Origin of the sequence: Pantoea sp. FN0305, from assembly GCF_050113845.1 — a bacterium.
In the GTDB taxonomy this organism is placed as follows: domain Bacteria; phylum Pseudomonadota; class Gammaproteobacteria; order Enterobacterales; family Enterobacteriaceae; genus Mixta; species Mixta alhagi.
The window spans coordinates 395083-510425 of sequence record NZ_JBNJSN010000002.1; the positions used below are offsets into that span (position 1 = coordinate 395083).

At 53.6% G+C, this 115343-nt stretch carries 101 protein-coding genes and 2 tRNA genes (2 of these 103 only partly in view); 52 read left to right on the top strand and 51 right to left on the bottom strand.

Annotated elements, in window-relative coordinates:
• The 6 genes from ACQE3Y_RS05960 to ACQE3Y_RS05985 all read right to left on the bottom strand — a co-directional run.
• Positions 1 to 122: the start of an arginine ABC transporter substrate-binding protein gene (locus ACQE3Y_RS05960; RefSeq protein WP_426981072.1), read on the bottom strand. The gene continues 610 nt to the left of window position 1, outside the view; only the first 122 of its 732 coding nucleotides appear in the window; the start codon lies at positions 120 to 122; its stop codon lies beyond the left edge, outside the window.
• Between the two features lie 149 nt (positions 123 to 271).
• Positions 272 to 940: an arginine ABC transporter permease ArtM gene (gene artM / locus ACQE3Y_RS05965; RefSeq protein WP_426981073.1), complete on the bottom strand. Its 669-nt coding sequence runs from the start codon at positions 938 to 940 to the stop codon at positions 272 to 274.
• Positions 940 to 1656, bottom strand: a complete 717-nt coding sequence (gene artQ / locus ACQE3Y_RS05970) for an arginine ABC transporter permease ArtQ (RefSeq protein ID WP_085067451.1) — start codon at positions 1654 to 1656, stop codon at positions 940 to 942. The genes artM and artQ overlap by 1 nt, the downstream gene beginning before the upstream one ends.
• Before the next feature lie 4 nt (positions 1657 to 1660).
• Positions 1661 to 2392, bottom strand: coding sequence for an arginine ABC transporter substrate-binding protein (artJ, locus tag ACQE3Y_RS05975; protein WP_426981074.1), 732 nt, complete (start codon positions 2390 to 2392; stop codon positions 1661 to 1663).
• A gap of 14 nt (positions 2393 to 2406) precedes the next feature.
• Positions 2407 to 3135 (bottom strand): arginine ABC transporter ATP-binding protein ArtP, encoded by a 729-nt coding sequence (gene artP, locus ACQE3Y_RS05980; RefSeq protein WP_426981075.1) that lies wholly within the window; start codon positions 3133 to 3135, stop codon positions 2407 to 2409.
• A 242-nt stretch (positions 3136 to 3377) separates the two neighbouring features.
• On the bottom strand, positions 3378 to 3920 hold the full coding sequence (locus ACQE3Y_RS05985; protein ID WP_426974219.1) for a lipoprotein: 543 nt from the start codon (positions 3918 to 3920) through the stop codon (positions 3378 to 3380).
• 108 nt (positions 3921 to 4028) lie between these two features.
• Here ACQE3Y_RS05985 and ACQE3Y_RS05990 point away from each other — a divergent pair, with 108 nt between their 5' ends.
• Together ACQE3Y_RS05990 and ACQE3Y_RS05995 are read left to right on the top strand one after the other, a co-directional pair.
• Positions 4029 to 4349: a heavy metal-binding domain-containing protein gene (locus ACQE3Y_RS05990; protein ID WP_085067447.1), complete on the top strand. Its 321-nt coding sequence runs from the start codon at positions 4029 to 4031 to the stop codon at positions 4347 to 4349.
• On the top strand, positions 4346 to 5164 hold the full coding sequence (locus ACQE3Y_RS05995) for an N-acetylmuramoyl-L-alanine amidase (RefSeq protein ID WP_426974220.1): 819 nt from the start codon (positions 4346 to 4348) through the stop codon (positions 5162 to 5164). The genes ACQE3Y_RS05990 and ACQE3Y_RS05995 overlap by 4 nt, the downstream gene beginning before the upstream one ends.
• Positions 5165 to 5186: 22 nt before the next feature.
• On the opposite strand, the gene ltaE is transcribed toward ACQE3Y_RS05995, so the two are convergent.
• The 5 genes from ltaE to ACQE3Y_RS06020 all read right to left on the bottom strand — a co-directional run bounded on the left by ltaE (position 5187) and on the right by ACQE3Y_RS06020 (position 11777).
• On the bottom strand, positions 5187 to 6188 hold the full coding sequence (ltaE, locus tag ACQE3Y_RS06000) for a low-specificity L-threonine aldolase (RefSeq protein ID WP_426974221.1): 1002 nt from the start codon (positions 6186 to 6188) through the stop codon (positions 5187 to 5189).
• A 56-nt stretch (positions 6189 to 6244) separates the two neighbouring features.
• Positions 6245 to 7966, bottom strand: a complete 1722-nt coding sequence (gene poxB, locus ACQE3Y_RS06005) for a ubiquinone-dependent pyruvate dehydrogenase (protein ID WP_426981077.1) — start codon at positions 7964 to 7966, stop codon at positions 6245 to 6247.
• Between the two features lie 118 nt (positions 7967 to 8084).
• The gene (hcr, locus tag ACQE3Y_RS06010) at positions 8085 to 9074 is read right to left on the bottom strand and encodes an NADH oxidoreductase (protein ID WP_426981078.1); all 990 of its coding nucleotides are present in this window, start codon (positions 9072 to 9074) and stop codon (positions 8085 to 8087) included.
• 3 nt (positions 9075 to 9077) lie between these two features.
• The gene (gene hcp, locus ACQE3Y_RS06015; protein ID WP_426981079.1) at positions 9078 to 10727 is read right to left on the bottom strand and encodes a hydroxylamine reductase; all 1650 of its coding nucleotides are present in this window, start codon (positions 10725 to 10727) and stop codon (positions 9078 to 9080) included.
• 147 nt (positions 10728 to 10874) lie between these two features.
• Positions 10875 to 11777 carry a lysine exporter LysO family protein gene (locus tag ACQE3Y_RS06020; protein ID WP_426974225.1) on the bottom strand — a complete coding sequence of 301 codons (903 nt, stop codon included), beginning with the start codon at positions 11775 to 11777 and terminating at the stop codon, positions 10875 to 10877.
• Between the two features lie 236 nt (positions 11778 to 12013).
• Between ACQE3Y_RS06020 and ytfE the strand changes: the two genes are divergently transcribed.
• A complete protein-coding gene (ytfE, locus tag ACQE3Y_RS06025) occupies positions 12014 to 12679 on the top strand; it encodes an iron-sulfur cluster repair protein YtfE (protein WP_426974226.1) in 666 nt (221 codons plus the stop codon).
• A gap of 329 nt (positions 12680 to 13008) precedes the next feature.
• Here ytfE and cspD read toward each other — a convergent pair whose 3' ends face one another.
• The gene (gene cspD, locus ACQE3Y_RS06030; RefSeq protein WP_085067439.1) at positions 13009 to 13236 is read right to left on the bottom strand and encodes a cold shock-like protein CspD; all 228 of its coding nucleotides are present in this window, start codon (positions 13234 to 13236) and stop codon (positions 13009 to 13011) included.
• A gap of 322 nt (positions 13237 to 13558) precedes the next feature.
• Here cspD and clpS point away from each other — a divergent pair, with 322 nt between their 5' ends.
• Positions 13559 to 13879 (top strand): ATP-dependent Clp protease adapter ClpS, encoded by a 321-nt coding sequence (clpS, locus tag ACQE3Y_RS06035; protein ID WP_085067438.1) that lies wholly within the window; start codon positions 13559 to 13561, stop codon positions 13877 to 13879.
• Between the two features lie 56 nt (positions 13880 to 13935).
• Positions 13936 to 16212 (top strand): ATP-dependent Clp protease ATP-binding subunit ClpA, encoded by a 2277-nt coding sequence (gene clpA / locus ACQE3Y_RS06040; RefSeq protein ID WP_250652249.1) that lies wholly within the window; start codon positions 13936 to 13938, stop codon positions 16210 to 16212.
• A gap of 160 nt (positions 16213 to 16372) precedes the next feature.
• Here clpA and infA read toward each other — a convergent pair whose 3' ends face one another.
• From infA to trxB, 5 genes are all read right to left on the bottom strand, one after another.
• Complete coding sequence (gene infA, locus ACQE3Y_RS06045; protein ID WP_002211347.1) at positions 16373 to 16591, bottom strand: translation initiation factor IF-1; 219 nt, start codon at positions 16589 to 16591, stop codon at positions 16373 to 16375.
• Positions 16592 to 16896: 305 nt separating this feature from the next.
• Entirely contained in the window at positions 16897 to 17619 is a 723-nt protein-coding gene (gene aat / locus ACQE3Y_RS06050; RefSeq protein WP_426974227.1) for a leucyl/phenylalanyl-tRNA--protein transferase, read from the bottom strand.
• A 33-nt stretch (positions 17620 to 17652) separates the two neighbouring features.
• Complete coding sequence (gene cydC / locus ACQE3Y_RS06055) at positions 17653 to 19383, bottom strand: heme ABC transporter ATP-binding protein/permease CydC (RefSeq protein WP_426974228.1); 1731 nt, start codon at positions 19381 to 19383, stop codon at positions 17653 to 17655.
• Complete coding sequence (cydD, locus tag ACQE3Y_RS06060) at positions 19383 to 21152, bottom strand: heme ABC transporter permease/ATP-binding protein CydD (protein ID WP_426981080.1); 1770 nt, start codon at positions 21150 to 21152, stop codon at positions 19383 to 19385. The genes cydC and cydD overlap by 1 nt, the downstream gene beginning before the upstream one ends.
• A gap of 145 nt (positions 21153 to 21297) precedes the next feature.
• Entirely contained in the window at positions 21298 to 22266 is a 969-nt protein-coding gene (gene trxB / locus ACQE3Y_RS06065) for a thioredoxin-disulfide reductase (protein ID WP_426981081.1), read from the bottom strand.
• 522 nt (positions 22267 to 22788) lie between these two features.
• On the opposite strand from trxB, the gene lrp reads away from it, so the two are divergent.
• From lrp to ACQE3Y_RS06095, 6 genes are all read left to right on the top strand, one after another.
• Positions 22789 to 23283: a leucine-responsive transcriptional regulator Lrp gene (gene lrp, locus ACQE3Y_RS06070; RefSeq protein WP_017347019.1), complete on the top strand. Its 495-nt coding sequence runs from the start codon at positions 22789 to 22791 to the stop codon at positions 23281 to 23283.
• A 118-nt stretch (positions 23284 to 23401) separates the two neighbouring features.
• A complete protein-coding gene (locus ACQE3Y_RS06075; RefSeq protein ID WP_426981082.1) occupies positions 23402 to 26998 on the top strand; it encodes a DNA translocase FtsK 4TM domain-containing protein in 3597 nt (1198 codons plus the stop codon).
• Between the two features lie 189 nt (positions 26999 to 27187).
• Positions 27188 to 27799: an outer membrane lipoprotein chaperone LolA gene (gene lolA, locus ACQE3Y_RS06080; protein WP_085067430.1), complete on the top strand. Its 612-nt coding sequence runs from the start codon at positions 27188 to 27190 to the stop codon at positions 27797 to 27799.
• Between the two features lie 7 nt (positions 27800 to 27806).
• Positions 27807 to 29150: a replication-associated recombination protein A gene (locus ACQE3Y_RS06085; RefSeq protein ID WP_426981083.1), complete on the top strand. Its 1344-nt coding sequence runs from the start codon at positions 27807 to 27809 to the stop codon at positions 29148 to 29150.
• 99 nt (positions 29151 to 29249) lie between these two features.
• Positions 29250 to 30542 (top strand): serine--tRNA ligase, encoded by a 1293-nt coding sequence (serS, locus tag ACQE3Y_RS06090; RefSeq protein WP_085067428.1) that lies wholly within the window; start codon positions 29250 to 29252, stop codon positions 30540 to 30542.
• A gap of 279 nt (positions 30543 to 30821) precedes the next feature.
• Entirely contained in the window at positions 30822 to 31973 is a 1152-nt protein-coding gene (locus ACQE3Y_RS06095) for an MFS transporter (protein WP_426974231.1), read from the top strand.
• A gap of 51 nt (positions 31974 to 32024) precedes the next feature.
• On the opposite strand, the gene pflA is transcribed toward ACQE3Y_RS06095, so the two are convergent.
• The 4 genes from pflA to ycaO form a co-directional block, all read right to left on the bottom strand.
• A complete protein-coding gene (gene pflA / locus ACQE3Y_RS06100; protein WP_426974232.1) occupies positions 32025 to 32768 on the bottom strand; it encodes a pyruvate formate lyase 1-activating protein in 744 nt (247 codons plus the stop codon).
• A gap of 166 nt (positions 32769 to 32934) precedes the next feature.
• Positions 32935 to 35217, bottom strand: a complete 2283-nt coding sequence (gene pflB / locus ACQE3Y_RS06105; protein ID WP_250652259.1) for a formate C-acetyltransferase — start codon at positions 35215 to 35217, stop codon at positions 32935 to 32937.
• Positions 35218 to 35300: 83 nt separating this feature from the next.
• On the bottom strand, positions 35301 to 36158 hold the full coding sequence (focA, locus tag ACQE3Y_RS06110; protein ID WP_426974233.1) for a formate transporter FocA: 858 nt from the start codon (positions 36156 to 36158) through the stop codon (positions 35301 to 35303).
• Between the two features lie 343 nt (positions 36159 to 36501).
• Positions 36502 to 38259, bottom strand: a complete 1758-nt coding sequence (gene ycaO, locus ACQE3Y_RS06115) for a 30S ribosomal protein S12 methylthiotransferase accessory factor YcaO (RefSeq protein ID WP_426981084.1) — start codon at positions 38257 to 38259, stop codon at positions 36502 to 36504.
• Here ycaO and ACQE3Y_RS06120 point away from each other — a divergent pair.
• From ACQE3Y_RS06120 to kdsB, 12 genes are all read left to right on the top strand, one after another.
• Positions 38251 to 38493 carry a hypothetical protein gene (locus tag ACQE3Y_RS06120; RefSeq protein ID WP_426981085.1) on the top strand — a complete coding sequence of 81 codons (243 nt, stop codon included), beginning with the start codon at positions 38251 to 38253 and terminating at the stop codon, positions 38491 to 38493. The genes ycaO and ACQE3Y_RS06120 overlap by 9 nt on opposite strands.
• Positions 38494 to 38571: 78 nt before the next feature.
• On the top strand, positions 38572 to 39657 hold the full coding sequence (gene serC, locus ACQE3Y_RS06125; RefSeq protein ID WP_426981086.1) for a 3-phosphoserine/phosphohydroxythreonine transaminase: 1086 nt from the start codon (positions 38572 to 38574) through the stop codon (positions 39655 to 39657).
• A 78-nt stretch (positions 39658 to 39735) separates the two neighbouring features.
• Positions 39736 to 41022: a 3-phosphoshikimate 1-carboxyvinyltransferase gene (gene aroA / locus ACQE3Y_RS06130; RefSeq protein ID WP_426974237.1), complete on the top strand. Its 1287-nt coding sequence runs from the start codon at positions 39736 to 39738 to the stop codon at positions 41020 to 41022.
• 202 nt (positions 41023 to 41224) lie between these two features.
• Positions 41225 to 41908, top strand: a complete 684-nt coding sequence (cmk, locus tag ACQE3Y_RS06135; protein WP_085067419.1) for a (d)CMP kinase — start codon at positions 41225 to 41227, stop codon at positions 41906 to 41908.
• Between the two features lie 117 nt (positions 41909 to 42025).
• Positions 42026 to 43699, top strand: coding sequence for a 30S ribosomal protein S1 (gene rpsA, locus ACQE3Y_RS06140; protein WP_085067418.1), 1674 nt, complete (start codon positions 42026 to 42028; stop codon positions 43697 to 43699).
• A gap of 87 nt (positions 43700 to 43786) precedes the next feature.
• A complete protein-coding gene (gene ihfB, locus ACQE3Y_RS06145; RefSeq protein WP_038627039.1) occupies positions 43787 to 44071 on the top strand; it encodes an integration host factor subunit beta in 285 nt (94 codons plus the stop codon).
• Between the two features lie 206 nt (positions 44072 to 44277).
• The gene (locus tag ACQE3Y_RS06150) at positions 44278 to 46539 is read left to right on the top strand and encodes a ComEC family protein (RefSeq protein ID WP_426981087.1); all 2262 of its coding nucleotides are present in this window, start codon (positions 44278 to 44280) and stop codon (positions 46537 to 46539) included.
• 35 nt (positions 46540 to 46574) lie between these two features.
• On the top strand, positions 46575 to 48323 hold the full coding sequence (msbA, locus tag ACQE3Y_RS06155) for a lipid A ABC transporter ATP-binding protein/permease MsbA (protein WP_426981088.1): 1749 nt from the start codon (positions 46575 to 46577) through the stop codon (positions 48321 to 48323).
• A complete protein-coding gene (gene lpxK, locus ACQE3Y_RS06160; protein WP_250652267.1) occupies positions 48320 to 49294 on the top strand; it encodes a tetraacyldisaccharide 4'-kinase in 975 nt (324 codons plus the stop codon). Before msbA ends, lpxK begins: the two co-directional genes overlap by 4 nt.
• 61 nt (positions 49295 to 49355) lie before the next feature.
• Positions 49356 to 50576, top strand: coding sequence for a winged helix-turn-helix domain-containing protein (locus tag ACQE3Y_RS06165; RefSeq protein WP_426981089.1), 1221 nt, complete (start codon positions 49356 to 49358; stop codon positions 50574 to 50576).
• 68 nt (positions 50577 to 50644) lie between these two features.
• Entirely contained in the window at positions 50645 to 50827 is a 183-nt protein-coding gene (locus tag ACQE3Y_RS06170) for a Trm112 family protein (RefSeq protein ID WP_038627028.1), read from the top strand.
• Entirely contained in the window at positions 50824 to 51570 is a 747-nt protein-coding gene (gene kdsB, locus ACQE3Y_RS06175; protein WP_250652269.1) for a 3-deoxy-manno-octulosonate cytidylyltransferase, read from the top strand. The genes ACQE3Y_RS06170 and kdsB overlap by 4 nt, the downstream gene beginning before the upstream one ends.
• Before the next feature lie 84 nt (positions 51571 to 51654).
• Here kdsB and elyC read toward each other — a convergent pair whose 3' ends face one another.
• Positions 51655 to 52467 carry an envelope biogenesis factor ElyC gene (elyC, locus tag ACQE3Y_RS06180; protein WP_426981090.1) on the bottom strand — a complete coding sequence of 271 codons (813 nt, stop codon included), beginning with the start codon at positions 52465 to 52467 and terminating at the stop codon, positions 51655 to 51657.
• 123 nt (positions 52468 to 52590) lie between these two features.
• On the opposite strand from elyC, the gene cmoM reads away from it, so the two are divergent.
• The 7 genes from cmoM to ACQE3Y_RS06215 all read left to right on the top strand — a co-directional run bounded on the left by cmoM (position 52591) and on the right by ACQE3Y_RS06215 (position 63229).
• A complete protein-coding gene (gene cmoM / locus ACQE3Y_RS06185) occupies positions 52591 to 53376 on the top strand; it encodes a tRNA uridine 5-oxyacetic acid(34) methyltransferase CmoM (RefSeq protein ID WP_426981091.1) in 786 nt (261 codons plus the stop codon).
• Complete coding sequence (gene mukF / locus ACQE3Y_RS06190) at positions 53373 to 54695, top strand: chromosome partition protein MukF (protein WP_085067411.1); 1323 nt, start codon at positions 53373 to 53375, stop codon at positions 54693 to 54695. The genes cmoM and mukF overlap by 4 nt, the downstream gene beginning before the upstream one ends.
• Positions 54676 to 55392: a chromosome partition protein MukE gene (gene mukE / locus ACQE3Y_RS06195; protein ID WP_085067410.1), complete on the top strand. Its 717-nt coding sequence runs from the start codon at positions 54676 to 54678 to the stop codon at positions 55390 to 55392. Before mukF ends, mukE begins: the two co-directional genes overlap by 20 nt.
• The gene (gene mukB, locus ACQE3Y_RS06200; protein ID WP_426981092.1) at positions 55389 to 59867 is read left to right on the top strand and encodes a chromosome partition protein MukB; all 4479 of its coding nucleotides are present in this window, start codon (positions 55389 to 55391) and stop codon (positions 59865 to 59867) included. The genes mukE and mukB overlap by 4 nt, the downstream gene beginning before the upstream one ends.
• Positions 59868 to 60014: 147 nt before the next feature.
• On the top strand, positions 60015 to 61820 hold the full coding sequence (ldtD, locus tag ACQE3Y_RS06205; RefSeq protein WP_426974243.1) for a L,D-transpeptidase: 1806 nt from the start codon (positions 60015 to 60017) through the stop codon (positions 61818 to 61820).
• Positions 61821 to 62005: 185 nt separating this feature from the next.
• Positions 62006 to 62560 carry a DUF882 domain-containing protein gene (locus ACQE3Y_RS06210; protein ID WP_426974244.1) on the top strand — a complete coding sequence of 185 codons (555 nt, stop codon included), beginning with the start codon at positions 62006 to 62008 and terminating at the stop codon, positions 62558 to 62560.
• 39 nt (positions 62561 to 62599) lie between these two features.
• Entirely contained in the window at positions 62600 to 63229 is a 630-nt protein-coding gene (locus ACQE3Y_RS06215) for an MBL fold metallo-hydrolase (RefSeq protein ID WP_426974245.1), read from the top strand.
• Between the two features lie 43 nt (positions 63230 to 63272).
• Here ACQE3Y_RS06215 and ACQE3Y_RS06220 read toward each other — a convergent pair whose 3' ends face one another.
• The 4 genes from ACQE3Y_RS06220 to pncB all read right to left on the bottom strand — a co-directional run bounded on the left by ACQE3Y_RS06220 (position 63273) and on the right by pncB (position 68847).
• Positions 63273 to 64463: an amino acid aminotransferase gene (locus ACQE3Y_RS06220; RefSeq protein WP_426974246.1), complete on the bottom strand. Its 1191-nt coding sequence runs from the start codon at positions 64461 to 64463 to the stop codon at positions 63273 to 63275.
• A 187-nt stretch (positions 64464 to 64650) separates the two neighbouring features.
• Positions 64651 to 65745, bottom strand: a complete 1095-nt coding sequence (ompF, locus tag ACQE3Y_RS06225; RefSeq protein ID WP_426981093.1) for a porin OmpF — start codon at positions 65743 to 65745, stop codon at positions 64651 to 64653.
• A gap of 300 nt (positions 65746 to 66045) precedes the next feature.
• Positions 66046 to 67446: an asparagine--tRNA ligase gene (gene asnS / locus ACQE3Y_RS06230; protein ID WP_426974248.1), complete on the bottom strand. Its 1401-nt coding sequence runs from the start codon at positions 67444 to 67446 to the stop codon at positions 66046 to 66048.
• Positions 67447 to 67641: 195 nt separating this feature from the next.
• Positions 67642 to 68847 (bottom strand): nicotinate phosphoribosyltransferase, encoded by a 1206-nt coding sequence (pncB, locus tag ACQE3Y_RS06235; RefSeq protein WP_426981094.1) that lies wholly within the window; start codon positions 68845 to 68847, stop codon positions 67642 to 67644.
• 252 nt (positions 68848 to 69099) lie between these two features.
• Here pncB and pepN point away from each other — a divergent pair, with 252 nt between their 5' ends.
• The 3 genes from pepN to ACQE3Y_RS06250 all read left to right on the top strand — a co-directional run bounded on the left by pepN (position 69100) and on the right by ACQE3Y_RS06250 (position 73957).
• Positions 69100 to 71715, top strand: a complete 2616-nt coding sequence (gene pepN / locus ACQE3Y_RS06240; RefSeq protein ID WP_426981095.1) for an aminopeptidase N — start codon at positions 69100 to 69102, stop codon at positions 71713 to 71715.
• A gap of 489 nt (positions 71716 to 72204) precedes the next feature.
• Positions 72205 to 73215 carry a quinone-dependent dihydroorotate dehydrogenase gene (gene pyrD, locus ACQE3Y_RS06245; RefSeq protein WP_426981096.1) on the top strand — a complete coding sequence of 337 codons (1011 nt, stop codon included), beginning with the start codon at positions 72205 to 72207 and terminating at the stop codon, positions 73213 to 73215.
• Positions 73216 to 73411: 196 nt separating this feature from the next.
• Complete coding sequence (locus ACQE3Y_RS06250) at positions 73412 to 73957, top strand: cell division protein ZapC (RefSeq protein ID WP_250652285.1); 546 nt, start codon at positions 73412 to 73414, stop codon at positions 73955 to 73957.
• 13 nt (positions 73958 to 73970) lie between these two features.
• Here the strand turns inward: ACQE3Y_RS06250 and ACQE3Y_RS06255 are convergent, their stop codons facing one another.
• Complete coding sequence (locus ACQE3Y_RS06255) at positions 73971 to 75080, bottom strand: YcbX family protein (protein WP_426981097.1); 1110 nt, start codon at positions 75078 to 75080, stop codon at positions 73971 to 73973.
• A 136-nt stretch (positions 75081 to 75216) separates the two neighbouring features.
• On the opposite strand from ACQE3Y_RS06255, the gene rlmKL reads away from it, so the two are divergent.
• The 5 genes from rlmKL to pqiC are packed head-to-tail and all read left to right on the top strand — an operon-like array spanning position 75217 to position 82745.
• On the top strand, positions 75217 to 77328 hold the full coding sequence (gene rlmKL / locus ACQE3Y_RS06260; protein WP_426981098.1) for a bifunctional 23S rRNA (guanine(2069)-N(7))-methyltransferase RlmK/23S rRNA (guanine(2445)-N(2))-methyltransferase RlmL: 2112 nt from the start codon (positions 75217 to 75219) through the stop codon (positions 77326 to 77328).
• Positions 77329 to 77333: 5 nt separating this feature from the next.
• Positions 77334 to 79256 (top strand): ABC transporter ATP-binding protein, encoded by a 1923-nt coding sequence (locus ACQE3Y_RS06265; protein WP_426974254.1) that lies wholly within the window; start codon positions 77334 to 77336, stop codon positions 79254 to 79256.
• Between the two features lie 15 nt (positions 79257 to 79271).
• On the top strand, positions 79272 to 80540 hold the full coding sequence (pqiA, locus tag ACQE3Y_RS06270) for a membrane integrity-associated transporter subunit PqiA (RefSeq protein WP_426974255.1): 1269 nt from the start codon (positions 79272 to 79274) through the stop codon (positions 80538 to 80540).
• Complete coding sequence (gene pqiB / locus ACQE3Y_RS06275; RefSeq protein WP_426981099.1) at positions 80527 to 82170, top strand: intermembrane transport protein PqiB; 1644 nt, start codon at positions 80527 to 80529, stop codon at positions 82168 to 82170. The genes pqiA and pqiB overlap by 14 nt, the downstream gene beginning before the upstream one ends.
• A complete protein-coding gene (gene pqiC / locus ACQE3Y_RS06280) occupies positions 82167 to 82745 on the top strand; it encodes a membrane integrity-associated transporter subunit PqiC (protein ID WP_426981100.1) in 579 nt (192 codons plus the stop codon). Before pqiB ends, pqiC begins: the two co-directional genes overlap by 4 nt.
• Here pqiC and ACQE3Y_RS06285 read toward each other — a convergent pair.
• Positions 82742 to 82975 (bottom strand): hypothetical protein, encoded by a 234-nt coding sequence (locus tag ACQE3Y_RS06285; RefSeq protein ID WP_426981101.1) that lies wholly within the window; start codon positions 82973 to 82975, stop codon positions 82742 to 82744. The two genes, pqiC and ACQE3Y_RS06285, sit on opposite strands and share 4 nt — an antisense overlap.
• A 34-nt stretch (positions 82976 to 83009) precedes the next feature.
• Here ACQE3Y_RS06285 and rmf point away from each other — a divergent pair, with 34 nt between their 5' ends.
• Positions 83010 to 83192, top strand: coding sequence for a ribosome modulation factor (gene rmf / locus ACQE3Y_RS06290; protein ID WP_085067389.1), 183 nt, complete (start codon positions 83010 to 83012; stop codon positions 83190 to 83192).
• Between the two features lie 56 nt (positions 83193 to 83248).
• On the opposite strand, the gene fabA is transcribed toward rmf, so the two are convergent.
• Complete coding sequence (fabA, locus tag ACQE3Y_RS06295; protein ID WP_085067388.1) at positions 83249 to 83767, bottom strand: bifunctional 3-hydroxydecanoyl-ACP dehydratase/trans-2-decenoyl-ACP isomerase; 519 nt, start codon at positions 83765 to 83767, stop codon at positions 83249 to 83251.
• A gap of 67 nt (positions 83768 to 83834) precedes the next feature.
• Positions 83835 to 85583, bottom strand: coding sequence for an AAA family ATPase (locus tag ACQE3Y_RS06300; protein WP_426981102.1), 1749 nt, complete (start codon positions 85581 to 85583; stop codon positions 83835 to 83837).
• Between the two features lie 180 nt (positions 85584 to 85763).
• Between ACQE3Y_RS06300 and matP the strand changes: the two genes are divergently transcribed.
• A complete protein-coding gene (gene matP, locus ACQE3Y_RS06305) occupies positions 85764 to 86225 on the top strand; it encodes a macrodomain Ter protein MatP (RefSeq protein ID WP_426981103.1) in 462 nt (153 codons plus the stop codon).
• An 85-nt stretch (positions 86226 to 86310) separates the two neighbouring features.
• Here matP and ompA read toward each other — a convergent pair whose 3' ends face one another.
• Together ompA and sulA are read right to left on the bottom strand one after the other, a co-directional pair.
• Entirely contained in the window at positions 86311 to 87384 is a 1074-nt protein-coding gene (ompA, locus tag ACQE3Y_RS06310) for a porin OmpA (protein WP_426981104.1), read from the bottom strand.
• A 350-nt stretch (positions 87385 to 87734) separates the two neighbouring features.
• Positions 87735 to 88241 carry an SOS-induced cell division inhibitor SulA gene (gene sulA / locus ACQE3Y_RS06315; protein WP_426981105.1) on the bottom strand — a complete coding sequence of 169 codons (507 nt, stop codon included), beginning with the start codon at positions 88239 to 88241 and terminating at the stop codon, positions 87735 to 87737.
• A gap of 210 nt (positions 88242 to 88451) precedes the next feature.
• Between sulA and ACQE3Y_RS06320 the strand changes: the two genes are divergently transcribed.
• Positions 88452 to 89069 carry a TfoX/Sxy family DNA transformation protein gene (locus ACQE3Y_RS06320; RefSeq protein WP_426974262.1) on the top strand — a complete coding sequence of 206 codons (618 nt, stop codon included), beginning with the start codon at positions 88452 to 88454 and terminating at the stop codon, positions 89067 to 89069.
• On the opposite strand, the gene yccS is transcribed toward ACQE3Y_RS06320, so the two are convergent.
• Positions 89066 to 91213 carry a YccS family putative transporter gene (gene yccS / locus ACQE3Y_RS06325; protein ID WP_426981106.1) on the bottom strand — a complete coding sequence of 716 codons (2148 nt, stop codon included), beginning with the start codon at positions 91211 to 91213 and terminating at the stop codon, positions 89066 to 89068. The two genes, ACQE3Y_RS06320 and yccS, sit on opposite strands and share 4 nt — an antisense overlap.
• A 12-nt stretch (positions 91214 to 91225) precedes the next feature.
• A complete protein-coding gene (locus ACQE3Y_RS06330) occupies positions 91226 to 91672 on the bottom strand; it encodes a YccF domain-containing protein (RefSeq protein ID WP_085072189.1) in 447 nt (148 codons plus the stop codon).
• A 135-nt stretch (positions 91673 to 91807) separates the two neighbouring features.
• On the opposite strand from ACQE3Y_RS06330, the gene helD reads away from it, so the two are divergent.
• Positions 91808 to 93862: a DNA helicase IV gene (gene helD / locus ACQE3Y_RS06335; RefSeq protein WP_426981107.1), complete on the top strand. Its 2055-nt coding sequence runs from the start codon at positions 91808 to 91810 to the stop codon at positions 93860 to 93862.
• A gap of 20 nt (positions 93863 to 93882) precedes the next feature.
• On the opposite strand, the gene ACQE3Y_RS06340 is transcribed toward helD, so the two are convergent.
• The gene (locus ACQE3Y_RS06340) at positions 93883 to 94341 is read right to left on the bottom strand and encodes a methylglyoxal synthase (protein WP_085072187.1); all 459 of its coding nucleotides are present in this window, start codon (positions 94339 to 94341) and stop codon (positions 93883 to 93885) included.
• Positions 94342 to 94414: 73 nt separating this feature from the next.
• Complete coding sequence (locus ACQE3Y_RS06345) at positions 94415 to 95065, bottom strand: DUF2057 family protein (protein WP_426974266.1); 651 nt, start codon at positions 95063 to 95065, stop codon at positions 94415 to 94417.
• Positions 95066 to 95254: 189 nt separating this feature from the next.
• Here ACQE3Y_RS06345 and ACQE3Y_RS06350 point away from each other — a divergent pair, with 189 nt between their 5' ends.
• Positions 95255 to 95680, top strand: coding sequence for a CoA-binding protein (locus ACQE3Y_RS06350; protein WP_426974267.1), 426 nt, complete (start codon positions 95255 to 95257; stop codon positions 95678 to 95680).
• Positions 95681 to 95726: 46 nt separating this feature from the next.
• Here ACQE3Y_RS06350 and hspQ read toward each other — a convergent pair whose 3' ends face one another.
• Together hspQ and rlmI are read right to left on the bottom strand one after the other, a co-directional pair.
• Complete coding sequence (gene hspQ, locus ACQE3Y_RS06355) at positions 95727 to 96044, bottom strand: heat shock protein HspQ (RefSeq protein ID WP_085072184.1); 318 nt, start codon at positions 96042 to 96044, stop codon at positions 95727 to 95729.
• Positions 96045 to 96107: 63 nt separating this feature from the next.
• Positions 96108 to 97298 carry a 23S rRNA (cytosine(1962)-C(5))-methyltransferase RlmI gene (gene rlmI / locus ACQE3Y_RS06360; RefSeq protein ID WP_426981109.1) on the bottom strand — a complete coding sequence of 397 codons (1191 nt, stop codon included), beginning with the start codon at positions 97296 to 97298 and terminating at the stop codon, positions 96108 to 96110.
• 89 nt (positions 97299 to 97387) lie between these two features.
• On the opposite strand from rlmI, the gene yccX reads away from it, so the two are divergent.
• Positions 97388 to 97666, top strand: coding sequence for an acylphosphatase (yccX, locus tag ACQE3Y_RS06365; RefSeq protein WP_426974269.1), 279 nt, complete (start codon positions 97388 to 97390; stop codon positions 97664 to 97666).
• A gap of 33 nt (positions 97667 to 97699) precedes the next feature.
• On the opposite strand, the gene ACQE3Y_RS06370 is transcribed toward yccX, so the two are convergent.
• Entirely contained in the window at positions 97700 to 98026 is a 327-nt protein-coding gene (locus ACQE3Y_RS06370) for a TusE/DsrC/DsvC family sulfur relay protein (RefSeq protein WP_426974270.1), read from the bottom strand.
• Positions 98027 to 98145: 119 nt separating this feature from the next.
• The gene (gene yccA, locus ACQE3Y_RS06375) at positions 98146 to 98805 is read right to left on the bottom strand and encodes an FtsH protease modulator YccA (RefSeq protein ID WP_426974271.1); all 660 of its coding nucleotides are present in this window, start codon (positions 98803 to 98805) and stop codon (positions 98146 to 98148) included.
• A 219-nt stretch (positions 98806 to 99024) separates the two neighbouring features.
• Here yccA and ACQE3Y_RS06380 point away from each other — a divergent pair.
• The 3 genes from ACQE3Y_RS06380 (at position 99025) to agp (ending at position 101500) form a co-directional block, all read left to right on the top strand.
• Positions 99025 to 99112 (top strand) — tRNA-Ser (locus tag ACQE3Y_RS06380).
• A gap of 200 nt (positions 99113 to 99312) precedes the next feature.
• Positions 99313 to 99400, top strand: a tRNA-Ser gene (locus ACQE3Y_RS06385).
• 363 nt (positions 99401 to 99763) lie between these two features.
• A complete protein-coding gene (gene agp, locus ACQE3Y_RS06390) occupies positions 99764 to 101500 on the top strand; it encodes a bifunctional glucose-1-phosphatase/inositol phosphatase (RefSeq protein ID WP_426981110.1) in 1737 nt (578 codons plus the stop codon).
• 57 nt (positions 101501 to 101557) lie between these two features.
• Here the strand turns inward: agp and ACQE3Y_RS06395 are convergent, their stop codons facing one another.
• The 4 genes from ACQE3Y_RS06395 to ACQE3Y_RS06410 form a co-directional block, all read right to left on the bottom strand.
• A complete protein-coding gene (locus ACQE3Y_RS06395; RefSeq protein ID WP_426981112.1) occupies positions 101558 to 102934 on the bottom strand; it encodes an NAD-dependent succinate-semialdehyde dehydrogenase in 1377 nt (458 codons plus the stop codon).
• Between the two features lie 68 nt (positions 102935 to 103002).
• A complete protein-coding gene (locus ACQE3Y_RS06400; protein ID WP_085072177.1) occupies positions 103003 to 103233 on the bottom strand; it encodes a YccJ family protein in 231 nt (76 codons plus the stop codon).
• Between the two features lie 24 nt (positions 103234 to 103257).
• Positions 103258 to 103857 carry an NAD(P)H:quinone oxidoreductase gene (wrbA, locus tag ACQE3Y_RS06405; protein ID WP_250652304.1) on the bottom strand — a complete coding sequence of 200 codons (600 nt, stop codon included), beginning with the start codon at positions 103855 to 103857 and terminating at the stop codon, positions 103258 to 103260.
• A 54-nt stretch (positions 103858 to 103911) separates the two neighbouring features.
• A complete protein-coding gene (locus ACQE3Y_RS06410) occupies positions 103912 to 104001 on the bottom strand; it encodes a hypothetical protein (protein ID WP_237172438.1) in 90 nt (29 codons plus the stop codon).
• Positions 104002 to 104145: 144 nt separating this feature from the next.
• Here ACQE3Y_RS06410 and ACQE3Y_RS06415 point away from each other — a divergent pair, with 144 nt between their 5' ends.
• Positions 104146 to 105054, top strand: coding sequence for a DMT family transporter (locus tag ACQE3Y_RS06415; protein ID WP_426974375.1), 909 nt, complete (start codon positions 104146 to 104148; stop codon positions 105052 to 105054).
• A 3-nt stretch (positions 105055 to 105057) separates the two neighbouring features.
• On the opposite strand, the gene rutG is transcribed toward ACQE3Y_RS06415, so the two are convergent.
• The 6 genes from rutG to rutA are packed head-to-tail and all read right to left on the bottom strand — an operon-like array spanning position 105058 to position 110055.
• On the bottom strand, positions 105058 to 106389 hold the full coding sequence (gene rutG / locus ACQE3Y_RS06420) for a pyrimidine utilization transport protein G (RefSeq protein WP_426981114.1): 1332 nt from the start codon (positions 106387 to 106389) through the stop codon (positions 105058 to 105060).
• A 44-nt stretch (positions 106390 to 106433) separates the two neighbouring features.
• Entirely contained in the window at positions 106434 to 106958 is a 525-nt protein-coding gene (gene rutF / locus ACQE3Y_RS06425; protein WP_426981115.1) for an NADH-dependent FMN reductase RutF, read from the bottom strand.
• A 25-nt stretch (positions 106959 to 106983) separates the two neighbouring features.
• The gene (gene rutD / locus ACQE3Y_RS06430; RefSeq protein ID WP_426974276.1) at positions 106984 to 107811 is read right to left on the bottom strand and encodes a pyrimidine utilization protein D; all 828 of its coding nucleotides are present in this window, start codon (positions 107809 to 107811) and stop codon (positions 106984 to 106986) included.
• A 7-nt stretch (positions 107812 to 107818) separates the two neighbouring features.
• Positions 107819 to 108205 carry a pyrimidine utilization protein C gene (rutC, locus tag ACQE3Y_RS06435; RefSeq protein ID WP_426974277.1) on the bottom strand — a complete coding sequence of 129 codons (387 nt, stop codon included), beginning with the start codon at positions 108203 to 108205 and terminating at the stop codon, positions 107819 to 107821.
• Positions 108206 to 108232: 27 nt separating this feature from the next.
• A complete protein-coding gene (gene rutB / locus ACQE3Y_RS06440; RefSeq protein ID WP_426974278.1) occupies positions 108233 to 108964 on the bottom strand; it encodes a pyrimidine utilization protein B in 732 nt (243 codons plus the stop codon).
• Positions 108964 to 110055: a pyrimidine utilization protein A gene (gene rutA / locus ACQE3Y_RS06445; RefSeq protein ID WP_426981117.1), complete on the bottom strand. Its 1092-nt coding sequence runs from the start codon at positions 110053 to 110055 to the stop codon at positions 108964 to 108966. Before rutA ends, rutB begins: the two co-directional genes overlap by 1 nt.
• A 320-nt stretch (positions 110056 to 110375) precedes the next feature.
• Between rutA and rutR the strand changes: the two genes are divergently transcribed.
• On the top strand, positions 110376 to 111011 hold the full coding sequence (gene rutR / locus ACQE3Y_RS06450) for an HTH-type transcriptional regulator RutR (protein WP_426974280.1): 636 nt from the start codon (positions 110376 to 110378) through the stop codon (positions 111009 to 111011).
• Positions 111012 to 111091: 80 nt separating this feature from the next.
• Positions 111092 to 112057 carry a metal-dependent hydrolase gene (locus ACQE3Y_RS06455; protein WP_426981119.1) on the top strand — a complete coding sequence of 322 codons (966 nt, stop codon included), beginning with the start codon at positions 111092 to 111094 and terminating at the stop codon, positions 112055 to 112057.
• 79 nt (positions 112058 to 112136) lie between these two features.
• On the opposite strand, the gene cycA is transcribed toward ACQE3Y_RS06455, so the two are convergent.
• Positions 112137 to 113537, bottom strand: a complete 1401-nt coding sequence (cycA, locus tag ACQE3Y_RS06460) for a D-serine/D-alanine/glycine transporter (RefSeq protein WP_426981120.1) — start codon at positions 113535 to 113537, stop codon at positions 112137 to 112139.
• Between the two features lie 295 nt (positions 113538 to 113832).
• On the opposite strand from cycA, the gene ACQE3Y_RS06465 reads away from it, so the two are divergent.
• Together ACQE3Y_RS06465 and sdiA are read left to right on the top strand one after the other, a co-directional pair.
• Positions 113833 to 114531, top strand: a complete 699-nt coding sequence (locus ACQE3Y_RS06465) for an extensin family protein (RefSeq protein ID WP_426974283.1) — start codon at positions 113833 to 113835, stop codon at positions 114529 to 114531.
• 615 nt (positions 114532 to 115146) lie between these two features.
• Positions 115147 to 115343, top strand: partial view of a transcriptional regulator SdiA gene (gene sdiA, locus ACQE3Y_RS06470; RefSeq protein WP_426974284.1) — the 5' portion only. It continues 526 nt past the right edge of the window; the window shows 197 of its 723 coding nt (coding positions 1-197); the start codon lies at positions 115147 to 115149; its stop codon lies beyond the right edge, outside the window.

A 115343-nucleotide genomic window follows, 5' to 3' on the forward strand; every position in this document is an offset into this window, starting at 1 on the left:
TTTTCGCTATTCAGGGACTCAAACGGCGGATAGGTGGCCGAAGAGGCGAAACGGATTTTTTCCGCTGCGCTTGCGTTAAGCGCTATGCCTGCCAGCGCGGCGGCCAGTAACCATTTTTTCATCGCAAATGCTCCTGTCTCTCATTATGATTTTGTGCCCAGCGGCGAGGAACAAGATGCCATTTAATGCATTGTTATGCAACATAAGTGGATAAATAATTAAAAGGTGGGTTTCCCCACCTTTTTTTATCCAGCATCGCGATGATCGGCTGTTAGTTTCGCCGCTCAAAGGCCAGCGCACGATGTTCAATCACACGCATCAGCAACGTGAGCAAACCGTTAACGCAGAGGTAAATCAGACCGGCGGCGGCAAAGACCATCACATCATAGGTGCGGCCATACAGCAGCTGCCCGTGGCCCATCACTTCCATTAGCGTAATGGTGTAAGCCAGTGAGGTGCTCTTAAATACCAACACGACCTCGTTGGAATAGGAGGAAAGGGCGCGCTTAAAGGCGTAGGGCAGCAGAATACGCAGGGTATCGCGTCGCGTCATGCCGAGCGCAGCACAGGATTGCCACTGACCAGCAGGAATAGCGCGTACCGCACCGTAAAACAGCTGGGTGGTATAGGCTGCGCTGTTTAACGACAGAGCCAGCAGGGCACAGAGCCAGGGCTCAGAAAGCAGCTGCCACAGCCAGTCAATTTTCTGCAATGCAGGAAATTGGCCTGGGCCGTAATAAATCAAAAAGATCTGCACCAGCAGCGGCGTACCGGTAAACAGCGTGATATACCCCTTCACCAGCAGGCTTACCACCGGCGTTTTCAGCGCCAGCACCATGGTAAACAACAGAGAAAGGAACAGCGCCGCCAACAGCGAAGCGATGGTCAGCGTCAGGCTGGTCTGTAGCCCTTTCAGCAGTTCTGGAAGATAGGCCAGCATCAGCTGTTCCCCCGTTCAAAACGTGTGGTGCGTAATTCGATACGCTTCAGCACCGCCTGGCTCAGCAGGGTAATAATCAGATAAATAGCCGCCGCCACCAGATACCAGGTGAATGGCTCCTGCGTGCGGGTCGCGATGCTGCGGGTTTGCAGCATCAGATCGTTGACGCTAATCAGCGAAACCAGCGCAGTATCTTTAAGCAGCACCAGCCACTGATTACCCAGCCCAGGCAGGGCGTGACGCCACATCTGCGGCATAATCAGGCGGAAGAAGATCGCTGATTTTTTCATCCCCAGCGCCTGACCCGATTCCCACTGGCCGACCGGCACCGCCTTAAGCGCGCCGCGCAGCGTTTGCGAAGCGTAGGCGGAGTAGAGGAACGACAGCGCAATCACGCCGCACAGGAAAGGGCTAACGTCAAAGTTATCGATCTGCATCTGTACCGGCAGTGATACCAGGCCCAGATTAATCACAAAGCCGTCGGAGAGCGTCAGCAGCAGTTGAGAGGCGCCGAAATAGATAAACAGCACCACCAGAATTTCCGGCAGACCACGGATCAGCGTCACCAGCGCCGTGCCAGCCCAGGCCAGCGGACGCCAGCGCACCGATTCCCAACCGGCAAACAGCATCGCCAGCACCAGGCCCACCAGTAACGCACAGACGGCAAGGCCGACGGTCATCCCGGCGGCGCTTGCAAGAGGAAAGAATTCGTTCATTTAATTACTGCTGGAACCATTTGCTGTAGATGGTTTGGTAGGTGCCGTCAGCTTTGACTTTATCCAGTGCGGCATTGAATTTTTGCTGCAGCGCGCTGTTGCCCTGACGCACTGCAATGCCCAGACCGGTGCCGAAATAGGCTTTATCTGTGACTTTCTCACCGACCGCCGTCAGGTTCTGGTTTTGTTTCAGCCACTCGTTCACCACGGCCGTGTCGCCAAATACCGCATCGATACGACCATTCTTCAGGTCGAGAATCGCGTTTTGATAGCTGTCATAGGGCACAGTGGTAATTTCGCTGTGCTTGTCCATCAGGTATTTCTGGTGCGTGGTGCCATTCTGAACGCCAACGCGCTTGCCTTTCAGCGCCGCGACATTGGTAACCTTATCTTTTTGCGCAATAAACAGCGCCGAGTTATCATAGTAAGGCTTGCTGAACAGCACCTGTTTTTCACGTTCAGGGGTAATATCCATTCCGGCCATTACCGCATCAAAACGGCGGAATTTCAGGCTGGGGATCAGGCTATCAAACGCCTGATTGGTGAAGGTACAGGTGGCATTCATCTCTTTGCACAGCGCGTTAGCCAGATCGACATCAAAGCCCATAATTTTGTTGTTGCTATCGACAAACTCAAACGGAGGGTAAGAGGCTTCAGTAGCAAAGCGAATGGTTTCGGCGGCAGAGGCACTCAGGCTGATACCGGCTAACAGAGCAGCAAGAACGATTTTTTTCATCTTTATGGCCTTACTCAGTGCGAGAGATAATTTGCAAACGCCTCGGTTTGCGGCTGTGTAAATCGGCTGGCATCGCCCTGTTCAACAATATAGCCATTTTCCATATACACCACGCGGCTGGCGGTTTTACGCGCAACTTCAACCTCATGGGTAACAATGACCTGAGTGATTTTGGTTTGTGCCAGTTCACGAATAATGCTGACGATCTGTGCGGTGATTTCCGGGTCGAGCGCGGCGGTAGGTTCATCAAACAGCAGCACCGCCGGCTCCATCATCAGCGCGCGGGCAATGGCTACGCGCTGTTGCTGACCACCGGAAAGCTGCAGCGGAAAACGATCGGCGTGCGGCGTCAGGCGCAAACGCTCCAGCAGCTTATCGGCACGCTGGTGAGCCTGCTCTTTCGACAGCCCCAGCACGCGGCAGGGCGCTTCGATCAGGTTCTGTTTAACCGTCAGGTGCGGCCAGAGATTATATTGCTGAAACACCATGCCCACGTTCTGTCGCAGCTCGCGGATTGCGTCATCGCCAGGCTTTTTGCTGAAATCAAAATCATGACCAGCGATGCTGAGCTTACCGGAACGCGGCATTTCAAGCAGATTAAGTACGCGCAGGAGCGAGCTTTTACCGGCGCCGCTGGGACCCAACAGCACCAGCGTTTCGCCTTCCGGACACGTTAGCTGGATATCGAACAGCGCCTGCTGGGCGCCATAAAAGCAATTTATACCGTTAAGTTGAATACTCATGCGCCAAAAATGAATAGCAATTGATGCGGCAAATATTAACGCTCACAGCATAGTTATGCAATCATTGTGCGTTAAAATTTATTAATGAATAGCGGAATGCCTAAAGCGTAGCACATGATCCTGGCATGTCGCGCAGAAGGGGTGAATAAGCAGGAAGTTTCTAACCTGGTCGGATAACCATAGCACCGCATGCCTGCGGCGCTATGCATAAAGATTAATGATGATCGCCTGACGAGGCAGCTTTATTGTTCCAGTACCTGGCTTAAAGCACCACCGCCAGGACGCTGCCAGTTAGCCATGTAACGCACATCATCCACCGTCCAGCAGGTGCCTTCGCGTACCATCAAGATCTCATCCTGCCAGCTTACGCTTTTATCGCCTTCGCGCGTCAGTTCAACGCGTAGCGGAATATTGCGCGCATCGGTATTAGGGATGCGCGACGCGTCGGCCACTTCGGCGTGGTCAGGACCCTGTGCCAGGCTGGAAAAAAGATCGCCCTGACGCCATTCGGCTGGCTTATCGCTTTGCGCATTGGCTTTCAACAGGCTTTGATAAAGTTTTTCACTCAGGTAGGGGCGGTAGCGCGCCAGCAATTGCGTGTCCGGCAGACCCTGAGTGGGCTGAGCGGTACGGAGATCATAGAATTTTTGCGCTACCGTATCCGGTCCGCCATCCACACAAGCGGCTACGCGCGTACCGATATCTTTATAGGCAGGCTCTACGGTAGTACAGGCGCTCAGCAGCAGAACAGCCGGCAGCAGGGCGGCAAACGCTTTGTTTTTCATCTCATTTTCCTTATGGTCAACGGGTAACGCTTTGTTTTAGCATAAAGTATAGCCGTGCTTTTTAGCTGCACGGGCTAAACTATTGCTGAATCAGAAAAGGAGAAGAGCATGAAATTAACCACTACGCCAACGCTGGAAGGACAAACGATCACTGAGTATTGCGGCGTCGTCACCGGCGAGGCCATTCTTGGGGCGAATATTTTCCGCGATTTCTTTGCCGGCATCCGCGATATTGTCGGCGGTCGTTCCGGCGCATATGAAAAAGAGTTGCGTAAGGCGCGTGAGATTGCTTTTGCAGAACTGGAGGCGCAGGCGAAGGCGCTGGGTGCGAATGCGGTGGTGGGTATCGATATTGATTATGAAACCGTGGGCAAAGACAGCAGCATGCTGATGGTCAGCGTCAGCGGTACGGCGGTTAAAACGCGGTGAAAGCGTATTTAGCGCTGCTCCTGACGCTGCTGTTAGCTGGCTGTACATCAGGCCTTGAGCAGCGTCAGGGCTATAGCGTGGATACCCGGCTGGCGGCACAGGGTGCCCGGCCCCGTGTGAAGGCGATTGTGATTCATTATACGGCGGAGGATTTCTCTTCTTCGCTGACGACGCTTACTGATAAAGAGGTGAGCGTGCATTATCTGATCCCGGCTCAGCCGCCGCTGCATCGTGGTACACCGCTTATCTGGCAGCTGGTGCCGGAACATGAACTGGCGTGGCACGCAGGGCCAAGCTACTGGCGCGGCGCCACGCGTCTTAACGATACCTCTGTAGGCATTGAACTGGTCAATCCCGGTTACCGCCTGACGGCGCAGGGGCGGCAGTTTTATCCCTTTGCCCCCGCGCAAATTGCCGCGCTGCTGCCGCTGTTGCGCGATTTAATCAGTCGTTATCATATTCAGCCGCAAAACATTGTGGGACACAGCGATATTGCGCCGCAGCGCAAACAGGATCCGGGACCACGATTTCCCTGGGCGCAACTGGCCGCGCAGGGTATTGGTGCCTGGCCGGATCCGCAGCGGGTAGAAGCGCTCTTACAGGGGCACGAACGCTTGCAGCCGGTGGCGCAGGATAGGTTGCTTGGTTTGCTGGCGCGCTATGGCTATGAGGTTAACGCGGCGGTGACGCCGGCGCAGCAGCAAAAGCTGATCGCGGCATTTCAGATGCATTTCCGACCCGCCAGCTATTCCGGGCGGGCTGATGCAGAAACGTGGGCGATCGCCCAGGCGCTGGTAGAGAAATATGGGCGCTGAGGCGATCGTGGGTGACTGGCGCTTACCGGGCGACGAGAAAGGCTTTCCACTGTTTTACTACCTGTTGCAGGGCGGCGCGATCCACATCCAGGTGGGTAACCAGTCGCGTAACCGGCCCCGCCGACAACAGAATATTGCGCGCCTGCATCCAGGCCTTTAACGGCGCAACCTGCTCTGGCGGCAGCTGTGCGAAAACCATATTGGTATGCTGGCTGACGTTAATATCCAGTTCGCCCAGCTGCTCCGCCAGCCAACGGGCGTTATCGTGATCCTCTTTAAGGCGCATCACATTATTTTCCAGCGCATAGAGTCCGGCCGCAGCCAAAATGCCCGCCTGGCGCATTCCGCCGCCGGTCATTTTACGCCAGCGCCGCGCCTGTTGAATATATTGCGCATCGCCGCACAGCAGCGAACCCACCGGCGCGCCTAATCCTTTCGACAGGCAGATCGTTAGCGTGTCGCAATAGCGGGCAAGGGATTCCAGCGGCAGATCAAGCGCCACGGCGGCATTGAAGATGCGGGCGCCATCAATGTGCAACGCCAGCTGATGCTCGCGTGTAAAGCGCCATGCCTCGGCCAGATAACCCACGGGCAACACTTTGCCGCCAAAAGTATTTTCCAGGCTTAACAGGCGCGTGCGGGCAAAGTGAATGTCGTCAGGCTTAATGGCTGCCGCAACCTTCTCCAGCGGTAGCGAGCCATCTTCCGCGGCCTCCAGCGGCTGAGGCTGAATGCTGCCCAGTACCGCCGCGCCGCCTGCTTCATATTTATAGTTATGCGCCTGCTGACCAACAATATATTCGTCGCCGCGCTGGCAATGAGTAAGCAGGGCGACCAGATTGGCCTGCGTGCCGGTAGGCAAAAACAGTGCGGCCTGTTTGCCGCTCAGCTGTGCGGCTTCTGCCTCCAGCGCGTTTACGGTGGGGTCGTCACCGTAAACGTCGTCGCCGGTACGGGCAGAGACCATGGCCGACAGCATCGCTGGCGATGGGCGGGTGACGGTATCGCTACGTAGATCTATCACTAAGAGGCTCCTTAAAAAAACGGGCACCTGTGTACCCGTAAAAAGTCATTAATGTTTTACCGTAGCCAGTTGGTTTTTGCCAGCTCGACGACTTCGTCGCCACGCCCGTTAATAATGGCGCGCAGCATATAGAGGCTAAAGCCTTTTGCCTGCTCCATTTTGATCTGCGGCGGCATCGCCAGCTCCTCTTTGGCAGTAATGACATCAAGCAGCACCGGACCATCATGGGCAAAGGCTTGTTCAATCGCGCTGTCCAGCTCCGAGGCCTTTTCCACCCGAATGCCTTTTACTCCACAGGCGTTGGCAATGGCGGCAAAATCGGGATTGTGCAAATCGGTGCCGTCGGTCAGGTAGCCGCCAGCCTTCATCTCCATTGCCACGAAGCCCAGCACGCTGTTATTAAATACCACCAGCTTAACCGGCAGTTTAAGCTGCGCGACGGAAATAAAGTCGCCCATTAACATACTGAAACCGCCATCGCCGCACATCGCTACCACCTGGCGCTTCCTGTCCAGCGCCTGAGCGCCCAGCGCCTGCGGCATGGCGTTAGCCATTGAGCCATGATTAAACGAGCCCAGCAGGCGGCGTTTGCCATTCATTGCCAGATAGCGTGCCGCCCATACCGTCGGCGTGCCCACATCGCAGGTAAAAATCGCATCCTCGCGTGCAAAATGGCTGAGTCGTTGCGCCAGATATTGCGGATGGATGGCCTGTTTATCATTGGGCTTCGCCAGATCGTCCAGATCTTTACGGGCGTTGGCGTAATGCTCCAGCGCGTTATCAAGAAAGGCGCGATCCTGTTTGTTTTGCAAACGCGGCAGCAGGGCTGACAGCGTCGCTTTCACGTCGCCAACCAGCGCCATATCCACATGGGAGTGCGCACCGATGCTACCGGGATTAATATCCAGTTGAATAATCTGCGCTTTTTCAGGATAGAAGGCGCGATAGGGGAATTGTGTACCCAGCAGCAACAGCGTGTCGGCATTCATCATGGCGTGATAGCCCGATGAGAAGCCGATCAGCCCGGTCATGCCGACGCTGTAAGGGTTGTCATACTCAATATACTCTTTGCCGCGCAGGGCATGAACCACCGGCGCTTTTAGCGTAGCGGCCAATTCAACGATCTGTTGATGCGCGCCTGCGCAACCGCTGCCGCACATCAGCGTGATATTTTTTGCACTGTTTAGCAGGGCAGCCAGCTTATCCAGTTCGCGCTCTGCAGGCTGGATAACTGGCTGCTGAGGTGAATACCAGGCGGATGACGCCTGTTCCGGCGCGGGCTTCAGCGCGATATCGCCGGGCAGTACAATCACTGAAACGCCGCGATTAAGAATGGCCTTACGCATGGCGATGCCCAATACCTGCGGCAGCTGTTCCGGATTGGAGATCAGCTCGCAGTAATGGCTGCATTCCCGGAAAAGTTCCTGAGGGTGGGTTTCCTGAAAATAACCGCTGCCGATTTCGCTTGAAGGAATATGAGCGGCGATTGCCAGTACCGGCACATGATTACGATGACAGTCAAACAGGCCGTTAATCAAATGCAGGTTGCCGGGCCCGCATGAGCCTGCGCAGACCGCCAGCTCGCCGCTGATTTGCGCCTCGGCGCCAGCGGCAAAAGCGGCGACCTCTTCATGACGTGTGGGCATCCATTCAATGGTGCCCATGCGATTCAGGCTGTCGCTCAGCCCGTTAAGGGAATCCCCGGTGACTCCCCAAATGCGTTTTACACCGGCGCTTTCCAGCGTTTTTGCCAGTAGCGCCGCAACGGTTTGCTTCATAGTGGTTCCTTACTGTGGTTGACCCATCATCCCGATGGGGGGATGTCAGACGATAAAAAGTCTAGTCAACGTCACGCAAAGCGGGGGAACCACGATGAAACCAGCTATTTCCGGGGTATCAGGCCAGCTCGATATTGCCCGCTGGCTGACAGCTACAGGCCAGTACGTAGCCTGCCGCGATCTCTTCTTCCGTCAGGCCAACCGTACTGCTGGTCTGATACTGGCCGCTGACCACGCGCGTTTTACAGCAGCCGCACACGCCAGCGCGGCAAACCGCCTCAACCGGCAGCTTATGCTGTTCCATTGCTGACAACAACGACCAGCCCGCCGGGAACGCCGCGTGCTGTAGCTGATGCGAAGCGCTGCTCAGGTGGTAACGTACGCCGTTATCCTCGACGTTATCAGGCGCGGCGGCGGTAAACTGCTCGCGCAATACATTGACTGCGCCCAGCGCGCGAGCGCTGTTTTCTGCCAGGTCCATATAGGGCTGCGGACCGCACATCATGACCGTACGCCGGGCAATATCCGGCACCTGCTGCGCCAGGATTTCTGCGGTTAGACGACCCTTCAGCATCTGCGCTTCCGGCTGCTGCTCAACAATAATCGTCAGCTTCAGCCACGGGCGCAGCGCCTGCAGTTCAGCGGCAAAAATTACATCCTGCGGCGAACGGACGCTGTAGATCAGATGTACATCGGTTTCCGGGCGATGGCTGTGCAGCCAGCGCGCCATTGACATCACTGGCGTGATACCGCAGCCCGCTGCCAGCAGCAGATAGTGCGAAGCAGGATGCTGTTCGCAGCTGAAGCTGCCCTGCGGATCGGATAACCAGACATAGTCGCCTGGCTTCACCTGACGGATAAGCCAGCCGGAACCTTTACCCTGCTCGATATAGCGAATCGTCAGGGTAATAAACTGGCTCTGGCCTGGGGTCGAAGACAGCGTATAAGCGCGGACTTCATCGCTGTTGCCGATGCGTACCAGCGCAAACTGGCCTGCCTGCCAGCGGTAAAAATCGTGATCGATCAGCGCCAGCGTCCAGACATCCGGCGTTTCCTGGGTAATATGGTGAACCTGCATGCGCCAGGGGCAAAGTGTGGTGGTGTTCATGGTTTACTCCTGTGGCGACAGAATTGCGGCAAGATCGTTTTCAACGGTGGTAACTGGCGTCATACCAAACTCTTTTTCCAGAATGGCAATCAGGTTATCGGTGAGAAACGCCGGTGCGGTCGGGCCGGTGCGGATATTTTTCACGCCGAGCGCCAGCAATGTCAGCAGCACCACAATCGCTTTTTGCTCGAACCAGGAGAGGATCAGCGACAGCGGCAGATCGTTAACCCCGCAGTTCAGTTTCTCCGCCAGCTTGACCGCCAGCACGATCGCGGCGTAGCTGTCATTACATTGACCCACATCCAGCAGGCGCGGCAGCCCCTCCAGCGTGCCGAAATCGAGCTTATTGAAGCGGTATTTACCACAGGCAAGCGTAAGGATCAGGCAGTCGTCCGGCACTGCCGTCGCCAAATCGGTATAGTAGCTGCGTTTGTCACGACTACCGTCACAGCCGCCAATCAGGAAGACGTGACGCAGTTTTTTCTGGGTAGCGAGTTCAATAATAGAATCACAGGCGTCCAGTAGCACGCGACGACCAAAGCCAACGGTAATTTCATGCGGAATTTCACTCCACGGGAAGCCTGCCATGGTTTGTGCCTGCGCAATCACCGGGGTGAAATCGTCGCCATCAAGATGGTTTACGCCCGGCCAGCCCACAATACTGCGCGTCCAGATACGCTGCTGATAATCACCCGGATTCGGATCGATAATACAGTTAGAGGTCATCACAATCGGGCCAGGGAAACGGGCAAACTCGCTTTGCTGGTTCTGCCAGCCGCTGCCGTAGTTACCCACCAGGTGAGGATATTTATTCAGCTCGGGATAGCCGTGCGCAGGCAGCATTTCGCCGTGGGTATAGACATTAATACCGGTGCCGACGGTTTGTTCCAGCAGCAGTTGCAGATCTTTCAGATCGTGGCCGGAAATCAGGATCGCCTTGCCCGCCACGGGACGCACGTTAACCTTAACCGGCTGCGGATCGCCGTAGGTGGTGGTTTGCGCTTCATCCAGCATCGCCATGATAGAGAAGTTCATTTTGCCGATATGCATCGCTTCCGCCAGCAGCGTCTCGATCTCGTTCGGACGCGTGCCGAGCCATGCCATGATCTGATGGTACTGATGATAGATTTCGTTATCGTAACGGCCATGCACGTGCGCATGTTCCATATAGGCGGCAGCGCCTTTCAGGCCATACAGGCAGAGCAGACGCAGGCCGACCACATCTTCATGATCGTCACCGGCATTCAGCGCAAACGCGTGAGCCTGCTGCAGTAAGACCTCGGCATCGCTGCCGTTCAGGCTCAGGTCACTTAGCGGATGCTGTGGTGCACCCAGACCCAGCACGGCACAGCGGGCTTTTAAATCATCGCGATAGCGTTGCGCCTGAATGGCGTAATCAATAATGCGACCGGAGTCAAAGTTAACGTTGGTCAGGGTGGAGAAAAAAGCGCGCGGCGCAAAACTGTCGATTTCATGATCGATAATGCTGTCGGTACGTGCGTGCAAAGCCCATGCGGAAAGGCTTTGTAACACGGCGATCAGCAAATCCTGTAAATCGGACGTTTGCGCAGTTTTACCACACATCCCCTGCGCCCAGGCGCAGCCGTTGCCCGCCGGAGTGCGAATCGTTTGCTCACATTGCACACAAAACATTCTGGTATCCCTTTATAAGATGTATTTTAAATAAAACTTTAAAGAGAAGGGGCGCTGGCAGGCAAGTGCAGGCTGAAATAATTGAAGCACGATTGATCTAAAGCAAAAAGAAAAGGGGAGGCGGCCTGGTTTTATGCCGCCATTTTGCTATGCAGAAAAGAGGGCGATCAGCACTGGCGCAGCCAGGCTAAGAATGAAGCCGTGTACAATTGCCGCGGGCACAATTTCAACGCCGCCGGCACGCTGCAAAACGGGAAGGGTGAAGTCCATAGAGGTTGCACCGCACAGCCCCAGCGCGCTGGAACGATGTTGACGGATCAGCAGCGGGATCAGCATTATTGCCACCAGTTCGCGCAGCAGATCGTTAAAAAACGCCGCGCTGCCGATAACCGGTCCGAAGTTTTCCGTCATTAAAATGCCAGAGAGCGAATACCAACCGTAGCCGCTGGCCAGCGCCAGGCCGGTTGTTAAGGGCAGGCCGAGCAACAGCGCTGCCAGTATACCGCCAGCAAACGCGCTTACGCAGACCACTACCGCGACCATCATCCCGCGCCGGTTCAGCACAATTTGCCGTAGCGTCATGCCGCTGCCGCGCAGCTGCAGACCAACCAGAAACAGCAACAGCAACAGGGCATATTCACTCGCCTGAGCGGCATGATGTAAAAATGCCCAGCCCGACAGGCCCAGCAGGAAGCCCAACATCACAACGCCCAGTAGTTTCAGCGATTCCAGCGCCATGTGAAGGCGCGACGGCAGCGCCTGCTGCTGCTGATGATGATGCTGCCAGGGACGACGCTTTTCTAACAGGCGCAGCGCGATTAGATTACAGGCCAAAATAGCCATCACGCTGACGCTGGCGATACGTAAAATAGCCAGCAGGTTTGCAGCCAGATTATCTAAAAACGCCAGGCTGATGCCCATAAAAAACAGAATAACGTAGACCATCCAACTCAGCAGGTGGTTAACCAGGCGTTGCAGGGCGGGGGATTTAAGCGGTAACAAATAGCCAATAACCAGCGGCAAAAGAATAATCAGCAGTCCTGAATACATATCCTTTAAAATCCATAAACAAATTTGAAGTACCTCACGCTAACCAAAAAAGGCAATAGGGTAAAGGCCGACGGGAAATTTGTTCGCTGCCGCTCTGACGAGCACACATCACGGGTAACGTTAAGCCATGTTTTTTCCCATAAGAGCTGTTTTATAACGTAAAAGCAAAATGGAGTGGCCTGGATTTAAAGTTGCATTTAAAATGCATCTTATAATTTCAGCAAAAGGTAAAAGCTATGTCGTTACGTACTACTTCTCTGGGCGAACTGGTTATTGCTATCCCAGGCTCAACCGCGCTGTTCCATAAATATCATCTCGATTTCTGCTGTGGCGGCAAACATACGCTGGAGGAGATGGCTGCCAAACGTCACCTGGATATTGAACAGCTTGAAACAGAATTACAGCAATTGATGCAGCAGGAAAGCAGCGAAGAAAACTGGCGTAACGCGCCGCTTGCCGACGTGATTAAACATATTATTGACCGTTACCACAACGTGCATCGTCAGCAGCTGCCCGATCTGATTATGATGGCGGAAAAGGTTGAGCGCGTGCATGGCGCAAAACCAGACTGTCCGCGTGGACTGGCCAGCACCCTGCAGGCGGTCTGGCAGCATCTCAGCGAGCATATGATGAAAGAAGAACGCGTGCTGTTTCCCATGATTGAGCAGGGAATGGGCGCGCATGCCGGCAACCCCATCGCCGTGATGGAGTTTGAACATAATGAAGCGGGCGAACAGCTGGAAATCATTAAATCTCTGACCAATAACCTCACTCCGCCCGAGGGTGCCTGCACCACCTGGCGCGCCCTGTATAGCGGCACAGACCAGTTTATTAAGGACCTGATGCAGCATATCCATCTGGAGAACAACCTGCTGTTCCCGCGGGCGCTGCGCGGCGAGTAAGGCCACACTGTCACCCGCTAAGGCCTGACGCAACGGCAGGCCTTTTCACGCTTTTTAACAGACAAACTAAAAAATTATGCGCTACAGCGGGTTAATGCCGCGAGGCACAAATGGTTTAGTGGGAAATTTTGCAGCCATTATTCTTGGCTGTGCGCTTCGGGCTACATCTGCGCCGCATTTCCTCTTTATGAGCGTTCAGCATGGTAAGCAGGGTTGAAAAATGCGTTGTCAGCCCCACCTGTATAAGGTGTCCAAAATGTTTAATAAAAATGCCAGCATCTGTCGCTGGCATTTTTTAGTCGGGTTGTACAGAATGTGTTAACACGGGTTCAGGCGTGGATACCTTCGACCGCCTCCACCGGAACAATAAGGCTGGCATGATTGCCTTTCGGTCCTTGATGAACGTCAAACTGCACCTGTTGCCCGGCTTTGAGCGTCCTGTATCCCTCCATCTGAATTGAGGAATAGTGGGCAAAGATATCATCGCCGCCGCCGATCGGGCAGATAAAGCCGAATCCTTTGGCATTGTTGAACCATTTAACGGTACCCTTCTCCATACTTCTGGTTCCCTCGCGAGACGTTTTTTTTACTAGGTAGGTGAGGTAAGGAAGCTGTAAGAGTTGTTTAAAACTCAATCAGCTTGTGCTTGTAGAATGTAGAGAAACAAGGGTAAGCGTCAAGCCATCGGCCGGTTCAGGCATTGATAAAATCGCTAAACTTTGAGGTAGTTAACGCTATTGCCAAATTTGTGATAGCGGTCGCGCCTGTAGCGCCGCGGAGAATTTTTACCCGCGCGAAGCCGGATGGCACGCGTGTTACACTGAATAATATGGCATGCGGCTTTCGTGCCAGTGCGCAACACAGATACGACGGAACATTATGGGAAACACTAACGACTGGCTTAACTTTGAACATCTTGCAGAAGAGAAACTGCGCGAAGGTCTCAAGCCGCCTTCGATGTATAAAGTTATACTCAACAATGACGATTACACTCCTATGGAATTTGTTATTGACGTTCTGCAAAAGTTCTTTTCTTATGATATTGAGCGTGCAACGCAACTGATGCTCAGAGTGCATTATCAGGGCAAAGCGATTTGCGGCGTGTTTACTGCCGAAGTGGCGGAAACCAAAGTGGCGCTGGTAAACCGCTATGCTAAAGAGCATGAGCATCCGTTGCTGTGTACGCTGGAAAAAGCCTGATCGGCGTTATGCTATTCCGGCATGAACCGTAGGGCGATAATTGGGGGAGGTGCCTAATGCTCAATCAAGAACTGGAACTCAGTTTAAACATGGCTTTCGCCAGAGCGCGTGAGCACCGTCATGAATTTATGACCGTCGAGCATCTGTTGCTGGCTTTGCTCAGCAACCCGTCGGCCAGAGAGGCACTGGAAGCCTGTACGGTGGATATAGTGGCTCTGCGCCAGGAGCTCGAAGCCTTCATCGAACAAACCACGCCGGTATTGCCGGTAACGGAAGAAGAGCGCGATACGCAACCGACGCTTAGCTTTCAACGTGTGTTGCAGCGTGCGGTTTTCCACGTTCAGTCGTCCGGACGCAGCGAAGTCTCGGGCGCAAACGTGCTGGTGGCCATTTTTAGCGAGCAGGAGTCCCAGGCGGCTTACCTGCTGCGCAAACATGAAGTCAGCCGTCTTGATGTGGTGAACTTTATTTCCCACGGGACGCGTAAAGATGAACCGGGCCAGGCGCAGGGGCCGGAGAATCAGATCAATGAAGAGCAGGCAGGCGGGGAGGAACGTATGGAAAACTTCACCACCAATCTTAACCAGCTTGCTCGCGTTGGCGGTATCGATCCGCTGATCGGCCGCGACAAGGAGCTGGAGCGTACCGTTCAGGTGCTCTGCCGTCGTCGGAAAAATAACCCGCTGCTGGTGGGCGAATCGGGCGTGGGTAAAACCGCTATCGCTGAAGGCCTCGCCTGGCGCATCGTGCAGGGTGACGTGCCGGAAATCATCAAAGACTGCACCATCTATTCTCTGGATATTGGTTCGCTGCTGGCCGGGACGAAATACCGCGGTGATTTTGAAAAACGCTTTAAGGCGCTGCTCAAACAGCTGGAACAGGATGAAAGCAGTATTCTGTTTATCGATGAGATCCATACTATCATCGGCGCAGGTGCGGCTTCCGGCGGTCAGGTTGATGCGGCGAATTTGATCAAACCGTTGCTGTCGAGTGGACGGATCCGCGTGATGGGTTCTACAACCTATCAAGAATTCAGCAATATCTTTGAGAAAGATCGTGCGCTGGCGCGTCGTTTCCAGAAAATTGACGTTACCGAGCCGAGCGTGGATGAAACGGTGCAGATCCTTAACGGTCTGAAACCGAAGTATGAAGCGCATCACGATGTCCGTTACACCGCCAAAGCGGTACGTGCCGCCGTTGAGCTGGCTGTAAAATATATCAACGATCGTCACCTGCCGGATAAGGCAATTGATGTTATTGATGAAGCTGGCGCACGCAGCCGACTGATGCCGGTCAGCAAGCGTAAGAAAACCGTTAACGTGGCGGATATTGAGTCGGTAGTGGCGCGTATTGCCCGCATTCCGGAGAAAAGCGTTTCTGCAACCGATCGCGATACGCTGAGAAGCCTTGGCGAGCGGCTGAAAATGCTGGTGTTTGGCCAGGATAAAGCGATTGAAGCATTAACCGAGGCGATCAAAATGAGCCGCGCCGGGCTGGGACATGAACGTAAACCGGTGGGTTCATTCCTGTTTGCCGGCCCTACCGGGGTAGGTAAAACCGAAGTGACGGTGCAGCTGGCGAAGGCGCTGGGCATTGAACTGCTGCGCTTTGACATGTCCGAGTATATGGAACGTCATACCGTAAGCCGCCTGATCGGTGCGCCTCCGGGCTACGTTGGCTTTGATCAGGGTGGTTTGCTGACCGATGCGGTGATCAAGCATCCTCATGCCGTGGTGCTGTTGGATGAAATTGAGAAAGCGCATCCGGATGTCTTTAACCTGCTGCTGCAGGTAATGGACAACGGAATGCTGACCGATAACAATGGCCGCAAAGCGGATTTCCGCAACGTGGTTCTGGTAATGACCACCAACGCTGGCGTGCGTGAAACCGAGCGTAAATCCATTGGTCTTATCCATCAGGATAACAGTACCGATGCGATGGAAGAGATCAAAAAGATCTTTACGCCGGAGTTCCGTAACCGCCTTGATAACATTATCTGGTTTGATCACCTTTCTGCTGAAGTTATTCACCAGGTGGTGGACAAATTCATCGTGGAACTGCAGGCCCAGTTGGACGCCAAAGGCGTTTCACTGGAAGTCAGCGACGAAGCGCGTGAATGGCTGGCAGAGAAAGGTTATGACAAAGCGATGGGTGCACGTCCAATGGCGCGTACCGTGCAGGAAAACCTGAAAAAACCGTTGGCTAACGAACTGCTGTTTGGTTCGCTGGTGGATGGCGGATCGGTATCGGTCACGCTGGATAAAGAGAAAAATCAGCTGGCTTACCATTTTGTTAGCGCTGAGAAGCGCAAAACGGAAGGCTCAGTGCAATAAGCGCAGCAGAAAAGCAAAAGGCCGGATTAATCCGGCCTTTTTTATCAGCGTATCGTTATTAACAACAGAGCACGCATTGATGCATCGTAAAAGCAAAAGGCCAGATTATCTGGCCTTTGTTAACAGTCAGGCGTTAATGTCAGATTAACGCAGAGCTTTATTAACGACTACGGAAGACAATGCGGCCTTTGCTCAGGTCGTACGGGGTCAGCTCAACAGTGACTTTGTCGCCCGTCAGAATGCGGATGTAGTTTTTGCGCATTTTACCGGAGATATGGGCGGTAACCACGTGTCCGTTTTCTAATTCCACGCGGAACATGGTGTTAGGTAACGTATCAAGTACGGTACCCTGCATTTCAATATTGTCTTCTTTGGCCATCGAATCCTCTGGGTGGACTTCCAAGTTTTGAACCGGCAAGATAATGCCGAATTCCACGAATTATGTAAAGAATTGTTGGTTATTATACCAACGCCCGCATGCACCTGTAGCGCAGCATACAAGCATAACTTTCGTCGTCTGATGACAGTGACGTTAGCGAGGGGGAATAGCGGCTAAGAATCCATTAACCGGCCACAGCCAGAAAACAGTTCTGAAGATGCGTGGTGATTCCCAGCCTGGTAATTCCGATGCGCTTACGCAATAAACGGACGACATACCAAACTTTCCTATTATACCACTATTCCTCACCGTTGCGTGTAAAACATCGGTTCAGGGGCAAAAAGCGTATCTGTACACCAGCAGGCCTCGTTCACCGACGCATTCCCCAGGCGACTCAGCGCCAGCAAATAATCGGTACGTGCAATCTCTGTAGCCCCAAGCGATGCGGTATGCGGATTTAATACCTGGCAATCGATCAGCTGGCCGCCATGTTGGGAAAAATGTTGGCAAAATACCAGCAGCGCGGTTTTTGATGCGTTTTCACTCCGGCTAAACATCGACTCGCCGCAAAAGAGTTGTCCCAGCGCCAGGCCATACATGCCGCCAACCAGTTCCCGATCGCACCAGACTTCGATCGAGTGTGCATGACCCAGATCGTACAGACGCCACCAGGCGCGTTTTACCTCCGGCGTGATCCAGGTTCCCTCGTTACGATCGCTGGCGCAACCTTCTACTACCTCAGCAAACGCACGGTTCATGGTGACGCGATAGGGCGAGCGTCGGTGAAAACGCTTCATGCTGCGGCTGCAATGAAACGCATCCGGGATTAATACCGCACGCGGATCGGGCGACCACCATAAAATAGGATCGCCTGGCGAAAACCAGGGGAAAATCCCCCGGTAGTAGGCATTGAGTAAACGTGCAGGGCTAAGGTCGCCGCCCATAGCCAGCAGGCCATTTGGTTCACGCAGCGCCATTTCCGGCGGCGGAAAGTTAAGCGATTCACGTGACAACTGAATCAGTCGCATTTCTCGAAAGCCCCGCAGTTTAAGAAGCTATGACTATAGCGTAAACCGCTGCTGAAAATGCCAGTAGCGTCCGCCTTTTGCAATTAATTCCACATGCGTTCCCTGCTCAATGATCTCACCCTGATCCATAACGTAAATCCGATCGACTTTGTCCAGCCCCTGCAGGCGATGGGTAACCATTATCACCGTTTTGTCGGCGGTAACCTGAGCCAGCAGGGCAAGAATATGCCGTTCTGTTTCCGCATCCAGACCTTCGGTGGGTTCATCAAGCAACATTATTGGCCCATTGTGCAGCAGCGCCCGGGCAATAGCCAGACGACGTAATTCACCGCCAGAAAGCTGTCGGCCGCCTTCGCCCAGCCAGGCGTTTAGCCCCTCGCCGTCCAGCAGCTTTTCCAGACCCACCTGTTCCAGTATGGCGCACAGAGCCCGATCGCTGCTCTCCGGCGCAGCCAGTAATAAGTTATCGCGTAATGTCTGGTTAAACAGGTGAACCCGCTGACTGACCACGCTAACAGCGGCGCGTAAAGCTGGTTCGCTCCATTGACGTAGCGGGAGGCCCTGTAGCCAAATCTCACCCTGCTGCGCATCCCATGCTCGCGTTAACAGCTGTAGCAGCGTGCTTTTGCCGCAGCCGGTAGGGCCGAGCAGCGCAATGGTTTCACCGGCGTTAACCTGGAGCGACAGGCGCTGCAGGGCAGGGGAAACCGCATCCGGATATGAGAAGGTAACCTGTTCTAACGCCAGCGAGCCAGGCGCAGGAAGATCGTCGCGTTGCTCAGAGGGGAATTCCACGGCGGGCGAGCGATCGATAATCTGGCTGATACGCTCAGCAGAGGCAAAAACCTGCCCAAGATGTTGGAAGGCCATACCCACCGGTGCTAACGCTTCGAACGCCGCCAGAGTGCAAAAAACCAGCAGAGCAATCAAGGCGCCAGGCTGCGGCCAGTGGCCTACGCCGCCAGCGCTGAGCCAGAGCATCAACGTTACCGCCGCGCCGCTGATCAGCAGCAGCAGCGCTTGTGACAGGCCGGTCAGGCTGGCCTGCCTGCGCTGCGCCTGTTGCCAACGCTGTTCCACTAAATCCAGCTGCGCGCGCCAGGCTTCAACGCTGCCATACAGTGAAAGCTCTGCCTGCGCCTGCAGCCAGTGAGTCAGTTGCTGGCGATAACGTGCACGCTCGGCGGTAATGATCTCGCCAGCGGGACGTCCGGCGCGATAAAACAGCGGCGGCAGCAGCAGCAGCGTCAGCAGCATAATGGCACCCAGCGTCAACGCCAGCGAGACATCCAGCCAGCATAACCCCAGCGTCACCACGATAATCACTATCAGCGCGCCGCAGAGCGGCGAAATTAGCCTGAGATAGAGATGATCGAGCGTATCGACATCGGCAACAAAGCGGTTAAGTAAGTCGCCCTGGCGCAGGTGGGTAAGCCCTGCAGGCGAGAGCGGCATTAGTCGACGAAAAGTAAAAACACGCAGATGTTGTAGCACGCGAAATGTCCCGTCATGACTGACCAGACGTTCAAAATAGCGCGCAACGGTGCGGATGATAGCCGCGCCGCGTACGCCCGCAGCGGGCAGCATATAGTTAAAGCTGTAGAGCCCCGCCGTGCCTGCCAGCGATGAAGCCGCGAGAAACCATCCTGAAAGCGTGAGCAGTCCTGTGCTGGCTAATAACGTCACGATAGCTAATAACGCCCCCAACAACAGACGCCAGCAATGACGGCGATAGAGCCGCAGAAAAGGTTGTAGTTTCGCCATCAGGCTATATCTCCCTGACGATGGGTCAGCAGCGTGGCAAAGGGGCCCGGCTGACTGGTAAGCTGCTGCCAGCTGCCCTGTTGAATAAGTTGACCATCCCGCATCACCCAAATTTCATCCCACTGCGCCAGCTCATTTAGCTGATGCGTTACCAACAGGGTGGTTTGTTGCTGTGATGCGGCCAACAGCGCCCGCATGACATGCTGCTCACTACGCGCGTCCAGGCTGGCACCCGGTTCATCCAGCAATAACAGCTGACGAGGTTTTAGCAGCGCCCGCGCTACGGCAATCCGCTGCGCCTGTCCCACCGACAGGCCGGCAGCCTGATCGCCCATCTCGTGCTCCAGCCCCAGCGGCAGACGGCAAAGAAACTCATCAACACCAGCTAACGTCAGTATCTCCTGTAAACGTGCCGCCGATACTCTCTGACCGTTGATTATATTCTCACGAACCGTACGTTCCGGCAGATGAGGATTTTGACCTACCCAGGCCAGAAGCTGATGCCAGTCGCGACGTGGAAGATCCCGTAGCTCATAGCCGTTAATCCGTAAGGAGCCCTGATAAGGCAGGAAGCCCAGCAGCGCATTGATCAGCGAGCTTTTCCCCGCGCCGCTTTGACCCACCAGCGCTACACGTCTGCCTGGCGACAAAGAGAAATCGAGCGGGCCAGCGAGCAAGGTTCCGTTCGGGGCCATAATCATCAGCCCGCGGGCGTCGATTTGCAGCGGTCGATCGGGCGAAAATCCAGGTTTGCCCCTGGCTGACGTGACCTCTGGTTGGGAGGAGAGGAAAGCGTGCAGCGCATCGGCTGCACCCACCGCCTGAGCTTTGGCATGATAAAACGTGCCTAAATCGCGCAGCGGCTGAAAAAATTCCGGTGCCAGAATCAAGGCCAAAAAGCCGGCAAACAGAGTGATGCTGGTACCGTAGTGACCAAAATTCAGCTCGCCTAAATAGGAGAAGCCAAAATAGACGGCGACAATGGCAATAGAGACAGAAGCGAAAAATTCCAGCACCGCCGAAGAGAGAAAAGCCAGCCTGAGGACTTCCATAGTGCGCTGCCGAAAATCTTCGGAAGCGGCAGCAATGGTGCGCGTTTCCGCCGCGCCGCGATGAAACAGACGCAGCGTATCCAGGCCACGCAGCCGATCGAGAAAATCACCGCTAAGCCGCGCCAGCGCAAGAAAATTACGCCGATTTGCATCGGCGGCCCCCATTCCCACCAACGCCATAAACAGCGGAATGAGCGGAGCCGTGGCCAACAAAATCAGTCCGGCGGCCCAGTTCACCGGGAAAATCACCAGCAGGATCAGACCGGGAATAAGCACAGCTAACGTCATCTGCGGCAGATAACGCGCATAATAGTCCTGCATCTCTTCCGTCTGCTCCAGCAGCAGGCTGGCCCAGCTGCCGACCGGCTTCTCCTGTATCCAGGCGGGGCCTGACTGCTGTAAACGGTCAAGCACCTGTTTGCGCAGGGCACGTCGTATCTGTTCTCCCGCCCGATAGCCCGCCTGTTCGCGAAGCCAACTCAGCAAGGCGCGTACCGCGAAACAGAGCAGCAACAGAAATAGAGTGGAAAGCCATTGCGCACGCGGCTGCTGTTCGCTAATCAAATGATGCATCAGGGTGGCCAGCAGCCATGCCTGGGCGATGATCAGCAGGGCGCTTGCCAGGCCCAGCAGCGTAGAAAGGGTTGTCCAGGGGCGGGCACAGACACGCTGCTGGCGCAGCCAGCGGGTGAGTTGTTGTTGACGTTTCTTTTCCATCCGGGGCCGTTTCTCAAGAAGAACAGGCTGGCCGATATCGCCAGGGAATATGCCAGTAGAGGCGCAGGCAATGTAGCATGGCAGAAAGAAAAAAGGCGACAGTTGAACTGTCGCCTCAGAAAAATAAGATCAGTTAATTAACAACTTACTTATCGTTTTTAACCAGACCATCTAAATAACGTTCCGCATCCAGCGCTGCCATACAGCCCGTACCGGCAGAGGTAATTGCCTGACGATAGGTATGATCCATCACATCGCCAGCTGCAAATACGCCTGGGATGCTGGTCTGCGTGGCGTTGCCCTGCAAACCTGACAGCACTTTAATATAGCCATCTTCCAGCTCCAGCTGTCCGGCGAAAATAGCGGTATTCGGGCTGTGCCCGATAGCGATAAACAGGCCAGCGACATCCAGCTCTTCCGTGATTTCGCTGTTCTGCGCGCCACGCAGACGCACGCCAGTCACGCCCATTTGATCGCCCAGCACTTCGTCCAGCTCGCGATGGGTGTGCAGCACGATATTGCCGCTGCTGACTTTTTCCATCAGGCGATTGATCAAGATCTTCTCGGCGCGGAAAGTCTCGCGACGGTGAATCAAATGAACTTCAGAGGCGATATTAGAGAGATATAGCGCTTCTTCAACAGCGGTATTGCCGCCGCCCACGACGGCAACTTTCTGCTTACGATAGAAGAACCCGTCACAGGTTGCACAGGCGGAGACGCCTTTACCCTTGAACGCTTCTTCGGAAGGCAGGCCCAGATAACGGGCGGAAGCGCCGGTAGCGATGATCAGCGCATCGGCAGTATATTCGCCGCTGTCGCCAACCAGACGAAACGGACGATTTTGCAAATCAACCGTATGGATATGATCAAAGATGATTTCGGTATTAAATTTCAACGCATGCTCATGCATACGTTCCATTAACCGCGGACCAGTTAGATCCTCAGGATCGCCAGGCCAGTTCTCAACGTCGGTAGTGGTAGTTAGCTGGCCGCCTTTTTCCAGGCCGGTAATCATTACCGGATTCAGATTAGCGCGTGCAGCGTAGACGGCTGCGGTATAGCCCGCCGGACCAGAGCCCAGAATAAGCAATTTACTGTGTTTGGCCGTGCCCATGAGATCCTCATTAGTTAACTGGCAACATGGAGCCAGATTGTAGGGAATTTAATGACGCAAAAAAAGCGTTCTGCGATTTTGTTAACAATTGATGCAACAGGTTTCACCGATAACGCGGGGCAGGGAAGAAAGGCCGGCGTAAAAAAGCTTCACAGCAAATAAATTGCAGGCAAAACGCCCAAAATATCCGGTTAAAAATGGCGGTACGCGCCACGGGCTGGCATGTTCTCCTGATTTTCAATGTTTTGCTTTGACAATCGCCTGCGCTTTTGCGAAAACATTGTGGGAAGCAGAGAATATTTGAGCTATGTAAACAGAGTTTCGTACCAGCTTTTGCGTACAACGCCGAATAAACTCAGTCTGTCATTCGTAATGACGCATGGTGTGGACAGACAGCATGCGTCATGCGGATGGGCGCTGCAATAGCAACAGGCTCTATGTCTTCACTGACGAAAGACCCTGTACATTGATTTCGTTCAGGGTATGGCAGGTAAAGGGAAGGAATGAAGAGAGACAATAATAATGGTAGACAATAAAAAACGCCCCGGAAAAGACCTCGACAGAATAGACAGAAATATCCTGAATGAACTGCAGAAGGATGGTCGTATTTCTAACGTGGAGCTTTCAAAACGCGTTGGCTTATCGCCCACGCCATGCCTTGAACGCGTACGCCGCCTGGAACGTCAGGGCTTTATTCTGGGCTATACCGCGTTGCTCAATCCTCACTATCTTGACGCATCATTGCTGGTTTTCGTTGAGATTACTCTGAATCGCGGTGCGCCGGATGTGTTTGAACAATTTAACGCCGCCGTGCAAAAACTTGAGGAAACTCAAGAGTGTCACCTTGTTTCCGGTGATTTTGACTACCTGTTGAAAACCCGCGTGCCGGACATGTCTGCCTACCGTAAACTGCTGGGTGAAACCCTGCTGCGCCTGCCGGGCGTTAACGATACGCGGACTTATGTGGTGATGGAAGAAGTCAAACAGAGTAACCGTTTGGTTATTAAGACGCGATAACACAGGACAGGTGCAAAACCTGGTGGTATTCGGTACACTCCTGTGAATTCATACAGGCACAGCGTCGGGTAGCCCGGCGCTGTTTCCTTCATAGTTTACAGGTACCTGGAGAGTTCTCTTGAGCCAGGAATATACAGAAGATAAAGAAGTGTCACTTAAGCCGCTTAGTAGTGGTCGCCGTCTGCTCGAAGCGTTGCTGATCCTTGTTGCGCTATTCGCTGTCTATTTGATGGTGGCGCTGGTTAGTTTTAATCCCTCCGATCCCAGTTGGTCTCAGACCGCCTGGCATGAACCCATTCATAATTTGGGCGGCAACGTCGGTGCCTGGCTGGCCGATACGTTACTGTTTATTTTTGGAGTGATGGCGTACGCCATTCCGCCCGTGATCCTTGGTCTGTGCTGGATTACTTTTCAGCAGCGCGATCGCCAGGACTATATCGACTACTTTGCCGTGGGCCTGCGTCTGATAGGCGTGCTGGCGCTGGTGGTGACCACCTGTGGTCTTGCCGCGCTTAATGCTGATGACATTTGGTACTTTGCCTCCGGCGGGGTGATCGGCAGTCTGGTCAGTAATGCAATGGCACCGTATTTAAGCGGCGCGGGCGGGACGCTGGCCTTGCTCTGCCTTTGGGCTGCGGGGTTAACCCTGTATACCGGTTGGTCCTGGCTGACGATTGCCGAGAAAATCGGTGCGGTGGTTATGGGCGTGCTGACCTTTGCCAGCAATCGCTCGCGCAATGACGAAGCCTGGCATGAAGAGGATGACTATCGTCCGGCACCCACGATTAAAAGCGCGGTTCAGCTGGATGAAGACGATGACATTCTGCTGTCGCCGCCGCGTAGATTGCACGCCGTGGAAGATGAGACGGAAGAAGAGGATCCCCTGTTTGCTAAAGCACCGGTCGCTAACAGCGCCGCGATGACCCAGGCGAACGCCGAAGCTTCTGCATCCGCTCAGCCGGTAGTTCATGCTCTGAATGAGCAGAACGATTCTGTGCCAACTCAGGCGGAACAATCAGGTCCGGCACAGCCGGTTGTGTCAGCGCGCGATAATGTCGCGCCTGTAAACGTATCTCCTGCGCCTGCCGCAGCGGCGCAAAGCGAGAGCGTAAGCGCTGCGCCGCCGCTTTATCGTTTTGAAATGCCTCAGCAGTCAATCGACGTCTTCACGCCGGGTGCAGAAGACGAGGGTCCGCAAATGGGTAACTGGCAAGAGGCGACAACCTCATCACCAGCGCCAGCTGCGGCCACAGCCGCCGCTACGCAAGCAGGCGCCGTTCCTTTTATGCCGGCCACTGCACCTGAAGAGATTAATCCGCAGATCAAACAGGGCATCGGTCCAGAGCTTCCGCGTCCGAAACCGGTTAAGTTGCCTACGCGCCGTGAACTCGCTTCCTTTGGCATTAAGCTGCCTTCCCAGCGTCTGGCAGAGGAAAAAGCGAAGCAGGAGGCCCAGCAACAGGCTCTGTCTCAGCCTGCCGATGCGCAGTCAATTGCCGAAGACGAACACCAGTTACGTGATGCGTTTATGGCACAGCAGCAGGCGCGCTATGGCGCAGACTATGCCTCTGACGAGGATGAGGGTGCATTGCAGCAAGAGGCGCTGGCGCAGCAGTTCGCGCAGCAACAGCAGCAACGTTACGCACAGCCTGAACCGGCGGTGCCTGAGGTTCAGCAAGAGGGTAACGTTCAGCAGCGATATGCGCAGCCAACGCAGCCCGATAGTACTTATCAGCCGCAGCCGCAGCCGCAGCCGCAGCAGAATACGCTACAGCCGCGCAGTGAACATCTGGCAGATACGCCTCCTCAGGAGGCTGCAACGCCGCCGCGCGATACGCCAGCCTTTACGATCGATCCTGCTGCCGCTTTCGATTTTTCACCAATGAAAGATCTGATTGATGATGGTCCAGGCGAGCCGCTGTTTACTATTGCCGCTACGCCTGAGCCAGAGACTCCGGCAGCGGAGCCACAGTGGCAGCAGCCGGCATCAGCAGAGCCGCGTTATGCCTCTCAGCCGACGGATGTCCCGGCACCGCAGGTGACGCAGCCGAGCGAACCGGTTCAGCGCCCCATTGAGCCGCCCGTTTCTCAATGGCAAAGCAGCGCGTCGTCAGCCTTTACGCCCGCGGCCGTGGATGTTGCGCCACAGCCTGAAAGCCATGATTCGCTGACGGATAGCCTGATTCATCCTTTCCTGATGCGTCATGAGCAGCCAACCTATAAACCGACTACGCCATTGCCGACGCTGGATCTGTTAACCTCGCCGCCGGCAGAAGAAGAACCGGTAGATATGTTTGCGCTGGAACAGACTGCCCGCCTGGTTGAAGCGCGGCTGGCTGACTATCGGGTAAAAGCGGAAGTGGTTGGTATTTCACCAGGGCCGGTGATCACCCGCTTTGAACTGGATTTAGCCCCAGGCGTCAAGGCGGCACGCATTTCTAACCTGTCACGCGATTTGGCCCGTTCACTTTCTGCGGTGGCAGTGCGCGTGGTTGAGGTGATCCCGGGCAAACCTTATGTGGGTCTCGAACTGCCGAATAAGCATCGTCAGACCGTTTATCTGCGCGAAGTGCTCGACTGCGCCAGCTTCCGTGATAATCCTTCGCCGCTTTCTGTGGTACTGGGTAAAGATATTGCAGGCCAGCCGGTGGTGGCCGATCTGGCCAAAATGCCTCACCTGTTGGTGGCCGGTACTACCGGTTCTGGTAAATCGGTAGGCGTGAACGCGATGATCATCAGTATGCTTTATAAAGCGACGCCGGAGCAGGTGCGCTTTATTATGATCGATCCGAAAATGCTGGAGCTCTCGGTTTATGAAGGTATCCCACATCTGTTAACGGAAGTGGTCACCGACATGAAAGACGCGGCTAATGCGTTGCGCTGGAGCGTTGGCGAGATGGAGCGTCGCTATAAACTAATGTCTGCGCTTGGCGTACGAAATCTGGCGGGTTACAACGAGAAAATCGAGCAGGCGGAAGCGATGGGACGACCCATCCCGGATCCATTCTGGAAGCCTGGCGACAGTATGGATACGCTGCCGCCGACGCTGGAAAAGCTGCCCTATATCGTGGTCATGGTGGATGAATTCGCCGACCTGATGATGGCGGTAGGCAAAAAAGTGGAAGAACTCATTGCGCGTCTGGCTCAGAAAGCGCGTGCAGCGGGGATTCATCTGGTGCTTGCTACGCAGCGTCCGTCGGTAGATGTGATTACCGGCCTGATTAAGGCTAATATTCCAACGCGTATCGCCTTTACCGTATCCAGTAAAATTGACTCCCGTACGATCCTTGATCAGGGCGGTGCGGAATCCCTGCTGGGGATGGGCGATATGCTCTATATGCCGCCAAACTCCTCGATTCCAGTGCGTGTTCACGGCGCCTTTGTACGTGACCAGGAAGTGCATGCAGTGGTACAGGACTGGAAAGCGCGTGGTCGTCCGCAGTATATTGAAAGCATTACGGCGGGCGAAGAAGGCGACGGTGGCGGCCTGGGCTTAGATGGCGGCGACGAAGAGTTGGATCCGCTGTTCGATCAGGCAGTGGCCTTTGTGGTGGAAAAACGTCGGGCTTCGATTTCTGGCGTTCAGCGTCAGTTCCGTATTGGTTATAACCGCGCCGCGCGTATTATTGAGCAGATGGAGGTACAGGCTATCGTCTCTCCGCCTGGGCATAACGGTAACCGTGAGGTTCTTGCGCCGCCGCCGCACGAAATGTAATAAAACAGCGTTTGTGCTGTCAGACGCTATACGGGCCGGTAAAATCCGGCCCGTTGTTTATTTAAACATCAGAAACGGCTAACCGCGTCGCTTTCAGTATTTTCTCCTGTCAGGAAGCGAATTGTCAGTCTAATGTGTAATAAGGCCGCCTGATGCGGAATATAACGACTTAAAAAGGAATCGGTAGTCATGAAAAAATTAGTACTTGCTTGCGGTTTACTTTCAGCGTTGACCTCCGCCGGTGCGCTGGCCGATGCTTCCAGTGAATTACAGCAACGTCTGGATAAAGTCAGCAGCTTCCACGCCAGCTTTAGCCAGAAGGTTACCGACAGCAGCGGTTCGAATGTTCAGGAAGGTGAAGGGGAAATGTGGGTAAAACGTCCCAACCTGTTTAACTGGCATATGACCGCACCGGATGAGAGCGTTATTATTTCAGACGGTAAAACCCTGTGGTTTTACAATCCTTTCGTGGAGCAGGTCAGCGCTACCTGGCTGAACAGTGCCACCAGTAATACGCCGTTTATGCTGATTGCCCGTAATCAAAGCAGCGACTGGAAACAGTATAATGTGAAACAGCAGGGTGATAATTTTGAACTGACGCCGAAAACAGACGCCGGTAACCTCAAGCAGTTTATGATTAACGTTTCTGGTAACGGCACCATTAATCAGTTCAGCGCCATTGAGCAGGATGGACAGCGCAGCAGCTACGTGCTGAAAAGCCAAAATAATGGGCCGGTCAGCGCGGATAAATTTACCTTTACGCCACCGAAAGGGGTGACGGTAGACGATCAACGTCAGTGAGGTTGAGTTGAGTAATCTCTCCCTTGATTTTTCTTCCGAGCAGTTTCAACCGTTGGCCGCGCGTATGCGGCCAACCACGCTGCAACAGTATATCGGACAGCAGCATCTGTTGGCCCCGGATAAGCCGCTAACGCGCGCTATTGAAGCAGGCCATCTCCATTCAATGATCCTTTGGGGCCCGCCCGGCACCGGAAAAACCACGCTGGCTGAGCTGATTGGCCGTTACGGCAATGCCGACGTCGAACGGATTTCTGCCGTTACCTCCGGCATTAAAGAGATACGCGAAGCGATTGAACGCGCACGTCAGAATCGTCAGGCAGGGCGGCGCACCATTCTGTTTGTAGATGAGGTGCATCGGTTCAATAAAAGCCAGCAGGATGCGTTTTTACCCCATATAGAAGACGGCACCATTACCTTTATTGGCGCAACCACGGAAAATCCATCCTTTGAGTTGAATTCCGCGCTGTTATCGCGCGCGCGCGTTTATCTGCTGAAATCCCTGACGGTAGAGGATATCGAAACGGTATTGCAGCAGGCGCTAACCGATAAAGAGCGCGGGCTGGGCAAAGAGGATATCGTCCTGCCTGACTCAACCCGCCGGATGATTGCCGAACTGGTGAATGGCGATGCGCGCCGCGCGCTGAATACGCTGGAAATGATGGCGGATATGGCCGAAAGCGATGCGCAGGGCAAACGGGAATTAACGCCGCAGCTGTTAAATGAGGTATCCGGCGAACGCGCAGCGCGCTTTGATAATAAAGGCGATCGCTATTACGACCTGATTTCAGCGTTGCATAAATCAGTACGCGGCTCTGCTCCTGACGCTGCGCTCTACTGGTATGCCCGTATCATTACGGCGGGCGGCGATCCGCTCTACGTTGCGCGTCGTCTGCTGGCCATCGCTTCTGAAGATGTAGGAAATGCCGATCCACGAGCGATGCAGGTGGCGATTGCCGCATGGGATTGTTTTACCCGCGTCGGCCCGGCAGAAGGCGAACGCGCTATCGCCCAGGCGATTGTTTATCTGGCCTGCGCACCGAAAAGCAATGCGGTGTATACCGCCTTTAAGGCCGCGCTGCGCGATGCGCGTGAAAAACCCGATTTTGATGTGCCGGAACATCTGCGTAATGCACCGACGAAATTAATGAAGGAGATGGGATTGGGCAAGGCGTATCGCTATGCGCACGATGAGCCGAACGGCTATGCCGCCGGCGAAGACTATTTCCCCGCTGAGATGGCGCAAACGCGTTACTACCAGCCCACCAGTCGCGGGCTGGAAGGTAAAATTGGCGAAAAGCTCGCCTGGCTTGCGGAACAGGATCAAAATAGCCCGACAAAACGCTACCGCTAACCCAGACGTTGCGGTAAGGTTAGCGCAATAGCCGGGTGGATCCTGAAGGAACGCTTTGGTTCAAAACCTTTTTTTAATCACAGTAAGCACAGGATAAGCATGCTCGATCCCAATCTGCTGCGTAACGAGCCAGACGCAGTCGCAGAAAAACTGGCACGCCGAGGATTTAAACTGGATGTGGAAACGCTGCTCTCTCTTGAAGAGCGCCGTAAAGTGTTGCAGGTAGAAACGGAAAACCTGCAGGCTGAGCGTAATGCGCGTTCCAAATCCATCGGGCAGGCTAAAGCGCGCGGGGAAGACATTGAGCCGCTGCGTCAGGAAGTTAACGCGCTGGGCGAGCGTCTGGATGCGGCTAAAGCCGAACTGGATATCTTGCAGCAACAAATCCGTGATTTTTCTCTCGCTTTACCGAATCTGCCTGCAGATGAGGTGCCGCTGGGCAAAGATGAGACTGAAAATCAGGAAATTCTGCGCTGGGGCGAGCCGCGCCAGTATGATTTCCCGGTACGTGACCACGTTGACCTTGGCGAAATGGCAAAAGGACTGGATTTCGCCGCTGCTGTTAAGCTGACCGGTTCCCGTTTTGTGGTCATGCAGGGGCAGATTGCGCGTCTGCATCGTGCGTTGGGTCAGTTCATGCTCGATCTGCATACGCAGCAGCATGGCTATACTGAAACCTATGTGCCTTATCTGGTTAACCATGCCACGTTGTTTGGTACCGGACAGCTGCCTAAATTTGGCGAAGACCTGTTTCATACCCGCCCGCTGGAAGAAGAATCAGACAGCAGCAACTATGCGCTGATCCCAACTGCCGAGGTGCCGCTGACCAACCTGGTCCGCGACGAGATCGTTGAGGAAGAGTCCCTGCCGATTAAACTCACCGCCCATACGCCTTGCTTCCGTGCTGAAGCTGGCTCCTATGGCCGTGATACGCGTGGACTGATCCGTATGCACCAGTTCGATAAAGTTGAGATGGTGCAGATTGTTCGTCCGGAAGACTCCATGCAGGCACTGGAAGAGCTGGTGGGCCATGCAGAAAAAGTGCTGCAGCTGTTGAATCTGCCTTACCGTAAAGTGCTGCTCTGCACCGGTGATATGGGTGCCAGCGCGGCGAAGACTTACGATCTGGAAGTCTGGCTGCCGGCGCAGGATACTTACCGCGAGATCTCTTCCTGCTCTAATATGTGGGATTTCCAGGCTCGCCGTATGCAGGCACGCTGCCGCAGTAAGAATGATAAGAAACCGCGTCTGGTTCACACGCTGAATGGCTCAGGCCTCGCAGTCGGTCGTACGCTGGTGGCGGTGCTGGAAAACTATCAGCAGGCTGATGGCCGTATCGAAGTACCAGAAGTGCTGCGCCCTTATATGGGCGGATTAACCATGATTGGTTAATACTTTTCGTGAACTATCAGGCCTGCCGCTAATTCCGGCGGGCTTTTTTTTATTAAAATAAATATATCGTTATCTTTTGCAGCAATAAATATAATTCCCTGATTTACAAGGGCGGCTTTCTTTTTCTGTATAAACTTTATTCTGCAAAAATCCTTTCAGGATAAAAATATTAAATCGGCCCAGGGCAAATTGTGCGGCGTGTAAATCGGGCTGATTGACTTTAAAAACAAGAGTGGCAATATTCGCGCACTTTCTCTTTTCTTCCCTGTGATTTAGCCAATGTTCACCTGGTCTCGTCCCGTTGTGCTGTTGCTCTGCGGCCTGCTGCTGCTGACAGTTTCTATTGCCGTACTTAATACTCTGGTGCCTTTGTGGCTGACACACGACAATCTGCCCACCTGGCAGGTAGGCATGGTTAGCTCATCTTATTACACAGGTAATCTTATCGGGACTTTACTGGCGGGCTGGCTGATTAAACACTATGGATTTAATCGCAGCTACTATTTTGCTTCGCTGGTTTTTGCTGTCGCCACGGTGGCGCTGGGGATGAATGAGGGCTTCTGGAGCTGGACGCTTTGGCGTCTGGTGGCAGGTATTGGCTGCGCCTGGATTTGGGTGGTAGTGGAAAGCGCATTGCTTTGTAGCGGCACGTTGCGTAATCGCGGTCAGCTGCTGGCTGCCTATATGATTGTTTACTACCTGGGCACGGTGGCCGGTCAGTTGCTGGTAAGTAAAGTCTCTACCGAATTGCTGAACGTCTTGCCTTGGATCACCGCCGTGATTGTCGCTGGCGTACTGCCGGTTATCTTTATGAAAATTACCGCTACCGCGAGTGAGGAAGATGGCGCCCCGGCTCGCATGTGGCCAATGCTCCGTCGCCGCAGTTCACGGCTTGGCATCAACGGTTGTATTATTTCCGGCATTGTACTTGGCTCGTTGTATGGCCTGATGCCGCTTTATCTTTCTCATCAGGGGATCAGCGACGCTAACGTCGGCTACTGGATGGCGTTACTGGTGAGCGCGGGCATCGTAGGGCAGTGGCCGGTAGGGCGTATGGCCGATCGTTACGGTCGTCTGCTGGTGCTGCGCGTGCAGGTGTTTATTGTGATCCTTGGCTCGATTGCCATGCTCAGCAATATGGCTATGGTTCCGGCACTGTTTATCCTGGGCGCTGCCGGTTTTACGCTTTATCCGGTAGCCATGTCATGGGCATGCGAGACGGTCAAGCACCATGAACTGGTGGCGATGAATCAGGCTCTGCTGCTGAGCTATACCATTGGCAGCCTGGCAGGGCCGAGTATGACGGCGATGCTGATGCAAAACTACTCCGATCGCTTACTGTTCGTGATGATAGCGGCCGTTGCGTTCATCTATCTGGTTATGCTGCTGCGTAAAGCAGACCATCATATTACACCTGTGGCGCAGGCATAATCAGTATAAAAAAGGGCGACGGTGAAGTCGCCCTTTTTAGTGGGTTACGGATTAATACATGACCTTATGACCGTACCCTTCCAGAATATGTTTGATGCGTTCCATCGTGTCAGCCCTGGGCGGTTTAACCCCGTCGAGCTTGTATTCTTCCCCCATGGCGATCCATTTATGCTTGCCTAACTCATGATAGGGAAGCAGTTCAATCTTCTCGACGTTTTGCATATCGCGCGTAAATTCGCCAAGGCGATGCGCGGAGTCGTCGTCATCGGTATAGCCCGGCACGATGACGTAGCGTATCCAGGTTCGGATGCCTTTTTTAGCAATATAGCGAGCAAAGTCCAGGGTGCGATGATTAGAGACGCCAACCAGAATCTGATGAACATCGTCATTAATCTGTTTCAAATCGAGCATCACCAGATCGGTCACTTCCAGCAGCTCATCAATTACCGGATCGTAACGACGTACAAAGCCGTTGGTATCAAGACAGGTATGAATGCCTTCCGCCTTACAGGCGCGGAACCAGTCGCGAACAAAAGCGGCCTGCAGTATCGCTTCACCACCTGAAGCGGTAACGCCGCCACCGGAGGCGTTAATGAAATGGCGATAAGAAAGAACATCTCTCATCAGCTCTTCTACCGTAACCTCTTTCCCGCCATGGGTATCCCAGGTATCGCGATTATGGCAGTAAAGGCAGCGCATCAGGCAGCCCTGAAAAAAAGTGATAAAGCGGATGCCTGGGCCATCAACGGTGCCACAGGATTCGAATGAGTGAATACGACCGACGGATGATGACATTGCGATGTGTTCTCCAAAGTGAACCTGCCTGGCAGGTGACGCAGTCTTTAATGGCTGCTGCGTTAAGTGAGTCTGTTTTGCCAGATGACCCCAGTATAGATCTCTGGCAAACCAGGCTGCTGGTAAAAAGGCTCCCGCAGGAGCCTTTTATTAGCACAAGGAGCGATTACAGCGACTGGGTGAAAGTACGTGTAATAACATCCTGTTGCTGTTCTTTAGTCAGCGAGTTGAAACGTACCGCATAACCTGAAACGCGAATGGTCAGCTGCGGATATTTTTCCGGATGCTCCATCGCGTCCATCAGCATTTCACGGTTCATAACGTTAACGTTAAGATGCTGACCGCCTTCAATTGCCGCTTCGTGATGGAAGTAACCATCCATTAGACCCGCCAGGTTAGTTTTACGCACATCGTCATCTTTACCCAGCGCGTTCGGTACGATAGAGAAGGTATAAGAGATACCATCTTTAGCGTAAGCAAACGGCAGCTTAGCGACAGAAGTTAGCGAGGCAACCGCGCCTTTCTGATCGCGACCATGCATTGGGTTAGCGCCAGGGCCAAAAGGTGCGCCAGCACGACGACCATCTGGAGTGTTACCGGTTTTCTTACCGTAAACCACGTTGGAAGTAATGGTCAGCACAGACTGAGTCGGTACGGCGTTGCGGTAGGTATTCAGTTTCTGAATTTTCTTCATGAAACGTTCAACCAGGTCGCAGGCCAGATCATCAACGCGCGGATCGTTGTTACCAAACTGCGGGTATTCACCTTCGATTTCAAAATCTGTTGCCAGGCCATCTTCATCGCGAATCGGTTTTACTGTGGCATATTTGATAGCTGAAAGTGAGTCTGCCGCTACGGACAGGCCGGCAATACCACAGGCCATGGTGCGGTAAACGTCACGGTCATGCAGTGCCATCAGCGCAGCTTCATAGCTATATTTATCATGCATATAGTGAATGATATTCAGCGCGGTGACATACTGTTTAGCCAGCCAGTCCATAAAGTGGTCCAGACGAGCCATTACGGTATCGAAATCCAGCACATCGTCCATGATCGGCGCTTCTTTCGGGCCGACCTGCATTTTCATTTTTTCATCGACGCCGCCATTGATTGCGTACAGCAGCGTTTTGGCGAGGTTGGCGCGAGCACCGAAGAACTGCATCTGTTTACCGACAATCATCGGGCTTACGCAGCAGGCGATGGCATAATCATCATTATCAAAGTCCGGACGCATCAGGTCGTCGTTTTCATACTGGACGGATGAGGTGTCGATAGAGACTTTAGCCGCATATTTTTTGAAGTTAATCGGCAGCTGTTCTGACCACAGAATAGTCATGTTCGGCTCCGGAGACGGCCCCATGGTGTACAGGGTGTTCAGGAAGCGGAAGGTGGTTTTTGTCACCAACGTACGGCCATCCAGGCCCATACCTGCCAGGGATTCCGTTGCCCAAATCGGGTCGCCAGAGAAGAGCTCATCATATTCAGGTGTACGCAGGAAACGCACCATACGCAGTTTCATTACCAGATGGTCAATCAGCTCTTGTGCTTCCTGCTCGCTGAGTTTACCTGCCTGCATGTCGCGTTCGATAAAGACATCAAGGAAGGTTGAAACACGGCCAAAGGACATCGCTGCGCCGTTTTGTGATTTCACTGCAGCCAGATAGCCGAAGTAGGTCCACTGTACTGCTTCACGTGCATTGGTTGCCGGGCGAGAGATATCGCAGCCATAGCTTGCTGCCATCTCTTTCAGCTGGCCCAGCGCGCGATGCTGGTCGGCAATCTCTTCACGCAGACGAATAGTCGCTTCCAGATTAACGCCATTGATCAGATCGTCCTGCAGGGAGGTGAACTGCGCAAATTTATCCTGCATCAGATAATCGATACCGTACAGCGCGACACGACGGTAGTCGCCGATAATACGGCCACGACCATATGCGTCCGGCAGACCGGTCAGCACGCCAGATTTACGGCAGCGTAAAATTTCCGGAGTGTAAACGTCGAACACGCCCTGGTTATGGGTTTTACGGTATTCGGTAAAGATTTTTTTCAGCTGTGGGTCCAGCTCACGGTTATAGGCTTTGCAGGAACCTTCCACCATTTTGATCCCGCCAAAGGGGATAATGGCACGTTTCAGCGGAGCGTCAGTCTGTAAGCCGACAATTTTTTCCAGGCTCTGATCGATATAGCCTGCATCATGTGAAGTGATGGTTGCTGCAACGCTGGTATCAAAATCAACCGGCGCATGGGTACGGTTTTCAATTTTGATGCCTTCCAGCACTTTGTTCCACAGCTGGGTAGTCGCATCGGTAGCACCGGCCAGGAAGGATTCATCTCCTTCATACGGCGTATAGTTTTTCTGAATAAAATCGCGAACGTTAACTGATTTCTGCCATTCACCTGCGGTAAAGCCTTCCCAGGCGGCAGCCAGTTTCTCATTGAGCTCGGTCATAATATACCTACCTTCTGATAAAAGTTCTTTTTTGGAGCCAACAGAAAATTCTCTGTCGGCTCGAATTCGTTATGCTGTTACTGCTAGTGCGCACCGTTGCCGCGCAGATAAATAACCCAGTAGGTTAACCCTACCAGCAGCCCACCACCGATAATGTTGCCAATGGTGACGGGGATCAGGTTATCCATGATGAAATGGCTCAGCGTCAGGTTTGGAAACTGTGCGGCCGTTGCGCCCGTTGCCTGCCAAAACGCCGGTGATGCAAAATCATGAATAACGATTGCCATTGGAATCATGAACATATTGGCGATGCTGTGCTCGAAACCGCAGGCAACGAACATCGCGACGGGCAGGGCCATGGCAAGCATCTTGTCTGTCAGGCTGCGGCCTGAGTAGCTCATCCAGATGGCCAGGCAAACCATTAAGTTAGCCAACGTACCGAGGCAGACAGCCTCAATGAAAGAGTGATGCATTTTATGGTCGGCGGTTTGTAAGACATTCAATCCCCACGCGCCGTTAGCCACTTCATGCTCGCCGGAAAACCAGATAAGGCCGACAAAAAACAGCGCGCCAAACAGGTTACCGATATAAACGTTTATCCAGTTGCGAGCCAGTTGACCCCAGCTAATGCGTCCGCTGGCTTTCGCCACAACAATTAAAACGGTTGAAGTAAACAGATCTGCACCGCACACCACGACCAGCATAAGTCCCAGCGAAAAACAGAGGCCGCCAACCAGTTTCGCCAGGCCATAAGGAATATCAGCCGTGCCTGTTGTTGCGGTAATATAAAAAACGAAGGCAATGGAAATAAATACGCCTGCGTTAATGGCCAAAAAAAAGGTAATTAAAGGATGTTTTGTGGCTTTATAAACGCCCGCTTCTTCAGCGACTTTCGCCATTGCCTGCGGCAATAATAAATTGAAAGGGTTGTCAGCATTCACACTAACGTACTCCCATGAAATATTGTCGTAGAGATACTAACAAAGGAGTATTTAGTGAAAATTGATTTAGATCATATTAGCCGAGTGGCTGAAAAGGATTAGTCGCAATAAATACGCGGTTTTTCTATCTATGTTGCTGATAATTAATAATAAAATTTATTTTAAATTATGCATTTAAAATTGAATTAGGCATTTAATGCACAATGCGAAATGGTTATATAAAAAATATTACTCATTAAATGTTAGTAAGTTGAAATTTAAAATAACCGATTGGCAACATTGCGCTAACTAAAAAGCCAGCTGGGTTCATCAGCTGGCTTCGATTCCAGAAAAACAGGGCTATTTATTTCCAGTTATTACGCTTGGCCTGCTGCAACTTTTCATAAGCAGCCAGCAGAGCCTGATGAGCAGGGAACGCCTGCAGATCAAGATCAACAGGCTGCAGACCATAGAAAGGCATCTCACCGTTGATAGCGGCAGAAGCGGCTTCAACAGCCTCAGCACCATACATCCTGACAAAGGCATGATAATACTGGGTCGGGTCGCGCTCTTCTTCTTGGGAAAGCAGCAGGAGCGTTTGCAGGCAGCGATAGTAGTTAGCGCGTTCAGCAGAGAAGACTGAACCATTAAACTCCATTGTCCACTCAGTCCAGATTAACGCCTGATCAAGATCGCCGCCGGCCAGAGCCAGCATCGCTTTTAGCTCGCCGATACGCAGGGTATACCAACCATTATCTTTACCGGTAGCCAGGCCAAGCAGCTCACGGACGCGAGTAAAATCATCATGTCCTTCTTCATCTAACTGCTCGATCAGCGCCAGATAATCTGCTTGATTCCATTGACTGCCAGGCAACGCTAACACCGTTTCACGCAGGCCTGCGCCCATATTGTTATTTGCCAGCAGCAGATCTTCCGCCGGATAAATATCAGACATGCCCGGAACAATGATGCGACAGGCGTAAACATCCAGATGCTCATAATCCGCAATATAGACTTCTTTATCTTCAGCCTTGAAAATAGCCATCAGCGTCGCGAATTCTTGTTCTGTGCTGCCGTCAAAGCGCCAGTCTACAAACGGATAGTCAGACTCTTCTTTGAACAAATCCCATGAGATTGAACCGCTGGAATCGATAAAGTGCGTCTCCAGGTTGGCATGTTCCGCCACCTCTTCATCATCGAAAGTCGGCGGAGTAAAAACATCCAGATCCTTCAGGCTGCGACCCTGCAGCAGCTCTGTTACGGTACGCTCCAGCGCCACGCCAAAATCTGGATGAGCACCGAATGAAGCGAAGCAGGTGCCGTTGGTCGGATTAAATAACACAACACAAATAACCGGATATTTGCCGCCTAACGAGGCGTCATAAGCAAAAATTGGGAAACCTTCTGCTTCCAGACTATTGATGGCTTCAACAACGCCCGGATAGCGATCCAGGACATTCTGCGGGATCGCCGGCAGACTGATCGCTTCTGCAATAATGCGGTTCTTCACATAACGTTCAAACACTTCCGAGAGGCCCTGTACGCGTGCTTCATTACGCGTATTGCCCGCGGACATGCCGTTAGAGACATACAGGTTGCCAATGATATTCATCGGAATGTACACCGTCCGCTCGTCAGATTGACGGGTAAAGGGCAGGGCACAGATCCCGCGCTCGGCATTACCCGACTGCAAATCGATAAGATCGCTGGCGCTCAGCTCATTTTCCGGATCGTAAAACTCACGCAGGCGCGGATCCAAGATACCTTCCGGCAGGCTGTCATCATCCGGCAGCGGGAACCATTTTTCATTGGGATAATGAACAAACTCGCCGTTAGCAATCGTCTCGCCTAACCAAAAATCAGCGAAGAAATAGTTTGTCGACAAGCGTTCAAAATACTCACCCAACGCGGAGGCCAGCGCAGCTTTCTTACTTGCGCCTTTACCATTCGTAAAGCAAAGCGGGCAATCGCGGTCACGAATATGCACCGACCAGACGTGGGGCACGGGATTCAGCCAGGAGGCCTCTTCAATATTGAAACCAAAGTCCTGCAGCTTCTGTTGGAAGCGGGTAATGGAATCTTCCAGCGCGGCGTCTTTGCCGGGGATAAAGGTTTGAGTCATGTAGCCTACTATATGATGTTGGTTGAGCGTAAAGCGCGCAATGATACGTACTTTCCGGCGCTGGCGCTATTGGCGGACAGCGATTTCGTCGCTGCTATTATGGCAAAATTACCATTTTCTTACTGGTTCAATAATTTCACTCAGCGCGGAACCTCACAAAATATCGTGCTGCTTTGCTTTCGCCATACAAGCTGTTGCGGCAGGCCACTGGAAAATGTGATCGCGCCCGGATAAATGTTTGCAGCATGCTGAAGGCAGTGATAAAACCGATAGCCTATTCATAATCAACAGATCTGACAGTGGTGACGGGAAATGACGCAGATTTATAATTTTAGCTCCGGTCCGGCAATGCTGCCGGTAGAAGTGCTTCGCCGTGCAGAACAAGAGCTTTGCAACTGGAATGGATTGGGCACTTCCGTGATGGAGATCAGCCATCGCAGCAAGGAGTTTATTCAGGTTGCAGAAGAAGCAGAAAAAGATCTGCGCGATCTGCTGAAAATCCCCGATAACTATAAAGTTTTATTCTGTCAGGGCGGCGCACGCGCGCAGTTTGCCGCAGTGCCGATGAATCTGTTGGGCGCGGCCAAAACCGCAGACTATATCGACGGCGGCTACTGGGCGCATAGCGCTGTTCAGGAAGCACAAAAATACTGTACGCCTAACGTGATTGACGCGAAGATTCAGGTTGATGGCAAGCGCGCTTTACTGCCTATGCGCGAATGGGCATTAAGCGATGAGGCTGCGTATGTTCATTTCTGCCCAAATGAAACCATCGATGGCCTTGCCATTGATGAACAACCTGATTTTGGCGATAAAATCGTAGTGGCCGATCTCTCTTCCACCATTCTTTCTCGTCCACTGGATATCAGTCGTTACGGCGTTATCTACGCCGGAGCGCAGAAAAATATTGGCCCTGCCGGGCTGACGCTGGTCATTGTACGTGACGATCTGCTGGGCAGCGCCCAGCAGGCGCTGCCCAGCGTGCTGAATTATAAAGCGCTGGCGGACAATGATTCTATGTACAATACCCCGCCGACTTTTGCCTGGTACCTTTCTGGTCTGGTATTTAAATGGCTGAAAGAGCATGGCGGCATCAGCGAAATGGATAAAATCAACCAGGCCAAAGCCGATTTGCTGTATGGCGTTATTGACCGTAGTGATTTCTATCGCAATGACGTTGCCGTCAGCAACCGTTCACGGATGAATGTGCCTTTCCAGCTGGCTGATGCCGAGCTGGATAAACTTTTCCTTGAAGAATCTTTTGCCGCCGGGCTGCATGCTTTGAAAGGGCATCGCGTTGTCGGCGGAATGCGCGCGTCTATCTATAACGCTATGCCGCTGGAAGGCGTAAAAGTCCTCACCGATTTCATGATTGATTTCGAACGTCGGCACGGCTGATCCCGGTTTCATATTTTCTACAAACCTTGTCCTGGCACGAGGTTTTCTTGTACTGGCTTTACGGAGAGAAGTTTTCACATGCAGGAATCCCTGACACTACAACCTATAGTCCGCGTTGACGGCACGGTAAATTTGCCTGGCTCAAAAAGCGTTTCTAACCGCGCCTTACTGCTGGCTGCGCTGGCTCAGGGAACGACACGCCTGACTAATCTCCTGGACAGCGATGACGTTAAACATATGCTTAATGCGCTTGGCGCTTTAGGCGTTGGCTATAAGCTGTCAGCAGATCGTACCGTCTGTGAAGTTAACGGCGTCGGCGGGCCGCTAAAAGCGGAAAAGGCGCTGGAGCTGTTCCTGGGCAACGCCGGAACCGCTATGCGTCCACTGGCTGCGGCGCTCTGCCTGGGCAGCAATGACATTGTTCTGACCGGCGAGCCACGCATGAAAGAGCGCCCCATCGGTCACCTGGTTGATGCGCTGCGTCAGGGCGGCGCGCAAATTGATTATCTCGAGCAGAACGACTATCCGCCGGTACATATTCATGGCGGTTTCGTCGGCGGCGAAGTGAGCGTAGATGGCAGCGTCTCAAGCCAGTTTTTAACGGCTCTGCTGATGGCTGCGCCGCTGGCAGCGCAGGACACCCATATTGTGATCAAAGGCGAGCTGGTATCAAAACCCTATATTGATATTACGCTGCATCTGATGAATACCTTTGGCGTCAGGGTAGAAAACAGTAATTACCAACGCTTCTCGATTCGTGGGCAGCAGCGTTATATCTCACCCGGCAACTATCTGGTGGAAGGCGATGCCTCTTCTGCCTCTTACTTTCTTGCCGCCGCCGCGATAAAAGGCGGTACGGTGCGCGTTACCGGCGTGGGGCGTAATAGCGTACAGGGCGATATCCGTTTTGCTGACGTGCTGGAAAAAATGGGCGCTAAAATCGAGTGGGGTGATGATTATATTGCCTGTACACGTGATAAATTACAGGCTGTGGATCTGGATATGAACCATATCCCCGATGCGGCAATGACCATTGCTACTGCGGCGTTATTTGCTGAGGGCACAACGGTATTACGCAATATCTATAACTGGCGGGTGAAAGAAACCGATCGGTTATCTGCGATGGCTACCGAACTACGTAAAGTCGGCGCTGAAGTAGAAGAGGGCCATGACTTTATCCGTATTACACCTCCGCAACATCTTACTTCAGCACACATCGGCACCTATAACGATCACCGCATGGCGATGTGTTTCTCGCTGGTAGCGCTCTCTGATACTGCCGTTACCATCCTTGATCCAAAATGTACGGCAAAAACTTTTCCGGACTACTTTGAACGTCTGGCGGCTATCAGCACCTTAGCCTGAAAAAAGGCCGTCAGCGCAGATTTAAGCGGTGGCGGCTGAACCGTTACGTTATTTTATCTGTGAGCGGAAGTTCCTAAAAAGAAGATTATTTGGTGCCTGTCTGTCCTTAAAGATAACGTTCTTAATGATTGCAGCGTATAATATGCCGCGACTTATGAATGCAGGTAGCAATAAGAACGACCAGCAGCGACAGGAGAATAAAATGACGGCAACAGCCCCGGTAATTACCATTGATGGTCCAAGCGGCGCGGGCAAAGGCACGCTCTGCAAGGCAATGGCTGAGGCGCTGCAGTGGCATCTGCTTGATTCTGGTGCTATTTATCGCGTATTAGCGTTGGCAGCGCTTCATCATCAGGTAGATATCGAATCAGAAGAGGCGCTGGTGCCTATCGCCGCGCATTTAGATGTGCGCTTTATCTCTACCGATGGGGAAATGGCGGTCATTCTAGAAGGCGAAGATGTAACGGGTGAAATCCGTACGCAGGAAGTGAGCAATACGGCCTCGAAAGTGGCGGCCTTTCCTCGGGTACGTGAGGCGTTATTGCGTCGTCAACGTGCGTTTCGCGATGCGCCAGGCCTGATTGCCGACGGTCGTGATATGGGCACGGTGGTTTTCCCCGATGCGCCAGTAAAAATTTTTCTGGACGCCAGCTCCGAAGAGCGTGCACACCGTCGTATGCTACAGTTGCAGGAGAAGGGCTTTAGTGTTAACTTTGAACGCCTTTTAGCCGAGATAAAGGAGCGCGACGAGCGTGACCGTAACCGAGCTATTGCGCCGCTGGTACCCGCGCAAGATGCGCTAGTGTTGGATTCAACCAGCATGAGTATTGAGCAGGTGATTGATACCGCGCTCAATTATGCCCGTGAAAAACTGGCATTATCGTAGGCTGGCGGCTGAACAGATGTAATAACCTGGTGATAAGGAACGTCATCAGGCATGTTAAACAACCCCATCCGGCAGGAAGTCAGGTGGACGTTAAATTTACCTATCTAAAGATTAAATATGACTGAATCTTTTGCTCAACTGTTTGAAGAATCCCTGAAAGAAATCGAAACCCGCCCGGGTTCCATCGTTCGCGGTGTTGTTGTTGCTATCGACAAAGATATCGTACTGGTTGACGCCGGTCTGAAATCTGAGTCCGCCATTCCGGCTGAGCAGTTCAAGAACGCCCAGGGCGAGATTGAAATCCAGGTTGGTGACGAAGTTGACGTTGCTCTGGATGCAGTAGAAGACGGCTTCGGTGAAACCCTGCTGTCTCGTGAGAAAGCGAAGCGTCACGAAGCATGGCTGATGCTGGAAAAAGCTTACGAAGAAGCTGCAACTGTAACTGGCGTGATCAACGGCAAAGTCAAGGGCGGCTTCACTGTTGAGCTGAACGGTATTCGTGCGTTCCTGCCAGGTTCTCTGGTTGACGTGCGTCCAGTGCGCGATACGCTGCACCTGGAAGGCAAAGAGCTTGAGTTCAAAGTAATCAAGCTGGATCAGAAGCGCAACAACGTTGTTGTTTCTCGTCGTGCCGTTATCGAATCTGAAAACAGCGCAGAACGCGACCAGCTGCTGGAAAACCTGCAGGAAGGCATGGAAGTCAAAGGTATCGTTAAGAACCTCACTGACTACGGCGCCTTCGTTGACCTGGGCGGCGTTGACGGCCTGCTGCACATCACTGACATGGCGTGGAAACGCGTTAAGCATCCGAGCGAAATCGTCAATGTTGGCGACGAAATCACCGTTAAGGTGCTGAAGTTCGATCGCGAGCGTACCCGTGTGTCTCTGGGCCTGAAACAGCTGGGCGAAGATCCGTGGGTAGCTATCGCTAAACGTTATCCGGAAGGGACTAAACTGACCGGTCGCGTGACCAACCTGACTGACTACGGCTGCTTCGTTGAAATCGAAGAAGGCGTTGAAGGCCTGGTACACGTGTCTGAAATGGACTGGACCAACAAAAACATCCACCCGTCCAAAGTTGTTAACGTTGGCGACGTGGTAGAAGTGATGGTTCTGGATATCGACGAAGAACGTCGTCGTATCTCTCTGGGCCTGAAACAGTGCAAATCCAACCCATGGCAGCAGTTTGCGGAAACCCATAACAAGGGCGACCGTGTTGAAGGTAAAATCAAGTCAATCACTGACTTCGGTATCTTCATCGGCCTGGAAGGCGGCATCGACGGTCTGGTTCACCTGTCTGACATCTCCTGGAACGCGACTGGTGAAGAAGCGGTTCGTGAGTACAAAAAAGGTGACGAAATCGCCGCTGTTGTTCTGCAGGTTGACGCAGAGCGCGAGCGTATCTCCCTGGGCGTTAAGCAGCTGGCAGAAGACCCGTTCAACAACTACATCTCTCTGAACAAGAAAGGTGCAATTGTTACTGGTAAAGTAACTGCAGTTGACGCTAAAGGTGCTACAGTTGAATTAGCAGACGGCGTTGAAGGCTACCTGCGCGCTTCTGAAGCTTCTCGCGACCGTATCGAAGACGCAACTCAGGTTCTGAATGTTGGTGATGACGTTGAAGCGAAATTCACTGGCGTTGATCGTAAAAACCGTGTTGTAAGCCTGTCTGTACGTGCTAAAGACGAAGCTGACGAAAAAGATGCTATCGCTACTGTTAACAACAAACAGGAAGAGAGCAACTTCTCTAACGCTATGGCTGAAGCATTCAAAGCAGCTAAAGGCGAATAATCGTCTTCAGGCTCCGGGTCGCCTTTGGGCGCCCGGTTCCTGTAGCAAGCTGTCAGACCATTCCCACAGGGATTAACCGGAGGATTAATGACCAAGTCAGAACTTATTGAAAGACTTGCGGCCCAGCAAACTCATATCCCGGCGAAAGCCGTAGAGGATGCGGTAAAAGAGATGCTTGAGCATATGGCCACTACGTTGGCTCAGGGTGAACGCATCGAAATCCGGGGGTTTGGCAGTTTCTCTTTGCATTACCGTGCGCCGCGCGTTGGCCGCAATCCTAAAACTGGTGATAAGGTGGAACTGGAAGGTAAATACGTTCCCCATTTTAAACCCGGTAAAGAATTGCGCGATCGAGCGAACATTTACGGCTAAAGTAAAATGACGATATATAAAAAAACGACACGTTGTGTCGTTTTTTTTTGCTTTCGATTCAGTGAATGCGCGCATGTTCACAGCGAGCCGACAACCTTTGTAAACCCAGGAATTTCTTTGCGTCATTGCTTTCAGCAATGCCAGCTTTCCGCTGTGCGTAGCCTGTCAATTCGGCATACTCATCCTTCGTTTATAAGGATGAAACCATGCCATATTCTCTCCATGTGCTGGCTTTATTAGCCACGCTCGCGACATTGCCCCTGCTGTTTTTGGCGCAGTTGCCGGAACATAACAGCCTGGTCTGTATGCTAATTGCAGCGCTGGCGTTTTTCATGCTGCCGCAGCGGGCGTTACGCTATATGGCAACCGCTGGGATATTAATGGTCTGGGCATTACTGGCCGCGCGCCAGGCCACGGAACCGCTCGCTAAATTAACTGAAGGGATCATTAAGGTACCCGCAGAGATCGCTCAGGTTCGGCATGATAAGGCACAGCTAAAGGTAAAAATAGTTGAGTATGATAATCAGCGGATATTTCCCCCGGTTTATGCCAGCGTAACAGCAGATAAGTTTCAGCAGAAATGGTGTATGGGGCAACGTTGGGAAATGACGCTGCGTCTGCGCCCGGTACATGCGCGCTTAAACGAAGGGGGTTTTGACGCCCAGCGATTCGCTCTGGCTAATCATACGCCGCTACAGGGCAGACTGCTGGCTGCCAGATTGCTCAGTAGCGACTGTTCATGGCGTCAGCGCCTGATGAACCATGCTCAGCAGCAATATCAGCATCTGCCCTGGCACGGTGTAATGACTGCCTTGCTCTTTGGCGATCGGCAAGAGGTTAATGCTGACACCCGCGCTCTGTTGAGGGATACCGGAATTGCGCATTTAATGGCCATTTCCGGTATGCATATCAGTCTGGCTGCCTCGCTGGGATGGCTGGCGGCCAGAGCCTTACAATATTTGTTGCCGACATGGCGCATAGGCTATGCGTTGCCGCTATCGTTCAGCCTGTGCGTCGCCGCAATCTACTGTTGGCTGGCAGGCAATAGCCCACCGGCTATAAGGGCCATGAGTGCGTTAACACTATGGACGCTGGTGCGCTTTCAGGCGATCAACTGCAGCAGCTGGCAAATTTGGCTGATCTGCGTGGGCGGGATCCTGTTTGTTGATCCCATGGCGGTTCTGTCGGACAGCTTTTGGCTTTCGGCCGTGGCGGTAGCCATTTTGCTGTTTTGGTTTCAGTGGTTTCCATTGCCTGCCCGCTGGCGCTGGCGCAAGCGCTGGATGCTTCTGCAACTCATGCATTTGCAGTTGGGGATGTTGCTGTTACTGGTCCCCATTCAGATTTATATCTTTCATGGCGTAAGTTTGTCCTCTCTGCCAGCTAATCTGCTGGCTATACCCGTGGTCTCTTTTATCACGGTGCCGGCCTTGTTGTTGGCGATGGTGATGCCCGCCAGCTGGCTTGCCTTTCCGCTTTGGTGGATGGCCGATCGCTCTCTTGCGCTAACCTTTTATCTCTTAACCCTTTTGCCGGAGGGATGGCTATGGCTGGGGAAAAAGGCGCTGATCGCCAGCTTTATCATCTGGCTACTTTTTATCGCTTTTCGTCTGGGATGGTGGCGACGCGCGCCGGCGGCGTTAATTGCTACCTGCTGTCTGCCCGCGCTGTGGCATATCACCCGTGTTGAGCCTGAGTGGCGGCTGGATATGCTCGACATTGGTCATGGCCTGGCAATTGTTATCTCGCAAAATGGACACGCGCTGGTGTATGACACCGGCAATCGCTGGCCTGGAGGAAGCGCCGCCCGGCAAACTCTGTTGCCATGGTTAAACTGGCACGGTCTGTCGGTGGATGAAATCATTATCAGCCATCAGCACCTCGATCATATGGGGGGATTAGCTGATATGCAGCAGGCCTGGCCTGGGGCAGTGGTACGTAGCGCGCTTACCTTGCCAGGACATCAACCCTGTATTGCGGGAACGCGCTGGCAATGGCAGCAGTTGACTTTTGATGTACTGTGGCCGCTGGCGACAAGCGAGCATGGCAATAATAATGACTCTTGTGTGGTGCGGATTGATGATGGACGCTACCGGGTACTGTTGACGGGCGACGTGGAAGCGGCTGCGGAAAAAGCGCTACTGCGACGCGATCGTCTGGCGCTACAGGCCGATATTATTCAGGTGCCGCATCATGGCAGCAAGACCTCATCGACCGCAGCGCTGTTACGCAATGTTAAGGGAAGCGTGGCGCTTGCTTCGGTGGCGCGTTATAACACCTGGCGTTTGCCTTCGGTTCAGGTTATCGGGCGCTATCGTAAAAATGGCTATTACTGGCGCGATACTTCGCGTTCCGGGCAGCTTAGCGTGGGTTTTTATCATGATGGATGGCAAGTCAAGGGGTTAAGAGAACAAATAATGCCCCGCTGGTATCATCAGTGGTTTGGCGTACAGAGCGAATCCAGGTAAAATGAGCGGCTATTTCAAACAATGCTGGTTAAATAATGCATCAAGATAAAGATCTCTCAACATGGCAGACTTTTCGTCGCCTTTGGCCGATGATCGCACCGCATAAAGCGGGACTGATTGCGGCAGCCGTAGCGCTTATCATCAACGCGGCAGGCGATACCCTTATGCTGTCATTGCTGAAACCTTTACTGGATGAAGGCTTTGGTAAGGCCGATAAGTCGGTCTTAATATGGATGCCGTTGGCGGTAATCGGCCTGATGTTGATTCGCGGCGTCTCGAGTTATATTTCAAGCTACTGTATTTCATGGGTTTCCGGCAATGTTGTCATGAATATGCGTCGTCGCTTATTCAATCATATGATGGGAATGCCGGTCTCCTTTTTCGATCAGCAGTCCACCGGGACACTGCTGTCGCGTATAACCTATGATTCTGAACAGGTTGCCTCTTCTTCTTCCAGCGCTCTGGTTACCGTAGTACGCGAAGGCGCGTCGATTATCGGCCTGTTTATCATGATGTTTTACTACAGCTGGCAGCTGTCGCTGATCCTGATTGTGCTCGCACCGATTGTTTCTATAGCGATTCGTACCGTCTCCAAACGTTTTCGCAGCATCAGTAAAAATATGCAGAACACCATGGGGCAGGTAACCACCAGCGCTGAGCAGATGCTGAAAGGGCACAAAGAAGTACTGATTTTCGGTGGTCAGGATGTGGAAGCGGAGCGTTTTGATAAAGTCAGCAACCGCATGCGTCATCAGGGAATGAAGCTGGTTTCTGCTTCATCTATTTCCGACCCTATCATTCAGCTGATCGCTTCTCTGGCGCTGGCTTTTGTGCTTTATGCCGCCAGCTTCCCCAGCGTAATGGATACCCTGACGGCAGGCACCATCACCGTGGTCTTTTCTTCAATGATTGCGCTGATGCGTCCGTTAAAGTCATTAACCAATGTGAATGCTCAGTTTCAACGCGGCATGGCCGCCTGTCAGACGCTGTTCTCTATTCTTGATAGCGAGCAGGAAGTGGATACCGGCAAGCGTGAAGTTGAACGAGCGAAAGGGGATATCGAATTCCGTAACGTTACGTTCTGCTACCCAGGTCGCGATCTCCCGGCACTGCGTAATATCAATCTGACCATCCCGGCAGGTAAAACCGTGGCGCTGGTCGGACGTTCCGGCTCGGGTAAATCGACCATCGCCAGCCTGCTGACGCGTTTTTACGATATCCAGCAGGGGGAGATCCTGATGGATGGTCACGATCTGCGTGAATATACTCTGCGCTCTCTGCGTAATCAGGTTGCGCTGGTCTCGCAAAATGTTCATCTGTTTAACGATACCATTGCTAACAACATCGCCTACGCGCGAAACGACGTCTATAACCGCCAGGAGATCGAAAAGGCCGCCGAAATGGCACATGCCATGGACTTTATCCGCAAAATGGATAACGGCCTGGATACCGTTATTGGTGAGAACGGCGTTCTGCTTTCCGGCGGACAGCGTCAGCGTATCGCCATAGCTCGCGCGCTGCTGCGTGACAGCCCGATCCTGATTCTTGACGAGGCGACTTCGGCACTGGATACCGAATCTGAACGTGCTATCCAGACCGCGCTGGATGAACTGCAGAAAAACCGTACTTCGCTGGTTATCGCGCACCGCCTCTCCACTATCGAAAAAGCTGATGAAATCGTGGTGGTTGAGGATGGACAGATTATTGAGCGCGGCACGCATGATGAATTGCTTAGCCAGCGGGGCGCCTATGCGCAGCTGCATAAGATGCAGTTTGGTCAATGATTGAGCGTATCTGGAGCGGTCGCTCGGCGCTCTATTTGCTGCTGTTGCCGTTCAGCCTGCTGTATGGGCTGATCGCCAGCCTTATCCGGCTGAGCTATCGCCTTGGCCTGCGTCACGCCTGGCGTGCGCCGGTTCCGGTGGTAGTGGTGGGGAATCTCACTGCAGGCGGTAACGGTAAAACGCCGGTGGTTATCTGGCTGGTGGAGCAACTGCAGCAGCGGGGGCTGCGCGTCGGCGTAGTCTCACGTGGCTATGGCGGCAAGGCCGAGCGTTATCCGCTACTGCTGAACGCTGCAACCTCGACGCTGGAAGCGGGCGATGAGCCAGTACTGATCGCTCAGCGTACCGGTGCCCCGGTTGCCGTCGCGCCGGTACGCAGTGATGCGGTTAAAGCCTTGCTCGCCGCCGGTCCGCTGGATCTGATCGTGACTGATGATGGTTTACAGCATTATGCGCTGGCACGCGATATGGAAATTGTTGTGGTCGATGGCGAAAGGCGCTTCGGCAACGGCTGGTGGTTACCTGCCGGCCCGATGCGTGAGCGCGCCAGCCGGTTGCAACAGGTGGATGCCGTGATTATTAACGGTGGAGAGGCCAGGCAAGGCGAGCTGTCAATGACGCTTCAGCCGGGCGAAGCGATAAACCTGAAGACCGGGGCCAGCCGTCAGGCAGCAGCCTTATCGCCGGTGGTGGCGATGGCGGGTATCGGACATCCGCCGCGCTTTTTCTCTACGCTGCGTCAGCATGGGGTTGAGGTTATCCAGGCCATCCCTTTTGCCGATCATCAGGCCTACAGCGAAGCGAGCCTGACAGCGCTGACTCCGAACAATGAACCCTTGATCATGACGGAAAAGGATGCGGTAAAGTGCCGGGCTTTCGCTCATGAGAACTGGTGGTATTTGCCGGTTAGAGCGCATTTCTCCACGACGGCAGAGCCACTACTGCAAAAAATTATCGCGCTGTGCCGTTAGCGGTTTAACAGCGTTGAGCAGAGCCACTAAACTGGTGCTATCCGAATGAAAGGAAAAGCTGATGGCACCCGTTTCTCTTTCCCGCCAGACTGCCCGTAACCTGCATCTTGCTGCGCAAGGGTTGCTGCATCCACCTGCACGTCAGGCCACCTACAACGATTTGCTGGCAATAATTCGGCGCATGTCGCTGCTGCAAATCGATACCATTCATGTCGTCGCGCGTAGTCCTTATCTGGTCCTGTTTAGCCGCCTGGGCGATTATCCTGCCATCTGGCTGGAGCAGGCTCTGGCTTCCGGCAGTCTGTTTGAATACTGGGCGCATGAAGCCTGTTTTATTCCTGCTGAAGATTACCCCTTATTGCGCCACCGAATGCTGCAACCAGAAAAAATGGGCTGGAAATACAGCGCTGAATGGATGAGGCAACATGCTGATGAAGTGGCGAACCTGCTTCAACATATCGCCACCCACGGCCCGGTACGTTCTGCTGATTTTGCCACGACGCCCGGACATCAGCCAGGCTGGTGGGCGTGGAAGCCGCATAAGCGACATCTGGAAAATCTGTTTACCGCCGGGGAGCTGATGGTTACTGGCCGACAAAATTTTCAGCGTATTTATGATCTGCGGCAACGGGTGCTACCGGAATGGGATGATGCATTGCATATGCTTAGCGAAAAAGATGCCCGGGAACAGATGTTACGCAACAGCGCCCGGAGCCTGGGGCTGTTTCGCGCCGAGTGGTTACCGGACTATTACCGCCTGAAACGCGTTGCGTTAAAAGAGCTGATGCCACGCTGGCAGGAAGAGGGCTTTATCGTCGCGGTAACGGTGGAAGATATGGGCGAGATGTGGCTGCATCATGAGAGTGCGGCATTATTAGAAAAGCCGCTGAAAGCCACCCATACGGCTATTCTCTCTCCTTTTGATCCTGTGGTCTGGGATCGACGCCGCGCACTGGCGCTATTTGATTTTAATTATCGGCTGGAGTGCTATACGCCTGAAGCAAAGCGCCTTTATGGTTATTTTACCTTGCCGTTACTGCATCGTGGCGCACTCAAGGCCCGGCTGGATGCGAAAATGTTACGCCGCGAGCGTTGCTTACAGATTAAGAACGTATGGCTGGAAGACAAAACCCGGGTTGGCGCAGGCCTGGTGAATGACATGCGTAAAGCTATCGATCGCTTTGCCCGCTGGCAGGGCGCTGAGCAGGTCAGAATAGAAAAAGGGCCCGATAAGCTGTTACAGCTCATGGGAACCCACTGGCCGCTAACGACGCAAGCGTGACATTATCGCCCATTCAGCGGCTGTGTTATGCTTGCCATCCTGAGGCTTCGGTGCATTACGGAGGAAACATGGATCACCGTTTACTTGAAATCGTTGCTTGTCCGGTCTGTAACGGCAAGCTCTACTACAACAAAGAGCAGCAGGAACTTATCTGCAAACCAGATGGCCTGGCATATCCGGTGCGCGACGGCATTCCGGTGCTGCTGGAAAACGAAGCCCGTACGCTCTCTGCAGATGAGATACATCCATGAGTTTTGTCGCCATCATTCCGGCTCGTTTTGCATCAACACGTTTACCCGGTAAACCGCTGGTTGATATTCACGGTAAACCGATGGTGGTGCATGTGATGGAGCGAGCGCTGCAGTCGGGCGCAGATCGCGTTATTGTTGCCACCGATCATCCCGACGTGGCGGCGGCAGTTACCGCGGCAGGCGGCGAAGTTTGCCTGACACGGCCCGATCATCAATCGGGTACCGAGCGGCTGGCTGAAGTGATCGAACAGTATCAGTTTGCCGATGACACCATCATTGTGAACGTGCAGGGCGATGAGCCATTGATTCCGCCTGAAATTATTCGTCAGGTTGCTGAAAATCTGGCTGAGTCCGAGGCGGGCATGGCAACGCTGGCGGTGCCAATTACCGATGCTGAGGAAGCCTTTAATCCCAATGCGGTGAAAGTAGTCCGCGATGCGCGGGGATATGCGCTCTATTTTTCTCGCGCTACCATTCCCTGGGATCGTGAGCGCTTTGCGCAGTCGCGTGACACTATTGGCGGCAGCCTGCTGCGTCATATCGGTATTTATGCCTACCGGGCCGGTTTTATTCGTCGCTACGTAAGCTGGGAGCCCAGCGAACTGGAACAGATCGAACTGCTGGAGCAGCTGCGCGTACTCTGGTACGGCGAAAAGATCCATGTCGATGTCGCAGCGACAACGCCAGCCGCAGGCGTTGACACGGCTGAAGATCTGGCTCGCGTTCGCGAGGCGTTACGCTAAACAGACGTTGCCAGCGAAGGGAGTCTCCTTCAGGTTTCTCCCTTTGTTTTGCCTTTCCGCGCCTGACACAGGCGTTTTCGCTCTCTACTCCCGCTTATCCGCTAAAGGCGCAGCCTGCGATATCGTGCCATCCCCGGCGGTTTTCCCATTCAGACTCTGCCACAGCGCGCCCAGCCTTTCATAGACCGCACGTTCGCTATGGCTTAGCCACAGCGGCGCTGGCAACGCTTTCTCCCACCAGTTTAGCGGCGAATCGATCGCCATCTGATTTGCCGGTGCGGCAATTGGCATCAGGCCCTGATGATGGAAAAACGTCATGGCGCGCGGCATATGATTGGCAGAGGTCACTAACAGAAAAGGGCGCTGTGCCACGATCTGTTTCACCGCCAGCGCCTCATCATCCGTATCCCGTGGCTGGTCGAGTTGAATGATATCCGCCGACGGCACTCCCAAAGAGCGCGCGACCCGGGCGGCGACTTCGGCATTGCTGACGGGATTGGATAACGCGTGCGCGCCGGTAAAAATCATCTTAGCGCCAGGGTGCATTCGCCATTGCCTTACGCCCTCAGTTACGCGGGGCAGGCTGTTGCCAATCAGATTGGAGCTCGGCGCCCAGGCTGGATTCCAGGTATAGCCGCCGCCAAGCACCACAATAAACTCCACGGGATCGGTTTGATTATAGGTGGGATAACGCTGCTCCAGCGGACGCAGCAAACTATCCGCTATCGGCTGCAGGCTCAGAGAAAAAAGCATAATCCACGCGACGGAAACAAAGATTTTCCCGCTTTTTTGCCAGCGTGAGAACCAAAGCAGCAAAAGCCCGACCGCCATTAACAAAAGCAGCAAAGGCAAAGGCAGCAACAGCCCGCCAACTATTTTTTTTAAAGTAAAAAGCATGAATACCGATTCCTTTTGTCCGAAAAAACATCATCTGATAGCCAGACTCTGCATCAAAGGTTCATTCTGCGGCGGGGTATGACAAAATAGGCGCCCTGAAACAGCAATCACCGGAGCTGAGGCATGCAGGATCGTAACTTTGACGATATTGCCCTTAAATTTGCGCAAAACATTTACGGTACCACCAAAGGGCGTATTCGTCAGGCTATCCTGTGGCAGGAGTTGGATGTGTTGCTGGAGATGCTACCGGCGCGATCGCTGAACATTCTGGACGTTGGCGGCGGTCAGGGACAAATTGCCTGCGGACTGGCCGCGCGCGGTCATCAGGTATTGCTGTGCGACATATCCGGTGAAATGCTGCAGCGTGCCCGCGAACATGCGCAGCAGCAGGATGTGCTGGATAACATGCAATTCAAACAAATTAGCGCGCAGCAGGTGGCGCAATGCTTGGATAAGCCAGCGGATCTGGTATTGTTTCACGCTGTGTTGGAATGGGTCGCCGAGCCTGAAGCGATTCTGGCTACGCTGTATGAAGCGCTGGCACCGGGCGGCATATTATCGTTGATGTTTTACAACCTGCACGGGCAGATATTAAGTACGGCGGCGCATGGCAATTTTGGCTGGCTGGAAGTAGGCATGAAGAAAGGCAAAAAGAAAACGCTTTCGCCTGATTATCCGCGCGATCCCCAACAGGTCTATCAGTGGCTGCAATCCTGCGGCTTCATTATTGAACGCCGCGCCGGCATTCGGGTATTTCACGATTACATGCACGATAAACAACGACGAATAGATGAATTTGATCGGCTGTTGGCATTAGAAACCCAATATTGCCGCCAGGAACCCTTTATCAGCCTGGGGCGGTATATCCATGTCACGGCGCGCAAACCCGGCCCGAAGGACCTACTATGAGTGATTTTTCCCAGACTGTCCCGGAGCTGGTCTCCTGGGCGCGGAAAAACGATTTTTCCGTTTCGTTACCCACCGAACGTCTGGCGTTTCTGCTGGCTATCGCCACGCTAAACAGCGAGCGCATGGATGGGGAAATGAGCGAGGGCGAATTGATCGATGCGTTTCGTCACGTCAGTAACGCTTTTGAGCAAAGCCATGAAACCGTAGTGGTACGCGCCAATAATGCGATAAACGATATGGTGCGCCAGCGCCTGCTTAATCGCTTTACCAGCGAACTGGCGGATGGCAACGCTATCTATCGCCTGACGCCGCTGGCGATCGGTATTACCGATTACTATATCCGCCAGCGTGAATTTTCCACTCTGCGTCTCTCTATGCAGCTTTCGATTGTTGCCCAGGAGTTGAAGCGGGCGGCGGATGCAGCGGAAGAGGATGGCGACGAATTTCACTGGCACCGCAACGTTTTCGCGCCGCTGAAATATTCGGTGGCGGAGATTTTCGACAGCATCGATTTAACCCAGCGCCTGATGGATGAGCAACAGCAGTCGGTTAAAAACGATATCGCCGCGCTGCTAAATCAGGACTGGCGCGCCGCTATCTCCAGTTGTGAACTGCTGCTTTCGGAAACGTCTGGCACGCTGCGCGAGTTGCAGGATACGCTGGAAGCTGCGGGCGATAAGCTGCAGGCAAATCTGCTGCGCATTCAGGATGCTACGCTCAGCAGCCCGGATCTTGGTTTTGTCGATAAGCTGGTGTTCGATCTGCAGAATAAACTCGATCGTATTATTAGCTGGGGCCAGCAGGCGATTGACCTGTGGATCGGCTATGACCGTCACGTCCATAAGTTTATCCGTACCGCTATCGATATGGATAAAAACCGTGTCTTTGCGCAGCGCTTGCGTCAGTCGGTACAGAACTATTTTGATCAGCCCTGGGCGCTGACCTATGCCAATGCCGATCGCCTGTTTGATATGCGTGACGAAGAGCTGACGCTGCGTGACGAAGAGGTCACCGGCGAGCTGCCTTCGGAACTGGAGTATGAAGAATTTAATGAAATCCGTGAGCAGCTTGCAGCGATGATTGAAGAAGCGCTGCAGATTTACAAAACGGAAAACAGACCGCTTAACCTCGGTGAGGTCATGCGGGATTATCTGGCACAGTACCCACGGGCCCGTCATTTTGACGTGGCGCGCATTGTCGTCGACCAGGCGGTGCGTTTAGGCGTGGCGGAAGCTGATTTTTCCGGGTTGCCGGCGCAATGGCAGCCCATTAATGATTACGGAGCCAAGGTGCAGGCACATGTCATCGACAAATATTGAACAAGTGATGCCAGTTAAAATGGCTCAGGCACTGGCGAATCCGCTTTTTCCCGCGCTGGACAGCCAGCTGCGTGCGGGGCGACATATCGGCATTGAAGAGCTGGACAACCATGCCTTTTTAATGGATTACCAGGAATACCTTGAAGAGTTTTATGCGCGCTATAACGTTGAACTGGTGCGTGCGCCGGAAGGTTTTTTCTATTTACGTCCGCGTTCTACCACGCTGATCCCACGTTCAGTACTTTCTGAGCTGGATATGCTGGTGGGAAAAATTCTCTGTTATCTCTATCTCAGCCCGGAACGCCTGGCGAACGAGGGGATTTTTACCCAGCAGGAACTCTATGACGAACTGGTGAGCCTGGCGGATGAAGGGAAGCTGCTAAAGGTTGTGAATCAGCGTTCCACCGGGTCGGATCTCGATCGTCAGAAGCTGCAGGAAAAAATGCGCGCGTCGCTTAATCGTCTGCGCCGTCTTGGCATGGTGTGGTTCATGGGCAACGACAGCAGTAAATTTCGCATTATGGAATCCGTTTTTCGCTTTGGCGCCGATGTTCGCAGCGGCGACGATCCGCGCGAAGCGCAGCTGCGTATGATTCGCACCGGCGAAGCCATGACGCTGGAAACCACGGAAAACAGCGAAGAAGAAGCGGATAGCCAGCAGCGCCAGGCAGACATGGCAGAGGATGAAGAGGAATGATTGAACGCGGAAAGTTTCGCTCGCTCACGCTGATTAACTGGAACGGTTTTTTTGCGCGTACTTTTGAGCTTGATAACCTGGTCACCACGCTTTCAGGCGGAAACGGCGCCGGTAAATCCACCACCATGGCGGCTTTTATTACGGCCATGATCCCCGACTTGACGCTGCTTCATTTCCGTAATACCACCGAGGCGGGCTCTACCAGCGGATCGCGTGACAAAGGTCTGCACGGTAAGCTGCGTCCGGGCGTCTGCTACTCCGTACTGGATGTGGTCAATTCACGTCACCAGCGTGTGGTAGTCGGGGTGCGTCTGCAGCAGGTTGCCGGACGTGATAAAAAAGTGGATATCCGTCCATTTAGTATTCACGGTCTGCCCACTGCTATGCATCCCACTGAAATGCTTACAGAAACGGTTGGCACGCGTCAGGCGCGCGTCCTGCCGCTGAATGAGCTGAAAGATCGCGTTGAGGCAATGGAGGGGGTGCAGTTTAAACAGTACAACTCCATTACCGATTACCACAGCCTGATGTTTGAACTGGGCATTGTGGCGCGTCGCCTGCGCTCCGCCAGCGATCGCAGCAAGTTTTATCGTCTGATTGAGGCTTCGCTGTATGGCGGGATCTCCAGCGCCATCACCCGTTCGCTGCGTGATTATCTGCTGCCGGAAAACAGCGGCGTGCGTAAAGCGTTTCAGGATATGGAAGCGGCGCTGCGGGAAAACCGTATGACGCTGGAAGCGATTCGCGTTACTCAGTCCGATCGTGACCTGTTTAAGCACCTGATTTCTGAAGCCACCAACTATGTGGCGGCGGATTATATGCGTCACGCCAATGAACGCCGTACCCATCTGGATGGCGCGCTGGTGCTGCGTAATGATCTTTTCGCCAGCCGTAAACAGCTGGCCGCTGAACAGTATCGTCATGTGGAAATGGCGCGTGAGCTGGCGGAGCACAGCGCTGCTGAAAGCGACCTGGAAACCGATTATCAGGCAGCCAGCGATCACCTGAACCTGGTGCAGACGGCAGTGCGCCAACAGGAAAAAATAGAACGCTACGAAGCCGATATTGATGAGCTAACCTACCGTCTGGAAGAGCAGAATGAGGTAGTGGCCGAAGCGCGTGAAGTGCAGGAAGAGAACGAAGCGCGTCGGGAAGCGGCCGAGCTGGAAGTTGATGAGCTGAAAAGCCAGCTGGCAGACTACCAGCAGGCGCTGGATGTCCAGCAAACGCGTGCGATTCAGTATCAGCAAGCGCTGCAGGCGTTACAACGCGCGCAGGAAATTTGCCGTCTGCCTGCACTCACCATCGATAATGCGGAAAGCTGGCAGGAAACCTTCCAGGCGCGTGAGCAGGAAGCCACGGAAAATCTGCTGATGCTTGAGCAGAAAATGAGCGTGGCCGAAGCGGCGCACAGTCAGTTCGAGCAGGCCTTTGAACTGGTTTGCAAAATTGCCGGGCCGGTCAGCCGTAGTGAAGCCTGGCAAACCGGACGGGAACTGCTGCGCGACGCGGCTAACCAGCGTCATCAGGCTGAGCAGCTGCCATCGTTGCGGATGCGTTTGTCGGAAATGGAACAGCGCCTGCGCGAGCAGTATGAAGCGGAGCGTTTGCTGAACGAATTTTGCAAGCGTCAGGGCCAGCAGTATGAGGCGCATGAGCTGGAGGCGCTGCAGCATGAGCTGGAAGCGCGTATTGAACAGCTGTCGCAGAGCGTAGCCGATGCCGGCGAGCAGCGCATGATGATGCGCCAGGAGCTGGAACAGCTGCGTGAACGCATCAGCCAGCTGACGGCGCGTGCGCCACACTGGCTGGCAGCGCAGGAGATCCTGACTCAGCTTAGCGAACAGACCGGGCAGCCGCTGGAAAACAGCCAGCAGGTTACCGAATTTATGCAGCAGCTGCTGGAGCGCGAGCGTGAAACCACGGTCGAGCGCGATGAGGTGGCGGCGCGTAAGCGTGAAGCGGAACAGCAGATTGAGCGCTTTAGCCAGCCCGGCGGTTCTGAAGATCCGCGGCTGAATGCGCTGGCTGAGCGTTTTGGCGGCGTGCTGCTGTCGGAGATCTATGACGACGTCACCCTGGAAGATGCGCCTTACTTCTCGGCGCTGTATGGACCGTCGCGTCATGCCATCGTGGTGCCTGACCTCTCGCTGGTACGCGAGCAGCTGGATGGCCTGGAAGAGTGCCCGGAAGATCTCTACCTGATCGAAGGGGATCCGCAATCTTTTGACGACAGCGTTTTCAGCACCGAAGAGCTGGAAAAAGCCGTAGTGGTCAAGGTGGCAGAGCGCCAGTGGCGTTACTCCCGCTTCCCTAAAGTGCCGCTGTTCGGTCGCGCCGCACGAGAGAAGCAGCTGGAGCTGCTGCATGCTGAACGCGAGCAACTGGCAGAGACCTACGCCACGCTCTCTTTTGACGTGCAGAAAACCCAGCGTTTGCATCAATCCTTTAGCCGCTTTATCGGCAGTCACCTGGCGGTGGCTTTTGAAGAGGATCCTGAAGCGCAAATCCGTCAGCTTAATGCGCGCCGTAGTGAAATCGAACGCGCCCTCAATGCGCACGAAAGCGAAAATCAGCAGCAGCGTCAGCAGTTTGAGCAGGCAAAAGAGGGCGTTGCACAGCTGAACCGCCTGTTACCGCGTGTAAATCTGCTGCTTGATGAGACGTTGGCGGATCGCTGCGAAGAACTGCGTGAACTGATGAGTGAAGCGCAGGAGGCGGCGCGCTTTGTACAACAGCATGGCAATCATCTGGCTCGTCTTGAGCCGCTGTTGTCGGTGCTGCAGAGCGATCCGCAGCAGCATGAACAGTTAAAAGCAGACTATCAGCAGGCGCAGCAGACGCAGCGTGAAGCGCGCCAGCAGGCGTTTGCTATTACCGAGGTAGTACAGCGTCGCGCCCATTTCGGCTATGCAGACTCTGCCGGTATGCTGACCGGAACCAGCGATCTGAATGAAAAACTGCGTCAGCGTCTGGAGCAGGCGGAAGCGGAACGTGCGCGAGCGCGTGAGCAGCTGCGTGAGCATCAGGCGAAGCTAACGCAGTATTCACAGGTTCTGGCCTCGTTAAAAAGCGCCTGGGATGCCAAGCGCGATATGCTGAAAGAGCTGCAGCAGGAGATGCAGGATATTGGCGTCCAGGCCGATACCAGCGCCGAGGAGCGCGCCAGAATCCGCCGTGATGAGCTGCACAATGCCCTTAGCCATAACCGTTCGCGGCGCAACCAGCTGGAAAAACAGCTAACGTTCTGTGAAGCGGAAATGGACGGCCTGCAGAAAAAACTGCGTCGTCTGGAGCGCGATTACCATATCAGCCGCGAGCAAGTGGTCAGCGCCAAAGCGGGTTGGTGCGCGGTGATGCGCATGGTGAAAGATAACGGCGTTGAGCGACGTCTGCATCGCCGTGAACTGGCCTATCTGGGCGGCGATGAGCTGCGTTCAATGTCGGATAAAGCGCTGGGCGCGCTGCGTCTGGCGGTTGCCGATAATGAACATCTGCGAGACGTGCTGCGTCTTTCTGAAGATCCAAAACGTCCTGAGCGTAAGATTCAGTTCTTTATCGCCGTTTATCAGCATCTGCGCGAGCGTATCCGCCAGGATATTATTCGTACCGACGATCCGGTTGAAGCGATCGAGCAGATGGAAATTGAGCTTAGCCGTCTGACTGAAGAGTTGACCGCGCGTGAACAGATGCTGGCTATCAGTTCGCGTAGCGTGGCCAATATTATTCGCAAGACGATTCAGCGCGAACAGAACCGTATTCGCCAGCTTAACCAGGGCCTGCAAAGCGTGAGCTTTGGTCAGGTGCGTAGCGTGCGCCTGAATGTTAACGTGCGCGAAAGCCATGCGACGCTGCTGGATGTCCTCTCTGAACAGCATGAGCAGCATCAGGATCTGTTTAACAGCAACCGGCTGACCTTCTCCGAGGCGCTGGCCAAACTCTGGCAGCGACTCAATCCACAGATCGATATGGGACAGCGCACGGCGCAAACCATCGGCGAAGAGCTACTGGATTATCGCAACTATCTGGAAATGGAAGTTGAGGTTAACCGTGGTTCAGATGGCTGGCTGCGTGCTGAAAGCGGCGCGCTGTCAACCGGTGAAGCGATCGGTACCGGGATGTCAATTCTGGTTATGGTAGTGCAGAGCTGGGAAGAAGAGGCGCGTCGTCTGCGCGGCAAAGATATCAGCCCGTGTCGCTTGTTGTTCCTTGATGAAGCCGCGCGCCTTGATGCCAAATCGATCGCGACGCTGTTTGAACTTTGCGAACGTCTGGAGATGCAGCTGATTATCGCCGCCCCGGAAAACATCAGCCCGGAAAAAGGTACCACCTATAAACTGGTGCGTAAGGTTTTCAACAATACGGAACATGTGCATGTGGTTGGCCTGAGAGGTTTCTCTGCCGATCCGCTGCCAGGCGCGACGATGTCTCGGACGGAGCAGGACCAGTCGGAGGATGAAAAAACGCAGGTATAAATGTAGTAAAACGGTTGCCTCGCGTTTAATCTAGCCAACGGCATTTGCTCTATGAGACAAATGCCGTTGTTCGTTTATATACTTATTATAATAATTAACAGTCCTGAGGGTGTGTTAACCTCGGACCAAAGCAGGCAGGGGGCAAGGATGTTGCTGGCAAAATATCAAGCACTGAAGAAAACAACGCTGGCTTGGGCAGTTGCAATCAGCCTGGTACAGGTATCAACCGCTGCGGCGGCAATTATTACGGCCGTGCCGGTAGAAAGAGCCGGTGAATCCATGAGCGCGGCGGCAGGACAACAGCAAATGTTGGCCGCATTGCCGCAGGGCGTTAAGCCTTTTTACACCGGCTCGCTGGCATCTCTATATGCTGCCCGCCAGATGCAGCCTGTCTGGCAGGAAAAAGAAGCGGTGCAGCACTTCCAGCAGCAGCTGGCGGAAGTGGCAATTTCCGGGGTTCAGCCGCAGTTTACCCGCTGGGTAGAGCTGTTAACCGATCCTGAAATCACCGGTATGGCGCGCGATATTGTTTTATCGGACGCGATGCTGGGCTACCTGCAATTTGTTGCTAACGTGCCGAAGCAGGGTGAAAGCTGGCTCTATAGCCGCGTGCCTTACAAAATGGCGCTGCCGCCGCTTTCGGTTACCAACCAGTGGCTGGCGGCGGTTGACGCCGGGCAGTTGACTCACTTCGTAAACTCGTTAGTTCCGCAGCATCCTCAATATACCCCAATGCATAACGCGTTGAAGCAGTTACTGGCGGATAACCATCCCTGGCCGCAGCTAAAAGATAAACAGACGCTGCGTCCCGGGCAGATCAGCGATGATGTTCCGGCGTTAAAAGAGATCCTGCAGCGTACCGGCATGCTGGCGGCGCAGCATGACGCGCCAGCGCCGAATGAGGATGCGGAAGCCGCCAATCCCCCACAGAGCGATCGGCTGGCTGTGGTAAGCCCTTCTGCAACACCTGTGGCTGATATGCCAGCGTCCACGCCGGATGCGCCGGGCAGTGTCGCCTCTTCACAACCGGTGGCGACAAACGACAATATTTATGGTCCCACGCTGATTGAGGCGGTAAAGCGTTTTCAGCGTTGGCAGGGCCTGCAAGCAGACGGGGCAATTGGTCCGCGCACGCGCGAATGGCTTAATGTGTCGCCGCAGCTGCGAGCCTCGCTGTTGGCGCTGAACATCCAGCGTTTGCGCCTGCTGCCGGATGATATGCGTAATGGCATCATGGTGAATATCGCCAACTATTCGCTGGTCTATTACGCGGACGGCAATGAAATCCTATCGTCCCGCGTGATTGTAGGGCGCCCCGACCGTAAAACGCCGCTGATGCGCAGCGCGTTAAATAATGTGGTGCTAAATCCGCCGTGGAATGTGCCTACTACGCTGGTACGCCAGGATATTATTCCCAAAGTTAAACGCGATCCCTCTTATCTTTATCAGCATGGCTATACCTTGCTTTCCGGCTGGAGCAATGATGCGGAGGTTATCGATCCCAGCATGATTGACTGGAGTATGGTCTCAGCAGCCACATTCCCCTATCGCATACGTCAGGCACCGGGCGCGCATAATTCGCTGGGACGTTTTAAATTTAATATGCCCAGCTCTGATGCTATCTATTTGCATGACACGCCAAACCATAATCTTTTCCAGAAAGATATTCGCGCGCTGAGTTCTGGCTGCGTGCGGGTAAATAAGGCTTCGGAATTAGCCAGTTTACTGTTGCAGAATGCAGGCTGGGATAAGGCGCGTATATCCAGTAGCTTACAGCAGGGCGATACGCGCTATGTTCCTGTTCGCCATCATGTCCCGGTAAATCTCTTTTATCTCACAGCCTGGGTAGCGGATGACGGAAAGACACAGTTCCGCACAGATATTTACAATTACGATACCCCTGCGCAGTCAGGCACGCGTATTCTGGCGCAGGCGGGCCAACTCCTGCTTTAATTATTGATTCAGTAAACTTTTTCCCGACTGTCGGTTGTTTCTGGCGGTCGGGTTATCGCCTGCAATCTCGTTTATTCTCACATTACTGCCGTTTACTACCTTGACGTCATTCGGAGTGGCGGTTAAGGTGCGGGCTTGTGTACTTTTTGCACGGTTCGCTTTCTTTTCTCAGGTAAACGCAATTTATGGCTAATTTTGATCCACAACGTCGTAAGCTGCTGGTTTTAGGTGGTGCAGCAGCAGGGCTTGCGCTACTTCCAGGCTCAGCTCTTGCCTCTGTTTCGACTTCCCGTCCTCGTATCCTTACGCTGAACAATCTTCATACCGGTGAAACGCTGAAAACCGAGTTTTTTAATGGGCAAAGTTACGATCAGGATGAGCTGGCGCGGTTGAATCACTTTTTCCGCGATTATCGGGCAAACAAAGTTAAAAACATCGATCCCAGGCTGTTTGATCAGCTTTATCGATTACAGACAATGTTGGAAAATCGTAAACCCATTCAGCTTATTTCGGGTTATCGCTCTTTAGCCACCAATAATATGCTGCGCGGCAAAAGCAAGCGCAGTGGGGTAGCAAAACATAGCTATCATACCCTTGGCCAGGCGATGGATTTTCATATTGAAGGGATTTCTCTGAGTAATATACGCAAAGCGGCGCTAAAAATGCGCGCTGGTGGTGTAGGATATTATCCACGTAGTAACTTTGTGCATATTGATACCGGGCCGGTGCGCCACTGGTAATGCAGTGAACCCCGCCAGCTGTGCGGGTCATGGAGCTTTATGGATTATCATATTATTACCGTAACGGCATTTGCGCAGAACTGCTCGTTAATTTGGTGCAGTGAAACGCATGAGGCTGCGCTGGTCGATCCCGGCGGCGATGCGGAACTCATTAAACAACAGGTTGAAGCGAAGAAGGTCACGATAACCGCCATATTGCTTACCCATGGTCATCTGGATCATGTAGGGGCTGCCGCTGAGCTGGCCGCTTATTATGGCGTAGAAATTATCGGGCCGCATAAACTCGATGCCTTCTGGCTGGAAGCTCTGCCAACGCAAAGCCAAATGTTTGGTCTTGCGGAATGCGCGCCGCTTACGCCCGATCGCTGGCTGGAAGAAGGGGAGACGGTACAGGTTGGCAATGCGACGCTGGAAGTTTTGCACTGCCCTGGCCATACACCCGGTCATATTGTTTTTTACCACCGTGCCGGGCGGTTATTGATATCCGGCGACGTTATTTTTAACGGCGGCGTAGGTCGTACAGATTTCCCACAGGGGAGCCACCAGGCGCTGATTGATTCCATTAAAAATAAGCTGCTGCCGCTTGGCGATAATATCACCTTCATTCCCGGTCATGGGCCAATATCCACTTTAGGCCGTGAGCGTATCAGTAATCCTTTTTTAATCTGAATAATCAAAATGGGCCCGCAGGCCCATTTTTTACGTTATCGTTTTATAAAACCGCAACGATTGCTTCGCACAGGGCGGCCATATTATCTGGCGTCATGCCAGCTACGTTAACACGTCCTGAATTCACTGCATAAACGCCAAACTCTTCACGCAGGCGAATCACCTGATCTTTACTCAGCCCGCTAAAAGAGAACATCCCGTTCTGATGAGTAATAAAGCTGAAATCGCGGTTAGCGCCTTTTTCCTGGAGCGTATTCACAAACAGCTGACGCATGCGGTGAATGCGCTGGCGCATATCCGTTAATTCCTGCTCCCAAATCGCACGCAGCGCATCATTACCAAGAATGGTGGCAACAACGGCGGCACCATGCGCCGGAGGATTAGAATAGTTTGCGCGGATAGTATATTTAACCTGGCTGAACGCGGTATCGGCTACGCTGGCATCTGCTGCGACCAGCGTAAAGGCACCCACGCGCTCATTATAAAGACCAAAGTTTTTGGAATATGAACTGGCGACGATGAGTTCTTCATGACAGGCAGCAAAAATTCGCAGGCCTTCTGCATCTTCTTCCAGACCACGCGCAAAGCCCTGATAGGCAAAATCAAACAGCGGCAGCCAGCCGCTTGCCTTTGACAGCTGCGCCAGCTGGGCCCACTGTTCTGCGGTAGGATCAATACCCGTTGGGTTGTGGCAGCAGCCGTGAAACAGCACTACATCTCCTGCTTTAGCACCACGCAGGCTTGCCAGCATCGCGTCAAAATCGAGCTGATGGCTCTCTGCATCATAATAATCATATTCGCATACTTCGAGACCGGCAGCACTGAAGACGTTTTTATGGTTTGGCCAGCTGGGATTGCTGATCCAGACGCGTTTTGCGCTGGTTTGCGTCGCTAAAAAATCGGCGGCTACGCGCAGGGCACCGGTTCCGCCTGGCGTCTGGGCGGTGCGGGCGCGTTTTGCGCTAACAATGGTGCTCTCCTGTCCAAACAGCAGTGTCTGGGTGCAGCGGGCAAAGTCAGCCAGCCCATCAATGCTGAGATAGTTTTTCGTGGTTTCGTTTTCCAGCAGGTACTGCTCGGCTTTTTTAACGCTGGTTAATACCGGCGTTTGCCCGGTTTCATCTTTATAGACACCGATGCCAAGGTTGATTTTATTCGGGCGGTCATCGTTGCGGAAAAGATCGGCTAAACCAAGAATAGGATCGGCGGGTGCAGCAGTGATATTTTCAAACATGTGAGAGGTCCGTAAGCTTCAAGAAAAGCGAAATGAGACCTCAGGTTAACGCCAGAAAGTTGAAAAGCCAACCGTTTGCGAGAAAAAGAATAGTGAATAAGATGGCTGAAAAAAGGGCAAATAAAAACGGGGCCTTTGGCCCCGTTTTTTAACCTTAGCAGCGCAATATGCTCTGCGGCAGGCTGACTTAGAACTGGTAAACCAGGCCCAGTGCTACGATATCATCTGAATTCACACCCAGTGCGTTGTTGTCATCAATCTGGTTGATACGGTAGTCAACGTAGGTAGACATGTTTTTGTTGAAGTAGTAGGTTGCGCCCACATCAATATATTTAATCAGGTCAACGTCACCAACGCCTTCAATGTCTTTGCCTTTAGTCTGCACATAAGCCAGTGAGGGACGCAGGCCGAAATCAAACTGATACTGTGCAACCAGCTCGATATCCTGAGTTTTATTCGCGAAGCCAGATACGGCGCCGACGCCAGCAATGTTACCTGAAGAGATACGAGTAGCGTTACGGCCTTCACCGTAGCTTGCTGCCAGGTAAATATTATTCGCGTCATATTTCAGTGCGGTGCCCCAGAACTCTGCGCGGTCGCCGCTACCCAGCAGTCCAGCAGTATTCTGCGCATTGGTACGATCCTGAGAGCTGTAAGCACCTACAATGCCAACACCGATCGGAGAAACATAAGAGGTTGAGAAGCCGTAGCCGTCGCCGTTAGAGCGCAGCACGTTGTTTTCACGCTCGTTTTTACCCTGATACTGAACCGCGAAATTCCAGCCATCAACCAGACCAAAGAAGTTGCTGTTACGGTAAGTTGCTACACCGCCAGTACGGCCGGTCATGGTATCGGACTGGGCAAAGTCACCACCGAACTCAGGCAGGATATCAGTCCATGCCATCGCGTCATAAGCAACGCCGTAGTTACGGCCGTAATCGAAAGAACCGTAGTTACCGAATTTCAGACCGGCAAAGCCCAGACGGGTTTTATTACCTACCTGTGCGTCAGAAGAGCCTTCAGAATTATCGGCACGGAACTCATATTCCCACTGACCGAAACCGGTCATCAGGTCATTAATCTGGGTCTCACCCTTAAAGCCCATACGAACGTAAGTATCATCGCCATCATTATCTGCATCGTCAGAGAATTTATGCAGACCTACTGCTTTACCGTACAGATCCAGCTTGTTACCGTCTTTATTATAAATTTCCGCTGCGTTGGCTGCACCTGCAGCTAACAGAGCAGGGATAACTACTGCCAGAATGTTGCGCTTCATCATTTTTTATTACCCTCATTGGAGTTATTTGGACACCTGCCACTGCCGTCAAGAATTATTTACAAAGGCTTGATCAGAGTTTGGTGTCTTCCTGTGTCTGCAGGCATCTTTTCATTCGCCGCCAGGTAATTCTACCTCGAAAATGCTACTAAACCCTAATAGTGGTTTCAGAAAGAAAATATGTATTTCAAAATGTAAAATCAATGGAACTTTGTGAGATACCTCAAAATTTACAAAAATAAAAAAAGGCTGACAAAGTCAGCCTTTATATATATATGAATTTCTTATGTTTAATGACAGTTTTTAGAAGCTGGCATTACGCGGTGTGCGTGGGAAAGGAATAACATCCCTTACATTTTGTACGCCGGTGACATAAGCGATCAAACGTTCAAAGCCTAAGCCAAAACCAGAGTGGGGCACGGTGCCATAACGACGCAGGTCGCGATACCACCAATAATCTTCTTTATTCAGGCCCATTTCACTGAGACGCTGGTCCAGCACATCCAGACGCTCTTCACGCTGTGAACCACCGATAATTTCACCAATGCCTGGCGCCAGCACATCCATCGCCGCCACGGTTTTACCATCTTCATTAAGGCGCATATAAAAAGCCTTAATGTCTTTAGGATAGTTTTTCACCACAACCGGCGCCTGGAAGTGTTTTTCCGCCAGATAGCGTTCATGTTCGGAAGAGAGGTCGATACCCCACTCAACCGGGTTTTCAAACGTCTGACCGCTGGCCAGCAGAATATCGATAGCATCGGTGTAATCGACGCGGGCGAAATCTGCCGTGACGAATTTCTCCAGGCGGCTAACGGCTTCCTTATCAACGCGCTCGGCAAAGAACGCCATATCGTCCGCACGCTCGCTTAACACCGCTTTAAAGACATACTTCAGCATCGCTTCTGCCAGATCCGCTGCATCGTCGAGCGAAGCAAACGCAATTTCCGGCTCCAGCATCCAGAATTCCGCCAGGTGGCGACTGGTATTGGAGTTTTCGGCACGGAAGGTTGGGCCAAAGGTGTAGATTTTTGATAAGGCGCAGGCGTAGGTTTCGCCATTCAGCTGCCCGGAAACCGTCAGGAACGCTTCCTTACCGAAGAAATCTTCACTGAAATCAACTTTGCCCTGCGCATCACGCGGCAGGTTCTCTAAATCCAGCGTAGAGACACGGAACATTTCACCGGCACCTTCGGTATCGGATGCGGTGATCAGCGGCGTGGAAACCCAGAAGTAACCATTTTCATGGAAAAAGCGGTGCAGCGCCTGAGCCAGCGTATGGCGCACACGCGCAACGGCGCCAATGAGATTGGTACGCGGACGCAGGTGAGCAACTTCGCGCAGATACTCAATACTGTGACGTTTTGCCGCCATCGGATAGGTATCGGGATCTTCTACCCAGCCAACCACCTCAATAGCCGTCGCCTGAATCTCAAAACTCTGTCCCTGGCCCGGAGATTCAACTACGTTGCCCGTGACGATAACGGAACAACCGGTTGTTAAACGCAGCACTTCGCTCTGGTAATTAGGCAGAGAATTATTGACGACAGCCTGAACGGGATTAAAGCAGGAGCCGTCATACACGGCGACAAAGGAAATACCGGCTTTTGAATCTCTTCGGGTACGTACCCAACCGCGCACGGTGACTTCTTCGCCAACCGCAACCTGGCCGAGCAGTACGTCCGCTACAGGCACAACGCTCATAAAGTTCTCTCTTTATTAGTTCGAAAATAAACAGGTTAACCCCGAATTTAGGGTTAATCTATGTTACTTGCCGTCCGGCAGGACACAAGCAGAATTCACCGTCAGGCAACAGTTTTCTTTTTATTTCACGAATTAATGAATATTAGAGAAGAAAATAATCGCCAGCGCGCTGAAAAATCGCGCTGGCCATAAGCGTTAGCTGGCTTTTTTCACCAGGGGAAGATCGAAGGCTTTACGCAATGCGCGCACAAAGGCTTTATCCTGGCAGATAGTTTTGCCCGGGCTGTCGGAAAGTTTAGCCACCGGTTTGCCATTGCATTCCACCAGCTTGATCACAATATTAAGCGGCTTAACGCCGGGAATATCGCAGGTGAGGCGGGTGCCAATACCGAAAACAACATTGGTGCGCTGACCAAAGTGGCGATAGAGATCCACCGCTTTGGTGAAGTCGAGGTTATCGGAAAACACCAGCGTTTTGGTTTGCGGATCGATATTCAGCTTTTGATAATGCGCCAGCGCCTTTTCACCCCATTCCACCGGATCGCCTGAGTCATGACGCAGACCCTGATAGCGATGGGCAAAGCCGGGTCCAAAATCACGCAGAAAAGCATCCATGGTGATGCAATCGGTCAGGGCAATGCCGAGCCTGTCGTCATACTCATCCAGCCAGGCCTGTAACGCCGCGCGTTGACTGTTAGCTAATACCGGACTGATTTGCTGATGCGCCTGGAACCACTCGTGCGCCTGGGTACCTACCGGCGTAATCGCCAGCTGACGAGCAATATCATAATTGCTGGAGCCGATAAGCCACGGGAAATCGCGCTGCAGCGTACTGACAATAGCCAACTGCACATCGCGCGAGAAACGACGTCGGGTGCCGAAATCCATCAGGCGGAAGCGCGACATATCGATATTCTGCGTGAGCAGCTTAAAGCTGCTGATTTTTTCCAGCAGGCGATCCACGGCCATTTCCGGCGTCGCCTGCGGCGAACGATGACGATGAACCACTTCGCTAATCAGCGCCAGCAGCGGAACTTCCCACATAATCACTTCGCGCCACGGGCCGCTGATACGAATATCCAGCTTGCCCGCATGATTACGTACTTTTACCTGTTCCGGGTTATAGCGAAAGGTTTTCAACCAGTCCAGGTAATCCGTTTTAAAAAAGGGCAGGCCAGCAAGCCAGGCGTATTCATCATCAGAAAGCGCCAACTGGCTCATCAGCGCGATCTGAGCGCTAATTTCATCGGCATAGATACCTAACAGATCGTCGCCCCGGCAACGGAATTCTGCGGTAACGGTCACGTCGTGATAACGATGAAACACAGCCTGTTGCATATGAAGCTTGTAGGCATCGGTATCAAGCAGCGTGGTTAAAATCGGGGAAGCGTATCGTGTCATGGTGCGTTTCAGCATCCTCTCGCGCGGGGCGTTTCCGTAGGTGTATACAGGTCGCAAAGATAAAAAGTATAACCTGCCAGCAGATTAATAGAAGCCGATCACAGCATAAAACCCGGTGGGAGGTCGAGAGGAAACGTGCCATTGTAAACAGGATGTAGCATTAACTGCGAAAAGCTGGGTTTCAACATGGCAAGCCAGGCGCAACCGGAATAGACTTAGCGGGTTAAACCATTGTTGATACGAGAAGAGTTTATGACGCAAAAGCCGCAAGTAAAGTACCGCCATGACTACCAGGCTCCAGATTACACCATCACAGATATTGACCTGACCTTTAATCTGGACGCCAGCGTGACCCGTGTCACCGCTGTCAGCAGGGTTAAACGCCTTGGCGCGAATCAGGCCGAGCTGCGTCTGGACGGTGGCGAGTTAACGCTGGTCTCGCTGAGGGTTGATGATCAGCCGTGGGAGGCTTACCGCCTGGAAGAGGGCGCGTTGGTGCTCACTGGCCTGCCGGATAATTTCACGCTGCACATCGTCAACGATATTCACCCGGATAAAAACAGCGCGCTGGAGGGATTGTATCAATCTGGCGAGGCGCTTTGTACGCAGTGCGAGGCGGAAGGTTTCCGTCATATTACCTGGTATCTGGATCGTCCCGATGTGCTGGCGCGTTTCACCACGACGCTGATTGCCGATCGGGCGCGTTATCCGTTCCTGCTGTCAAACGGCAACCGCGTTGATGCCGGACAGATGGATGATGGACGCCACTGGATTAAGTGGCAGGATCCTTTCCCTAAACCCTGTTATCTGTTTGCGCTGGTTGCCGGCGATTTCGACGTGCTGCGCGATAGCTTTACTACCCGCTCTGGCCGCGATGTCGCACTGGAGATCTACGTGGATCGCGGTAACCTCGACCGTGCAGACTGGGCGATGACCTCGCTGAAAAACAGCATGAAATGGGACGAAGAGCGCTTTGGCCTGGAGTATGACCTTGACGTCTTTATGATCGTCGCGGTGGATTTCTTTAATATGGGCGCAATGGAGAATAAAGGTCTGAATATCTTTAACTCTAAATATGTGCTGGCAAAAGCGGAAACCGCAACCGACAAAGATTACCTTGGCATTGAAGCGGTGATCGGCCACGAATATTTCCATAACTGGACCGGTAACCGCGTCACCTGCCGTGACTGGTTCCAGCTCAGCCTGAAAGAGGGGTTGACGGTATTCCGTGACCAGGAGTTCAGCTCCGATCTCGGCTCGCGTGCGGTTAACCGCATTGATAACGTGCGCATTATGCGTGGCGCGCAGTTTGCTGAGGACGCCAGTCCGATGGCGCATCCGATTCGTCCCGAGCGGGTTATTGAAATGAACAATTTCTATACGCTTACGGTGTATGAAAAGGGTTCGGAAGTGATCCGCATGCTGCATACGCTGCTGGGCGAAGAGAATTTCCAGAAAGGGATGCAGCTCTATTTTGAGCGCCACGACGGCAGCGCTGCCACCTGTGACGACTTTGTACAGGCGATGGAGGATGCTTCCCACATCGATCTGACGCAGTTCCGCCGCTGGTACAGCCAGTCCGGTACGCCGGTGCTGAGCGTGCGTGACGATTATAATCCGGAGCTAGAGCAATATACGCTGCACGTTACGCAAACGACGCCGCCAACAGCCGATCAGCAGGAGAAGCTGCCGCTGCATATTCCGCTCGATATTGAGCTGTATGATGATCGGGGCGAGCCGATTCCGCTTCAGCACAACGGTGAGCCCGTTCATCATGTTCTGAACGTGACGGAAGAGTTCCAGACCTTTATTTTCGATAAGGTCTGGCACCAGCCGGTGCCTTCGCTGCTGCGTGAGTTCTCCGCGCCGGTTAAGCTGGATTACAACTGGAGCGATGCTCAGTTAACCTTTCTGATGCGCCATGCGCGTAACGATTTTTCGCGCTGGGACGCCGCGCAAAGCCTGCTGGCGACCTATATCAAGCTCAACGTGGCGCGTTTCCAGCAAGGGCAGGCGTTATCATTACCGCTGCACGTGGCTGATGCTTTCCGCGCGGTGCTGCTGGATGAACATAGCGATCCGGCGCTGATGGCGTTGATCCTCACCTTACCGAGCGAAAATGAAATTGCTGCCCTGTTCGATACTATCGATCCGGAAGCTAACGCTGCGGTGCGGGATGCGCTGATGCGTACGCTGGCCGTTGAACTGGCTGATGAGTGGCTGGCTGTCTATAACGCGTATCAAACGCCGGAGTATCGTGTCGAACATGCGGATATTGGCAAACGTGCGCTGAAAAATGTCTGCCTGAGCTATCTGGCGCTGGGCGACGCGACACTGGCAAACCGTCTGGTCCAGGCGCAGTATCAGCAGGCTAATAATATGACCGATGCGCTGGCGGCGCTTTCAGCGGCGGTTATGGCGCAGCTTGACTGTCGTAATGAGATGCTGAGCGCATGGGATGAGCGCTGGCATAAAGATGGCCTGGTAATGGATAAGTGGTTTACGCTGCAGGCCACCAGTCCGTCGCTGGATGTGCTAACGCGCGTGCGTGCGTTGCTGAATCATCGCTCCTTCAGCATGGGCAATCCAAACCGCGTGCGTTCTCTGATTGGCGCTTTCGCCTCGGCTAACCCGGCGGCTTTCCATGCCAGGGACGGAAGCGGCTATCGCTTCCTGGTAGAGATGCTGACCGATCTCAATAGGCGTAACCCTCAGGTGGCGGCGCGAATGATTGAGCCGCTGATTCGTCTGAAACGTTACGATGACGATCGTCAGCGTATGATGCGCGAAGCGCTGGAGCAACTGCGCGATCTGGACAATCTCTCTGGCGATCTCTATGAGAAAATCAGTAAGGCGTTAAGCGCGTAATCACCTTAAAGGGCGACGAACTCAGCGTGAGTTGAGCACTGGCAGAGCATAAAGATGTACAAAGCGCGGTTTAAGGCATCCTTACAAAAACGTTCCGCTGCCGGTCGCCCGGCACTTGAGTCAGGAAAACTTTTCAGGGCAGCCATAGCTGCCCTTTTTAATGCCTGCCGTCACCGTTGATGAGTTACCAGCAGAACGGTGAAGCTCTGCTGACATCAGAGTTTTCAGTCAGCGCCTGCAATGTATAGCCACTCCTTATAATCATTAGTTATCGATTAAAAAGTATTGAGAACGAATAGTTGCATCCTGACAGCGCGTGCGGCGGCTTTTAAATGATTTATCCGGCAATAAAAAGCTGTTTTTGCGCTAAGGCAGAACAGCGAGGGGAAAAGGCGTGCTAAAGGAGCGCTGGTTTAACAATTCTGGCTTTTTATGGTGGTTATACCGGATAATACCGCCCCGTTTGCCACCGGGAATTCAGGAGAGTCCATGTTTTACCCCCTCGCACGTAAAGCTTTGTTCCGTCTCGACGCTGAGCACGCCCATGAACTGACGCTACAGCAGCTACGCCGCATCGGCGGTACGCCGCTGGAAGGGCTGATTCGCCAGCGCTTGCCTGCACGTCCCGTTAAATGTATGGGGCTGACTTTCAAAAATGCGCTTGGCCTGGCAGCCGGGCTGGATAAAAACGGCGAGTGTATTAATGCGTTCGGCGCGATGGGCTTCGGTTTTGTTGAGGTGGGAACGGTCACGCCTCGTCCGCAGCCGGGTAACGACAAGCCGCGTCTGTTCCGCCTGATTGAAGCGGAAGGGATTATTAACCGCATGGGATTTAATAATCTGGGCGTGGATCAGCTGGTTGAAAACGTTAAGCGCGCCAACTTTAATGGCATAGTGGGCATTAATATCGGCAAAAATAAAGATACACCGGTAGAGCAGGGCAAAGATGATTATTTGGCCTGTATGGAAAAAGTCTACCCTCACGCCGGTTATATTGCCGTTAATATCTCCTCGCCGAATACGCCGGGTTTAAGAACCCTGCAATATGGTGAGGCGATGGACGACTTACTGATGGCAATAAAATCACAGCAGAAGATTCTGGAAAAGCGCCATCTGAAATATGTGCCGGTTGCGGTAAAAATTGCGCCCGATCTTTCGGAAGAGGAATTGGTGCAGATTGCCGATAGCCTGGTTCGTCATCAAATTGACGGCGTCATCGCCACAAATACCACGCTGGATCGTTCGCTGGTGAATGGATTGAAATATAGCGAAGAGGCGGGTGGTCTTAGTGGGCGTCCGGTGCAGCAGCGTAGCACCGAAGTGATTCGCCGTCTGGCGCAGGAGCTGCAGGACAAATTGCCGATTATTGGCGTAGGTGGTATCGACTCACTGATGGCAGCGCGTGAAAAAATAGCTGCCGGCGCAACGCTGGTACAAATTTATTCCGGCTTTATTTATAAAGGCCCGGATTTGGTAAAAGAGATTGTGACTCATCTCTGACCTTTTTTGAAGAATCTGGCCGGGGGCTTTTAATCTGTTCCCGGCTGGTTTATATTTTGTCTATTCCTTGTTCGTTTCAGGAAATATTATTCGCGGCAGGTTAATTCTTTTTTATGTTTTGAGCGCTGTCAGTTCAATTGATATCGCGCAATAAAGTAGCCTGTTTTTGCAACCCTCAACTGTAGTAAGGCAAACCATGAAGATAAAACCTGACGACAAATGGCGTTGGTTTTTCGATGCAGAGCAGGATCGTATGATGCTCGACCTGGCGGATGGTATGCTGTTTCGCTCCCGTTTTTCCCGCAAAATGTTGACGCCGGATGCCTTTAGCGAGGCGGTTTTTAATGTTGACGATGCGGCGCAGTTATTATCCTGGCAGGAGATCTGCCGCGAAACTTCGCTCAGCGAAGAGCAGTGTGATGAGCTGCTGCTGAATGCATTGGTCGCCTGGCGCTTTATGAAACCGCTGATGCCGAAAAGCTGGCATTTTCGCGTTTGCCAGCGTCAAACCTGGCAGCCCGGCGTTAGCGACCTGGTAACGGTCACGCTGGAGGAGAACGGCGAAGAGGCGAGGATGTTAGTTATCGAGGCGGGAGAGAACGCCGCGCTTTGCGTGCTGGCTCAGCCCGAACTGCAGATCGCGGGTAAAACCATGGTGCTGGGCGATGCGATTAAAATTATGCATGACCGCCTGCAACCGTGGCAGGCGGAACAGGCGCAGCGTTACGCATGGGCCGGCTAACTGACCCGGTGCCTTAAGCCAGCTCGATATCGCCGTCCGGAATACAGCTGCAGCTTAAAACGGTGCCGTCGTTACGCACCGCATCCTGCTTTAACGCTTTCACTTTGCCGGAAATCAGCTGCATTTTACAACTGCCGCACAGACCGGCGCGACAGGAGTAGGGAATGCGGTGACCCTGCATTTCCAGCTGTTCCAGTAGCAGCTGCTGATTGTTTCCGCTAAACCGGTTGCCGCGATAGTTAATGGTGACCTGTTGCTCCGCTTCCTGTTTTATCGCCAGCGTTTCCACAACCCGACCTGCGCCATAGCGGCGCGCCGGCTGCGTTGCGATCGTTTCCAGCGTATCGCCGACGCGTATTACGCCGCTATTGCAGGCCAGCAAATTCAGGCCAAAGTCGACATCGCCGCTGCCATCCTGTGCGCTGCGGAAGGCTTGCAGCGTTTTAAGCGGTTCGCCGTCAGGATGTTTTAGCCCGCGTTCAGGGCTGATGGTGGTAAAGATACAGCGGCTACAGGGCTTGGCGACCTCAAATTCCACCTCGCCGATACGTAAGCGCTGCCAGCTATCCTCTTCCCAGGCGCGCGCGCCGGTAACCACCAGATTCGGGCGAAACTGCTCCAGCCGAACGCTGGCCGGGCAACGCTGCTGCAGATCGTAGAGCGAGGCCTCGTTCATCAGCAAGAAAGGATAACCGTCGGCAAAGCCCAGCGGCACCTGTGGCTGGCGCTTAACCCGACGCGTCATTTCCGGACCGGTCCAGCGCAGTTGTACCGGGATGGGGAAAAAACCGCTCAGCCACGCATTGATCGGCTGCGGGGCGATACGGGCGGTAAAATGATTGCCCCAGACTTCGGTTTCAGCCTCCTGCGGCTGGAAGTCGGCAAAGCGCAGGGCGGCGCTGCTGTTATCGGGCGCCTGAAGCCACAGCCCGTCAGCAATGAGCGCCGGAGTAAACTGCACCAGCTGAGGATACTGGCGGGCAGTGATAAAAGTGCCATCCTGCGTCGTCAACATAAACAGGCGATCAAAAGCCAGCCCGCTCTCCTGAACCAGTGCATGCGAAAGCTGTAGCCCCCGCATCGATTTAACCGGATGAATAAACAGGCGTGACAGGACGATCATAAGGCTCTCCATGCTGTGCTGTTGCGGCGCCCGGCCACGACAACAGGAATCTGCGGCTAAAGGAAGCTAACTTTATGACATGCGGCGGTGATTAGCTATAATGCGCAGCAATTTTCCCAATACTGTAAGTGACGATATGAATTCTCTGTTTGCCAGTACGGCGCGTGGGCTCGAAGAGCTATTAAAGAGTGAACTGGAAACGCTGGGGGCGCAGAACCTGCAGGTTGTCCAGGGCGGCGTACATTTTCAGGGAGACGATCGTTTGATGTACCGCAGTCTGCTGTGGAGCCGGCTGGCATCGCGTATTCTGCTGCCGCTCAGCGAATGCGCGGTATACAGCGATCTCGATCTCTACCTCGGCGCGCAGGCGATTGACTGGACCAACCTGATTGACGGAACCTTTGCCGTGCATTTCAGCGGCACCAACGAAGCGATTCGTAACAGCCAGTTTGGCGCATTGAAAGTAAAGGATGCGATTGTCGATAGCTTCACCCGTAAAAATCTTCCGCGCCCGGATGTCGATCGCGAGCAGCCGGATGTGCGGATTAATGTCTGGCTGAATAAAGATACCGCCAACATTGCGCTTGATCTCAGCGGCGAAGGCATGCATCAGCGCGGCTACCGCCAGCAAACCGGCCTCGCGCCGATGAAAGAAAACCTGGCGGCGGCCACGGTGCTGCGTTCCGGCTGGCAGCCAGGCGCGCCGCTGCTCGATCCAATGTGCGGCTCCGGCACGCTGCTGATCGAGGCGGCGCTGATCGCCAGCGATCGCGCGCCGGGCCTGAATCGCCGCCACTGGGGTTTTCACGGCTGGAAAGCGCATCAGCCTGAGCTGTGGCGCGAGCTGATTGACGAAGCGCAAACCCGCGCCCGTCAGGGAATTGCGCAAACCACGTCGCGCTTCTTTGGTTACGATAACGATGAGCGTGTACTGGAGCGCGCGCGCGGCAACGCCCGTCGTGCTGGCGTGGCCGATCTCTTCACTTTTGCCGTACAGGATGTTGCGCAGCTCAGCAATCCGCTGCCGCAGGGGCCAGCCGGTACCGTTATCAGCAACCCGCCGTATGGTGAACGTCTGGAAAGCGAGCCGGCGCTGATCGCTCTGCACAGCCTGCTGGGACGCGTAATGAAAAGCCAGTTTGGCGGCTGGAATCTCTCGCTGTTTAGCGCCTCGCCCGACCTGCTGAGCTGTTTACAGCTACGCGCCGATCGCCAGTTCAAAGCGAAAAACGGTCCGCTGGACTGCGTACAGAAAAATTATCAGCTGGCGGTCATCAGCGGTGATGGCGTTCCGGCTCAGATGGCGGAAGATTACGCCAACCGCCTGCGCAAAAACATGAAGAAACTGGATAAATGGGCGCGTCAGGAGGGCATTGAGTGCTATCGCCTGTATGACGCCGATTTGCCGGAATATAACGTGGCCGTGGATCGCTATGCCGACTGGGTGGTGATCCAGGAGTATGCGCCGCCGAAAACCATTGATGCCATGAAGGCGCGCCAGCGTCTGTTTGATGTGATTAGCGCCACGCTGACGGTGCTGGAGCTGCCGGCGAACCGTTTGGTGCTGAAAACCCGTGAAAAGCAGAAAGGCAAAAGCCAGTATCAGAAGCTGGGTGAAAAAGGCGAATATTTTGAAGTGCGCGAGTTTAACGCCCGCTTCCTGGTGAACCTCACCGACTATCTTGATACCGGCCTGTTTATCGATCACCGTCTTGCCCGTCGTATGCTGGGGCAAATGAGCAAAGGCAAAGATTTCCTCAACCTGTTTGCCTATACCGGCAGCGCCAGCGTCCATGCCGGACTTGGCGGCGCACGTTCCACCACGACCGTGGATATGTCCCGTACCTATCTGGAGTGGGCGGAACGTAATATGCGTCTGAATGGTCTGAGCGGCCGTCAGCACCGGCTGATGCAGGCGGATTGCCTGAGCTGGCTGCGTGAGAGCAACGAACAGTTTGATCTGATCTTTATCGATCCGCCGACCTTCTCCAACTCCAAACGCATGGAAGAGAGTTTTGACGTTCAGCGCGATCATTTGCAGCTGATGCGCGATCTCAAACGCCTGCTGCGCGCGGGCGGCACCATAATGTTCTCGAACAACAAACGCGGTTTTAAAATGGATCATCCGGGGCTGGCCACGCTCGGCCTGCATGCACAGGAGATCACCGCGAAAACACAGTCGCAGGATTTTGCCCGCAACCGTCATATTCACAACTGCTGGCTGATTACGCACGCCGGTAAGGAATAAGCTGTATGTCACTGATTAGTATTCACAATGCCTACCTTTCGTTCAGCGATGCGCCGTTGCTGAATTATGCCGAGCTGCATATCGAAGAGAACGAACGCGTCTGTCTGGTCGGGCGCAACGGCGCCGGTAAATCCACGCTGATGAAAATCATTAACGGCGAGCAACCGCTGGATGATGGTCGGATTATTTACGAGCAGGATCTGGTGGTGGCGCGTCTGCAACAGGATCCGCCGCGCAATATCGCCGGCACGGTATATGATTTTGTGGCTGAAGGCGTGGCCGAGCAGGCTGAGCATCTGAAAGCCTATCACGCGATTTCGCATGTGGTGATGGAAGATCCGAGCGAGAAAAACCTAAATGAGATGGCACGCCTGCAGTCGCTGCTGGATCACCATAATCTGTGGCAGCTGGAATCGCGCATTAACGATGTGCTGCAACAGATTGGCCTGGAGCCGGAGGTTGAGCTGTCGTCGCTTTCCGGCGGCTGGCTGCGTAAAGCTGCGCTGGGACGTGCGCTGGTGAGTAATCCGCGCGTGTTGATGCTGGATGAGCCAACCAACCACCTGGATATTGAAACCATTGACTGGCTGGAAAATTTCCTGAAAACCTTCCAGGGCAGCATCGTCTTTATTTCGCATGACCGTTCTTTTATCCGCAATATGGCAACGCGTATTGTCGATCTCGATCGCGGCAAACTGGTCTCCTGGCCAGGCGACTATGACAAATATCTGGAAGGGAAAGAGGAAGCGCTGCGCGTTGAAGAGATGCAAAACGCTGAATTTGACCGCAAGCTGGCACAGGAAGAAGTCTGGATCCGCCAGGGTATCAAAGCGCGTCGTACCCGTAACGAAGGTCGCGTTCGCGCTCTGAAAGCGCTGCGTCGCGAGCGTTCAGAACGTCGTGAGGTGATGGGCAAAGCGCAGATGCAGGTTGAAGAAGCGTCGCGCTCCGGCAAAATCGTCTTTGAACTGGAAAACGTCAATTACAGCATTGGCGACCGCACGCTGGTCAGAGACTTTAGCGCGCAGGTGCAGCGTGGCGATAAGATTGCGCTGATTGGTCCTAACGGCTGCGGTAAAACCACGTTACTGAAGCTGATGCTGGGACAGCTCAAGGCGGACAGCGGTCGCGTGCACGGCGGCAGCAAACTGGAAGTGGCCTATTTCGATCAGCACCGTGCCATCCTGGATCCGGATCGCACCGTGATGGATAACCTTGCGGAAGGCAAGCAGGAAGTGATGGTAAACGGTAAGCCGCGTCATGTTCTGGGCTACCTGCAGGAGTTCCTGTTCCATCCGAAGCGGGCGATGACGCCGGTCAGGGCGCTTTCCGGCGGAGAGCGTAACCGCCTGCTGCTGGCGCGTCTGTTCCTGAAGCCCAGCAACCTGTTGATTCTCGATGAGCCAACTAACGACCTGGATGTTGAAACGCTGGAGCTGCTGGAGGAGCTGATTGATGGCTATCAGGGCACCGTGCTGCTGGTCAGCCACGATCGTCAGTTTGTAGATAATACCGTTACCGAATGCTGGATCTTTGAAGGCAATGGCGATATCGGCACCTTTGTCGGCGGCTATCATGATGCGCAACAGCAGCGCGCCGCTTCACGTCAGAGTCGCGCTGCGCCGGTGAAAACCGTGGCGGCAGCAGAGAAGCCAGTAAAAAACCAGACGGTTAAAAACGAAGTAAAAGCGTCCGGCACTAAATTAAGCTATAAGCTGCAGCGTGAACTGGATCAGCTGCCGCAACAGCTGGAAGCGCTGGAAAAGCAGATAGAGCAGCTGCAACTGCAGATGGCGGATGCTAACTTTTTCACCCAGCCGCATGAGAAAACGCAGCCGGTGGTGACAGCGCTGGCAGAAGCGGAACAGCAGCTGGAAACCGCGTTTGAACGCTGGGAATATCTTGAATCGCTGAAAAACGGCGGCTGAAACCGGGAGTAGGGTATGTGTTCAGCTGAACACCCGCAACACTGGATGCTTTGTCCACAGTGTGACCTGATGACGCAGTTGCCATCGGTTGCCATTGGTCAGAAAGCCAGCTGTCCACGCTGTCATACTACGCTAACCGCTAACTGGAGCGAGCCGCGCAAGCGGCCCTCCGGCTATGCGCTGGCTGCGCTGTTTATGTTGCTGCTGGCAAACCTGTTTCCTTTCGTCAATATGCACGTGTCGGGCCTGAGCAGTGAAATCACCCTGATGGAAATTCCACAGGTCATGGTCTCAGAGCACTACGCCAGTCTCGCCACGCTGTTTATGCTGTTTGTTCAGGCGGTGCCGGCCTTTTGCATGGTTGCGATCCTGCTGCTGGTGAATCGGCTACCGTTGCCGCAGCGTCTGCAAATTGCTACCGCCCGCATTCTGTTTCAGCTCAGAAGCTGGGGGATGGCGGAAATCTTCCTCGCAGGCGTGCTGGTTAGCTTTGTTAAGCTGATGGCTTACGGCGATATTGGTATCGGCAGCAGCTTTTTACCCTGGTGTTTATTCTGTCTGCTGCAGCTGCGTGCCTTTCAGTGTGTCGATCGGCGCTGGCTGTGGCGTCAGATAGCGCCTGAACCGCCGCTGCCAGCTGCGCCGCAGGCGGGCATCAGCGGTCTGAAACAGGGGCTGCGATCCTGTCCGTGCTGTACAGCGGTACTGCCGGCCGATCGTTATCTCTGTCCACGCTGCGGCACAACAGGCCATGCGCGTCGGCGGCACAGTCTGCAATGGACGCTGGCGCTGCTGTTCACCTCTATTATGATCTACATCCCCGCCAATATCCTGCCGATTATGGTCACCGAAGCGCTCGGCGACAGGATGAACTCCAATATTATGGGCGGGGTGATCCTGCTCTGGAGCGATGGCTCTTATCCGGTGGCGCTGGTGATTTTTATCGCCAGTATTATGGTGCCGTCGTTGAAAATGTTGGCGATTGGCTGGCTGTGCTGGGATGCGCGGGGGCATGGCAGGCGAGACAGCGAAAAAATGCACCTGATTTATGAGGTGGTGGAGTTTGTGGGACGTTGGTCAATGATCGACGTTTTTGTGATTGCGGTACTTTCCGCGCTGGTGCGTATCGGACAGTTAATGAATATCTATCCTGCGCCAGGCGCACTCTTGTTTGCGGCGGTGGTCATTCTGACCATGTTTGCCGCCATGACGTTTGATCCGCGTCTGACGTGGGATCGTGAACCAGAAAATAATCTGAAGGAGCCGAGCCTTGACGGAAAATAATCACGGCGTTGCGAAGGTCGATCAGATCAAGCGCTGGTCACCGGTGTGGATCATTCCTCTTGTTACCGTGCTGATTGGCGCCTGGATCCTGTTTTATCATTTCAGCCATCAGGGACCAGAAGTGACGCTGATTACCACCAATGCCGAAGGCATCGTAGGCGGTAAAACGGCCATTAAAAGCCGCAGCGTTGATGTGGGCGTGGTGGAGAGCGCGGTATTAACTGACGATTTGCATCATGTAGAAATCAAAGCCCGCCTTAACGCGGGAATGGAGAAGCTGCTGCATGGTGACAGCGCCTTCTGGGTAGTGAAGCCGCAGGTAGGACGCGAAGGCATCACCGGGCTGGGCACGTTATTATCTGGCGCTTATATTGAACTGCAGCCCGGTAGCAAAGGTGAAAAGCCAGAACAATATAAACTGCTGGATTCGCCGCCGCTGGCGCCGCCAGATGCGAAAGGTATCCGTATTGTGCTCGACAGCACCAAGGCGGGCCAGCTCACTCCTGGCGATCCGGTCCTGTTCCGCGGCTATCGCGTGGGTTCAGTGGAAACCAGCAGCTTTGATGCGGATAAACGCGCAATGCAGTATCAGCTGTTTGTCGCCGCGCCCTACGATCGCCTGGTTACCTCAAATGTGCGTTTCTGGAAAGACAGCGGCATCGCCGTAGAGATGTCCGCCTCCGGCATGCGTGTGGAGATGGGCTCATTAACCACGCTGTTCAGCGGCGGCGTCAGTTTTGACGTGCCTGACGGCTGGGAGCTGGGTGTACCGGCAGAAAACAAAGCGGAATACCATCTGTATGACGATCAGCGCAGCATCCAGGACTCGCTGTATACCACGCATCTGGATTTCCTGATGTTCTTTAGCGATTCGATTCGTGGGCTGCAGCCAGGTGCGCCGGTAGAGTTCCGCGGCATCCGTCTGGGAACAGTGGCGCAGGTGCCTTATACCGTTCCGGGCTGGAATCAGTCGCTGAATACGGATTACCGTATTCCGGTTCTGGTGCGTATTGAACCCGATCGCTTTGTTAACCGCCTGGGCGGTGACTTTGATATTCGCCAGCATCTGCGTGACGGCAAAAAACGTGGCCTGCGTGCTTCGTTGAAAACCGGCAACCTGCTTTCCGGCTCGTTGTATATCGATCTCGATTTCTATGACAACGCGCCGCAGTATAAAGGCCCGGAAAAAGTTGCCGGACTGGAGATCATTCCCACCGTTAGCGGCGGTCTGAGCCAGATTCAGCAGAAGCTTATGGATGCGCTGGATAAGATTAATAATCTGCCGCTGAATCCTATGATTAATCAGGCCACCGGCACGCTGAAAGAGAGCCAGCGTACCCTGCGCGAGCTGCAAAAGACGCTGGACAACGTGAATAAAATCACCGCCAGCCCGTCGATGCAGCAGCTGTCGCAGGATATGCAGCAAACGCTGCGCGAGCTGAACCGCAGTATGAAAGGTTTGCAGCCCGGCTCTCCGGCCTACAACAAGCTGGTTGGCGATATGCAACGACTGGATCAGGTGCTGCGTGAGCTGCAGCCGGTGCTGAAAACGCTCAATCAAAAGAGCAATGCGCTGGTATTTGAAGCTAAACCGGGCGAAGACCCACAGCCGAAGAGGGCGAAACAATGATGAAATGGATGCCATTGCTGGTGCTGGCGCTGAGCGCCTGCAGCAGTAACACGCAAACCACCCTGTATCAGCTGCCGGCGGGAACGTCGGTGGTTGCGCCGGTTAGCCAGAGCGCGTTGATGGTAAATAATGCGTTGCCGATCTGGATCGAGCGCGTTTCGGTGCCTGATTATCTGGCAGGCAATGGCGTGGTTTATCAGACCAGCGACGTTAAATATGTTGTCGCCACCAGCAATCTGTGGGCCAGTCCGCTCGATCAGCAACTACAGCAAACGCTGGTAACCAACCTGAGTAATGCATTGCCGGGCAGGCTGATCTCCACCACGCCGCTGGGTGAGCAGCACGATACGTTGAACGTTAATGTTACTGGCTTCCATGGGCGTTATGATGGCCAGGCGATCATTAGCGGCAGCTGGACGCTGGAGCATAACGGGCAAATCACGCGTCAGAACTTTAATCTGACGCTGCCGCAGCAGGAAGATGGCTATGATGCGCTGGTCAGAACCCTGGCGCAGGGATGGCAACAGCAAGCGCAGCGTATGGCGACAGCGTTTAGTGCCATAAGAAGTAATTAATTTTTCTTAACAGGGAATTCCGGTTCGGCAGCGCATAGCGCGTTCGCTGGCCGGGATTTTTTATTGCAGATCATTCCGTTATCCCATTCGCAGATTTTCACCGCAGAAAAACCTTTAAAAATAGCCTGCCTGTATGACAATGGCGTGAAATTTGCGCATTGATCTTTTTCAGCGATAGGGGTAGAAAAGAAAAGTGGTTGCGCACTTTGTGACCATTGTTTTCTTTCCACCAGTTCCACCATACCTGAATGAGGGAAATGAGGCATGAAGAGACAGAAACGAGACCGCCTGGAACGAGCACATTCACGAGGCTATCAGGCTGGCATCACCGGGCGTTCAAAAGAAATGTGTCCTTATCAAATGATTGAGGCTCGGTCTCACTGGTTGGGAGGTTGGCGAAAAGCCATGGAGGACAGGGCAGTTAGCGTAAGTGCCGCGATGGTCTGACGGCCTGTCATAAAAAGGATAACCTCCGCATTTGCGGAGGTTTTTAATTCACTGCATCAAAAAGCATTGGTATCTTTAAACAGACCCACTTTCAGATCGCTGGCGGTATAGATAACGTTACCGTCAACCAGCACTTCGCCATCGGCCACGCCCATCACCAGTTTACGGTTGATAACGCGCTTGAAGTGAATACGATAGGTCACTTTTTTCGCCGTAGGCAGAACCTGACCGGTAAATTTCACTTCGCCTACGCCCAGCGCACGGCCTTTGCCTTCTGCACCCAGCCAGCCGAGATAGAAACCAACCAGCTGCCACATCGCATCCAGGCCCAGACAGCCCGGCATCACCGGATCGCCAATAAAGTGACAGGCGAAGAACCAGAGATCAGGATTAATATCCAGCTCGGCTTCAACATAACCTTTGTTGTAGTTGCCGCCTTCTTCGCTCATTTTGACCACGCGGTCCATCATCAGCATATTGCCAGACGGCAGCGGCGGGCCTTCAGCACCGAACAGCTCGCCGCGACCAGAGGCAATCAGGTCTTCTTTTGTATAGGATTCGCGTTTATCTACCATGTTTCAATAAGCCTTTTTTTAGTGAATCACGAACATTAGCTAACAGGTGTAAGCTGAACAACTCCGATCAGCTGTGGTTAAACCAGTTTAGCCAACGTAGAGGCCAGGGACGCTGGCGCGCCTCCTGCTGATTAAATTCTGTGATGCGCGCCTGGATAGTTTGCAACAGGCAGGGAGCATCATCTTTTTTCCACGGAACGCCGGTGAGTAACGGCAGCGCTTCATCCACCTCACTGACGGCCCAGATATGAAACTCTCCGGCCTGTACCGCATCAACAATTTGCTGTTGCAGGCAGAGATGTCGCACATTGGCAGCAGGGATAATCACGCCCTGCTGACCGGTTAAGCCTCGCTGCTGGCAGATCTCGAAAAAGCCTTCGATTTTTTCATTCAGGCCGCCTACCGGCTGCACATGACCGAACTGATCCACCGAGCCGGTTACCGCAATTTGCTGATTAATAGGCTCCCCGGCCAGCGCGCTGACCAGCGCGCACAGTTCGGCAAGAGAGGCGCTGTCGCCGTCTACTTCCGAATAGGACTGCTCAAATACCAGCGAAGCGGAGAAGGGCAGTTGCTGATCCAGCTCCAGTTCTGCAATCAAAAACGCCTGCATAATCATCATGCCTTTAGCATGAATGTTGCCGCCCAGCTCAGCCTTGCGCTCAACGTCAGTAAACTCGCCATCGCCCACGTGTACCACGCAGCTGATACGCGAAGGCTCGCCGAACGCGCGCGGATGTCCGGGAAACTCAATGACCGACAGGCCGTTGATTTGCCCTACCACGGCGCCTTCTGTTTCAATAAGAACCTGATCAAGAAGAATCTCATCACGCATACGATCGGGCAGGAAACTTTCGCGCCACAGGCGCGCGTCCAGAGCGGCCTGAAGCGCGGCGGCATCCAGCTGCTCACCATATAAGGCAGCATCGCGCAGCTGGCGACCAAGCCAGGCCGGGCAGAGCGGAAGTGTTTCGCGGTCGCCGCTATAGCGCACGGCCTCCTGCAGCAGGGCTGGCCAGAAGTCAGCGGCAATTGGCGGTAAGCCCGCCTGCCGCGCCAGCGCGGTTACCCAGCGACACCATAACGCCATATCTTCTTCTTCGTCGAGCTGCAGGCTCTCTTCATATTCGCTGTAGATTGCCAGCGCCGCCAACTCAGGCTCCATCTCCTGAAAGTCAGCCAGGGCGTCACGATCGCCGCACAGCACCAGTTTTAACTGCAACGGCATTGAGGGGATGGTCACCGGCAGCGGGCGCGATTCATCAGGCGATAGCCAGTCGAAACGCTGCTGGGCAATGGTCTGTTTCAGCCGCAGCCACAGCAGCGGTTGGGCCAGCAGAGCGCGCAACGAAAGCATTAAGATGCCGCCGTTAGCCCGATGGATCAGACCCGGCTGCAGGCTGATGCGTTGGGAAAAAATACGTACGCAGCCAAACAGCTGCTCAGACTCGATCCAGTCGGCGAAATGTACGCCGCCGCGACTGGCGAAGGGATCATCTGCTGATTTGGCAGGCTGCCAGGTTATCTGTTCGTCATTAATCAGATAGTTACCGCCGTAAAGCGCTTCCGTCTGGCTACTGTTATGCTGTAATGTCTGCGCCAGCAATGACAGATTCTCACTGTTTTCCGCACAGCGTATCAGCATCAGTGAAAAAGGCGCGCTGCTGTTCTGCAGCAGGCTGGCTGCATCAAACAGACGAGGCTGAACGTCGGGGAGAATATCGCCGACATTATCGCTAAAGACGCGGGAAAAAAGAGGCTGGAAGCTTTCGGCATCAGGCTGTAGCGCCTGCCATGCAAGTCGGTTGCTGGTCAAAGTAATCGTATTTGTCTGAATAAATGAAAAGCGCGATTATACAGCTTTTCAGGCTGTTACGCACGGCAGAGATTAGACTGATTCTCAGCAGAGTGCGGAGTCGCCGCTGCGCCTTTCTCTGCCGCAAGTCGTAAAAAAGCTGTTATTCTTAGTTTGTTACCTGCTCATGATGAGATTCCGATGAAATATCAGCAGCTGGAAAATCTTGAAAGCGGATGGAAATGGAAATACCTGGTAAAAAAATACCAGGAAGGGGAGCCGATCACCCGTTACATTGAAATCAGCGCCGCACAGGAAGCCGTCAGGGCTTTGCTGGCCATGGAAAACCATCCGGTAGAGGTGTTGAAATGGATTGAGCAACATATTAATCCGGCGCTGGAAAACCGTATGAAGCAGACGATTCGTGCGCGCCGTAAACGTCACTTTAATGCCGAGCATCAGCACACGCGTAAGAAATCGATCGATTTAGAATATCTGGTGTGGCAACGGCTGGCGGGGCTGGCGCAGCGTCGCAACAGCACCTTATCGGATACTATCGTACAGTTGATTGAGGATGCTGAGCGAAAAGAAAAATATGCCAGCCAGATGTCGACGCTACGTCAGGATCTGCAGGCTATTTTAGGCAAGGACGATGTGAATTAATGCGGGAAAAGGAAAAATAAGCGTTTTTCGTATTAAGCAGCCAATAAAAAACCCCGCCGGAGCGGGGTTTTTCTTAACGTATTACTTAAGCCTGCGGCTGGGTAACAACGTCTTTCAAACCTTTAACTTCGATTTCTACGCGACGATCCGGACCCAGGCAGTCGATCAGGGCGTTACGGCCTTTCACGCTGTCACAGGTGTTGCCGGTAACCGGGTTAGATTCACCCATGCCACGTGCAGAGATCTTGTCAGACGGGATACCTTTAGATACCAGGTAGTCAACTACAGACTGAGCGCGTTTTTCAGACAGCTTCTGGTTGTACTGCTCAGAACCGATACGGTCAGTGTAGCCCAGAACAACAACAGAACCGTCTTTCGGATCCATTGAGCTCAGCTGAGAGTACAGCTGATCCAGCGCCTGCTGGCCTTCACCTTTCAGGGTTGCTTTGTTGAAGGTGAACAGCACGTCTGATTTCAGCGTGAAGTGTTTGGTTTCAACAACCGGAGCCGGAGCAGGAGTCGGCGCTACAACCGGAGCTGCTGCATCGTCCTGACCGAAACGGTAAGACAGACCTAAGCTCAGCATGGCGTTGTCAGGACGAGTACCAACGGTACCTGCGTCACCGATGTTGTTAACCCACTGGTAGTCCAGACGGGTAGCCCAGTTTTTGTTCAGTGCGTATTCAACACCAACGGCTGCCAGCGGAGAAACGCCGGTGTCGTGGTCGTTACGGCTGATGTTGGTACCCACAACGTGCTGAGTAGAATCAGCGCGCCATACCATACCACCCAGACGGGTATAAACGTCCAGGTCATCCATGATCGGGTAGCTCAGTTTCGCTGCCAGCTGGATGCCCTGTGCTTTAAATGCGCCGTTAACTACGTTGCCTTTGTTAGGCATGCGGCCAAGCCAGTCATAACCCAGTTCGAAGCCCAGGTACGGGTTAGCCTGATAACCAACGAATGCACCAGCGCCCAGCTGGCTTTCGTGAGTCGGGCCATCGTTGTTCACGTAGTTGTTACCGTAGTAACCAGTATCGTGATACTGAGACCAGCCCAGTTTGGCACCGGTATACCAGGTGTCATCTTTCGGTGCGGCCTGCGCTACGGTAGCGAAGCCAGCCAGTGCCACTGCAATTGCGATAGCTGTCTTTTTCATTTTTTGCGCCTCGTTATCATCCAAATAGGCAAGGAGCTTAAATTAAGCTCTTGGTTGTAATCCTTCGCCGGGTCCTTTTGCTCGATTATTACTCTACCGGAAAACGGAGGTTATTGAGCACCCTGGCGAGATAAAGTCTACAACGTGGCGAGAAACTTACAAGTAAGATGTGAAGGCGCTCGGCAAAAAAAGGGCGTTTCAGACATAAATTTTAACAATAGTCACCCGTTTTAACGAGCTAAAAAAGGTTATTTAGCGCGGCAAAAGCGAGGCTTAGCCGCGTGAGAGTAGAATCAGCGGGTTATCAAAAGAAAGTGAGAATTTTTAGCTGAGATTTATCTTATATTTACTTAATGATACAAAGTTGAGTGAATTTTCAGCCGATTTTTTTGTCCGCTGGGACAAGTAGCGCCAGTTCGGGGTCGCATTATGAGTCCAAGAGCCTGCCCTGCGGAGGCTGCTTCTTCAAGCCGACGACGATCGTTTTCGCTTATATCATTAGCAAACCAGCCCAAAACCACACTGTAATTCCCTGTTTGCAGCGCTTTTATCATCGCCTCAACCGTACTGAACGCTTGATGATAAGGGAGCTGCATCATCTTATTCAGCGGCAGGCCCGAAGCCTTAAGCCACTGCCGGCTGATCTTTTGCGGCGGCGTTAGCCAGAGCTGCCAGCGCGACTGCGTACCTAACTGCTGTAATAGCGGCAGGAGTAACAGCTGCGTTAGCCCTGGCTGAGCTTCGCTATAGCTTAGCTCGCTGATCCAACCGGTTGTTAAGACCGGCGATACGGCAACGCGAGAATGGCCAGGCAAAGCAGAACGAGCAACAGAAGACTTCAGTAAATGAGTACGCATGATTATCAGCTCATGTGGTTACTGTATGGATATACAGTAATGCGCTGAGCGCTTAAGATCAACCTCATTTTTTTGAAAACGTCTCGCACTTTTCACATGCAAATGAATGCAAGTTCATTTAACAATTGAACCATTAATTAGAATTGCCTATGTTTTAGCTGATGGAAAACAGTAGGTTAGTTTAGGTTTCTTAAGGAAAAGGAGCAGCATATGGATTCTTACCAACGGATAATTCAATCAAAACAGCAGCTGGCGGCATTAGGCAATATTACCGTGCGCTCGCAATTCGGCGGCTATAGCCTGGCCGTGGAAAAAGTGGTGTTCGCCTTGATTACCGATGGCGAACTCTATCTGCGAGCCAGCGAAACGCTAACGCGCTATCTCCGTACGCAATCGTTAACGCCGCTGGTTATCGATAAACGCGGCATCGCGGTAGAATTACGTTATTACCATATTGATGAAGCGTTATGGAACAACCGGCCGTTGTTGATCAGACTGTCAAAATCGGCGCTGGCGCTGGCGCAGCAGCAAAAAAGTGCGCGCCAAAATAATGTACGCCTTAAAGATCTGCCTAATCTGGGCATTCGCATGGAAATGCTGTTGCGCGAGATCGGCATTAACAGCGTATATGCACTGCGCGAGGCGGGAGCAAAGCGGTGCTGGCTACGCTTAAGGATGCGTAACCAGCACCTGGGGCTGAACTGTTTAATGGCTCTGCAGGGCGCGATTTCTGGTCATCATCAGGCGGCCCTGCCTGCAGAGATAAAAGAAGAGCTGCGCAACTGGTTTAATTGCGCCGTGCATGTGGAAAAAGCACGACAAAACTAACCGGCTGAAGGGGAGGCCAGCTGCTTTTTCAGGCGAGCAATTTCGGGCAACAGCGCAATCAACAAACCGATTTGTTGTAATACCAGCTGCGCCTGTGAATCAGCCTCGCTGTCAAACCCCCCAATACGGGTAGCAAGCTCACCCATCATCCGCTGCGCTTGCTGCTCGCTGACGATATCTATCTGTAATACATCATCAACATAGCAGACGGCATCATCCAGTAGCGCCAGCAGCTCTGGCTGCGTTATTTTTTCACGATGCGCGCCTAATGCGGAGATGTAGCTTAAAAAAGAGTGATTCAGACAGAGCAGACGAAATGCCGCTTCACGCAGCTGCGGATCCGGGCGCATTTCGGTTGAAAGGTTGGAAACCACCGAGGCCAGCTCGGCATCACCGTTATGCGCGTCGCGGCGCGCAATACGGTAGGCCAGGCGGTTATCTTTCCCCTGGTGATACTGTTCCAGAATTGCATCCAGATATCGGCAGTTAGCCGTTAAGGTTTTTTCCGCCACCGCCGGCAGGCGTCGGAAACGCCAGTCTGGCCAGATAAAACTGACCGCCAGCCAGGCGATGCCACATCCCAACAGCGTGTCGACAATACGGGGAATGGCTACATCAAAGCCTTCGCCCAGCAAATTAAAGCAGAGCAGCACCAGCAGCGTAATAAACATAGTAGCATGCGCATACTGTACCTGGCGGAAAGCAAAAAACAGCACGCCTGACAGCACAATCAGCAGCAACTGCCCATCCACAGAAGGCACCAGCCATAGAACCGGCAAACCAATAGCGATGCCGGTTAAGGTGCCAATAATGCGCAGCGCCAGGCGGCGGCGCGTTGCGTTATAGCCGGGCTGACAGACAAACAGGCTGGTCAACAGGATCCAGTAACCACGCTCCAGACCGGTCAGCTGAATAAAGGCGTAGCCAACGCACAGCACCAGCGACATCCGCACGGCATGACGAAAAAGCGGTGATTCTGGCGTTAAATGACGGCTAATGCGCAGACGAATATCGCTCCAGCCGGTTAATCCCTCGCTGGAGAGGTGCGTATCGCTGCCGTCCCGATGCGCCTGTTCCAGCGCCTGTTCTGACTCTATCGTCGCAAGTTGGGCATCAATTGCTTTTAAATTACGCAGTAAATATCGCAGCGCTTTTTGGCGCTTTTTATCTTCCGTTGTATCAGGCAGCCGATCCAGCGCCGCCTGCAGATGATTAAAAGCGCGCTCAAAACGCATATCATGCTGATAGCTGCGCTGCAGCAGGATCGCCTCGGAAAGCTGGCGACAGGCGCGCGCCTGCATGGTCAACAGACGCTGAAAACGAAACAGGATTTCGCTGTAGCGCCACTCCTGACGCAGGGCATGATATTGCACATGAGAAGAGCTGGCGCGTTCATGAATATCCTGCACGACAAAATAGTAATGTAATGTTCGCCGCGTACCGCGTTGCCCGCGATCGCCGCGTAGCCGACTCTGAATCGAGGTTTTCGTCTCATTAAGCACGGCCACCAGCTTGCTGTTAGCCATCGCAACTTCAACCAGCCCGCCGTCGTCGTTTTCTTCCGTATCGGGATCAAACAGGCTGGCCTTGGCGTCCAGGTAATTAGCCAGCATGCTGTAGCTGCGCGCCATGTTCTCCTGTAACGGACGAATAGGAAACAGCAGGTGCCCTGTCAGCGTTAGCAGGTTATACCAGACAGCACCCAGCAACAGCAGGATCGGCTGGAGATACCACTGCGAAAAGAGACCCGCGCCAAGCATGGTGTAAATAGCAATCAGCAGCGCGCCAAAGGCGATAGTGGCATAGCGCTGGCCAAGCGCACCCAGCAAAATAAAACCCCAGGTAGAAATCGCAAGGCCGAGAATAAATAGCCAGGGCCAGGGGAAAAGTAACTCTACCGAAACCGAAGCGATGCAAAAACAGAGCAGCGTGATAAACAGATTGCGCAATCGGCCAGTAAAGCGGTCATCAAGATCGGCCAGCGCGGCGGCAACCACGCCCAGCGTAAGCGGTAATGTCCAGACAACCTGCTGGATCCACCAGGGAAAGGCAGCCGCGCCCGCCAGCGCCAGAAAAATGCGGGTCAGATAAAGTCCGGTACTGTTCGCCGTATAACGACGCAAACCCGCAGTTAACGCAATCATGACATGGCGACCTTACTGATAGCGACGACGCGCATTAGCTTCACGTGCCGCACGCGCTTCTTCAGTGGAGACAACGCGGCGACCAACCGGCCATAGCGCAATCGCCGCCAGCTTAAAGTTGGCGATACCTACCGGAATGCCAATGATGCTGATGCATTGTGTAATGCCGAGCATAATGTGGGAAAGGCACAGCCACCAGCCAAAGAAGATAAACCAAAATATATTCAGCAACGTGCCGCCGGTATTCAGCAGCGTGTTGCTTTGTTCAGGACGTAATTCATCTACATGAACCGCCTCATTACCATAAGGTAGCAGGGAAAGTTTCGTTATCTCCCAGCAGGAGCGTGTCAGCGGCAGGGTAAAGATCAAAACGATACTTACAAGGGTAGCGAACAACCAGCACAGTGTGGTAAAGAAGCCACCTAATACAAAATTAAGGATATTCAAAACGGTACGCATAACAGGCTTCCTTCAAAAACAGAATTTATCCAGCATAACTGCGCTTGATTGTAACCTGTTTTAACCCTGGAGCGGTAAACTACGGCTCGGTAGACTAAACAGCAAACCGTATCCATCCACCTTTGGTTATAACGCATGGAACTAAAAGCAACGTCGCTCGGCAAACATCTGGCGCAGCATCCCTACAATCGGGTACGGCTATTAAGCGCCGGGGTAGAAGTCAGCGGTGAAAAACATGAGTATCTGATCCCGTTTAACCAGCTGCTGGAAATTAAATGCAAACGCGGCCTGATCTGGGGAGAGCTGGAGTTTACCCTGCCGGATGAAAAAGTAGTGCGGCTGCACGGTACGGAGTGGCAGGAAACGCAGCGCTTTTATCACTATCTTATGCAGGCATGGCAGAGCTGGAGCGAAGAGATGAGCGCAATCAGCGCCGGAGTGCTGGAGACGCTGGTGGCAGCCCTACCGCAGCAGGCAACGCAGGCTCGCTGGTTAAAGCAGCGTGAGCTGGCTGAACTGCAGCAGCAGATCGAAGAAACCTTTTCCGCTTTACCGCTGCCTTCCTCACGGCTGGAGAATTTCGATAACTGTCGGACGCTTTACCGGCAGTGCCGGGAGTGGCTATGTCGTGGCGAAGCAGAACGGGCGAGGCGTAACGATCTCTGGACCCAACGCATGCTGGAAGAGCATGCCGATTTTTTCGCTACGGTAGAATCAGCCCCGCTCAATCCTGCGCAGGCGCGTGCGGTGGTGAATGGTGAAGAGACGCTGCTGGTGCTGGCGGGTGCCGGCAGCGGTAAAACAGCGGTTCTGGTGGCGCGGGCGGGCTGGCTACTGCACCAGCAGCAGGCTCAGCCGCAGCAGGTTTTGCTGCTGGCGTTCGGGCGTCAGGCTGCGGAAGAGATGAACGAGCGCATCAGGAGCCGACTGCATATTGAAGAGCCGGAGGCGCGCACCTTTCACTCGCTGGCGCTGCATATCATCCGCGAAAGCAGTAATAAAACACCGCTGATCTCCCGCCTTGAAACCGATAGCGAGGCAAGACGCCAGCTTCTGATTGAAACCTGGCAACAACAGTGCGCGGAAAAGAAAGCCCACGCTAACGGCTGGCGGCAGTGGCTGACGGAAGAGCTGGAGTGGACGGTGCCGGAAGGCGATTTCTGGCAAGACCATGCGCTGGCGCAGCGGTTGGCAAGCCGTCTGGAAAGCTGGCTTGGCCTGATGCGTATGCATGGCGGGGCCCAGGCGGCAATGATTGCTGATGCGCCAGACGCGATACGCGATCTCTTCGCTAAACGCGTTAAGCTAATGGCGCCGATGTTGAAAGCGTGGAAAAGCGCGCTGAAAGAAGAGGGCGCGGTCGATTTCTCCGGGCTGATCCATCAGGCGATTAACCTGGTAGAGAAAGGGCGGTTTATCAGTCCCTGGAAACATATCCTGGTGGATGAGTTTCAGGATATTTCGCCGCAGCGGGCATTATTGCTGGCCGCTTTACGCAAACAGAATCGGCAAACCAGCTTGTTTGCCGTAGGCGATGACTGGCAGGCGATCTACCGCTTTAACGGAGCGGAAATGACGCTGACCACCTCATTTCATCATTACTTTGGCCAGGGGGATAGCTGCATGCTGGATACCACCTGGCGTTTTAACGATCGTATCGGTGACATCGCCAACCGCTTCGTGCAGGAAAATCCTCATCAGCTTGCCAAACCGCTTAACAGCCTGACAAAAGGTACCAGGAAAGCTATTTCGCTGCTGCCTGACGACCGGCTGGAAGATTTGCTGAATAAAATGAGCGGCTACGCCCTGCCAGAAGAGCGGGTGTTGCTGCTGGCTCGTTATCATCATCTGCAACCCGCATTGCTGGCAAAAGCCAAAACCCGCTGGCCTAAGCTCAGGCTGGATTTTATGACGATTCACGCCAGCAAAGGGCAGCAGGCGGATTATGTGATCCTGTTGGGATTGCAGGCGGGAAGTGACGGTTTCCCGGCACCGACGCGTGAGTCGGTAATCGAAGAGGGGCTGCTGCCTCAGCCTGAAGATTTTCCTGATGCGGAAGAGCGACGCCTGGCTTATGTGGCAATAACGCGAGCGAAACAGCAGGTCTGGCTGCTTTATAATCGTCAGCAGCCGTCGGTATTCGTCGAAGATTTTAAACGACTGGGCGTGCCGCTGCTGCGTAAGCCCTAGAGAGGGCAAGCCCGGTGCGCTTATTTAAGGCGCGCCTGCAGATAGTTTTGATAATCGGGAATCTGAATGGTAACCGCCTGATTAAATAACGGTGACTGGATCAGGAAGTCAGCGGTGGAACGGTTAGTGGCCGTTGGGATATTCCAGACGGTGGCAAGACGCAGCAGCGCTTTTACATCTGGATCGTGCGGCACGGCGTTCAGCGGATCCCAGAAGAAGATCAACAGATCGATTTTACCTTCGGCGATTAGCGCGCCTACCTGCTGATCGCCGCCCATTGGGCCACTGAGCATGGCATTAACCTCAAGGCCGGTAGCCCGCTGGATCAAATTGCCCGTGGTGCCGGTGGCATAGAGCCTGTGTGCATCCAGCAGCGTTTTGTGCTGGCTGACCCACTCCAGCAGTGCGGTTTTACAATGATCGTGTGCCACCAGGGCAATGGTTTTCGCTTCGGCAAGAATACGGCTGGTTTGCTCCATTGATGCATCCTGTTGAGAATAAGGTAAAAATAGGGAAACAAACCCAGAGTTTACCGCTGCGGAGCGGTAAACATCAACTTGGCCGTAGCGCTTTCATCCAGCTTACCAGGCGCTGGCGCGTGGCGCTGTCGACCTGATGAAACCAGAGTTGCAGCATACGCTCTGCGGGCATATTGGCGCCTACCACATCAACCGGGAATTTGTCCTGTTGCATGCTTAATGGCGGTTGCTGAGCAAAACGGGGAACGGATGCCACCTGACCGTTGCGGTTATAGGCTATCAGCGCTTTTTCCAGATCGGTCTGATGTCCCTGCAGCAGGGGAAGGCGATCGCGGCGGCTTTCAACCGTCTGACCTTTTTCGTCTACCAGGATAAACGCGCTGTTTTTATCAAACTGGCGACGATCGCGCAGGTTTTCCAGCGCGGGAAGCCGAATAGAAATGGATTTGGCTTTGGCGACAAATGTCACGATCAAAGGGGCGGAAATATAGCTACGCTTTACGTTGCCATGAGAAGTGTCGAGTACTTTTTCAACGCGGAACAGAAGCTGATGCTCCCCATTGTCCAGCTCCAGTCCTTCAGCTCCCTTGAGCAGCGAGCCTGAAATTTTGCGTCCGTCCAGTACCAGTAGATCGATATTGGGATCGAGCCTGAGCGTAGTCGCGTAACAGGACGTTGCGAACAACAACGCAAACATACCTGAACAGATCAAACGCAGCTTCATTATTTCTCCAGTAGGCGCACGGGAATCCCGGCAGTGAATGTATCAAATTCTTACATTATGGCAGTGTGTTAACATTTTAACATATTATTTTGTGCCCTGAATCGCTAAATGTGCAGATGAATGCCAGCAATTCATTACCGAACCGTAAATAACCTAAAATGGGTCAAACCATTGTATCAGGAGTCATTCATGAACGATCAAATGATTGCCGACGTGCTGCGTTCTACCCGTACTATTGCGTTAGTGGGGGCCAGCGATAAACCAACCCGTGCCAGCTATGGCGTGATGGCCTGGCTGTTACAGCAGGGCTATCAGGTTATTCCGGTCAGCCCAAAGCTGGCAGGCCAGACATTACTGGGACAAAAAGTATATGCCACGCTGGCAGACATCCCTGTGCCGGTTGACATGGTGGATGTGTTCCGTAATTCAGAGGCGGCGTGGGGCGTGGCGCAGGAGGCGATTGCTATCGGTGCGAAGACGCTCTGGCTGCAGCAGGGGGTGATCAATGAACAGGCTGCGGTGCTGGCTGGAGAAGCAGGGCTAAACGTGATCATGGACCGCTGTCCAAAAATTGAGATCCCGCGGCTGGGGTTACTGAAAAATCAGGCGAACTGATCGCGCAGCGTAGAGAAATGAGATGCCTGGCGCGCCAGGCATAATATTAGTGACGTAAGCGAGGGGATAAAAGCTGTTGACGAACTGACTCGGCCAGTTCATCCAGCGAAGGCTGTTCGGGATGAACGGTTTGCGCTTCGCCTGCAAGCTGTGCTTCGGCCAGATAGGTATGAATCGGCTCACCGTCATCGTCTTCGGTAACGACATGATACCAGGGCGCCGTACGTAACATCTCATTTGCGCCCACATCATCAATATCAGGGTCGTCTAACGAATACTCGGGATCGACATCAACCACCACGCCCAGAAAGCCCAGCATCTTATGACGCACCTGCTGACCAATTCCAAATTTACTGGCAATCATCAATACCTCCTGACAAACATTGCCTTTAACCACAAATATGGGGATAAAAGCATCGTTTTCAAGTTACAGCACGCGGCAGGCAAATCCCTTCAGATAGAGACCTTCAGGATAGCTGGCGATAACCGGGTGATCCGCCGCCTGACGGAACTGCTCTATAAATTGTACATCACGATGAGCGTCAACGGCGGCGTCAGCGATAATTTTCTGAAATAAATCAGTTGCCATCAGTCCTGAACAGGAGAAGGTCATCAGCATGCCGCCCGGATTCAGCAGCTGCATCGCCAGCATATTAATGTCTTTATAGCCACGACATGCGCCTGCCAGCTGATTTTTGTTTTCAACAAACTTAGGCGGATCCATCACGATAAGATCAAATTTTTCGCCGTTATCGCGATAGCGGCGCAACAGTTTAAACACATCATCGCGCAGGAATTGCGCCTTACTGACATCCAGCCCGTTCAGTTCTACGTTCTGACGCGCCACATCCAGCGCCGCCTGCGACGTATCCACGCTGATAACCTCACTACAGCCACCAAGCAGAGCAGAAACAGCGAAGCCGCCGGTATAGGAGAAGCAGTTAAGCACGCGTTTATCTTGCGCATAGCGCCGGGTAGCAAAGCGACTGTCGCGCTGATCCAGATAGTAGCCGGTCTTGTGGCCGGTACGAATATCTACCAGCAGCTTCATGCCATGTTCGCTAATCGACAGCAGATCGGGCGGTAATGCCCCACAAACTGGCCCCTGGGTCAGCTCCAGTCCTTCTTTCTTGCGTACGGCCACATCGGAGCGGTCGTAGATGTTACAGTCGGGATAGCACTGCTGCAGCGCGGAAATAATTGCCGGACGCTGATACTCCGCACCGGCAGAAAGCAGTTGCAACACCAAAAAGGAGCCAAAACGATCGATCGTCACGCCCGGCATGCCGTCAGACTCACCGGCGATCAAACGGTAGCTGTCCAGGCCATCCCGTACCGCCAGCCAGTCACGCAGCTGCTGGGCTGCCTGCAGGCGGCGGACAAAAAAAGCGATATCGACAGATTCGTCCTGCTGCCAGCTCCAGACACGTGCGCGGATTTGCGAATCGGGTGAAAAGGCTGCGCGGGCCAGCCATTTACCCTGGCTGTCACAAACGTCAATGGTTTCACCGCGCTGGGCTTTACCTTCCATACGCGCAACGGCGCCGGAAAAAACCCAGGGATGACGACGGAGCAGGGACTTTTCACGTCCCTTAGCGAGAATCAATCGAACGGTCATATTTTGCTATGCTTACCAACGGAAAATGAAGCGACATTGTCCGGTGGTTACCGGCAAAATGCAATCAGCGGACATCAGGGGAGCGCGCAATGACGCAACAATGTATTAAAGCCTGGGTTCATGGTCAGGTGCAGGGCGTAGGGTTTCGCTACAGCACCCAGATGCAGGCGCAGCAGCTTGGATTAACCGGCTATGCGCGCAATCTGGATGACGGCAGCGTGGAAGTGCTTGCCTGTGGCGCAAGCGAGGCTCTGGAACAGCTGGTGGCCTGGTTAAAGGCTGGTGGGCCACGCAGCGCGCGCGTCGATCGCGTATTAACAGAGCCGCATCATGCGGGTGAGCGCCCGCAGCGCTTTACCACAGGCTAATCAGAGCGGGGCAGGGGCTGCTTCGCTTAAGCGTCACAGGCATTTAACCGGCCTGGGCAGGCCGGCTATTTTGGTCGCCTGCTTTGCCGGGCCATCGGGAAACAGACGAAACAGATAGCGGCTGTTGCCTTTTTCCTCGCCGTACTTCTGCGCCATCGCTTTTACCAGCATTCTTACTGCCGGAGAGGTATTGTAGGTCAGATAAAACTCACGAACAAAATGCACCACTTCCCAGTGCGCTTCGCTCATAGTAATCGCTTCTTCAGCTGCGATATGCAGCGCCAGCGCTTCGCTCCAGTCCGCAGAATTCAGCAGATAGCCCTGAGCGTCGCGCGCAATTTCTTTACCTTCAAACAGCACAATATGGCCTCACTTGTTTAACCGGTGGCTATCTTAGCAAACTTAACGGCGGCAAAAAATAAGGCCCCGCCGGTGGGCGAGGCCTTAATCAGGCATGCAAAACGATACGCGGAGGGCGTTTAGTTATTACGTGAGAAGCCAAGAATGCTCAGCAGGCTGATAAAAATATTGTACAGCGAGACATAGAGGCCAATGGTGGCGCGAATATAGTTGGTTTCACCGCCGTGAATAATATTGCTGGTTTCCCACAGGATCGCACCAGTAGAAAACAGAATAAACAGGGCGCTGATAGCCAGCTGCAGAGCCGGCAACTGCAGGAACAGGTTAGCAACCACCGCAACCAGCAGCACTACAAATCCCGCCATCATCATGCCGCCAAGGAAAGACATATCCTTGCGCGTTGTCAGCACATAGGCGGAGCAACAGAAAAACACCAGAGCGGTACCGCCCAGCGCCAGCGCAATGGCATCGCCCATGCCTGCCGACAGGAAGGAGTTCAGGATCGGGCCCAGGCTATAGCCGAGAAAGCCGGTAAAGGCGAAAGCGGCCACAATACCGGCCGGACTATTGGCCAGGCGGTAGGTTAAAAACATCAAGCCATAAAAACCCACCAGCATCAGAATCAGGCCAGGCGCAGGCAGGTTCAGTAAGGTACTGGCGGTTGCGGTCGCGGCAGAAAAGGCCAGCGTCAGCCCCAGCAGGAAATAGGTATTACGCAAAACTTTATGAGTACTCAGCAACGATGTGCCGGTACCAGAGCGGGAAACAATACGATCCATAATGCACCTCATACAGGGGTAACAATCTTAGCGCAGAGCATACGAAGCGCGGCGGAAAGGGAAAAGGCGCTTTACCCTTCTTTACGCGTGAAGCCGCTGTTTTTGTGAACCAAATGGTGATTAAGCCAGCAAATAAAAAGGGTTTGGCTGTTTTTCAGGCGAACAGCAAGCCTGACTATTTACATTGCGCTGAGGGGTGTTTATAGTTCGCCTCATTGCGGAGGGGTGGCCGAGCGGCTTAAGGCAGCGGTCTTGAAAACCGCCGATGGGAAACCATCCGAGAGTTCGAATCTCTCCTCCTCCGCCACTGAATTACAACGGGTCAGCAGCAATGCTGGCCCGTTTTCGTTTTTGCCGTAAGCGGTTTTGCTTATGTTTTCAGCGCGACGCTGCGAAAATAATCAGTCAGATCTTTTTTGCATAAAAGAGGCTTGCACAAGCAGAATCAAGCCGTTAGACTTCGTCGCACAATATGACACGTCGCAACGCAGTTGTGGATTGTCTTGCGGAGGGGTGGCCGAGTGGCTTAAGGCAGCGGTCTTGAAAACCGCCGATGGGAAACCATCCGAGAGTTCGAATCTCTCCTCCTCCGCCAAATTTTAAGAGCCAGCACAGCGTGCTGGCTTTTTTTATGCCTGCAATCCCTGTCTGCAAGAGCAAAGCCAGCTAAATCTTGTTCACGCCCGGCTAATTTGTCAGGATTCGCCTTTTTTCTTTTATCCTGTCGACGCCAGCGGGCGCAAACGGATGCCTTTCCAAAACATTTCGTTACTTTTCAATTAGCTAAACAGATTAAAGCGCAGTGTCGCACGTCTGCTATAGTCCTGATACGATATAAAGCCTGCTTCCGACTGCTGTGCATTATGGCGTCGGGCGTAATGCTATACCCATTATTGGCGCTGACGCCCCTGCGGTCAGCGGTCAGCCAGTCATCATCAGATCGAATGGAAAAGTAACAATGATCAAAAAACTCAGTCTTTGCGCATTGGCGGTTATTGCGGCGTTACCCTTAGGATTTTCTGCCCACGCTGCTGACGGCGATCTGCAACTCCAGCAGGTATTAATGCTTAGCCGTCATAACCTGCGGGCTCCGCTGGCTGATAACGGCAGTCTGCTGGCGCAGGCGACCAAAAAAGCCTGGCCGCAGTGGGATGTGGCGGGCGGCGAGCTGACCACCAAAGGCGGCGTGCTGGAGGTCTATATGGGGCGTTATACGCGCGAGTGGCTGGCGCAGCAGGGACTGATGAAAAACGATGCCTGTCCGGCTTCCAGCGAGGTATTTGCCTATGCCAACAGCTTGCAACGTACCGTCGCGACAGCACAATATTTTGTTACCGGCGCGTTTCCCGGCTGCGACGTTACCGTAACGCATCAGGATGAAATGGGTACTATGGATCCCGTATTCAGCCCGGTCATCAGTAACGACAGCGAAGAGTTCAACAAGAAAGCGCTGGCGGCCCTGAATGCGCAAGGTGAAAAGCTGAGCCTTAAGCCCGCCTTCCAGCGTCTGGAAAAAATTGTCGATTATAAAAACTCACCGGCCTGCAACGGCAAAAAGCAGTGCACGCTGAGCAGCGATAACCAAAACAAATTCAGCGCGGAAAATGGCAAAGAACCTAACGTTGCCGGTCCGCTGAAAGTGGGTAATTCGCTGGTAGACGCCTTTACCCTGCAATATTATCAGGGCTTCCCGCTGGAGCAGGTCGCCTGGGGACAGATTAAAACCCCAGAACAGTGGCAGGAGCTGGCGGCGATTAAAAACGGCTATCAGGATGCGCTGTTTACCTCGCCGGAAATTGCCCGGGAAGTAGCAGCGCCGATGATTGATTACATTCGCAGCCAGCTGGTGGATCAGGATAAAGCCTCTGCGCCAAAAGTAACGCTGATGGTGGGTCATGACTCAAATATCGCTTCGCTGCTGGCAGCGCTGGATACCAAAGCCTATACGCTGCCGGGCCAGTATGAGAAAACGCCGATTGGCGGCCAGGTTGTTTTTGAGCGCTGGCACGATGCGAAAGCAGATAAAGATCTGGTGAAAATTGAATATGTTTACCAGACCGCCGAGCAGTTACGTGATGCCGAAGCGCTTAGCCTGAAAAACCCGCCAAAACGCGTAACGCTGCAGCTTAACGGCTGCCAGACGGATGCGAACGGTTTCTGTTCATGGGAGCAGTTCAGCAATGCATTGAATGCAGCATTGCAGGGCACCGCGCTGCAGCCTGCTGCTGTAAAACCGGTACCAGAGGCCAAAACAGCACAGGATAATGCAGCGGCAGCTAAACCGGCCGCCGATAAGCCAGCGGCTGATAAACCTGCTGCAGCCAAACCTGCTGCCGATAAGTCAGTTGCGGACAAAGCTGCCGCGGATAAATCCGCAGCCAACAAAGCCGCAGTGGATGCACCGGTGAATAAAGCGGACGCCGCTAAAGCTGACCAGCAGGCAAAAGCTACGGAAAAACAGGCCGCTGGGGAGGACGATGCCGCGAAAGCTGCGGCAGAGAAAGCGCAGGCGGATGCAGAGAAAGCGAAGGCCGCTGCGGCTAAAGCCAAAGCGGATGCTGAGCAGGCTGCAAAAGATAAAGCGGCAAGCGAGAAAGCCGAATCTGCTGCACAGCCAAAAGCTGAACCACAGCCAAAAGCCGCTGATGAGAAAGCGCAGCAGGCACCGACAACACAGGCAGGATCTGCCAGCTGATCCCAGACATAGAATAAAAAGGGAGCCTCAGGCTCCCTTTTTTATGGATCCGTCCGCTTACTGACCGGAAACCACTACCAGTTTCTGATTCACGAACTCTTTAATGCCCAAATCGGACAGCTCACGTCCATAGCCGGAACGTTTAACGCCGCCGAAAGGCAGCTCTGCAGCGGTATCGCTGGCGGAATTGATAAACACCATGCCGGTTTCGATGCGCGCAGCCATACGCTTACCGCGCGCGATATCGCCGGTAAACACGGCGCCGCCGAGGCCGTAATGGGAATCATTGGCCAGCTGTACCGCCTCGTCGTCGTTCTCAACCACATAAACCTGCGCCACCGGACCGAAAAATTCGGTGAAATAGGCGGGATTGTCACGTGTGATATTGGTCAGAATAGTGGGTTGATAGAAACAGCCGGGGCCGGATAGCGCCTCGCCGCCGTAATGCAGCGTCGCGCCTTTAGCGACCGCCTCCTCAACCTGTTTAATCAGCGTATCGCGCGCGCTGGTAGAGGAAAGCGGACCAAGCGTGCTGTTTTCATCCAGCGGATCGCCGATTTTCACTGCTTTGAAGGCCTCAGTGAATTTTTCCAGGAAACGATCGGCAACGCTGCGCTGAACGATAAAGCGTTTCGCCGCGGTACAGACCTGACCGGCATTGCTCAAACGCGCCTGGACGCCTTGTTTAACCGCTTCTTCTAAATCGCAGTCGTCCAGCACCACAAACACATCATTGCCGCCCAGTTCAAGAGTGGTTTTCTTTAGATATTTGCCGGCCTGCTGTGCGACGGCGCTGCCTGCGCGCTCAGAACCAGTCAACGCGGCGCCCTGAACGCGATCGTCGGCGATCAGTTCAGCCACTTTCTCGCTGGAGATAAAAAGGTTAGTCCAGGCGCCTTTTGGCGCACCTGCTTCCAGCACCAGCTGCTCAAAGATGCTGGCGCAGTGCGGGACAATCGCCGCATGTTTTGCCAGTACCGGATTACCAGCCGCCAGATTGGGTGCCAGCACGCGCATGAGCTGATAGTAAGGGAAGTTCCATGGCTCGACAGCGACCAGAACGCCAAGCGGATGATGTTCAACCCATGCTTCACCCAAATCAGTGGGATAGGGCACCGGCTGTAAAAATTTTTCGGCATGCTCTGCATAATAGCGGGCGATTTGCGCGCAAATCTGCACTTCGCCACGGCTCTGTTTCAGCAATTTACCCATTTCAAGACTGGCGATTTTAGCCAACTCTTCTGCACGACTGTCGATCAGGTCTGCCAGTTTATGTAATACCTGGATACGCGGCTGGATATCGCCCTTCGACCAGGCTGACTGATAAAGCTGCGCGGCAGTTGCCAGCGCGTCTTCAACATACTCATCGCTATGCGCAGGCCAGGTTTTAATGACTTCATTGGTCGCAGGGTTAACAGACTGGTAGGTAGACATAGAGGACTCCTTTCGCGGAATAAAAATAAAAAGGGCGGGAAATTCCCGCCCGCAGATATCATGGCGGACTAAACGTTTTTACGTTCCACTACCACATCGTCCCAGGTCAGGACATCTGCATCGGTTTTATCGAAGGCGCGAAACAGCACGTCGTCATTACCCTGCTGGCGCCAAATCTCTTCCGCCAGTTTTTCATCGTAATTTGCGACTTCAAAAATTGCCTCAGCAATCTCAGGTGAGGTATGGCGCAGGCTTGCCCATTCGCCAACATGATGTGCTTTGGATTGTTGCGTTGCCATAATGTTCTCCTGTGTTGATTGAGACTATCCGTTGATTTTTACCGCCAGCCGGGCGACATGCTCGCCCTGAAAGCGAGCAATAGTTAGCTCTTCTGCCGTTGGTTGCCGAGAGCCATCACCGCCGGCATAGGTAGACGCGCCATAAGGCGTGCCGCCGCGAACCTGACTGATATCAAACATCTCTTTAGTGCCGTAGCCGATAGGCACAAGCACCATGCCGTGGTGCGCCAGCGTGGTCCAGGTGGAGGTAATGGTCTGCTCCTGACCGCCGCCGGTGCCGGTTGAGGTAAATACGCTGGCCAGCTTGCCGTAAAGCGCACCAGAGGCCCACAGCCCGCCAGTGCGATCGAGAAAAGTACGCATCTGACCAGACATATTGCCAAAACGGGTAGGGGTGCCGAACAAAATAGCATCGTACTGCGGCAGTTCTTCTGGGGTCGCTTCCGGCGCATCCTGCTGCGTTTTACCGCCAACCTGAGCAAAGCGTTCAGCATCCATGGTTTCAGGTATGCGTTTGACGGTTACCTCAGCGCCGCTAACGCGGCTTGCGCCTTCGGCAACGGCCTGCGCCATGGTTTCAACGTGACCATACATGGAATAATACAGCACCAGAATTTTTGCCATTGTTCAGCTCCCTGTGGAATAGTTTCGATCTCTACGGCGGTCAGCCGGGCGCGTTTATTTTTTCGGGTTAGCAGGCTTTTTATCACCTGATTCCGGCGCCTGTTTTGGATCGTCTTTACTCTGCTGGGATTGTTTCTGTGACATAACGTTCTCCTGTAGCAATGAAAGATAACTTCAGTAACAGAGTATAGAAGAACTCCACAAGCTTGCCTGGAAGCCGTTAGCACCATTGACCCGATGTGGTGAGACAAGCACACTGGCAGCCTTCGTTGTAAGGAATGGATAAATATCTTGGGCCGGTTATCTCGCTACAAATGGACGCTTACGCTGCAGGAAGGCATCCTGATTTTTATTACCATGATCTGGGGCGGCACCTTTATGGTGGTGCATCATGCGATGACCATGAGCGGCCCTTTCTTTTTCGTCGGCGTGCGTTTCGCCACCGCAACGCTGCTCCTGCTGCTCTTTTCATGGCGCACGCTGGGCGGCTTTACGCGGCATGAACTGCTGGCGGGGTTCTGGATCGGCATCGCGATTGGTTGCGGCTATGGCTTACAAACCTGGGGCATGCAAACCATCTCTGGCAGTCAGTCTGCCTTTATTACCGCGTTATATGTGCCGCTGGTGCCGCTACTACAGTGGGTCTTTCTGGGCAAAATGCCTGGCCTGATGGCGTGGTGTGGTGTAGCGCTGGCTTTTATCGGACTGCTACTGGTGGCGGGACCAGAGAGCGGTGGCTTGACGCTGAATCGAGGCGAAATCGCGACGTTGCTTAGTACGCTGGCGATTGCGGCGGAAATTATTCTGATCGGTGCCAGCGCAGGCAAAGTCGATATTCGCCGCGTCACCATTGTGCAACTGGGCGTGGCGTCTCTGTTTTCTTTTTTGATGATGCAGCCCAACGGTGAAAGCGTGCCTGCTATGTCAACCTGGCTTTGGGGCAGTGCGCTGGGGCTGGGACTCGCCAGCGCGCTGATTCAGGTAACGATGAACTGGGCACAGCGCAGCGTTTCACCCACGCGAGCCACGGTTATCTATGCCGGCGAGCCGGTATGGGCGGGCGTAGTGGGGCGTATTGCTGGCGAACGGCTGCCCGGCACGGCGCTGCTGGGCGGCGCATTAATTGTGCTGGGAGTGCTGGTGAGTGAATGTAAACTGAAAAGGCGGGCAAAAAGCCAACCCGCCGTGGAAGAGTAGAAGCTAACGATTCTGCCGCAGGATCTCCGCCTCGCTAAAGGACGAACTGCGGCGATAACGCAGGATGGCATGCAGCATAATTGCCCCGAAGGTGGCGGTGCCGATTCCGCCGAGCGTAAAGGCACCGATTTTCAGCGAGAAGTCGCCTGCGCCCAGCGCCAGCGTAACTGCAACCATAATCAAATTGCCGTTCTTGCTCAGATCAACCTGATTCTGCAGCCAAATGCGCGCGCCCGCTACGGCGATCAGACCGAACACCACGATTGAGGCTCCGCCAATGACCGGCGCGGGAAGGGTATGGATCAGCGCGCCAAATTTTGGTGAGAAGCCAAGGAACAAGGCGATTAACGCCGCGGCCACAAAAGCCAGCGTGGAGTAAACGCGCGTAACCGCCATCACGCCGATGTTTTCTGCATAGGTGGTGACGCCGCTACCGCCAACGCTGCCGGAAAGCAGGGTTGCCAGCCCGTCGCCGATGAAGGCGCGTCCGATATAGGGGTCGAGGTTACGTCCGGTCATGCTCGCCACTGCTTTGATATGCCCAAGATTTTCCGCCACCAAAATAACCGCCACCGGCGCGATCATGGTGATAGCTGACACTGAAAAAACCGGCGCGGTAAGCTGCGGAAAACCAAACCATGGCGCGCTGGCAATCGGATTAAAATCAACCGGCTTGCCGAGACCAAACCCGTTGGTCAACAACGCATAGAGCGCCCAGGCAATAATAAGCCCTGCCAGGATCAGCAGACGCTGTACCATGCCACGGGTAAACACCGCTACCGTGCCGATACAGAGAATGGTCAGCACCGCCATCCAGCTGTCAAATACCGACGCGGAGACGCTGCGCACCGCTACAGGCGCCAGATTCAGCCCGATCGCCATCACCACCGCGCCGGTGACCACCGGCGGCATAAGCCGTTCAATCCAGCGCGTGCCCGCTTTGACCACCACCATGCCAATCAAGGTATAAAGCAGACCGCAGGCGATAATGCCTCCCAGCGCGACGCCTAAATGCGGATTAAGGCCCTGCCCGTTAAAGCCGGTAACGGCAATCACCACGCCAACAAAGGCGGCGCTGGAGCCGAGGTAGCTAGGCACTCGCCCGCCGGTCACCAGAAAAAACAGCAGAGTGCCAATGCCGGACATCATGATGGCGAGATTGGGGTCCAGCCCCATGAGGAGCGGCATTAACACGGTTGCGCCAAACATTGCCACCGCATGTTGCAGGCCGAGGATCACTGTCTGCCCCAGTGGCAGCGTCTCATCCGGGGCGATAACGCCATCTTCGCTTATCGCCGTTTTTTTATGCCATTGAGGAAACCAGGAATGCGCCATTATTTTCTCCTGCAGGGGAAAAGGGATGAGCCGCCGCAGCGGGGTTAACGGGCTTCCTGCCGTAACAGATGGTGATAGCCGCGATCGAAATAGATCAAGCCAGCGCCATGTTGATTACAAACCAGCGCCTGCGCTTCGCAAAACAGGATATCGTGCGTACCGACGCTAATCGTCTGGTTGATGCGGCAGTCGAAAGAGGCCACGGCCCCGTTCAGTATCGGTGCGCCAGTGAGCAGCGTGGACCATTCTGCGGCAATAAAACGCTCCGCCATCGGCGTTTTACCGCCGAACAGGTTCGACAGCGCCTCATGTTCCGCCGCAAGGATATTTACGCACAGCACCTGGTTTTGCATAAACGAGGGCCATACCGAGGCGGAGCGGTTCAGGCAAACCAGCAGCGTCGGCGGCGAATCCGTGACGCTGCAAACGGCCGATGCGGTAAAACCGGCGCGGCCACCGGGCCCATCCGTAGTGATGATATTGACGGCAGCACCGAGGCGTGCCATCGCGTTACGAAAATCCTGTTTCTCCACGGCGGAAAGCGCAGGGGATAAAGCGGTATGCGACATGATCACTCCTTATGTGGTAAGCGGTTTAGCTGCGCAGCGTTTCTGGCAGCGCATCGGATGTGGGTTGCATGGTGTCAGGCGTAGCCTCAAGCCATGCCAGCAGCAGCGCGTTGAAGGCCGGGCTATCGGTCACGCTCATCGCATGTCCGCCCCAGTTCATTTGCCGGAACGTGGCGTTGGGCAGCGCCTCGCACAGCTGCTGTGAGCAGATCCAGGGCACCAGCAGGTCATCGCGGCTGCACAGCGCCAGCACTGGTTGGGTGATGGCGGCGGCAAACGAACGAAAGTCGGCGCTCATCAGCGCATGCAGGCGCAGCAGCAGGTTTTCCATGCCCTGAAAATGGGCGCAGTGCAGCGCATCTTCCGCCTCAATACGTGCCTGATGGGCGGAAAGCCAGTCGGCAGGATAGAGAAACAGCGGCTGCGCCCGCACCCAGGCTTCAACGCCTGCGTTAAGCAACAGATCCTGACGAACACGAAAACAGCGGCGCGTATGTGCATCAAGGCTAAGCCAGCCGTTCACTACCACAATGCGTTTGACGCGTGTGGGATAGTCCAGCGCCAGCTGTAGCCCAATCAGGCCACCCAGCGCATGTCCCAACAGATCGAAACGCTCAATGCCTGCCAGCCGCAAACTTTCTGCCAGCTCGGCGGCCATATCCTGCAGGCTGTAGCCTTCAGGCAGCCGGTCAGCATTGCGGCCGGTGCCGCGCTGGTCGTAACTCACGACCCGATAGCGTCCACGTAGCGCGTTTAACTGCGGTAGCCAAAAGCTGCCCAGCCCGCCTAAGCCAGCCGCAAGTACCAGCACCGGTGCGTAGTCTCCGCGCAGGCCCGTAATATCCAGATGCATTGGCGCCTCACTTAGCGATATGCGCAGTGGAGGCGATTTCTACCAGCGCCTCTGGTTTTACCAGCCCGCACTGAATACAGAAACGGGCCGGTTTATCGCCCGGAAAGTATTCGGCATACGCCTGATTTATGGTGGCGTAGTGGCTCCAGTCGGTAAGGAAAATCGCATTAAAGGTCACATCTTCCAGGGTGCCGCCTGCCGTTTCGATCACGCTTTTAATGGTTTCCAGGACGTGACGCGTCTGCGCGGCGGGATCGCCCACATGAACCACATTGTTTTCGCGATCGAAGGGCAGCGTACCTGAGACATACACCACGCCGTCCGCCAGCGTGCCGGGCACAAAAGGGGCGATAGGGGTTCCACTGCCGGGTGGAATAATCACATGTTTAGGCATGACGATAGCTCCTGTGGGTGCAATGGTTCAGGCCGGGCGCTTAAGCGCTGGTTCAGCCAGCGTGGCGCAAAAGGTATTCACATCGGAAACCCAGCCGAAAAAAGTCTCAATGTTAAAAATCGCTGCCTGTTGGGCAAAAGCTGGGCCTGCCTGATAAGTCGCGTCTTCCAGAACGATGCCGAAATATTCCAGGAAAAAGCCGTCGCGCAGCGTCGATTCCACACAAACATTGGTGGCGATGCCGGTGAAAACCAGGTGGCGGATGTTGCGACTGCGCAGCATGCCGTCAAGCGGGGTGTGGTAAAAGCCGCTATAGCGCGGCTTGGGCAGCACAATATCGCCCGGCTGCGGCTGAAGACGATCCACCAGCGCATAGTCCCACCCGCCTTTGGCCAGCAGTTTGCCCTGTAGCTGCGGCTGTTTGCGCATGGTTTTTAATGCGTTGGATTTATGGTAATTAGGCGAGCCGGCATCCCCGGCTTCAACGTACTGCGGGTCCCAGCCATTCTGAAACCAGATAATCTGAATGCCGGCGGCGCGCGCGGCCTGTACGGCGACGGCAATATTTTCAATTACCGACTGGGTGGCGGAAACGTCAAAGCCCGCCAGGTCAAGGTAGCCGCCAGGCGTGGCGTAGGCATTCTGCATATCCACCACAATCAGCGCCGTTTGCGCTGGCGGGAGAGCAATGTTTTCAGGACGGGCGGGCAGCGTAACGGTCGCCTGCTGGCTGACGCTGCTACAAATAACCGTGTTCATCAGGCTACCTCCTGCGCTGCGGCGATAACGTGTGTCCGGCAGGCTAACAACGGCTGAATATGCTCGCCAAAGGCCTCAATGCCCTGCAGAAAATCATCAAAGGTCAACAACACGCCCTGCGTCCCCTCAACGGCAGCGACCTCATTCAGCATACGCGCAACGCTGGCATACGAACCCACCAGCGTGCCCATATTGATATTCACTGCGGAGGTGGGGTCGGCCATCTGGCGCACGTTGGTATCGCTGCCGGAACGCTTGTCCTGCTGGCTTTGAGTGGTAAGCCAGGCCAGGGCTTCCTCATCCGCGCCCGCCTTATAGTGTTCCCATTTTGCGCGCGCCGCCTCGTCCGTTTCATCGGCGATAATCATAAACAGCACAAACGAACCGACGTCGCGCCCGGCGGTCTCTGCAGCGGCTTTCATGCGGGCTGCCGTTGGCGCAAAGGCGGCCGGGGTATTAACCCCTTTGCCAAAGCAGAAGTTATAGTCAGCGTGCTGGGCGGAAAAGGCCATTCCGGCGTCGCTTTGACCGGCGCAGATCACCTTCATCGCTTTTTGCGGGCGAGGACTCAGGCGACAGTCATTCATGGTAAAAAATTCGCCTTTCAAATCGGATTTGCCGCTGCCCCAGAGGTCACGTAACACCGTAACGTATTCGGTCAGATAGTCGTAACGGCGCGAGAAATAGTCATCGCCCGGCCACAGTCCCATCTGTTCATACTCTGGCTTCTGCCAACCGGTAACCAGGTTAACGCCAAAACGTCCCTCCGCAACCGAGTCGATAGTTGCGGCCATGCGCGCCACAATAGCGGGCGGCAAAGTGAGAGTGGCAGCGGTGGCATAGATTTCGATGCGCGTGGTCACAGCGGCCAGCGCCGCCATCAGGGTGAAGGACTCCAGGTTATGATCCCAGAACTCAGTTTTACCGCCAAAACCGCGCAGTTTGATCATTGATAAAGCAAAATCGAAATGGTAATGCTCCGCTTTCTGCACAATCGCTTTGTTCAGCGCAAAGGTCGGCATGTACTGCGGCGCATGACTGGAAATCAGCCAGCCGTTATTACCTACCGGGATAAAAACGCCAATTTTCATATGAAGCCCTCGTGGAAGTGGTTTAACCAACGTGCGCTGCGGGGCTTCCTGCCTTTCCTGTTCCGGCGGCGCGTAAGGCAACTAAAGCAAGAGGTGTGCCATATTTTTAACTAATTGATATCAAACTGGAATTAACAAGTGCAGCAACGGAAGCAGCCAGGCGATGCGCTAAAACAGACCATTTGGTCAAAACCTGCTGCACAGAAATCAGGCAAGGCACTATCTGCTATCAGCAGGTAATGAGATCGGTTAATTACTTCTTAACTGAACCGACCAGCTGCTAAGATGCAGCGCGGGCATTGTTCAGAAAAAGGATCAGGGTGAAAGTGGTAAATAAGGCACCAACACGCCGTTCACAGGCAGCAGCGGCAAAGCGTTCAGCCATTCTTAACGCGGCGCTGGAATACTTCTCGCAGTTTGGTATGCATGGCACCCGCCTCGATAAAGTGGCCGAGCGCGCCGGTATATCAAAAACCAATCTGCTTTACTATTTTCCCTCTAAAGAAGCGCTCTATATCGCGGTACTGAAAGAGATCCTTGATGTCTGGTTAGCGCCGCTGCGTGCGCTGCGTGAAGATCACGAGCCGCTGGCAGCGATTCGCCACTATATCCAGCTGAAAATGGAGGTATCGCGCGATCATCCCCAGGCTTCGCGACTGTTCTGTCTGGAAATGCTGCAGGGCGCGCCGCTGCTGAAAGCCGAGCTTGAGAGCGACCTTAAAGCGTTGATAGATGAAAAATCGCAGGTGATTGAAAACTGGGTGGCGCAAAAGCGGCTGGCGCCGGTAGAGCCGCAGCATTTGGTGTTTATGCTGTGGGCCACCACACAACACTACGCAGATTTTGCCGTTCAGGTAGAGGCGATAACCGGTCAGACGCTGAATGACGAAGAGTTTTTTAACCAGGCGGTGCGCAACGTGCAGCATATGGTGATTGAAGGCATTCGCGTGCGCTGAGAGGTGATTAAAAAACTTTACCTTCAGCGAAACGGAATTACGCCAGGCTTATAGCGTTAGGTTGCAACCCAGGAGCAAGCATGGATTCCGTTTCGCAATTGGTTTTGGGCGCCTCGGTAGGCATGGCGGTCATGGGGCGCAAAGCGCCGCTCTGGAAGTCGGCGCTGGTGGGCGGATTTTGCGGCACCTTGCCCGATCTGGATGTTTTTCTCGATCACGGTGATGCAATCCGCAATATGACTCTGCATCGCACCGAAAGCCATGCGCTGGTCTGGTTAACGTTGCTTTCACCGTTGCTGGCGTGGCTGCTTGCCGGCGTGGTCAAACAGCGCTTTCAGTGGATCCAGTGGTGGCCTGCTGTCTGGCTGGCGTTGATCACCCACCCGTTGCTCGATCTGATGACCGTATATGGCACCCAGCTGGGGCTGCCCTTTACCGATTACCCCTGGGCTATTGGCAGCATTTATATTGTCGATCCGCTGTATACGCTGCCGCTGATAATTTGCCTGATTGTTGCCCTGTGGCGTCGCGAACCGCGCTGGAGCCGCGCCGGTTTGACGCTCAGTACAGGCTATCTGTTATGGAGCATGGCGGCGCAGGGAATTGCGCTTTATCAGGTGGCTCCGCAGGTGGCGCATCAGCTGGACGTTAAGTCTCATTTACTGGTAACGCCCACCGCTTTTAATACGCTGGTATGGCGCGTAGTCGCCGTCACGCCCGAGCACTACTACGAGGGCTACTGGTCGCTGCTGGCGCCGCATCGACCGCTGCAGCTTAGCATGCACGATCGTGGCGCTGCGCTCTACCAACAGCTGAAAGGAGATGCGCATGTTGAGCGTGTCGCCTGGTTTAGCCATGGTTTTTTTGCCATGCAGCAGCGCGACGGCAAACTGTTTATCAGTGATTTGCGTATGGGCGAAGCGCCAGATTTCACCTTTACTTTTGATCTGGGCGCTCCGCAGGCGCGTAACCCTCATCCTTCACGGCTCGCTTCGTCAAGACCCTCACTGACGCAAACGTGGCGGCACTTTCGTCAGCGTCTGTAACGAAAAGGGGCGAACTTGCGTTCGCCCCTGAGCTGACAAGCTGTCAGTATCAGAACGTCACTCTGGCAACAGGACGGTGTTAACGCACCGCTGCCTTACGGCTACGCAGCCACCAGCCGATGCCCAGCAGAATAAACCACAGCGGCGTAACCATCAGCGCCTGGCGCGTATCTTCCTGTAGCGTCAGCAGAACAATGACAAACACGAAGAAAGCCATACATACCCAGCACATCAGCTTGCCCAGCGGCATTTTAAAGCGCGACTGCTGATGACGCTGCGGATATTTTTTACGATAGGCGAGGTAAGAGCAGAGGATGATGCTCCAGACAAACATAAAAAGAATGGCCGAAACGGTAGTGACCATGGTAAACACGGTCATGACATTCGGAATCAGGTAAATCAGCGCCACGCCAATCAGCAGACAGAGGCAGGAGAAAAGCAGACCTGCAGTCGGTACCGCGCGTGCTGAGAGACGACCAAAGGCGCGATGCGCCACACCCTGTTCTGCAAGGCCGTACAGCATCCGGCTGGTGGAGAAAATACCGCTGTTAGCCGAGGAGGCGGCAGAGGTTAATACTACAAAGTTCACGATGCTGGCCGCCGCTGGCAGGCCAATCAACATAAACATTTCTACAAATGGACTGCGGTCGGCGACTACGTGCGTCCAGGGCGTTACCGCCATAATCACCATTAGCGCCAGCACATAAAACATAATAACGCGAATCGGAATGGCATTAATTGCCCGCGGCAATACCTTATGCGGGTCGTGCGTTTCAGCTGCGGCGGTGCCTACCAGTTCAATGCCGACAAAAGCAAATACAGCAATCTGGAAACCGGCAAAGAAGCCGCTTAATCCTTTCGGGAACATACCGCCTTCATTCCAGATATTCGACAGCGAAGCCGTGCCGCCGCCCGGAGAAGGGTAATGCATCGCCACCAGGACAATGCCGGTAACAATCAACGCAACGATGGCCACGATTTTGATAATGGCAAACCAGAACTCCAGCTCGCCAAACAGCTTAACCGTAACAATGTTAAGCGCCAGAAAGGCCACAACACAAAGCAGGGCGCTCATCCAGATAGAGAAATCGGGGAACCAGAGCTGGAAATAAGAGCTGATGGCGACCACGTCGGCTATGCCGGTCACCACCCAGCAGAACCAGTAGGTCCATCCGGTAAAATAACCGGCCCACGGGCCAAGCAGGTCAGCGGCGAAATCGCTGAAAGATTTATATTCAAGATTGGAGAGCAATAGCTCGCCCATCGCGCGCATCACAAAGAACAGCATAAAACCGATGATCATATAGACAAAAATGATCGACGGTCCCGCCAGACTGATGGTTTTACCAGACCCCATAAACAGGCCGGTTCCGATAGCACCGCCAATAGCAATCAGCTGAATATGACGGTTATGAAGACTACGCCGGAGCTTATCCGGGCTTTCTGCGTTTTGCAGCGTATCTTTGGTTTGATCTGTCATGAAGTGGTTCCTGTCTGTGATGTCGTGCGGCTCTGCTGGCCGATAGTTATCAGGCTTACCGGCAGGTAAGTTGGCATAAGATAGTGTAATTAACCGATTATCAGCTAATGGTTTTTGCCAATCCTGCAGAATTTGAGGCCCGAAGTTGGCATCATTTATTTACAAACAGCGAAAAGGTACAACTTTTATGCAGTACTGCCGCAAAAAGCCACAAAATGCGTAACTTTCACAGTAAAAACTGGACCACAGGCTACAATTAACAGGCAAGCGTAGCGGCTAATCGGGGGAGGAGCGGGTGAAAACCATGGCGATAGTGCTGATTATAATTCTGGCCGCGCTGGCAAGCATGCCCTGGCTACAGCGCCATCTGCCATCGCACTGGGATCCTTTTAAGCCGCTGGAGGTCACCGATGCGCCAGGGCCAATTACGCGCTACAAGCTTCAGCGCCTGCGCAATGATCCTGCGGCCTGTCTGTCGGTATTGCAGCGTGCCCGTGAGGCAGGATTCATCAGCTTTACTCAGCCTCCTGCGATGAAGGGAGCCTGCCCGCTGGAAAAGCCGATTCGGATACAGCGGTTTGCCAGGGTAACACTGAGCAGCAGCTTTTTGGCCAGCTGTCCGTTGGCGGTAAGCAGTACAATGTTTGTGATTCAGGCAAATCAAATAGCGCTAACAAGCCCGCTTAAATCGCCGTTGGGACGTATCGAGCATGTAGGAAGCTACGCCTGCCGCAATATTTATCACCGTGCGCAGGGCAGGTTGAGTGAACATGCGACCGCTGATGCATGGGATATAACGGCGTTTCGCCTGGCAAACGGTACGCGAATCAGCGTGGGAAGAGACTGGCACAGAACGGGCGAAGCGTCGGCGCTTCTGCATCGCTGGTTCGACAGCAGCTGCGCCTGGTTTGGCAACGCGCTGGGGCCAAATTATAACGCGGCGCATGACAGCCATTTCCATTTAGGGATGCGAGGCTACATGCTTTGTCGCTAACTGGCTGCTGCCTATAAAGAATTATTTGAAAAACGGACTATTTAACGCTTTTTCTATGGTATCTAATGGTATAAAGCCTTACGAAAAAGGTTAGCGGCATTTAATAGAGATCAGATAATTTTTTATAAAAGATTATTAGTGATGAATTAAGAAGAGCTTAAGTAAAAGCGGAGATTTTAGAATAATTACGGTGTTAACAATCAGCCTGTGTTATGAGTTTTGCTATAATGCTGTTTCAAAAGAATATTATTGTCGCTTTTTTCTTATGAAAAAAATTTCACATCCGTCACGATTTTTCACATCAACGTGGCTTAAATTGCAAGGGGATTGAATAGTTTTAAGAAAAATCTTATTCTTGTCTTTATGCACAAAGTATTGAGTTTGCGCAAGATTGATAAATATAACTTTACTAAATTATAAGGATTCAAAGCGTGTAGCTTAAGCAATTATATCACATTTTCTTAACGTATCATAAATGCAGCGCGATCTTATCCGCAACCGCTTAAGCCAATATTATTAAAATAATTTTTCGAGAGCATTTAATTTTTTGTTACATCGGTGGCAGTTTGACTTAAACCATGGCGCGAGTAGCCTTCGCGTACCGGTGAGGCTTTAATGACGTTCGATGATTACTTCGCCTGGCGCAAGGAGGTCGAGGCACTGTTTTTTTTACTGAATAACACTGATGAGCTAACGGATATATTACAGCAGCAGGTTAAAGCGTTGGGATTGGAGCAATTTGCTTTACTTATCCGCCATCCTGTTCCCTTTACGCGCCCTAAAACGTTTCTTTTTACTACCTATCCAAAGGG

Excerpts from the sequence above, each read along its gene's own strand:
- ACQE3Y_RS06220 (WP_426974246.1), bottom strand. The coding sequence starts at position 64,463 with ATGTTTGAAAATATCACTGCTGCACCCGCCGATCCTATTCTTGGTTTA.
- pepN (WP_426981095.1), top strand. The coding sequence starts at position 69,100 with ATGACGCAAAAGCCGCAAGTAAAGTACCGCCATGACTACCAGGCTCCA.
- yccX (WP_426974269.1), top strand. The coding sequence starts at position 97,388 with ATGACGCAACAATGTATTAAAGCCTGGGTTCATGGTCAGGTGCAGGGC.
- helD (WP_426981107.1), top strand. The coding sequence starts at position 91,808 with ATGGAACTAAAAGCAACGTCGCTCGGCAAACATCTGGCGCAGCATCCC.
- rmf (WP_085067389.1), top strand. The coding sequence starts at position 83,010 with ATGAAGAGACAGAAACGAGACCGCCTGGAACGAGCACATTCACGAGGC.
- cmoM (WP_426981091.1), top strand. The coding sequence starts at position 52,591 with ATGCAGGATCGTAACTTTGACGATATTGCCCTTAAATTTGCGCAAAAC.
- rutA (WP_426981117.1), bottom strand. The coding sequence starts at position 110,055 with ATGAAAATTGGCGTTTTTATCCCGGTAGGTAATAACGGCTGGCTGATT.
- pqiC (WP_426981100.1), top strand. The coding sequence starts at position 82,167 with ATGATGAAATGGATGCCATTGCTGGTGCTGGCGCTGAGCGCCTGCAGC.
- ldtD (WP_426974243.1), top strand. The coding sequence starts at position 60,015 with ATGTTGCTGGCAAAATATCAAGCACTGAAGAAAACAACGCTGGCTTGG.
- serS (WP_085067428.1), top strand. The coding sequence starts at position 29,250 with ATGCTCGATCCCAATCTGCTGCGTAACGAGCCAGACGCAGTCGCAGAA.
- infA (WP_002211347.1), bottom strand. The coding sequence starts at position 16,591 with ATGGCCAAAGAAGACAATATTGAAATGCAGGGTACCGTACTTGATACG.
- rutD (WP_426974276.1), bottom strand. The coding sequence starts at position 107,811 with ATGCATCTGGATATTACGGGCCTGCGCGGAGACTACGCACCGGTGCTG.
- poxB (WP_426981077.1), bottom strand. The coding sequence starts at position 7,966 with ATGAAGCAAACCGTTGCGGCGCTACTGGCAAAAACGCTGGAAAGCGCC.
- hspQ (WP_085072184.1), bottom strand. The coding sequence starts at position 96,044 with ATGATTGCCAGTAAATTTGGAATTGGTCAGCAGGTGCGTCATAAGATG.
- lolA (WP_085067430.1), top strand. The coding sequence starts at position 27,188 with ATGAAAAAATTAGTACTTGCTTGCGGTTTACTTTCAGCGTTGACCTCC.
- ACQE3Y_RS05990 (WP_085067447.1), top strand. The coding sequence starts at position 4,029 with ATGAAATTAACCACTACGCCAACGCTGGAAGGACAAACGATCACTGAG.
- ACQE3Y_RS06340 (WP_085072187.1), bottom strand. The coding sequence starts at position 94,341 with ATGGAGCAAACCAGCCGTATTCTTGCCGAAGCGAAAACCATTGCCCTG.
- ACQE3Y_RS06455 (WP_426981119.1), top strand. The coding sequence starts at position 111,092 with ATGGATTCCGTTTCGCAATTGGTTTTGGGCGCCTCGGTAGGCATGGCG.
- ACQE3Y_RS06400 (WP_085072177.1), bottom strand. The coding sequence starts at position 103,233 with ATGGCAACGCAACAATCCAAAGCACATCATGTTGGCGAATGGGCAAGC.
- ACQE3Y_RS06095 (WP_426974231.1), top strand. The coding sequence starts at position 30,822 with ATGTTCACCTGGTCTCGTCCCGTTGTGCTGTTGCTCTGCGGCCTGCTG.
- ACQE3Y_RS06170 (WP_038627028.1), top strand. The coding sequence starts at position 50,645 with ATGGATCACCGTTTACTTGAAATCGTTGCTTGTCCGGTCTGTAACGGC.
- cydC (WP_426974228.1), bottom strand. The coding sequence starts at position 19,383 with ATGGCGAAACTACAACCTTTTCTGCGGCTCTATCGCCGTCATTGCTGG.
- ACQE3Y_RS05985 (WP_426974219.1), bottom strand. The coding sequence starts at position 3,920 with ATGAAAAACAAAGCGTTTGCCGCCCTGCTGCCGGCTGTTCTGCTGCTG.
- lrp (WP_017347019.1), top strand. The coding sequence starts at position 22,789 with ATGGTAGACAATAAAAAACGCCCCGGAAAAGACCTCGACAGAATAGAC.
- ACQE3Y_RS06250 (WP_250652285.1), top strand. The coding sequence starts at position 73,412 with ATGAAGATAAAACCTGACGACAAATGGCGTTGGTTTTTCGATGCAGAG.
- pncB (WP_426981094.1), bottom strand. The coding sequence starts at position 68,847 with ATGACACGATACGCTTCCCCGATTTTAACCACGCTGCTTGATACCGAT.
- ycaO (WP_426981084.1), bottom strand. The coding sequence starts at position 38,259 with ATGACTCAAACCTTTATCCCCGGCAAAGACGCCGCGCTGGAAGATTCC.
- lpxK (WP_250652267.1), top strand. The coding sequence starts at position 48,320 with ATGATTGAGCGTATCTGGAGCGGTCGCTCGGCGCTCTATTTGCTGCTG.
- rlmKL (WP_426981098.1), top strand. The coding sequence starts at position 75,217 with ATGAATTCTCTGTTTGCCAGTACGGCGCGTGGGCTCGAAGAGCTATTA.
- ACQE3Y_RS06350 (WP_426974267.1), top strand. The coding sequence starts at position 95,255 with ATGAACGATCAAATGATTGCCGACGTGCTGCGTTCTACCCGTACTATT.
- cydD (WP_426981080.1), bottom strand. The coding sequence starts at position 21,152 with ATGGAAAAGAAACGTCAACAACAACTCACCCGCTGGCTGCGCCAGCAG.
- asnS (WP_426974248.1), bottom strand. The coding sequence starts at position 67,446 with ATGAGCGTTGTGCCTGTAGCGGACGTACTGCTCGGCCAGGTTGCGGTT.
- ACQE3Y_RS06345 (WP_426974266.1), bottom strand. The coding sequence starts at position 95,065 with ATGAAGCTGCGTTTGATCTGTTCAGGTATGTTTGCGTTGTTGTTCGCA.
- aat (WP_426974227.1), bottom strand. The coding sequence starts at position 17,619 with ATGCGACTGATTCAGTTGTCACGTGAATCGCTTAACTTTCCGCCGCCG.
- cmk (WP_085067419.1), top strand. The coding sequence starts at position 41,225 with ATGACGGCAACAGCCCCGGTAATTACCATTGATGGTCCAAGCGGCGCG.
- ACQE3Y_RS06215 (WP_426974245.1), top strand. The coding sequence starts at position 62,600 with ATGGATTATCATATTATTACCGTAACGGCATTTGCGCAGAACTGCTCG.
- ACQE3Y_RS06165 (WP_426981089.1), top strand. The coding sequence starts at position 49,356 with ATGGCACCCGTTTCTCTTTCCCGCCAGACTGCCCGTAACCTGCATCTT.
- fabA (WP_085067388.1), bottom strand. The coding sequence starts at position 83,767 with ATGGTAGATAAACGCGAATCCTATACAAAAGAAGACCTGATTGCCTCT.
- artP (WP_426981075.1), bottom strand. The coding sequence starts at position 3,135 with ATGAGTATTCAACTTAACGGTATAAATTGCTTTTATGGCGCCCAGCAG.
- trxB (WP_426981081.1), bottom strand. The coding sequence starts at position 22,266 with ATGGGCACGGCCAAACACAGTAAATTGCTTATTCTGGGCTCTGGTCCG.
- artJ (WP_426981074.1), bottom strand. The coding sequence starts at position 2,392 with ATGAAAAAAATCGTTCTTGCTGCTCTGTTAGCCGGTATCAGCCTGAGT.
- ACQE3Y_RS06255 (WP_426981097.1), bottom strand. The coding sequence starts at position 75,080 with ATGATCGTCCTGTCACGCCTGTTTATTCATCCGGTTAAATCGATGCGG.
- elyC (WP_426981090.1), bottom strand. The coding sequence starts at position 52,467 with ATGCTTTTTACTTTAAAAAAAATAGTTGGCGGGCTGTTGCTGCCTTTG.
- ACQE3Y_RS06150 (WP_426981087.1), top strand. The coding sequence starts at position 44,278 with ATGCCATATTCTCTCCATGTGCTGGCTTTATTAGCCACGCTCGCGACA.
- wrbA (WP_250652304.1), bottom strand. The coding sequence starts at position 103,857 with ATGGCAAAAATTCTGGTGCTGTATTATTCCATGTATGGTCACGTTGAA.
- yccS (WP_426981106.1), bottom strand. The coding sequence starts at position 91,213 with ATGATTGCGTTAACTGCGGGTTTGCGTCGTTATACGGCGAACAGTACC.
- rutC (WP_426974277.1), bottom strand. The coding sequence starts at position 108,205 with ATGCCTAAACATGTGATTATTCCACCCGGCAGTGGAACCCCTATCGCC.
- yccA (WP_426974271.1), bottom strand. The coding sequence starts at position 98,805 with ATGGATCGTATTGTTTCCCGCTCTGGTACCGGCACATCGTTGCTGAGT.
- rutG (WP_426981114.1), bottom strand. The coding sequence starts at position 106,389 with ATGGCGCATTCCTGGTTTCCTCAATGGCATAAAAAAACGGCGATAAGC.
- ACQE3Y_RS06020 (WP_426974225.1), bottom strand. The coding sequence starts at position 11,777 with ATGTATTCAGGACTGCTGATTATTCTTTTGCCGCTGGTTATTGGCTAT.
- msbA (WP_426981088.1), top strand. The coding sequence starts at position 46,575 with ATGCATCAAGATAAAGATCTCTCAACATGGCAGACTTTTCGTCGCCTT.
- ACQE3Y_RS06395 (WP_426981112.1), bottom strand. The coding sequence starts at position 102,934 with ATGTCTACCTACCAGTCTGTTAACCCTGCGACCAATGAAGTCATTAAA.
- rlmI (WP_426981109.1), bottom strand. The coding sequence starts at position 97,298 with ATGACCGTTCGATTGATTCTCGCTAAGGGACGTGAAAAGTCCCTGCTC.
- pqiA (WP_426974255.1), top strand. The coding sequence starts at position 79,272 with ATGTGTTCAGCTGAACACCCGCAACACTGGATGCTTTGTCCACAGTGT.
- mukB (WP_426981092.1), top strand. The coding sequence starts at position 55,389 with ATGATTGAACGCGGAAAGTTTCGCTCGCTCACGCTGATTAACTGGAAC.
- pflA (WP_426974232.1), bottom strand. The coding sequence starts at position 32,768 with ATGTCATCATCCGTCGGTCGTATTCACTCATTCGAATCCTGTGGCACC.
- clpS (WP_085067438.1), top strand. The coding sequence starts at position 13,559 with ATGGGAAACACTAACGACTGGCTTAACTTTGAACATCTTGCAGAAGAG.
- pyrD (WP_426981096.1), top strand. The coding sequence starts at position 72,205 with ATGTTTTACCCCCTCGCACGTAAAGCTTTGTTCCGTCTCGACGCTGAG.
- hcp (WP_426981079.1), bottom strand. The coding sequence starts at position 10,727 with ATGTTTTGTGTGCAATGTGAGCAAACGATTCGCACTCCGGCGGGCAAC.
- kdsB (WP_250652269.1), top strand. The coding sequence starts at position 50,824 with ATGAGTTTTGTCGCCATCATTCCGGCTCGTTTTGCATCAACACGTTTA.
- rutB (WP_426974278.1), bottom strand. The coding sequence starts at position 108,964 with ATGAACACGGTTATTTGTAGCAGCGTCAGCCAGCAGGCGACCGTTACG.
- ACQE3Y_RS06320 (WP_426974262.1), top strand. The coding sequence starts at position 88,452 with ATGGATTCTTACCAACGGATAATTCAATCAAAACAGCAGCTGGCGGCA.
- ACQE3Y_RS06265 (WP_426974254.1), top strand. The coding sequence starts at position 77,334 with ATGTCACTGATTAGTATTCACAATGCCTACCTTTCGTTCAGCGATGCG.
- ACQE3Y_RS06330 (WP_085072189.1), bottom strand. The coding sequence starts at position 91,672 with ATGCGTACCGTTTTGAATATCCTTAATTTTGTATTAGGTGGCTTCTTT.
- clpA (WP_250652249.1), top strand. The coding sequence starts at position 13,936 with ATGCTCAATCAAGAACTGGAACTCAGTTTAAACATGGCTTTCGCCAGA.
- artQ (WP_085067451.1), bottom strand. The coding sequence starts at position 1,656 with ATGAACGAATTCTTTCCTCTTGCAAGCGCCGCCGGGATGACCGTCGGC.
- ompA (WP_426981104.1), bottom strand. The coding sequence starts at position 87,384 with ATGAAAAAGACAGCTATCGCAATTGCAGTGGCACTGGCTGGCTTCGCT.
- rpsA (WP_085067418.1), top strand. The coding sequence starts at position 42,026 with ATGACTGAATCTTTTGCTCAACTGTTTGAAGAATCCCTGAAAGAAATC.
- matP (WP_426981103.1), top strand. The coding sequence starts at position 85,764 with ATGAAATATCAGCAGCTGGAAAATCTTGAAAGCGGATGGAAATGGAAA.
- pflB (WP_250652259.1), bottom strand. The coding sequence starts at position 35,217 with ATGACCGAGCTCAATGAGAAACTGGCTGCCGCCTGGGAAGGCTTTACC.
- serC (WP_426981086.1), top strand. The coding sequence starts at position 38,572 with ATGACGCAGATTTATAATTTTAGCTCCGGTCCGGCAATGCTGCCGGTA.
- cycA (WP_426981120.1), bottom strand. The coding sequence starts at position 113,537 with ATGACAGATCAAACCAAAGATACGCTGCAAAACGCAGAAAGCCCGGAT.
- agp (WP_426981110.1), top strand. The coding sequence starts at position 99,764 with ATGATCAAAAAACTCAGTCTTTGCGCATTGGCGGTTATTGCGGCGTTA.
- mukE (WP_085067410.1), top strand. The coding sequence starts at position 54,676 with ATGTCATCGACAAATATTGAACAAGTGATGCCAGTTAAAATGGCTCAG.
- sulA (WP_426981105.1), bottom strand. The coding sequence starts at position 88,241 with ATGCGTACTCATTTACTGAAGTCTTCTGTTGCTCGTTCTGCTTTGCCT.
- mukF (WP_085067411.1), top strand. The coding sequence starts at position 53,373 with ATGAGTGATTTTTCCCAGACTGTCCCGGAGCTGGTCTCCTGGGCGCGG.
- ACQE3Y_RS06210 (WP_426974244.1), top strand. The coding sequence starts at position 62,006 with ATGGCTAATTTTGATCCACAACGTCGTAAGCTGCTGGTTTTAGGTGGT.
- ompF (WP_426981093.1), bottom strand. The coding sequence starts at position 65,745 with ATGATGAAGCGCAACATTCTGGCAGTAGTTATCCCTGCTCTGTTAGCT.
- ACQE3Y_RS06410 (WP_237172438.1), bottom strand. The coding sequence starts at position 104,001 with ATGTCACAGAAACAATCCCAGCAGAGTAAAGACGATCCAAAACAGGCG.
- ihfB (WP_038627039.1), top strand. The coding sequence starts at position 43,787 with ATGACCAAGTCAGAACTTATTGAAAGACTTGCGGCCCAGCAAACTCAT.
- aroA (WP_426974237.1), top strand. The coding sequence starts at position 39,736 with ATGCAGGAATCCCTGACACTACAACCTATAGTCCGCGTTGACGGCACG.
- hcr (WP_426981078.1), bottom strand. The coding sequence starts at position 9,074 with ATGAACACCACCACACTTTGCCCCTGGCGCATGCAGGTTCACCATATT.
- cspD (WP_085067439.1), bottom strand. The coding sequence starts at position 13,236 with ATGGAGAAGGGTACCGTTAAATGGTTCAACAATGCCAAAGGATTCGGC.
- ytfE (WP_426974226.1), top strand. The coding sequence starts at position 12,014 with ATGTCGTTACGTACTACTTCTCTGGGCGAACTGGTTATTGCTATCCCA.
- artM (WP_426981073.1), bottom strand. The coding sequence starts at position 940 with ATGCTGGCCTATCTTCCAGAACTGCTGAAAGGGCTACAGACCAGCCTG.
- rutF (WP_426981115.1), bottom strand. The coding sequence starts at position 106,958 with ATGTCGCATACCGCTTTATCCCCTGCGCTTTCCGCCGTGGAGAAACAG.